The organism is Dyella thiooxydans, from assembly GCF_001641285.1.
Taxonomy (GTDB): Bacteria; Pseudomonadota; Gammaproteobacteria; order Xanthomonadales; family Rhodanobacteraceae; genus Dyella_A; species Dyella_A thiooxydans.
The window spans coordinates 3,996,895-4,110,735 of sequence record NZ_CP014841.1 but is presented as its reverse complement, the minus strand read 5'-3'; the positions used below and the strand labels follow the sequence as shown (position 1 = coordinate 4,110,735).

General features: G+C 69.0%; 100 protein-coding genes, 1 pseudogene and 1 riboswitch (2 of these 102 cut by a window edge). Of the genes and pseudogenes, 39 read left to right on the top strand and 62 right to left on the bottom strand.

The window, feature by feature from the left end; translation table 11 throughout:
* The 7 genes from ATSB10_RS18375 to ATSB10_RS18345 form a co-directional block, all read left to right on the top strand.
* Positions 1-639, top strand: partial view of a TVP38/TMEM64 family protein gene (locus ATSB10_RS18375; RefSeq protein WP_063674155.1) — the 3' portion only. Its footprint begins 75 nt before the window's first position; 639 of the gene's 714 nt are visible here — the last part of the coding sequence; its start codon lies off the left edge, out of view; its stop codon occupies positions 637-639.
* Positions 640-719: 80 nt separating this feature from the next.
* Positions 720-980 (top strand): WGR domain-containing protein, encoded by a 261-nt coding sequence (locus ATSB10_RS18370; protein ID WP_063674154.1) that lies wholly within the window; start codon positions 720-722, stop codon positions 978-980.
* Positions 981-985: 5 nt separating this feature from the next.
* A complete protein-coding gene (hemE, locus tag ATSB10_RS18365; protein ID WP_063674153.1) occupies positions 986-2,056 on the top strand; it encodes a uroporphyrinogen decarboxylase in 1,071 nt (356 codons plus the stop codon).
* Positions 2,057-2,322: 266 nt separating this feature from the next.
* Complete coding sequence (locus ATSB10_RS18360) at positions 2,323-4,020, top strand: methyl-accepting chemotaxis protein (RefSeq protein ID WP_063674152.1); 1,698 nt, start codon at positions 2,323-2,325, stop codon at positions 4,018-4,020.
* A 12-nt stretch (positions 4,021-4,032) separates the two neighbouring features.
* Positions 4,033-4,869, top strand: coding sequence for a CheR family methyltransferase (locus tag ATSB10_RS18355; RefSeq protein ID WP_083966291.1), 837 nt, complete (start codon positions 4,033-4,035; stop codon positions 4,867-4,869).
* Positions 4,866-5,339 carry a chemotaxis protein CheD gene (locus tag ATSB10_RS18350; protein WP_063674151.1) on the top strand — a complete coding sequence of 158 codons (474 nt, stop codon included), beginning with the start codon at positions 4,866-4,868 and terminating at the stop codon, positions 5,337-5,339. Before ATSB10_RS18355 ends, ATSB10_RS18350 begins: the two co-directional genes overlap by 4 nt.
* Before the next feature lie 12 nt (positions 5,340-5,351).
* Positions 5,352-6,896, top strand: a complete 1,545-nt coding sequence (locus ATSB10_RS18345; RefSeq protein ID WP_063674150.1) for a chemotaxis protein CheW — start codon at positions 5,352-5,354, stop codon at positions 6,894-6,896.
* Here the strand turns inward: ATSB10_RS18345 and ATSB10_RS18340 are convergent.
* Positions 6,860-7,783 carry a glycoside hydrolase family 16 protein gene (locus ATSB10_RS18340; RefSeq protein WP_236886457.1) on the bottom strand — a complete coding sequence of 308 codons (924 nt, stop codon included), beginning with the start codon at positions 7,781-7,783 and terminating at the stop codon, positions 6,860-6,862. The genes ATSB10_RS18345 and ATSB10_RS18340 overlap by 37 nt on opposite strands.
* Before the next feature lie 219 nt (positions 7,784-8,002).
* Here ATSB10_RS18340 and ATSB10_RS18335 point away from each other — a divergent pair, with 219 nt between their 5' ends.
* Complete coding sequence (locus ATSB10_RS18335) at positions 8,003-10,912, top strand: valine--tRNA ligase (RefSeq protein WP_063674149.1); 2,910 nt, start codon at positions 8,003-8,005, stop codon at positions 10,910-10,912.
* A gap of 87 nt (positions 10,913-10,999) precedes the next feature.
* On the opposite strand, the gene ATSB10_RS18330 is transcribed toward ATSB10_RS18335, so the two are convergent.
* The 4 genes from ATSB10_RS18330 to pssA are packed head-to-tail and all read right to left on the bottom strand — an operon-like array spanning position 11,000 to position 13,493.
* Positions 11,000-11,692: a class I SAM-dependent methyltransferase gene (locus tag ATSB10_RS18330; protein WP_063674148.1), complete on the bottom strand. Its 693-nt coding sequence runs from the start codon at positions 11,690-11,692 to the stop codon at positions 11,000-11,002.
* Positions 11,693-11,750: 58 nt separating this feature from the next.
* Positions 11,751-12,230, bottom strand: coding sequence for a ribosomal protein S18-alanine N-acetyltransferase (gene rimI / locus ATSB10_RS18325; protein ID WP_063674147.1), 480 nt, complete (start codon positions 12,228-12,230; stop codon positions 11,751-11,753).
* 1 nt (position 12,231) lies between these two features.
* Positions 12,232-12,705: a hypothetical protein gene (locus ATSB10_RS18320; RefSeq protein ID WP_063674146.1), complete on the bottom strand. Its 474-nt coding sequence runs from the start codon at positions 12,703-12,705 to the stop codon at positions 12,232-12,234.
* Positions 12,706-12,716: 11 nt separating this feature from the next.
* Complete coding sequence (gene pssA, locus ATSB10_RS18315) at positions 12,717-13,493, bottom strand: CDP-diacylglycerol--serine O-phosphatidyltransferase (protein ID WP_063674575.1); 777 nt, start codon at positions 13,491-13,493, stop codon at positions 12,717-12,719.
* 106 nt (positions 13,494-13,599) lie between these two features.
* On the opposite strand from pssA, the gene ATSB10_RS18310 reads away from it, so the two are divergent.
* The 3 genes from ATSB10_RS18310 to ATSB10_RS18300 all read left to right on the top strand — a co-directional run bounded on the left by ATSB10_RS18310 (position 13,600) and on the right by ATSB10_RS18300 (position 16,430).
* On the top strand, positions 13,600-14,034 hold the full coding sequence (locus ATSB10_RS18310; protein WP_063674145.1) for a DUF4124 domain-containing protein: 435 nt from the start codon (positions 13,600-13,602) through the stop codon (positions 14,032-14,034).
* A gap of 78 nt (positions 14,035-14,112) precedes the next feature.
* Positions 14,113-15,810, top strand: coding sequence for a proline--tRNA ligase (locus ATSB10_RS18305; RefSeq protein WP_063674144.1), 1,698 nt, complete (start codon positions 14,113-14,115; stop codon positions 15,808-15,810).
* A 293-nt stretch (positions 15,811-16,103) separates the two neighbouring features.
* Positions 16,104-16,430, top strand: a complete 327-nt coding sequence (locus ATSB10_RS18300) for an H-NS histone family protein (RefSeq protein ID WP_017464016.1) — start codon at positions 16,104-16,106, stop codon at positions 16,428-16,430.
* A gap of 74 nt (positions 16,431-16,504) precedes the next feature.
* Here the strand turns inward: ATSB10_RS18300 and ATSB10_RS18295 are convergent, their stop codons facing one another.
* The 29 genes from ATSB10_RS18295 to pdxH all read right to left on the bottom strand — a co-directional run bounded on the left by ATSB10_RS18295 (position 16,505) and on the right by pdxH (position 48,707).
* Positions 16,505-17,788: a threonine/serine exporter family protein gene (locus ATSB10_RS18295; protein WP_063674143.1), complete on the bottom strand. Its 1,284-nt coding sequence runs from the start codon at positions 17,786-17,788 to the stop codon at positions 16,505-16,507.
* 37 nt (positions 17,789-17,825) lie between these two features.
* Positions 17,826-18,272 (bottom strand): NfeD family protein, encoded by a 447-nt coding sequence (locus ATSB10_RS18290; RefSeq protein WP_063674142.1) that lies wholly within the window; start codon positions 18,270-18,272, stop codon positions 17,826-17,828.
* A 19-nt stretch (positions 18,273-18,291) separates the two neighbouring features.
* Positions 18,292-19,233, bottom strand: coding sequence for an SPFH domain-containing protein (locus ATSB10_RS18285; protein ID WP_063674141.1), 942 nt, complete (start codon positions 19,231-19,233; stop codon positions 18,292-18,294).
* A 52-nt stretch (positions 19,234-19,285) separates the two neighbouring features.
* Positions 19,286-20,677 carry a sensor histidine kinase gene (locus ATSB10_RS18280; RefSeq protein ID WP_063674140.1) on the bottom strand — a complete coding sequence of 464 codons (1,392 nt, stop codon included), beginning with the start codon at positions 20,675-20,677 and terminating at the stop codon, positions 19,286-19,288.
* A gap of 22 nt (positions 20,678-20,699) precedes the next feature.
* Positions 20,700-21,023, bottom strand: coding sequence for a hypothetical protein (locus tag ATSB10_RS18275; RefSeq protein WP_063674139.1), 324 nt, complete (start codon positions 21,021-21,023; stop codon positions 20,700-20,702).
* A gap of 85 nt (positions 21,024-21,108) precedes the next feature.
* Positions 21,109-22,449 carry a sigma-54-dependent transcriptional regulator gene (locus ATSB10_RS18270; protein ID WP_063674138.1) on the bottom strand — a complete coding sequence of 447 codons (1,341 nt, stop codon included), beginning with the start codon at positions 22,447-22,449 and terminating at the stop codon, positions 21,109-21,111.
* 157 nt (positions 22,450-22,606) lie between these two features.
* Positions 22,607-24,400 (bottom strand): DUF885 domain-containing protein, encoded by a 1,794-nt coding sequence (locus ATSB10_RS18265; RefSeq protein ID WP_063674574.1) that lies wholly within the window; start codon positions 24,398-24,400, stop codon positions 22,607-22,609.
* Between the two features lie 114 nt (positions 24,401-24,514).
* On the bottom strand, positions 24,515-25,183 hold the full coding sequence (locus ATSB10_RS18260) for a hypothetical protein (RefSeq protein WP_157469363.1): 669 nt from the start codon (positions 25,181-25,183) through the stop codon (positions 24,515-24,517).
* A 37-nt stretch (positions 25,184-25,220) separates the two neighbouring features.
* Complete coding sequence (locus ATSB10_RS18255; protein WP_063674136.1) at positions 25,221-26,453, bottom strand: ABC transporter permease; 1,233 nt, start codon at positions 26,451-26,453, stop codon at positions 25,221-25,223.
* Between the two features lie 3 nt (positions 26,454-26,456).
* Positions 26,457-27,767 carry an ABC transporter permease gene (locus ATSB10_RS18250; RefSeq protein ID WP_063674135.1) on the bottom strand — a complete coding sequence of 437 codons (1,311 nt, stop codon included), beginning with the start codon at positions 27,765-27,767 and terminating at the stop codon, positions 26,457-26,459.
* Positions 27,768-27,813: 46 nt separating this feature from the next.
* Positions 27,814-29,028: an ABC transporter permease gene (locus ATSB10_RS18245; RefSeq protein ID WP_063674134.1), complete on the bottom strand. Its 1,215-nt coding sequence runs from the start codon at positions 29,026-29,028 to the stop codon at positions 27,814-27,816.
* An 11-nt stretch (positions 29,029-29,039) separates the two neighbouring features.
* On the bottom strand, positions 29,040-30,365 hold the full coding sequence (locus tag ATSB10_RS18240; RefSeq protein ID WP_063674133.1) for an ABC transporter permease: 1,326 nt from the start codon (positions 30,363-30,365) through the stop codon (positions 29,040-29,042).
* Between the two features lie 21 nt (positions 30,366-30,386).
* On the bottom strand, positions 30,387-31,610 hold the full coding sequence (locus tag ATSB10_RS18235; protein WP_063674132.1) for an ABC transporter permease: 1,224 nt from the start codon (positions 31,608-31,610) through the stop codon (positions 30,387-30,389).
* A gap of 10 nt (positions 31,611-31,620) precedes the next feature.
* On the bottom strand, positions 31,621-32,913 hold the full coding sequence (locus ATSB10_RS18230) for an ABC transporter permease (protein WP_063674131.1): 1,293 nt from the start codon (positions 32,911-32,913) through the stop codon (positions 31,621-31,623).
* A 55-nt stretch (positions 32,914-32,968) separates the two neighbouring features.
* Entirely contained in the window at positions 32,969-34,201 is a 1,233-nt protein-coding gene (locus ATSB10_RS18225) for an ABC transporter permease (RefSeq protein ID WP_063674130.1), read from the bottom strand.
* Positions 34,202-34,208: 7 nt separating this feature from the next.
* Entirely contained in the window at positions 34,209-35,516 is a 1,308-nt protein-coding gene (locus tag ATSB10_RS18220; protein ID WP_063674129.1) for an ABC transporter permease, read from the bottom strand.
* Between the two features lie 135 nt (positions 35,517-35,651).
* Positions 35,652-36,881 (bottom strand): ABC transporter permease, encoded by a 1,230-nt coding sequence (locus tag ATSB10_RS18215; RefSeq protein ID WP_063674128.1) that lies wholly within the window; start codon positions 36,879-36,881, stop codon positions 35,652-35,654.
* A gap of 8 nt (positions 36,882-36,889) precedes the next feature.
* Positions 36,890-38,194, bottom strand: a complete 1,305-nt coding sequence (locus ATSB10_RS18210) for an ABC transporter permease (protein WP_063674127.1) — start codon at positions 38,192-38,194, stop codon at positions 36,890-36,892.
* A 45-nt stretch (positions 38,195-38,239) separates the two neighbouring features.
* Complete coding sequence (locus ATSB10_RS18205; protein ID WP_063674126.1) at positions 38,240-39,481, bottom strand: ABC transporter permease; 1,242 nt, start codon at positions 39,479-39,481, stop codon at positions 38,240-38,242.
* A gap of 10 nt (positions 39,482-39,491) precedes the next feature.
* Positions 39,492-40,805: an ABC transporter permease gene (locus ATSB10_RS18200; RefSeq protein ID WP_063674125.1), complete on the bottom strand. Its 1,314-nt coding sequence runs from the start codon at positions 40,803-40,805 to the stop codon at positions 39,492-39,494.
* Positions 40,806-40,839: 34 nt separating this feature from the next.
* Complete coding sequence (locus ATSB10_RS18195) at positions 40,840-42,093, bottom strand: ABC transporter permease (protein WP_063674124.1); 1,254 nt, start codon at positions 42,091-42,093, stop codon at positions 40,840-40,842.
* Between the two features lie 10 nt (positions 42,094-42,103).
* Positions 42,104-43,420 carry an ABC transporter permease gene (locus tag ATSB10_RS18190; RefSeq protein ID WP_063674123.1) on the bottom strand — a complete coding sequence of 439 codons (1,317 nt, stop codon included), beginning with the start codon at positions 43,418-43,420 and terminating at the stop codon, positions 42,104-42,106.
* Between the two features lie 100 nt (positions 43,421-43,520).
* On the bottom strand, positions 43,521-44,246 hold the full coding sequence (locus tag ATSB10_RS18185; protein ID WP_017464040.1) for an ABC transporter ATP-binding protein: 726 nt from the start codon (positions 44,244-44,246) through the stop codon (positions 43,521-43,523).
* A 182-nt stretch (positions 44,247-44,428) separates the two neighbouring features.
* Complete coding sequence (locus tag ATSB10_RS18180; RefSeq protein WP_063674122.1) at positions 44,429-45,700, bottom strand: efflux RND transporter periplasmic adaptor subunit; 1,272 nt, start codon at positions 45,698-45,700, stop codon at positions 44,429-44,431.
* Positions 45,701-45,882: 182 nt separating this feature from the next.
* Positions 45,883-46,428 carry a ChuX/HutX family heme-like substrate-binding protein gene (locus tag ATSB10_RS18175; protein ID WP_063674121.1) on the bottom strand — a complete coding sequence of 182 codons (546 nt, stop codon included), beginning with the start codon at positions 46,426-46,428 and terminating at the stop codon, positions 45,883-45,885.
* 105 nt (positions 46,429-46,533) lie between these two features.
* On the bottom strand, positions 46,534-46,737 hold the full coding sequence (gene hemP / locus ATSB10_RS18170; RefSeq protein ID WP_083966290.1) for a hemin uptake protein HemP: 204 nt from the start codon (positions 46,735-46,737) through the stop codon (positions 46,534-46,536).
* Positions 46,738-46,793: 56 nt separating this feature from the next.
* Positions 46,794-47,621: an ABC transporter substrate-binding protein gene (locus tag ATSB10_RS18165; protein ID WP_063674120.1), complete on the bottom strand. Its 828-nt coding sequence runs from the start codon at positions 47,619-47,621 to the stop codon at positions 46,794-46,796.
* Positions 47,622-47,665: 44 nt separating this feature from the next.
* Positions 47,666-48,106: a secondary thiamine-phosphate synthase enzyme YjbQ gene (locus ATSB10_RS18160; RefSeq protein WP_063674119.1), complete on the bottom strand. Its 441-nt coding sequence runs from the start codon at positions 48,104-48,106 to the stop codon at positions 47,666-47,668.
* A gap of 13 nt (positions 48,107-48,119) precedes the next feature.
* Positions 48,120-48,707, bottom strand: a complete 588-nt coding sequence (pdxH, locus tag ATSB10_RS18155) for a pyridoxamine 5'-phosphate oxidase (RefSeq protein WP_063674118.1) — start codon at positions 48,705-48,707, stop codon at positions 48,120-48,122.
* A gap of 40 nt (positions 48,708-48,747) precedes the next feature.
* On the opposite strand from pdxH, the gene ATSB10_RS18150 reads away from it, so the two are divergent.
* Positions 48,748-49,578, top strand: a complete 831-nt coding sequence (locus tag ATSB10_RS18150; RefSeq protein ID WP_063674572.1) for a hypothetical protein — start codon at positions 48,748-48,750, stop codon at positions 49,576-49,578.
* Between the two features lie 17 nt (positions 49,579-49,595).
* On the opposite strand, the gene ATSB10_RS18145 is transcribed toward ATSB10_RS18150, so the two are convergent.
* Positions 49,596-49,940: a YbjQ family protein gene (locus ATSB10_RS18145; protein WP_063674117.1), complete on the bottom strand. Its 345-nt coding sequence runs from the start codon at positions 49,938-49,940 to the stop codon at positions 49,596-49,598.
* 42 nt (positions 49,941-49,982) lie between these two features.
* Positions 49,983-50,831 (bottom strand): NAD-dependent epimerase/dehydratase family protein, encoded by an 849-nt coding sequence (locus ATSB10_RS18140; protein WP_063674116.1) that lies wholly within the window; start codon positions 50,829-50,831, stop codon positions 49,983-49,985.
* A 50-nt stretch (positions 50,832-50,881) separates the two neighbouring features.
* On the opposite strand from ATSB10_RS18140, the gene ATSB10_RS18135 reads away from it, so the two are divergent.
* Positions 50,882-51,421 carry a shikimate kinase gene (locus ATSB10_RS18135; protein WP_063674115.1) on the top strand — a complete coding sequence of 180 codons (540 nt, stop codon included), beginning with the start codon at positions 50,882-50,884 and terminating at the stop codon, positions 51,419-51,421.
* Positions 51,418-52,509 carry a 3-dehydroquinate synthase gene (gene aroB, locus ATSB10_RS18130; protein WP_063674114.1) on the top strand — a complete coding sequence of 364 codons (1,092 nt, stop codon included), beginning with the start codon at positions 51,418-51,420 and terminating at the stop codon, positions 52,507-52,509. The genes ATSB10_RS18135 and aroB overlap by 4 nt, the downstream gene beginning before the upstream one ends.
* An 80-nt stretch (positions 52,510-52,589) precedes the next feature.
* On the opposite strand, the gene ATSB10_RS18125 is transcribed toward aroB, so the two are convergent.
* The 6 genes from ATSB10_RS18125 to xerD form a co-directional block, all read right to left on the bottom strand.
* On the bottom strand, positions 52,590-53,504 hold the full coding sequence (locus ATSB10_RS18125; protein ID WP_063674113.1) for a DMT family transporter: 915 nt from the start codon (positions 53,502-53,504) through the stop codon (positions 52,590-52,592).
* On the bottom strand, positions 53,501-54,409 hold the full coding sequence (locus tag ATSB10_RS18120; RefSeq protein WP_236886456.1) for a glycosyltransferase family 2 protein: 909 nt from the start codon (positions 54,407-54,409) through the stop codon (positions 53,501-53,503). Before ATSB10_RS18120 ends, ATSB10_RS18125 begins: the two co-directional genes overlap by 4 nt.
* A 40-nt stretch (positions 54,410-54,449) precedes the next feature.
* A complete protein-coding gene (locus ATSB10_RS18115) occupies positions 54,450-55,208 on the bottom strand; it encodes a hypothetical protein (RefSeq protein ID WP_063674111.1) in 759 nt (252 codons plus the stop codon).
* Between the two features lie 47 nt (positions 55,209-55,255).
* The gene (gene purL, locus ATSB10_RS18110; RefSeq protein WP_063674110.1) at positions 55,256-59,122 is read right to left on the bottom strand and encodes a phosphoribosylformylglycinamidine synthase; all 3,867 of its coding nucleotides are present in this window, start codon (positions 59,120-59,122) and stop codon (positions 55,256-55,258) included.
* Positions 59,123-59,209: 87 nt separating this feature from the next.
* On the bottom strand, positions 59,210-59,983 hold the full coding sequence (locus tag ATSB10_RS18105; protein ID WP_063674109.1) for a thioredoxin fold domain-containing protein: 774 nt from the start codon (positions 59,981-59,983) through the stop codon (positions 59,210-59,212).
* Positions 59,984-60,095: 112 nt separating this feature from the next.
* Positions 60,096-61,013: a site-specific tyrosine recombinase XerD gene (gene xerD / locus ATSB10_RS18100; RefSeq protein ID WP_063674571.1), complete on the bottom strand. Its 918-nt coding sequence runs from the start codon at positions 61,011-61,013 to the stop codon at positions 60,096-60,098.
* On the opposite strand from xerD, the gene ATSB10_RS18095 reads away from it, so the two are divergent.
* The 3 genes from ATSB10_RS18095 (at position 61,012) to ATSB10_RS18085 (ending at position 63,863) form a co-directional block, all read left to right on the top strand.
* Positions 61,012-61,551 carry an RDD family protein gene (locus tag ATSB10_RS18095; protein WP_083966289.1) on the top strand — a complete coding sequence of 180 codons (540 nt, stop codon included), beginning with the start codon at positions 61,012-61,014 and terminating at the stop codon, positions 61,549-61,551. The genes xerD and ATSB10_RS18095 overlap by 2 nt on opposite strands.
* A 100-nt stretch (positions 61,552-61,651) precedes the next feature.
* Positions 61,652-62,905, top strand: a complete 1,254-nt coding sequence (locus ATSB10_RS18090; RefSeq protein WP_063674108.1) for a polyhydroxyalkanoate depolymerase — start codon at positions 61,652-61,654, stop codon at positions 62,903-62,905.
* Between the two features lie 34 nt (positions 62,906-62,939).
* Complete coding sequence (locus tag ATSB10_RS18085) at positions 62,940-63,863, top strand: glutaminase (RefSeq protein WP_063674107.1); 924 nt, start codon at positions 62,940-62,942, stop codon at positions 63,861-63,863.
* A 76-nt stretch (positions 63,864-63,939) separates the two neighbouring features.
* Here ATSB10_RS18085 and ATSB10_RS18080 read toward each other — a convergent pair whose 3' ends face one another.
* The 6 genes from ATSB10_RS18080 to lptF form a co-directional block, all read right to left on the bottom strand.
* Positions 63,940-64,632 (bottom strand): hypothetical protein, encoded by a 693-nt coding sequence (locus ATSB10_RS18080; protein WP_157469361.1) that lies wholly within the window; start codon positions 64,630-64,632, stop codon positions 63,940-63,942.
* Between the two features lie 21 nt (positions 64,633-64,653).
* Entirely contained in the window at positions 64,654-65,064 is a 411-nt protein-coding gene (locus ATSB10_RS18075; RefSeq protein WP_157469359.1) for a hypothetical protein, read from the bottom strand.
* Between the two features lie 66 nt (positions 65,065-65,130).
* Entirely contained in the window at positions 65,131-66,147 is a 1,017-nt protein-coding gene (gene ltaE, locus ATSB10_RS18070) for a low-specificity L-threonine aldolase (RefSeq protein WP_063674104.1), read from the bottom strand.
* An 89-nt stretch (positions 66,148-66,236) separates the two neighbouring features.
* Positions 66,237-66,638, bottom strand: coding sequence for a phosphate-starvation-inducible PsiE family protein (locus ATSB10_RS18065; RefSeq protein ID WP_063674103.1), 402 nt, complete (start codon positions 66,636-66,638; stop codon positions 66,237-66,239).
* 99 nt (positions 66,639-66,737) lie between these two features.
* The gene (lptG, locus tag ATSB10_RS18060; protein ID WP_063674102.1) at positions 66,738-67,838 is read right to left on the bottom strand and encodes an LPS export ABC transporter permease LptG; all 1,101 of its coding nucleotides are present in this window, start codon (positions 67,836-67,838) and stop codon (positions 66,738-66,740) included.
* On the bottom strand, positions 67,835-68,953 hold the full coding sequence (lptF, locus tag ATSB10_RS18055) for an LPS export ABC transporter permease LptF (protein WP_063674101.1): 1,119 nt from the start codon (positions 68,951-68,953) through the stop codon (positions 67,835-67,837). The genes lptG and lptF overlap by 4 nt, the downstream gene beginning before the upstream one ends.
* Positions 68,954-69,051: 98 nt before the next feature.
* Between lptF and ATSB10_RS18050 the strand changes: the two genes are divergently transcribed.
* Positions 69,052-70,545, top strand: coding sequence for a leucyl aminopeptidase (locus tag ATSB10_RS18050; RefSeq protein WP_063674100.1), 1,494 nt, complete (start codon positions 69,052-69,054; stop codon positions 70,543-70,545).
* A gap of 165 nt (positions 70,546-70,710) precedes the next feature.
* Complete coding sequence (locus ATSB10_RS18045) at positions 70,711-71,133, top strand: DNA polymerase III subunit chi (protein WP_063674099.1); 423 nt, start codon at positions 70,711-70,713, stop codon at positions 71,131-71,133.
* Between the two features lie 13 nt (positions 71,134-71,146).
* On the opposite strand, the gene ATSB10_RS18040 is transcribed toward ATSB10_RS18045, so the two are convergent.
* Together ATSB10_RS18040 and ATSB10_RS18035 are read right to left on the bottom strand one after the other, a co-directional pair.
* Entirely contained in the window at positions 71,147-74,737 is a 3,591-nt protein-coding gene (locus tag ATSB10_RS18040; RefSeq protein ID WP_063674098.1) for a hybrid sensor histidine kinase/response regulator, read from the bottom strand.
* A gap of 80 nt (positions 74,738-74,817) precedes the next feature.
* Positions 74,818-78,375 carry a hybrid sensor histidine kinase/response regulator gene (locus ATSB10_RS18035; protein WP_063674097.1) on the bottom strand — a complete coding sequence of 1,186 codons (3,558 nt, stop codon included), beginning with the start codon at positions 78,373-78,375 and terminating at the stop codon, positions 74,818-74,820.
* 169 nt (positions 78,376-78,544) lie between these two features.
* Here ATSB10_RS18035 and ATSB10_RS18030 point away from each other — a divergent pair, with 169 nt between their 5' ends.
* From ATSB10_RS18030 to ATSB10_RS18010, 5 genes are all read left to right on the top strand, one after another.
* The gene (locus tag ATSB10_RS18030; protein WP_063674096.1) at positions 78,545-80,023 is read left to right on the top strand and encodes a GTPase domain-containing protein; all 1,479 of its coding nucleotides are present in this window, start codon (positions 78,545-78,547) and stop codon (positions 80,021-80,023) included.
* 95 nt (positions 80,024-80,118) lie between these two features.
* The gene (locus ATSB10_RS18025; protein WP_063674095.1) at positions 80,119-80,748 is read left to right on the top strand and encodes a YceI family protein; all 630 of its coding nucleotides are present in this window, start codon (positions 80,119-80,121) and stop codon (positions 80,746-80,748) included.
* Positions 80,745-81,299 (top strand): cytochrome b, encoded by a 555-nt coding sequence (locus tag ATSB10_RS18020; RefSeq protein ID WP_063674094.1) that lies wholly within the window; start codon positions 80,745-80,747, stop codon positions 81,297-81,299. The genes ATSB10_RS18025 and ATSB10_RS18020 overlap by 4 nt, the downstream gene beginning before the upstream one ends.
* A gap of 22 nt (positions 81,300-81,321) precedes the next feature.
* The gene (locus ATSB10_RS18015; protein WP_063674093.1) at positions 81,322-81,870 is read left to right on the top strand and encodes a YceI family protein; all 549 of its coding nucleotides are present in this window, start codon (positions 81,322-81,324) and stop codon (positions 81,868-81,870) included.
* Between the two features lie 10 nt (positions 81,871-81,880).
* Positions 81,881-83,224, top strand: a complete 1,344-nt coding sequence (locus tag ATSB10_RS18010) for a GTP-binding protein (protein WP_063674092.1) — start codon at positions 81,881-81,883, stop codon at positions 83,222-83,224.
* A 54-nt stretch (positions 83,225-83,278) separates the two neighbouring features.
* On the opposite strand, the pseudogene ATSB10_RS19520 reads toward ATSB10_RS18010, so the two are convergent.
* Together ATSB10_RS19520 and ATSB10_RS19515 are read right to left on the bottom strand one after the other, a co-directional pair.
* Positions 83,279-83,401 (bottom strand): annotated as a pseudogene (locus tag ATSB10_RS19520) (IS30 family transposase); the annotation flags it as partial.
* Between the two features lie 199 nt (positions 83,402-83,600).
* Positions 83,601-83,882 (bottom strand): hypothetical protein, encoded by a 282-nt coding sequence (locus ATSB10_RS19515; protein WP_157469357.1) that lies wholly within the window; start codon positions 83,880-83,882, stop codon positions 83,601-83,603.
* Between the two features lie 429 nt (positions 83,883-84,311).
* On the opposite strand from ATSB10_RS19515, the gene ATSB10_RS18005 reads away from it, so the two are divergent.
* From ATSB10_RS18005 to ATSB10_RS17995, 3 genes are all read left to right on the top strand, one after another.
* Positions 84,312-84,674, top strand: a complete 363-nt coding sequence (locus ATSB10_RS18005) for a GNAT family N-acetyltransferase (RefSeq protein WP_205631073.1) — start codon at positions 84,312-84,314, stop codon at positions 84,672-84,674.
* 180 nt (positions 84,675-84,854) lie between these two features.
* Entirely contained in the window at positions 84,855-85,046 is a 192-nt protein-coding gene (locus ATSB10_RS18000; RefSeq protein WP_063674090.1) for a DUF1737 domain-containing protein, read from the top strand.
* 167 nt (positions 85,047-85,213) lie between these two features.
* Positions 85,214-85,651 (top strand): hypothetical protein, encoded by a 438-nt coding sequence (locus ATSB10_RS17995; RefSeq protein WP_063674089.1) that lies wholly within the window; start codon positions 85,214-85,216, stop codon positions 85,649-85,651.
* Between the two features lie 38 nt (positions 85,652-85,689).
* Here the strand turns inward: ATSB10_RS17995 and ATSB10_RS17990 are convergent, their stop codons facing one another.
* From ATSB10_RS17990 to ATSB10_RS17980, 3 genes are all read right to left on the bottom strand, one after another.
* Positions 85,690-86,235 (bottom strand): nuclear transport factor 2 family protein, encoded by a 546-nt coding sequence (locus ATSB10_RS17990; RefSeq protein WP_063674088.1) that lies wholly within the window; start codon positions 86,233-86,235, stop codon positions 85,690-85,692.
* Between the two features lie 147 nt (positions 86,236-86,382).
* Entirely contained in the window at positions 86,383-87,945 is a 1,563-nt protein-coding gene (locus ATSB10_RS17985; protein WP_063674087.1) for a M56 family metallopeptidase, read from the bottom strand.
* Positions 87,942-88,319: a BlaI/MecI/CopY family transcriptional regulator gene (locus ATSB10_RS17980; RefSeq protein ID WP_063674569.1), complete on the bottom strand. Its 378-nt coding sequence runs from the start codon at positions 88,317-88,319 to the stop codon at positions 87,942-87,944. Before ATSB10_RS17980 ends, ATSB10_RS17985 begins: the two co-directional genes overlap by 4 nt.
* A 374-nt stretch (positions 88,320-88,693) precedes the next feature.
* On the opposite strand from ATSB10_RS17980, the gene ATSB10_RS17975 reads away from it, so the two are divergent.
* Positions 88,694-89,491, top strand: coding sequence for a hypothetical protein (locus ATSB10_RS17975; protein WP_063674086.1), 798 nt, complete (start codon positions 88,694-88,696; stop codon positions 89,489-89,491).
* A gap of 189 nt (positions 89,492-89,680) precedes the next feature.
* On the opposite strand, the gene ATSB10_RS17970 is transcribed toward ATSB10_RS17975, so the two are convergent.
* Complete coding sequence (locus tag ATSB10_RS17970; RefSeq protein ID WP_063674085.1) at positions 89,681-91,483, bottom strand: amidohydrolase; 1,803 nt, start codon at positions 91,481-91,483, stop codon at positions 89,681-89,683.
* 168 nt (positions 91,484-91,651) lie between these two features.
* Between ATSB10_RS17970 and ATSB10_RS17965 the strand changes: the two genes are divergently transcribed.
* Positions 91,652-92,413, top strand: a complete 762-nt coding sequence (locus tag ATSB10_RS17965; RefSeq protein ID WP_063674084.1) for a helix-turn-helix transcriptional regulator — start codon at positions 91,652-91,654, stop codon at positions 92,411-92,413.
* Positions 92,414-92,451: 38 nt separating this feature from the next.
* On the top strand, positions 92,452-93,417 hold the full coding sequence (locus ATSB10_RS17960; protein ID WP_063674083.1) for a DMT family transporter: 966 nt from the start codon (positions 92,452-92,454) through the stop codon (positions 93,415-93,417).
* 22 nt (positions 93,418-93,439) lie between these two features.
* On the opposite strand, the gene ATSB10_RS19510 is transcribed toward ATSB10_RS17960, so the two are convergent.
* On the bottom strand, positions 93,440-93,583 hold the full coding sequence (locus ATSB10_RS19510; RefSeq protein WP_157469355.1) for a hypothetical protein: 144 nt from the start codon (positions 93,581-93,583) through the stop codon (positions 93,440-93,442).
* A gap of 124 nt (positions 93,584-93,707) precedes the next feature.
* The gene (locus ATSB10_RS17955) at positions 93,708-93,947 is read right to left on the bottom strand and encodes a glutaredoxin family protein (protein ID WP_063674082.1); all 240 of its coding nucleotides are present in this window, start codon (positions 93,945-93,947) and stop codon (positions 93,708-93,710) included.
* An 81-nt stretch (positions 93,948-94,028) separates the two neighbouring features.
* On the opposite strand from ATSB10_RS17955, the gene ATSB10_RS17950 reads away from it, so the two are divergent.
* Positions 94,029-95,411 (top strand): L-serine ammonia-lyase, encoded by a 1,383-nt coding sequence (locus tag ATSB10_RS17950; protein WP_063674081.1) that lies wholly within the window; start codon positions 94,029-94,031, stop codon positions 95,409-95,411.
* 145 nt (positions 95,412-95,556) lie between these two features.
* Here ATSB10_RS17950 and ATSB10_RS17945 read toward each other — a convergent pair whose 3' ends face one another.
* Positions 95,557-98,472 (bottom strand): ligand-binding sensor domain-containing diguanylate cyclase, encoded by a 2,916-nt coding sequence (locus ATSB10_RS17945; RefSeq protein ID WP_063674080.1) that lies wholly within the window; start codon positions 98,470-98,472, stop codon positions 95,557-95,559.
* A gap of 152 nt (positions 98,473-98,624) precedes the next feature.
* On the opposite strand from ATSB10_RS17945, the gene ATSB10_RS17940 reads away from it, so the two are divergent.
* From ATSB10_RS17940 to ATSB10_RS17930, 3 genes are all read left to right on the top strand, one after another.
* Entirely contained in the window at positions 98,625-100,292 is a 1,668-nt protein-coding gene (locus ATSB10_RS17940; protein WP_063674079.1) for an APC family permease, read from the top strand.
* A 119-nt stretch (positions 100,293-100,411) separates the two neighbouring features.
* Positions 100,412-101,002 (top strand): YceI family protein, encoded by a 591-nt coding sequence (locus ATSB10_RS17935; RefSeq protein WP_063674078.1) that lies wholly within the window; start codon positions 100,412-100,414, stop codon positions 101,000-101,002.
* A gap of 31 nt (positions 101,003-101,033) precedes the next feature.
* Entirely contained in the window at positions 101,034-102,458 is a 1,425-nt protein-coding gene (locus ATSB10_RS17930) for a DHA2 family efflux MFS transporter permease subunit (RefSeq protein ID WP_063674077.1), read from the top strand.
* A 15-nt stretch (positions 102,459-102,473) separates the two neighbouring features.
* Here the strand turns inward: ATSB10_RS17930 and ATSB10_RS17925 are convergent, their stop codons facing one another.
* The 3 genes from ATSB10_RS17925 to metX form a co-directional block, all read right to left on the bottom strand.
* Positions 102,474-103,523 (bottom strand): homoserine dehydrogenase family protein, encoded by a 1,050-nt coding sequence (locus tag ATSB10_RS17925; RefSeq protein WP_063674076.1) that lies wholly within the window; start codon positions 103,521-103,523, stop codon positions 102,474-102,476.
* A gap of 119 nt (positions 103,524-103,642) precedes the next feature.
* Entirely contained in the window at positions 103,643-104,830 is a 1,188-nt protein-coding gene (gene metB, locus ATSB10_RS17920) for a cystathionine gamma-synthase (protein ID WP_063674075.1), read from the bottom strand.
* Positions 104,831-104,956: 126 nt separating this feature from the next.
* Complete coding sequence (metX, locus tag ATSB10_RS17915) at positions 104,957-105,982, bottom strand: homoserine O-succinyltransferase MetX (protein ID WP_063674074.1); 1,026 nt, start codon at positions 105,980-105,982, stop codon at positions 104,957-104,959.
* Positions 105,983-106,063: 81 nt separating this feature from the next.
* Positions 106,064-106,180, bottom strand: a riboswitch (SAM riboswitch).
* Between the two features lie 202 nt (positions 106,181-106,382).
* On the opposite strand from metX, the gene ATSB10_RS17910 reads away from it, so the two are divergent.
* The 5 genes from ATSB10_RS17910 to ATSB10_RS17890 all read left to right on the top strand — a co-directional run.
* Entirely contained in the window at positions 106,383-107,108 is a 726-nt protein-coding gene (locus tag ATSB10_RS17910; protein WP_063674073.1) for a 2OG-Fe dioxygenase family protein, read from the top strand.
* Between the two features lie 86 nt (positions 107,109-107,194).
* Positions 107,195-107,560, top strand: a complete 366-nt coding sequence (locus tag ATSB10_RS17905) for a DUF1304 domain-containing protein (RefSeq protein ID WP_063674072.1) — start codon at positions 107,195-107,197, stop codon at positions 107,558-107,560.
* Positions 107,561-107,634: 74 nt separating this feature from the next.
* Positions 107,635-108,804: a fatty acid desaturase family protein gene (locus tag ATSB10_RS17900; RefSeq protein ID WP_236886455.1), complete on the top strand. Its 1,170-nt coding sequence runs from the start codon at positions 107,635-107,637 to the stop codon at positions 108,802-108,804.
* A 676-nt stretch (positions 108,805-109,480) separates the two neighbouring features.
* Positions 109,481-111,622, top strand: a complete 2,142-nt coding sequence (gene fusA, locus ATSB10_RS17895; RefSeq protein ID WP_063674071.1) for an elongation factor G — start codon at positions 109,481-109,483, stop codon at positions 111,620-111,622.
* Positions 111,623-111,856: 234 nt separating this feature from the next.
* Positions 111,857-113,841 carry the 5' portion of a TonB-dependent receptor gene (locus tag ATSB10_RS17890; protein ID WP_063674567.1) on the top strand. It continues 907 nt past the right edge of the window, so only the first 1,985 of its 2,892 coding nucleotides appear in the window; its start codon is at positions 111,857-111,859; its stop codon lies beyond the right edge, outside the window.

The following is a 113,841-nucleotide window of genomic DNA, read 5'->3' as shown; positions in this document are numbered from 1 at the left end:
TTGTCGCAACTCAGCCCGGAATACCTGGTCGCCCACCAGGCCAGGATGCGCGAGGAGATCGCGGCGAACCCATGGCTGGCGAGGCTCAGCTACATCGGCCTGCTCACTCTGGGCATGGCGACCGGCATCCCCGGCACCATCGTGATCATCCTCGCCGGCGGCTTCGCCTTCGGTGTGGTGGAGGGCACGATCTACTCCTCGATCGCACTCACCCTGGGTTCGCTGATCCTGTTCCTCGCCAGCCGCTACGCCTTCGGCGCCGGTCGCAAGCACCCGCCGGCGCTGGTCGAGCGCCTGCGCCACGGCTTCGCCCACCACCCGGTGAGCTACACGCTGTTCCTGCGCTTCGTCCCGGTGCTGCCGTTCGGTGCGGTGACAGTGTGCCTGGCCTGGCTGCGCTGCCGGCTCTGGCTGTTCCTCGGCGCAACCTGGCTGGGTGGCACGATCACGCTGGTGTTCGAGACCCTGGTCGGCGCGGGCCTCGGCGACGCGCTCAGCCAGGCCGATCACATCGGCCTGGGCATGCTGCTCCACCGCAACGTGCTGCTGCCGCTCGGCGGCATCGCGCTGATCTCGCTGCTGCCGCTGCTGGTCGAGCGGCTGACCCGCCACCGCCGCGTGCCGCCCCCGGGCGTGTGACCCAAGCTCGCTACCGACGCCCACGCCCCCTAGAATGAGGGGTTTGCGGCCCTTCGCTGCCACTTCCATCCTCCTACGCCATGCGCCTCTATCTGCAAACTCCGCCTGCCGCGGCCGAAGCGCCGCGCTACGTCCAGATCGTGCTCGAGCAGGATCTGCTCGGCGGCTGGACGCTGTACCGCGAGACCGGCACGCAGGGTGGCAAGGCCACGCTCAAGCGCGAGCAGTTCCTCGAACGCGAGGCGGCGATCGCCGCGTTCGAGAAGGCCCGCGATGCACAACTCAAGCGCGGCTACCGCGTGATGTTCAGCCAGGGCCTCGACGGCCCCTACGGCCGGTGACCGTCATGACCACTCCCCTGAAGAACGACCGCTTCCTGCGTGCGCTGCGGCGCGAGCCCACCGACACCACGCCGATCTGGGTGATGCGCCAGGCCGGCCGCTACCTGCCGGAATACCGCGCCACCCGCGCCCGCGCCGGCAGTTTCATGGGGCTGGCACAGCACCCGGAGTTCGCCTGCGAGGTCACGCTGCAGCCGCTGGCGCGGTTCGAGCTGGACGCGGCGATCCTGTTCTCCGACATCCTGACCATTCCCGATGCGATGGGCCTTGGCCTGTCCTTCGCCGCCGGCGAGGGCCCGCAGTTCGCCCACCCGGTGCGCGACGCCGCCGCGATCGACAAGCTGGCCGTGCCCGACATGGACGGCGAGCTGCGCTACGTGATGGATGCGGTGCGCCTGATCCGCAAGGAGCTGGACGGCCGCGTGCCGCTGATCGGTTTTTCCGGCAGCCCGTGGACGCTGGCCTGCTACATGGTCGAAGGCCACGGCTCGCGCGACTTCGCCACGCTCAAGGCGATGTGCTGGAACGAGCCGGCCGTCGCCCATCGCCTGCTCGACACGCTGGCGCGCGCCGTGGCGGCCTACCTGATCGCCCAGGCACATGCCGGCGCGCAGGCGCTGATGGTGTTCGACACCTGGGGCGGCCTGCTCGGCCCGGCCCCGTTCCGCGAGTTCTCACTGCGCTACATGGCGCAGGTGATCGACCTGCTGCAGGCCGACCCGGTGGCCCGCGAGCTGCCCACGATCCTGTTCTCCAAGGGTGCCGGGCAGCACCTGGCGACGATGGCCGACACCGGCTGCGCCGCGCTCGGCGTGGACTGGACCATCGACCTCGCCGATGCCCGCCGCGCGGTGGCCGGCCGGGTCGCACTCCAGGGCAACCTGGATCCGGCGATCCTGCGCGCCGGGCCGGACGTGATCCGCCGCGAGGCGCGCGCCGTGCTGGACAGCTACGGCAACCACCCGGGCCACGTGTTCAACCTCGGCCACGGCATCACGCCGGAGGTCGATCCGGACCACGTCGCCGCGCTGGTCGACGAAGTGCATGCCTACGGTCGCGCCCTGCGCACAAAGTGATCTGCGTCACAAAATGCCGCTGACCCAGCACTCCGGACCACCTCAAGTCCGGCGCCGCTCACGTCGATAACCCCTCGTCAGAAGGACGGGCGGGCGCGACAGGGCTCCCGCTCGCCTCCTGCGACGTTCAACCGTGAAGGACCGACTGCATCAGCGACCGGCCGGTGTGACCCCGTGCGCCGCCCCGGGCACACCGCCACTGGCCGTCGCCGGCATCCAGCCCGTTTCCCTTCAGGTGTACCGACCCGAAGCGAGAGGAAAACACCATGGGCAAGGAACTACCCGAACCGCAGTTGGAACTGCAGGAAATGCGTGCACTCAGCGACGCGCTGAACCGCGTGCAGGCCGTGATCGAGTTCGACCTCAAGGGCAAGATTCTCGATGCGAACGACAACTTCCTCGCGCTGATGGGGTACACGCTGGGCGACGTGCAGGGCAAGCATCACCGCATGTTCTGCGATCCGGACCACGCCGCCAGTGCCGAATACCGGAAATTCTGGGAACGGCTGGCCAGCGGCAAATTCGACAAGGGCGAATACAAGCGTATCGCCGCGGACGGCCGCGAGGTGTGGATCAATGCCTCCTACAACCCGGTGCTGGACAGCCACGGCAAGCCGTTCAAGGTGATCAAGTTCGCCACCGACATTACCGCATCGCGCAACCAGGCCGCCGAGGTGCAGGGCAAGATGGCGGCGCTGGACAAGTCGCAGGCAGTGATCGAGTTCGATCCTTCCGGCCACGTACTGGTCGCCAACGCCAACTTCCTCGCCACCGTGGGCTACACGCTGGAGGAGATCGCCGGCAAGCACCACCGCATGTTCTGCGACGAGGCGCATGCGGCCAGTCCCGAATACACCGCCTTCTGGGAAAAGCTGCGCAGCGGCGAGTTCGACTCGGGGCGGTATCACCGCGTCGGCAAGGGCGGTCGCCCGATCTGGCTGCAGGCCAGCTACAACCCGGTGTACGACTCGGCCGGCCGCCTGCAGAAGGTGGTCAAGTTCGCCACCGACATCACCGCCCAGGTGGAACTGGAGGAATCGGTCAAGCGCCGTGCCGCCGAGGACCAGCGCAAGGTCGACCTGTTGCTCGACACCGTCCGCAAGGCGGCCGCGGGCGACCTCACCGGCGAGATCACCCTCGAGGGCGACGAGCCGATCGATCAGCTCGCCGCGGGCATCCGCCAGATGATGGGCGACCTGCGCCACGTGATCGCCCAGGTGATCGGCGGCGCCAGCCATTTCTCGCAGGCCTCGACCGAGATCGCCGGGGAGTCCAATTCCATGGCCAGCGGCGCGCAGTTGCTGGGCGCCACGGTGGAGGAGATGAACGCCACCATCGAGGAGCTCACCGCGTCGATCAACTCGATTGCCGGCAATGCCCGCAACGCCGACCTGCTGGCCAAGGACACCCAGCTCGAAGCCGAGCGCGGCGCCAAGGCGATCGACAAGTCGATCGAGGCGATGGGACTGATCAACAAGTCGTCCGAGGACATCGGCGAGATCATCAAGGTGATCGGCGAGATCGCCAGCCAGACCAACCTGCTGGCCTTCAACGCGGCGATCGAAGCCGCCCGCGCCGGCGAGCACGGGCTGGGTTTCTCGGTGGTCGCCGACGAGGTGCGCAAGCTGGCCGAACGTTCCTCGCAGGCCGCCAAGGAGATCTCCAAGCTGATCACCGAGTCGACCCGACGCGTCGCCCAGGGCAGCGAAATCTCCAGGGAAGCGGCGGAGGCCTTCGACAAGATCGTGTTCGGCGTGGCCCGCACCACCCAGGCCATGTCGGAGATCTCCTGCGGCGCCGAGGAGCAGGCCGTGGCCGCCCGTGAAGTGGCCAATGCCGTGCAGCACATCGCCGAAGAGACCGAAAAGACCGCCGCCACCTGCGACAACATCGCCCGCGCCTGCGGCGAGCTGATGCAGGAAGCGAGTGGACTCAACACCACCGTCAACCATTTCGCGGTGTAACGGAGCGAACCGATGATGCTCGAGACCGAGGTCACCGTCGATCCGGCCATCCAGGCGGCATTGTTCGCCCGGGTGCGCCGGCACACCGGCATTGCCATGGCCGAGCGCAAGTGGACCCTGCTGCAGGGCCGCCTGCGCCGGCGCCTGCAGGCGCTGTCGCTGTCGAACTACGGCGATTACCTCGCCGTGCTGGACAGCTCCAACGACGAGGTCGGCCGGTTCATCGACCTGGTCACCACCAACGAGACCTCGTTCTTCCGCACGCCACGGATCTGGGACTACCTGTGGCACGGCTTCCTGCCGGCCTGGCACGCCGCCCATCCGGGCGATGCGCTGCAGATCTGGTCGGCGGCCGCCTCCACCGGCGAGGAGGCCTACTCGCTGGCGATGCTGTGCGAGGAGTTCCGCGAGAAGCATCCGGACTTCCGCTACCGCATCCTGGGCACCGACATCGCTGCCGGCGTGCTGGAAACCGGGCGCGCGGGCCACTATCTGGGCCGCAACATCGACGGCCTGCGCAAGGTGCGCCCGGCGATGCTGGAGAAGTATTTCCTCGGCGTCGACGAGGTCTACACCGCCTCGCCCATGCTCCGCGCGGCGGTGAATTTCCGCACGCACAACCTGTACCAGCGACTGGAGGAGCCCACCCGCTTCGACCTGGTGCTGTTGCGCAATGTGTTGATCTACTTCGACGAGTCCGGCCAGGAGACGGTACTGGAGAACGTGCGCCAGTCGATGTCGCCCCGGGCCGTGCTGCTGGTGGGCGAGTCCGAATCGCTCAACCGCCTGCGCACCGGCTTCGCCTACCAGCAGCCGCTGATCTACCGCAACGATCGTCCGCCGGTGTGAACGGCTGCGACGTCCACGTGAAGATGTGCGAGATGCGCGCCGGCCACGGCCACGAGATCCTGCGCACCACGCTGGGCTCCTGCGTCGGCATCGGCCTGCTCTGGCACCAGCGCGAGCGCTGCGCGCTGGCGCACTGCCTGCTGCCCGAACCGCCCAGCGGCCAGGGGCAGCCCTCGGCCAAGTACGTCACCGACACACTGCCCGCCCTGTTGCGCCTGATCGGCGCCGAACCGGCCGACTACGGCCAGCTCGAGGCCGTCGTCGCCGGCGGCGCCTGCATGGTCAGGCACGACCGGCCGGCGCCTTACGGCCTGATCGGCGAGCAGAACACGCAGATGGCGCAACGCCTGCTGGCCCGGGCCGGCATCCGCGTCGTGCACACCGACACCGGCGGCACCCACGGCCGCCAACTGAGCATCGACTGCCGCACCCGGCAGTACTCGGTGCGTACCTTCGAACGCATCGACTGAGGAAGCCCGCGCATGGACAGTCCGGCCGCTCCGCCCTCCCCCGCCCCGCAGGACGCGATGCAGCTGTTCGGCTCGTTCCATCTGGGCGAATTCGAACTGGCGCTGCCGATCGGCGCGCTGCAGGAAGTCGTGCCCTTTCCCGCCGCGATCACCCGCGTGCCACTGGCACCGCCGCACCTGCTCGGCCTGTTCAACCTGCGCGGCATGCTGATCCCGCTGGCCGACCTCGGCCGGTTCATGGGGCTGGCCGAAGCGGCCGATCGCAGCGACGCACGCATCGCCGTGGTCGCCAGCGGCGAGGCGCGACTGGGCGTGCTGTTCGACCGCACCGGCGAAATGCTGCGGCTGCCGGCCGGCCAGGTGGTGCCGTTCCGGCACGGCAGCGAGTCGCTGGGCCTGATCGAAAGCGCGTTCCACCTGGGCGAGCGCATCCTGCAGGTGCTCTCGGCCGACGCACTGACCCGGCTCCCCGGCCTGCCGCAGGTGCTGAACCCGGACCTGGCCGAGCAGGCGCGCCAGCGTCGCCTGGCCCAGGGACGTCGGCGCCAGGCGGTGTCGTTCCGTGCCGGCGGCCGCCACATGGCCCTGCCGATGGCGGCGATCCACGAAATCATCCGGCTGCCCGCACTGGAGCACTCGGTGCTCGCCGACGATCGTTGCCTGGGCCGCGTACACCTGCGTGGCCGCCCGGTACCGGTGATCGACTTCGCCCGCTTCCTCGGTCTGGCCAGTGACGCAACCGAGACGGCCGCGGACGATGGCGGGGACCTGCGGCGGGTGCTGGTACTGCGCCAGGACGAGTCCTACCTCGGCCTGCGGGTCGACGAGGTCGACAGCATCGTCGGCTACCTCGATGCCCAGGTGCTGCCGATGCCGCCGATCGAGGGGCAGACCGGACTGGTTGCCGGCTGCATCAGCCGCCAGGACAGCGACCAGGACGACCTGGCCCTGGTCGACGCACCGGCGCTGCATGCCGATCCGTTCCTGGCCCACCTGGCCACCGGACATCGCGATCTCTACCTGGTGGCTGCGGACGAGGCAGCCGCGGCGCAGGCCGGCCAGCGGCGCCTGCGCGAGACCTGGGTGACCTTCCGGCTCGACCGCCTGATGGGCCTGCGCATCGAGCAGTTGTGCGAAGTGATCGACTACGACCCGTCACTGATGCGTCCGCCCGGCGCACCGGCTTTCGTGCGCGGCGTGCTGAACCTGCGGCAGAAGCTGATCACCGTGATCGACCTGCGCACGCTCTACGGCATGGAGGCCGCCGCCGATCCAGCGGCATGCAGGATCCTCATCGTCGACCACGCCTGCGCGAAGTACGGCCTGGTGGCCGACTCGGTGCAGAGCATCCTGGGCATCGACCGCGCCGAAAAACTGCGGGTGCCGGCGCTGGTCTCGCACCACCTGCATCCCGAGCTGCAACGGGACCTGCACGAGGTGGCCGAACTGCCCGAGCACGGCACCGTGCTGCTGCTGGACGCCACGCCGCTGCTGCAGCGGATTGCCGGCACCGCGGACGCTCAGGGCGAGCCGGTGCGGGTCCACACCGCCACGTAGTCCACCACCATCGGGTGGCCGGGCTCGGTGGCCGACGTCGGGGTGTCGCGCCCACCGGAGATGGCATAGGCGAAGTCGCCGCCCATCGCCACATCCAGCAGCAGGAAATAGCCGCGCTGGCCGGTGATCTGCTGCCAGGTGACCGGCGGCAGCCGGTCGCGGGTGATCACGCCGTACAACTTGCCGTCGAGGTACCAGCGCAGCGCCTCCGGCACGACGCTGCGGTCCCATTCGAAGGTGAAGGTGTGGAAGCCGTCCTGGCAGCTGGGACCCTCGCAGGCAGCGTGCTGGCCGATGCCGTTGGGCTCGTCACAGGGGCCATCCGGAATCACCCCGCAGTGCAGGGTGCCCCACACCAGGTTCAGCCCGTTGACGTTCTCCATGATGTCGAACTCGCCGGACTGCGGCCAGATGCCGAGACGGCGGAAGCTTTCGCCCAGTGCCCAGAAGGCCGGCCAGTAGCCCAGCGCCGCCTCGCCGCTGACCTGCGGCATGCGCAGGCGGGCCTCCATGCGCAGCACGCCGCCCTCCGGCGGGCGGAAATCGTCGCGCCAGGTCTCGATACGCGCCGAGGTCCACTCGCCATCGGGCCCGCGCAGCGGGGTGATCCGCAGATGACCGCGACCGTCCAGGCTGACGTTGGCCGGGTCGTCGGTGTAGCGCTGCACCTCGTGGGTGCCCCAGTGCGCCGGACCGCCCGGGTAGTTGTGGCCGAGGTCGAACTTCCAGCGCGCCGGATCGGGCCGCTGCCCGGCCGCGCCGTTGAAGTCGTCGCTGAACACCGCCTGCCAGCCGGGCATGGCCGGCACGACGGCCCGTGCCCGCAGCACGGGCAGAGCCAACAGCACCCCCAGCAACACCACCTGCCAGACCCGCGACCGCGGCATGCGCCGCCCCTGTTCCACTGACTTCACAACCACACCCTGTTCCCGGCGGACCGTCCGCACGGGCCCGATTCTGGCACTCCCGCTACCCCGGGAAGCGCATCCGGCGCACGCTTCGACCGTGACGGCCGCGTTTTGGCAGCCCCGGGTCGGGCCCGTACAATGGCCGCCTTTGCGTCCAACCTGCGCGCGGCATCCGCTGCGCGCCGCCAGCGAGTCCCCATGGAAAAGAGCTTCGAACCCGCCCAGATCGAGTCCACCTGGTATGCCCGCTGGGAGGCCAGCGGCGTGTTCAAGCCGTCCGGCCAGGGCGATCCGTACTGCATCCTGCTGCCGCCGCCGAACGTCACCGGCACCCTGCACATGGGCCATGCCTTCCAGCAGACGGTGATGGACATGCTGGTGCGCTACCAGCGCATGCGCGGCATGAACACGCTGTGGCAGGTCGGCACCGACCATGCCGGCATCGCCACGCAGAAGATCGTCGAGAACCAGCTCGCCGCCGAGGGCAGGAGCCGCCACGACCTGGGCCGCGAGGCCTTCGTCGAGCGCGTGTGGGAGTGGAAGGAGGAGTCCGGCTCCACCATCACCCGCCAGATGCGCCGCCTGGGCGTGGCCGCCGACTGGTCGCGCGAGCGCTTCACCATGGACGAGGGCCTGTCGGCCGCCGTGCGCAAGGTGTTCGTCGACTGGTACCGCGCCGGCCTGATCTACCGCGGCAACCGCCTGGTCAACTGGGACCCGGCGCTGGGCACTGCGGTGTCCGACCTGGAGGTGGACAACGTCGAGCGCGACGGCCACCTGTGGTCGATCCGCTATCCGGTCACCGGCAGCGACGAGAGCCTGGTGGTCGCCACCACCCGTCCGGAAACCATGCTCGGCGACGTCGCCGTGGCGGTGCATCCGGAGGACGAGCGCTATGCCCACCTGGTCGGCAAGAGCCTCACCTTGCCGCTGACCGGCCGGCAGATCCCGGTGATCGCCGACGACTACGTCGACCGCGAGTTCGGCACCGGCTGCGTGAAGATCACCCCCGCGCACGATTTCAACGACTACGCGATGGGGCAACGAAAGTCACTGCCCCAGTTCAACATCTTCACGCTGGATGGGAAGGTCATCAGTGACAGCGACTGGGCTGCGCGGAGCTCGAAAGTCGGAGCGAAGCGAGCCCGCTCGAACTATTTCGATACCGCGACAGACATCGGAATCCCGGCGAAGTACCAGGGTCTGGACCGGTTTGATGCCCGCAGGGCGGTGCTGGCCGATCTGGAAGCACAAGGCCTGCTGGTCGAGACCAAGCCGCACAAGCTGAAGGTGCCGGTGAGCCAGCGCTCGGGCGTGGTGATCGAGCCGATGCTCACCGACCAGTGGTTCCTCGACCTCACCCGCGACACCCTGCCCGACGGCCGCCCGGGTGGGCGCAAGGCGATCACCGAGCCGGCGCTCGAAGCGGTGCGCGGCGGCGACATCAAGTTCGTGCCGGAGAACTGGAGCACCACCTACACGCAGTGGCTGGAGAACATCCAGGACTGGTGCGTCAGCCGACAGCTCTGGTGGGGCCACCAGATCCCGGCGTGGTACGACGAGGCCGGCAACATCTTCGTCGGCGAGGACGAGGCCGACGCGGTCGCACACGCCGCCACCGCGCCGGTCGGCGCGCTGCGCCGCGACGAGGACGTGCTCGACACCTGGTTCAGCTCGGCGCTGTGGCCGTTCTCCACCCTGGGCTGGCCGCTGGACGGCCCGGTCACCAACGAGCGTGGCGAGGTGGTCGCGAACTGGGCGCAGGACCAGCAGTTCCTGCCCAGCGCGGTGCTGGTCACCGGCTTCGACATCATCTTCTTCTGGGTCGCCCGCATGGTGATGGCGACCAAGTATTTCACCGGCCGCGTGCCGTTCCGCGAGGTGTACATCAACGCCATCGTGCGCGATGCCGAAGGCCAGAAGATGTCCAAGTCCAAGGGCAACACGCTGGACCCGCTGGACCTGATCGACGGCATCGCACTGGACCCGCTGGTGGCCAAGTCGACCAAGAGCCTGCTGCTACCGCAGGAACGCGAGAAGGTCGAGAAGCGCGTGCGCCGCGACTACCCCGACGGCATCACCGCGATCGGTACCGACGCGCTGCGCTTCACCTTCGCCGCGCTGGCCAGCTACAGCCGCACGATCAACTTCGACATCAAGCGCGCCGAGGGCTACAAGGCGTTCTGCAACAAGCTGTGGAACGCCGCCCGCTTCGTGCTGATGAACCTCCCCGAGGGGCGCATCGAGGCCCCGACCGGCGGCCCGGCCACCGAGGCCGAGCGCTGGATCCTGACCCGCCTGAAGCAGACCCTGGGCGAGGTCGAGCAGCACTTCACCAGCTACCGCTTCGACCTGCTCGCGCAGGCGCTGTACGAGTTCGTCTGGAACGAGTACTGCGACTGGTTCCTGGAGCTGTCCAAGCCGGCGCTCAACGGCGACGACGCCACCGCGGCCGCCTCCACCCGCCACACCCTGCTGGTGGTACTGGAGACCGTGCTGCGCGCGCTGCACCCGATCATCCCGTTCATCACGGAAGAAATCTGGCAATCGGTGGGTCCGAAGCTGGGGCTGACCGAGGCCGAGCTGATCCTGCGCCCCTGGCCGCAGGCCGACGCCATCGCCGCCGACGAGGCCGCCACGGCGGAGATCGAGTGGTTCAAGGCGGTGCTCTCCGGCGTGCGCAGGATCCGCGCGGAGATGAACATCGCGCCGGGCAAGACGATCCCGCTGCTGCTCGCCGACGGCGACGCCTCCGATCGCGCCCGCGCAGCCAAGTTCGCCACGCAGATCGCCTTCCTCGCCCGCGTCGAGCCACCGCAGTGGATCGAGGCCGGTGCCGACGAGCCGGCTGCTGCGGCCGCGGTGGTCGGCAGCCTGCGCGTGCTGATCCCGCTGGCCGGCCTGATCGACCTCACCGCCGAGAAGGTGCGCCTGGCCAAGGAGATCGGCCGCATCGAGGGCGAGATCAAGAAGTGCGAGGGCAAGCTCGGCAACGCCAACTTCGTCGCCAATGCGCCGGCCGAGGTGGTGGCGCAGGAGCGCCAGCGCATCGTCGACTGGAACACCACGCTGGCTGCGCTGCGCGAGCAGGCGGCCAAGCTCGGCTGATCGATCGCGGGCGCCGCCCGCAACGGGCAGCGGCGGCCGGGCACGGATGGCGCCGCCTGGCCCGCTCGATGCCGCGGAGGCCGAACGTCAGGTGTCGTGGCCAACCTGGCCGGCGTCGAAGCCCCGGGTCTTGCGCAGCGCCAGCTGGTTGGAGATGCCCAACAACTCGTAGTGCCCCTCCAGGGTGGCGAGCAGGCCATCGACGCCCAGCTTCGGCGTATCCAGGCGCACCGTCTCGATCTGGCGCATCAGGGAAAATTTGCGCCAGTCGCGCCCATGCAGTTTTTCCCACTTGCGCCGCCACCATGCCGGCCGCGGTGGTGCGCCCAGCTTGGGCGGCACCCACAGGTAGTCGTCGAAGATCATCACGCCGCCGACGCGAAGCATCGGCCAGGCCATCACGCCGTCGGCCAGGGCACCGAACGCCGAGTGCCAGCCGTCCACGTAGACGAGGTCGTACGGGCCGTCGAGCCGCTTGAGCGCCTCGTAGCTTCGTCCGGGAAGCTCGCGGATACGTTCGCGCCAGCGCGCCGTGTTCTGCCGGAACCGTGCGTGGTAGTCGCCGTAGACCGGGTCGTGCTGGAACAGGTCGACGCAATCGATCGTCGCGTCGGCGGCGGTCAGCACGTTCTCGCACAGCCAGACCGTCGAACGCCCCTCGAAGCTGCCGATCTCCAGGGCCCGCAGCCCGGACCGACCGCGCAATGAAGCGAGCCAGCGCTCCCAGTGGGGTACGTTGTGCTCGAACCAGTTGGTCGAATAGGTCCCGCCAGCGGTCATGCAATACCTCTTCAACATCCGGAGAAATGATCGAGATGGGCCGCGGGCACGAGGCGACTCAACCCGTGTGGTCGAGACCGAGCACCAGCTCCATCACGATGGCGTCCTCGCGGCCTTCGCGCGCCGGGTAATAACGGGGACGCCGACCGATCTCGGTGAACCCCACCGAACGGTACAGGCTCTGCGCCACCGGATTGGACGGACGCACTTCCAGGAACACGCGCTCGGCGCGGCTCCAGCGGATCACGTCGAGCAGACGCATCAGCAGGCGCCGACCCAGGCCGCGCCCCTGCCACTGGCGGCCGATGCAAAGATTCAGCACGTGCGCCTCGCCGGCAGCGATCGACAGGATGCCGTAGCCGGCGATCTGCCCTTCAACCCACAGCACCCAGCACGGATGACCCGCGCGCAGGCAGTCGGAGAAGATGCCGCGGCTCCAGGGGAATTCGTAGGACTCCGCTTCCAGCGCGGCCACGGCATCGAGATCCTGCGGCTGCAGGGCGCGGATCTCGCTCGCCGGCGGGCTCACCACGGCCACGCTAGCCCGCTCCGGCCACCGCCAGTGCGCGACGCAACTGTCTGAGCGCCGCCCACAACCGCCGCTTGCCCTGCGCACCGGCGAACAGCGCCTCCGGAGCATCGACCAGGGCGATGTGTGCCTGGCTCATCACCGCCGCCGGCAGCTCGCGCCCCAGCGCATGCGCCTGGGCCTGCCCGAACACGAGATAAGCCGGCGCATGCGGCACGGGCCCCTGCGGTTGGCCATCGGCCACCAGCACCCGCCCGGCCCGGGCGATCCCGGCGCCCGCCGCCTGCAGCGCCCGCCCCAGCACGTCCATGGTCCGCGGCGGCAGCTGCGCCGGCAGCACCACGATGCAGCGCGCCACCGGTGGTTCGACCGCCGGCGCATCCAGCATCGGCTCCTCGGCCGGGGCGCCCGACTCGCGCACCCGACGCACCCACGGCGTGATGCCCATGGCCTGCAGGACCTGCTGGCGGCGCGCATCGAGCATCGGCAGCCTCCTCAGGTGCCCCGCCGGACGCGGCGATGGGTGGCACGCCCCCACAGGGTCAGCACCGGACCGGACAGCAGGTAGGCGGAGAACACCGCCAGCAACAGCCGCGGCGGATCGATCGCCAGCAGCACCAGTACCAGCACGGCCACGACCATCCAGACGAACGACACGCCCTCGCCGGCGGTCCACGGCAACGACTTGAAGCTGAAATAACGGAATCGGCTGACCATCAGCAGGCCGGTCACCATCGCCAGTACCGGCGTGACGAAGCACAGGGTGCTGCCGGCGATGCCGGTCTTCTCCATGGTCCAGACGAACGACATGCAGACGGCCGCAGCCGACGGGCTGGCCAGACCCTGAAAATAGCGCTTGTCGACCACCGCCACCTGGGTGTTGAAGCGGGCCAGCCGCAACGCGCCGCAGGCGGCGTAGATGAACGCCGCTGCCCAGCCCACCTTGCCCCACATCGGCCCGTACTCGCGCAGGGCCGACAGCGACCAGGTGTACATCACCAGCGCCGGCGCCAGGCCGAAGCTGACCAGGTCGGACAGCGAGTCGTACTGCACGCCGAACTCGCTCTGCGTGTGGGTCATGCGCGCCACGCGGCCATCCAGGCCGTCCAGCAGCGCGGCCACGAACACCGCGATCGCCGCCTCGGTGTAACGGCCCCCAATGCTCGCCACGATGGCGTAAAACCCCGAGAACATGGCCGCGGTGGTGAACAGGTTCGGCAGCAGGTAGATGCCGCGGTGGCGCGGCCGTCGTACGGGCGTGTCGGGGTTCATCGACCGATCCAGTGGAAGCTGGCGCGCATTGTAGAACACCGGCGCTTGAGTCCGGCCCGCGCCGGTGATACGAAAGGCGCCTGAACCCGCGCCCCTGGAGAGCACCATGTTCCGTCGCCCCCTGTTCGTCCTGCTGCTGGCCGCCAGTTGCAGCGTATCGGCCCAGGCTTACAAATGGGTCGATACTCATGGCGTGGTGCATTACACCGAGTCCGCCCCTCCTCCGGGGACGAAATACAAGCGCATCACCCTGACCGGCGATGCCGAACCCCTGGCCAGGCCCGCGGCCGCGCCGACCGGTAGCCAGCCGGCCGACACGGGGCCGGAGGCCGTTTCCTCGAACCTGCCCATGCAGGACACGCCTGCCAACCGGGCCAAGCTCTGCGCGTCGCTGAAAACCAACCTCGCCGCCCTGCATGGCAACGGCCCCGTCGTCATGCAGCAGAATGGAAAGCAGGTGCTGCTCGACGCCGACCAGCGCAAGGCGCAGACCGACTCGGCCCAGGCGCAGTACTCGCAGTATTGCCTCGAGCAGCAATAGTCCCCGGTGGGGGAACAGCCCTGATGGTCCTCCGGCTGGCATAATCGGCGCCTTTACCCCGAACGCCGGATCGCCCGCATGCGCCTCAGCCAATTCCACCTGGCCACCGTCAAGGAAGTCCCCGCCGAAGCCGAGCTGGTCAGCCACAAGCTGATGCTGCGCGCCGGCATGATCCGCAAGCTGGCGGCCGGCCTCTATACCTGGACCCCGCTCGGCCTGCGCGTACTGCGCAAGGTCGAGGCGGTCGTGCGCGAGGAAATGGACCGCGCCGGCGCAATCGAGATGCTGATGCCCACGGTGCAACCGAGAGAGCTGTGGGAGGAAACCGGCCGCTGGGAGAAGTTCGGCGGACAACTGCTGAAGATCGCCGACCGCAAGGCGCAGGATTTCTGCTATGCGCCCACCGCCGAGGAAGTGATCACCGACTTCGCACGCCAGGAACTGAAGAGCTACAAGCAGCTTCCGGTCAACTTCTACCAGATCCAGACCAAGTTCCGCGACGAGATCCGCCCCCGCTTCGGCGTGATGCGCGCGCGCGAGTTCCTGATGAAGGACGCCTACTCCTTCCACCTCGGCCAGGAGTCGCTGGCACAGACCTACCAGGCAATGTACGACGCCTATGGGCGCATCTTCACCCGGCTTGGCCTGAAGTTCCGCGCCGTGCAGGCGGACACCGGCGCGATCGGCGGCAACGCCAGCCACGAGTTCCAGGTAATCGCCGACTCCGGCGAGGACGTGATCGCCTTCTCCGACGGCTCGGACTATGCCGCCAACGTGGAGAAGGCCGAGGCGCTGTCGCCCGCCATCGCGCGCCCGGCACCGTCCGCTGCCCTGTCCCGCGTCGACACGCCGAAGCAGAAAACCATCGACGAGGTCTCCGCCTTCCTGAGGGTGCCGGCGACGCAGTGCGTGAAGACGCTGATCGTCAAGGGCCGCGAGGGTCTGGTCGCGCTGTGCCTGCGCGGCGACCACGCGTTCAACGAGGTGAAGGCCAACAAGCTGCCCGAGCTGACGGACGACATCGTGATGGCGTCCGAGGAGGAGATCGTGGCCGCCATCGGCGCGAAGCCCGGCTCGATCGGCCCGGTCGGCCTGCCGGAGTCGATCCCGTTGATCGTCGATCGCAGCGCGGCCGTGCTGGCCGACTTCGTCTGCGGCGGCAATACCGACGACACCCACTACACCGGTGCCAACTGGGAGCGCGACGCACGCATCACCCGGGTGGAGGACATCCGCCAGGTGGTCGCCGGCGACCCCTCGCCGGATGGCCTGGGCACGCTGCGGATCGCCCGCGGCATCGAGGTTGGCCACGTGTTCCAGCTCGGCTCCAAATACGCCGAGGCGATGGACGCCACCGTGCTCGACGACCAGGGCAAGGCACAGGTGATGCTGATGGGCTGCTACGGCATCGGCGTGAGCCGCATCGTGGCCGCCGCGATCGAACAGCGCCACGACGACGCCGGCATCCTCTGGCCGGAGCCGATGGCGCCCTGGCGCGTGGCGGTGTGCATGATCAATCCCAAGGGCCAGGCCGAGGTCACCGCGGCCGCCGAATCGCTCTATTCGGAGCTGGCCGCCCGCGGTATCGAGGTGGTGCTGGACGATCGCGGCCTGCGCCCGGGCGCGATGTTCGCGGACATGGAGCTGATCGGCATTCCGCACCGCGTGGTGGTGAGCGAACGCGGGGTGGCCGCCGGCACGCTGGAATACCGCGCGCGCGACGCGGCCGAGAGCCGCCAGGTCACGGTGGACGAACTGCTTCGGCTATTTGGCTGATTGCCAGCACACTGCAAATGAAAAGCCGCCTTCGGGCGGCTTTTTTATTGCGTGCCGGATGCCGCCTGATAATCCCCACGCACACCGTCACCAGCACCCGGATAATCCGGCCGCATCGGCTTTATTGGCAAACGCGGCAGGTAACATCCGTAAAGACGATTCCATCACGCCGGCACGAATATTTTGCAAATCGCCATCTATTACGGGAGAATGCGTGCCGCATCAGGATGGCGCAATCGCCTTAATGGCGATACCAAAACCAGTCAATTGAATATTCCAACGCGGAGTTGTCCATGGCCGTCGATATCAAGAATCTCAACCACAACCAGCTCAACGACCTGATCGCCAAAGCGCAGACCCGCCAGGAAGAACTGCGCAAGGAAAAGGTCGGCAAGCTGCGCGAGAAGGTCCACGCGCTGATCAAGGCCGAGGGTTACACCTTCGACGACATCTTCGGTTCCGCCCGTGGCGGCAAGGTGCGTCGCGCCAAGACCACGGTGGCCCCGAAGTACCGCAATCCTGCCAATCCCGAGCAGACCTGGTCCGGCCGTGGCAAGCGCCCGCGCTGGTTCAACGACGCGCTGAAGGCCGGCAAGAAGGAAAAGGATCTGGCGATCTGATCGCCGCACGGTCCATTGAAACCGCGGAACGCCGGCCTTCGCGCCGGCGTTTTGTTTTTCGCGGGAGACAGGCGCTAGAGCGAACGCCGCGACGATACCAGCAGATCGCCGAAAAGCAGCCCCGCCACCAGTGAAACGAGCAGGGTCAGCAGTAGTACGCCGGTATCCAGTCCCAGCACGGTATCCCGCTCGAACAGATAGGACACGCTGCGGAATCCCACGCTTCCGGGCACCAGCAGGATAATCCCGGGCTCGCGGATCACCGCACCGGGGCGATGCATCCAGCGGGCGTAGAGATTGGCGATCGAACCCAGCAGGAACCCGCCCAGGAATACGCCGAACGGCGCCCCCGGAATGGAGCCGGAAATCAATCCTCCCCAGCGCGTGGCCAGATAACCCACCAGCACCGCACCGATCACCACTGGCCAGTCGCGGCGCGCGGCGCGAAACAGGATCGCGAAGCCGAATGCGCCCAGCAGCAGCGACGGATAATCGACCCAGCCCGGAAGTGGCGGCAATGCATAGGTCCCCGGATCGATGCCCAACGCCCCGCACAGCTGGGTCGCCGCCACGGTGCCGAAGGTGAGCTTGAGCAACGTGGAGATCGCCCCACCCATGCGCGCCACCCCCGACACCAGGTGCTGGCTGGAGATCTCGCGCACGGCGGTGGTCAGCGACATGCCCGGCACCAGCACGATCAGCCCCGCCAGCACTACCGACTTCACCGCCAGCGGCACCACGTAGGCACTGACCAGGATCGCGATGGTGGTCGCCACCAGCGCGCAGATCGCATCGCTGGCCGCCGCCAGCCGCGGCCGGCTGGCAGCGAGGATGGTGATCGCGCCGATCACCAGCCCGATCAGCCCCGAGGCCAGCAGGTCCGCCCACGAGCTGTGCAGCAGCAGGCCCACCACGCAGGCGGCGGACAGCCCGTAGCTGGCCACCACGCCGGCCTGCGCCCGCCGTGTATCAGGCAGGCCGAGCAGCCGCAGCAGGCGGAAGCCCTCGCGCAGCTCGATCTCCCCGGACATCACGCGGTCGGCGATTTCGTCCGCCTCGCACAACCGCGCCAGGTTCACGTCGCCCGGCGGCAGCCGCATCACCTGGGTGACCTGCGCCAGCCCCTCGTCGCCCTGGGCCAGGTCGGAGAACGAAATGATGATCGCGGTGGGACTGGACCAGACGTCGGCGGCCAGTCCCATCTGCTGCGCCGAGCGGGCGATCGCCATCTCCAGCCGGGGCGCGGTGGTGCCGTACTGGTGCAGGCGGCGCGCCAGCTCCACCAGGAAGCTGATCCGCGTGTTCAGCGCAGCCGTGGAGAAATCGGCCGATGCAGCGACGGGGACGACGGCGCTCATGCCGCGCGCGCTCCGGTCCTGGCCGGACTCCACCCGCTCATGCCGCGGAACGCACCTGCAGGGTGGTGCCGTCCACGGCCACCACCTCCACCGTGGCACCGACCGGCAACTCCGGGCCGGCCACCAGCCACTGGCCGTCACCCACGCGCGCCTTGCCGCGGCCGTTGACGATAGCCTCGCTGAGCACGTAGCGCTGGCCGATCATCTGTTCGGCACGGCGGTTGAGGCGCTCGCTGCCCGGCGCGCTGCGCTCGATGCGCGGACGCAGCTTGCGGGCGTAGAACACGCAGGCGGCCAGCGCCAGCACCGCGAACAGCACCGCCTGCAGCAGCAGGCCCATGCCCGGCACCAGCCACAGCAGTACGCCCATCGCCGCGGCCGCGATGCCGATCCACAGCAGGAAATAGCCGGGGATCAGCACTTCGCCGCCGATCAGCAGCAGGGCCAGGATCCACCAGAGGTAATGCGCGGATAGATTCCACATGGTCGCTCTCCAGGCCGACTCAGCGCGGCGGCGGAATGGAGGACTTGGTCTGCTGCTGGCCCAGCGACTCCTTGGCCAGCTCGGCGATGCCGGCCAGCGAACCGAGGATGCCGGTGGCCTCCATCGGCAGCAGCAGCATCTTCTGGTTGGGTGAGTTGGCCATTTCCTTCAGCGCCTCGACGTACTTGTTGGCGACGAAGTAGTTCAACGCGTTGACGTTGCCGCCGGCGATCGCGTCGGAGACCAGGGTGGTCGCCTTGGCTTCCGCCGCGGCCAGCCGCTCGCGCGCCTCGGCCTCGCGGAACGCCGCCTCCCGCTTGCCTTCGGCGGCCAGGATCGCGCTCTGCTTTTCGCCGTCGGCCTTGAGGATCGCCGCCTGCTTGAAGCCCTCAGCCTCCAGGATGTTGGCGCGCTTCTCGCGCTCGGCCTTCATCTGCCGGGCCATCGAGTCGACCAGGTCGCGCGGCGGCGCGATGTCCTTGATCTCGATGCGGTTGACCTTCACGCCCCACGGGTGGGTGGCCTCGTCGACCACGCTGAGCAGGCGCGCATTGATCTCGTCGCGCTTGCTCAACGATTCGTCCAGGTCCATCGAGCCGAGCACGGTGCGGATGTTGGTCATCACCAGCGCCAGCGAGGCCTGCTCCAGGTTGGACACCTCATAGGCGGCCTTGGCCGCGTCGAGCACCTGGTAGAACACCACGCCGTCGACGCGTACCACCGCATTGTCCTTGGTGATGACATCCTGGCTGGGCACGTCCAGCACCTGCTCCATCATGTTGATCTTGCGGCCGACCGACTGGTAGACCGGCACCAGCAGGTGCAGGCCGGGCGACAGCGTCCGGGTGTATTTGCCGAAGGTCTCGACCGTCCATTCGAAGCCCTGCGGCACGATGCGCACGAGCTTGGTGATCACGATGACCACCACGATGACGACGACCAGCGCGAGTATCTGTCCCATCACAACCCCCTTCCTCCGGTGAAGTCCGGAGTATAGGCGAGCGGCGCGGCGGTCAAACCTCCCGCGTGGCGGCCAGCGGCAGCAGCAGGCTCACCTGCAGCCCGCCGCCCTCGCGGTTGGCCAGCGCAATGCGCCCGCCGTGGGCCTCGGCGATCTCGCGGGCCAGCGCCAACCCCAGGCCGGTGCCCGAGCGCTTGGTCGAGTAGAACGGCAGCAATGCCTGCGCAAGCACGGTCTCGCTCATGCCCGGACCGCGGTCGGCCACTTCGATGCGCAGATCGTGCCCCAGCACCTGCAGGGCGAGGGTGACCTCGTCGTCGGGGCCCCCGGCCTCGTGGGCGTTCTTAATCAGGTTGATCAGCACCTGCTCGACCTGGGCGGCATCGAACCAGCCCGGCTGCGCAGGCGCTCCACCCAGCAGGCGGAACCGGCAATGCAGCGCCAGTCCCTCGAGGAACGGCCCCCAGGGCACCTCTGCCTTGCGTGGCGCCGGCAGCTTGGCGAAGCTGGCGTAGCCGGCAATGAAACCGTGCAGGTGCCGCGCGCGCTCGCCGATGGTGGCGAACACGCCGGGCAACCGCTCCACCTCGCCGCGACGCGCCAGTTCGGCACCGGAATGCGCCAGCGAGGAGATCGGCGCCAGCGAGTTGTTGAGCTCGTGGCTGATCACCCGGATCACCCGTTTCCAGCTCGCCACCTCCTGCCGCGAAAGTTCGCGCGTCATGCGGCGGAACAGCAGCAGGCGGTGCGGCCGCCCCTGCAGGCGAAAAGCACGCTGGGAGATGTGGAAGGTCTCCTCGCTGTTGTCCATCTCCACCGTCAGCAGCGCGTCCTCGCCCCGCTCCACCGCCTCGCGCATCGCCTTCGGTGCGTCGGCGGTGACGTCAGCGAAGACCAGCCCATGCAGGCTGCGGCCGTCGTTGAACAGGTGCCGCGCGGCGATGTTGGCGTAAGCGACGCGCCCGCCGGCATCGGTCAGTACCAGCGCCACCGGCGTGTTCTGCACCACCGTGTCGAGCAGCAGCTCGCGCTGCACCAGGTGCTGGCGCTGATCGCGCAGGGTCTGCCCAAGCGCGTTGTGCATGGCAATCAGTTCGCCCAGCTCGTCACGGCGGTTCACTGCGAGCGAGATGCTGAAGTCGCCATCGCGGTAGCTCGCTACCGAGCCTTCCAGCGCACGCAGCAGGCGACTGACCGGCGACATCGCCAGGCTGGCCATCCACAGCGCCAGTGGCACCAGCACGGCCAGGCTGACCGCGAGACCCGCCCCGAAGCCAAGATGTACCGGGCCGGGTGCCACACCCTTCGCATCCGTGTGCAGCAGGGCAAGCAACTGCGGCAGCGGCCAGTCGGTGATACCGACGTACACCAGCACGCCAGCCAGGCCGGCCAGCATCAGCAGCAGGCTCAGCCGCCCCTCGAGCGAACGCAGACGGCGGATCATGCGGCGCGCTGGCCGGTGCGGGTCAACGACATGCAGGATCCATCGGCGTGGCGGCGCAGTTCACGGTGGGACGGCCATCGCGCCCGAGCTGGTTGCCGCCCATCACCGGCGCCTTGCCCGCGGCCTCCATCGCATCGTTGCGCATCGGCGTGGCGCCGCGCCGCTCCTTGAACTTGAAATGATTTCCCGAATCCGACGCCGGCTTCAGTGGATTGGCGTCCTCGTACTTCACCGTCGACGCCGGCGCCGGCTGGCTCCAGTGGTCGCTGGCGGCTGTGGGGGTGGTCTGCGCGTGGATGGCGCCCGCGGCCAGCAGGGCGCCGGCGAACAGCAGTCGCAGAGTCATGGCATCTCTCCTTGTCGGCATGAATGCCCCTTTTACGCCATCCGCGCGGCCGGAGGCCACTGCCAGCCGACCTGTGGACACGGCATCAACCGCTGACGGCCAGCCCGTAACGCTCGATGCGGCGATACAGCGCCTGGCGCGACAGGCCCAGCGATTGCGCCGCCCGGCTGACCACGCCATCGGCCCTTGCCAGTGCCGCCTCCACCGATTCGCGGCTGGGCTCGTCCAGGTTGCGCGAAGGGCTGGCCGCCACCGCCGGAAGATTGAGCAGCTCCGGCGTGATCGGACGACCGCCCGAGAGCAGTGCCGCACGCTCGATCGCATTTTTCAGCTCGCGCACGTTGCCCGGCCAGGGATAGCCAAGCAGCGCCTCGCGCGCGGCATCGCCCAGTTCGGCGCGGCCGTCGAGGAAGTGCTCGGCCAACGGCAGGATGTCGTCGATGCGATCGGACAGCGGCGGCAGGTTCACGTCGATCACGTTGAGCCGGTAGTAAAGGTCCTCGCGGAACGTACCGGCCTTGATCATCGCCTTCAGGTCGGCATTGGTGGCGCTGAGCACGCGCACCTTGGCATGGCGCGTGCGGCCGGAGCCGAGCCGCTCGAACTGGCCGGTCTCCAGCACGCGCAGCAGCTTCATCTGGCCCGGCAGCGGCAGGTTGCCGATCTCGTCCAGGAACAGCGTGCCGCCGTCGGCGAGCTCGAAGCGGCCCTCGCGCGCCTTGTTCGCGCCGGTGTAAGCGCCGGCCTCGGCGCCGAACAGCTCGGCCTCGATCAGCTCGCCCGGCAATGCGCCGCAGTTCACCGCGATGAACGGCCCGCGCTTCACCGCCGAGTTGGCGTGGATGATCGCGGCGATGCGCTCCTTGCCCGCGCCGTTCGGCCCGGTGATCAGCACCGGCACCTCCGAGCGCGCCACCTGGCACGCCAGCTCCAGCGTCTGCGCCATCGCCTCGGAGGCGAACACCAGGCCATCCAGCTCGTAGCGGCTGCGCAGGTTCTCGCGGCGGCGGCGGCGCTCGTTGCGCGAGCGCGCCACCTCCCGGGTGGATTCGGACAGTTCCAGCAGGTTCTCCACCGTGGCCAGCAGCTTGGCGTCGTCCCAGGGCTTGGCGAGGTAGTCGGCGGCACCGGCCTTGACCAGTTCCACCGCGGTCTCCAGGTGCGTCCACGCGGTGAGCAGGATCACCGGCAGGTCCGGATGCTGCTCGCGGATCGCCCGGAACAGCGCCACGCCCTCCTCGCCCGAGGTAGTGTCCGCGGTGAAGTTCATGTCCTGGATCACCACGCCCACGTTCTCGCGGGCCAGCATAGCCAGGCCCTCTTCCGGGGTGAGCGCCACCAGCGGGCGGATCTCGTGCAGCGAAAGCGCCAGCGAGAGCGCCTCGCCCACGGACGGGTTGTCGTCGATGATCAGTACGGTGCGCATCTTTCGTCTACACATGCGGGCATGGATGCCGCTCCATGCGAAAAGGTTGCATGGCCGGGGGGCGTCAATGCCACCCCCGACCGGATCCAGGCCGAAGCATCGGCCCCGGCGCTTTCTCCACCGGTAGTGCCGGGAGGGAAAGCGGGAGCCGGAAGCCTCACGCCTTTGCCTTCTGCGCCGCGATCCATCCGTCCACGCGCTGCTCCAGCACGTCCAGCGGCAGCGCGCCACCATCGAGGATCTCGTCGTGGAAGGCGCGGATGTCGAAGCGCTTGCCCAGCTCGCGCTTCGCCCGGGCACGCAGCTCGAGGATCTTCAGCTCGCCCATCTTGTACGCCAGCGCCTGTCCCGGCCAGGTGATGTAGCGGTCGGTCTCGGCCTGCACGTCTGGCTCGTCCTCGCTGGAATGGGCGTGGAAGAAGTCCACCATCTGCTGCCGCGTCCAGTGCTTGTAGTGCACGCCGGTGTCCAGCACCAGCCGGTCGGCGCGCAGCAGCTCGTCGGACAGGCGGCCGTAGTCGGACAGCGGGTCCTTGTAGAAGCCGATGTCCTTGCCCAGCTGTTCGGCATACAGCGCCCAGCCCTCGACGTACGCGGTGTAGCCGCCCTGCTGCCGGAACGGCGGCAGCTTGGGCAGGGTCTGCGCGATCGAGATCTGCATGTGATGGCCCGGGATGCCCTCGTGGTAGGCAGTCGACTCGATGGTCAGCACGCTGCGGTGCGCGAAGTCGCCGGTATTGACGAAGATCTGTCCCGGCCGCGAGCCGTCCGGCGTGCCCTGGTGATACTCGGCCGCTGCGGCTTCCTTCTCGCGGAACGGTTCCACCGGCACCACCACCACCTTGGTCTTGGGCAGCAGGCCGAACAGCTTGGGCAGTTCCGGCTGCATCTGCGCCAGGTAGCCGCGGTAGCGGTTCAGGATGTCCTCGCGCGAGGTGGCGTGCACCTTCGGGTTGGTTTTCAGGGCGGCGCGGAAAGCGGCCAGATCCTTGTAGCCCTGGGCGTGGGCGATCTTCGTCATCTCGCCCTCGATCCGCGCGACCTCCTTCAGTCCAAGCTCGTGGATCTGCTCGGGCGTCTGGTCGGTGGTGGTCATCTGCTGCACGTCGAAGCGGTAGATCGCATCGCCGTTGGGCAGGTCCCACACACCCGGCTGCAGGCGGCCGTGCGGGGCGTAGTCCTTCGCCACGAACGCACCCAGCTTCGCGTAGGCCGGCCGCACGTCCTGGTCGATCGCCGCCAGGATCGCCTGCTTCAGCCGCGCCTGGTCGGCGGCCGGCACCGAGGCCGGGAAATGCTTCAGCGGCTCGGCGAACACGCTGTCCATGCCGGCCGGCTTGCCGATCGCATCGATCTGCTTGACCACCGCCTCCAGCAGGTATTTCGGCGGCATCATGCGGTCGCGCAGGCCCTGCCGCGCCAGCCCGGTGACCTGGTCGAACGCCCTCGGCACGGCTTTCAGGCGCGCCAGGTAATCCTCGTATTCCTTGGTGTTGTCGAACGGGATCGAGCTGATGAAGCCGGCCAGCTGCAGGTGGATGCCGTTCATCTGGTCCAGCGGCATCTCGTCCAGCTTCAGCTCGTGCGCGCGCATCGCATCCTTGAGCTGACGCACCATCAGCTCGTGGTTGAGCTTGTCGTTCTCACTGAAGCCGTGGGTGTCGATCGCCTGGAAGCGGCGCAGGAAATCGCCGGTCCAGCGGTACTCTTCCTGCGCATGGGCGAGCGAGAGGTCGCTGAGCCGGTCGTTGTAGCGCAGGTCGCCGAGGATGGTCGCGTACTCAGGCGCATTCTCCAGCGTGTGCTGCCACTGCTCGTCGAGCAGCTTGTTCTGCGCGGCCACGCGAGCGGCCACATCGGTCGCCGGGGCGGATGCCGCCCTGACTTCTTGCGGCGCCATGCCGCCCCCCACCACCAGGCCCACGGCCACCACCAACGGCAACAGCTTCATCATCGACATCTCCCTGGAAAGAATCCCGATTCTGCCCGAACCCGGGCGGTCGGGGATGGGCCGTTACTCACACCCCACAGATCACCGCGCGACCACCGCCCAACTTCCGGCGGGTCATTTCATGCCGGGAAGGTCCGGCGGGCTCGCTCCGTCGAACCATTGCGCCCGGATACCCTCGACGGCACCGATGCGTGCCCGCCGGCTGACCCAGAGCGTGCCGCCGCGAGCGGCCACGATCGGGCCGTCCACCACCACGCCCGGACCGATCACCACTCGCGGCAGTCGCTTCCACACCTCGTCCTGCGCATCGGTGGAAGGGCGCGGCTTGTCCAGGTAGATCCCCTTGCCGACATGGGTGGTGCCATGCAGCAGGATCTCTCCCGACACCGTGCGGATCGCGCCGGCGATCTCGGCGTCGCGGGCATCGAGGCCGGCGACCAGGGTCTGCACGTCTCCGCCGACATGGACTCCCGGGGCCAGCGAGACCCGGCCGTCCACCGCGGACAGATCGTGCCGGCAGGTCGCACCACGCTCCAGCACGACCGGACCGTCGACGGTGTCGATGGTCTTCGCGGTGGCCCCCTCGCCCAGGGTGACGCCGCCGTCGACGCTGCGGATCTTGCCCGCCTCCGCCCGGGCCGCCAGATGCACGCCGCCATCGACCGAGTAGACCGGGCGCGGCAGATGCCCCGCCGCGATCTCGGTCGGCTGGTCCAGATGCATCACGCAACCGCTGCACACGAGTGCGGCAAGGCACGCCGTCATCCTGATGACCTGTTTCACTCCAAGCTCCTCGGGACTTCCTTGCAACGATCCCACCTCACACGCTGCGCGTCGCCACCACCGGCGGCACGGCCGCGGCGCGCAGCGCCGGGGCCAGCACCGAGAGCTGGCCCAGCACCCACAGCGCCAGCGCACCGACCGGCAGGTACCACAGTGGCAGACGCGGCAGCTCGTAGTGGCTCATCAGCAGCAGGTTGAGCGCCACGGCCAGCAGCGTGCCCAGCAGCACGCCGGCACTGACGATCAGGAAGTTCTCGGCCTGGAAATAGCGCAGGATGTCGCTGCGCGTGGCACCGATCGCCCGGCGGATGCCGATGCTTCGCCGGCGCTGCTGCACCCAGAAGTTCGCCAGCCCCGCAATGCCGAGCGCGGTGACGAACAGCAGGCCCAGTGCCGATGCGACGAGCAGGCCGATCATGGTGGTGTCCCGCTGGAAGTAGGCGCGGCGGATCTCGGTGTAGGTCTGCATCTGCCCGGGATTGATGATGCGATCGGGGTTGGCCTTGAGCAGCGCGGCCTCGGCAGCCCCCAGCACCCGCTGGCGATCCCGTGGCGCGCTGCGCAGCACGTAGAGCACGCCAGGACCCTCGGGGCGCTGCGGCCAGATGATGCTGTCGCCGTCGAGCCCCGGCTTGCGCGGTGCCGGCCGCAGCAGGGTGTCCACGATCCCGACGATGCGGATGAAGTGGTCGCCGTCGTACATGCTCTGCCCCAACGCGGGCTGCCCCGGATACATCTTCTGCGCCAGCGCGCGTGTGACGATCGCCACCGCCGGCTTGCCCTTGTCCACGTAGTCGTCCGGCAGAAAATCGCGTCCCGCGACGAGATGCAGGCCCAGGGTGGCAAGCAGACCCGGTGTGCCGTCGTATCCGGCAGGCTCCATGCATCCGCTGCCTTCGATCGTATTGAGCTGCATCGCCCGATCCAGCGCCTGCTTGCTGGGGCAGATGCCACTGGACGACTCGCTCCGGTCCAGTGGCAGCGAATAGCTGACCGCCGCGGCGAAACGCACCCCGGGAACCGCGCGCAAGGCTGCCAGGTCGGCGGTTTGCCGCGCCTGTGCGTTTTCGCCTTTTTCTATCCCCGTGCTGTGGATCGCCGACACCTCGTCTTCGGCAATGCCGGTGGGCACACTGATGCGCTGCACGCGCTGGGCCACCATGAACACCACGTTGCAGACGATGGCGCAGGTGAAGGCCACCTGCAGGGTCAGCATGAGGGCGGTGAGCTTGTGGTGGCGCAGGGTGGAAAGGATCGGCCGGATCTGCATGGATCACCCTCCCTTGAGTTGCAGCGCGGGCTGCACGCGACAGGCCCGCCACGCCGGAAGCAGGCCGGCCAGCATGCTGGCGAGCACCGCGAGTACCACGGTTCCCAGCAGCATCGACAGGTCCATCTGCGCCAGCCTGGCGTAGTCGTCCGGACGCTGGCGGATGCTCCACAGTCCGAGTTGCGCGATACCCAGGCCCAGTACGCCACCGGCCACGCCGATCAGCGCCGACTCGATGCCGAACTGCACGAAGATGTCGCGTCGCCGCGCCCCCAGCGCGCGGCGCACGCTGATCTCGCCACTGCGGCGCAGGAACTTCGCCAGCAGCAACGCCACGATGTTGAGCATGCACACGAACAGGAAGCCCAGCGCCAGCCACAGCTGCAGGTCCACATCCCCGGGCACCAGGTTTTCGTGCGCCAGCCAGCCCATCAGGCCGTAGAGCTTCGCGTTCGTCGGCGGACGCTGGAAGCGGCCCAGCGCCTTCTGCTGCGCCGAGTAGTCGACCAGGTATTGCCGGTAGGCCGCCACCTGTGCCGGTGTGTCCAGCTGTACCCAGAACTGCAGCCAGCTCATGTTCGCGCTGGTCAGCGACGGCGATTCGCCCTTGCCCCAGGCGGACTGGTTGCCGCTGACCGGAAACTTCTGCCCCATCGCCACCGAGAGCGGCAGGAAGAACAGATCGGCATCGCTGTATTGGTTGCCGGTCTGGTCGGCGTAGAAAAGCGGCTTGGGCGCCCAGTCCGCGGTCACGCCGATCACCCGGAAATCATGTTCGCCCAGGCGCACCGTCTGCCCCACCGCATCGCTCGTGCCGAACAACTTGCGTGCCAGCGCGTCGGCCAGCACCACCACCGACGAACCGGTCGCGTCGTCCGCTGCGCTCCAGCCGCCGCCACGCTCGAATGGCACGCCGAACATCGGGAAGAACTCCGCCGTGGCATAACGACCGCTCACATAGAGCGGATGCAGATCCGCCCGCGCAGGGCGCAGCAGCAGCGAGCCGCCCGACATCGCCGCCTGTCGCACGGCGCGATGGGCCTTGAGCAACGCCATCGCATCGGGCCAGGTCATGTCGTCGGCCGGGTCGGGGCTGCCTTCGTGCCGTTTGTAGTCCAGCGGCAAGGGGTCCAGATGCGGGGTGTAAAGCCGCGCACTGCGCCCTGGCAGCGGGTCGTCGGTCATCACGTGCAGCACTGTGATCATGGTCATGCTGGCGCCGATGCCCAGGCCGATCGCCAACACCATCAGGCCGGTCAGCACGGGGCTGCGGCGCAAGCTGCGCAAAGCCAGGTCCAGGTAGTAGGCAAGCATCCGGAAACTCCTTTTCTCGAGACCGGGGGAGCGGCGCCCCCATCGCCTAGACACTTCGTGTCGCGACCACCGGTGGGACATGCGATGCCCGCAGGGCCGGACCGAGCACGGCGAGCTGGCCGAGCCCCCACAGCGCCAGCGCACCGAACGGCAGGTAGTACAACGGCAGGTGCGGCAGCTCGTAGAACTTCATCAGCACCGCGTTGATCACGTAGGCCAGCAGCATGCCAAGCGCGATGCCGAAGCTGACGATCAGGAAGTTCTCGGTCTGGAAGTAGCGCAGAATGTCGCCGCGCGTGGCGCCGATCGCGCGCCGAATGCCGATCTGCCTGCGGCGCTGCGCAACCCAGAAGCTCGCCAGCCCGACGATACCCAGCGCCGTGACGCCCAGCAGCGCCGCGATCACCCCCACCAGCATGCCTGCCATGGCACTGTCAGCCGCGAAGAAACGGGTCCGAAGGACTGGCACCGTCGTACTGTCCTCCCGGTCCAGTACCGCGTCTGGCGCGATCGTGGCGATTGCGGCTTTCGCTTCGACCATTACGCGGTCCAGATCTTCCGGCTTGGCACGGATGAGGTAGGTGCCGGAAAAGTTCGGCCCCGGCAGCGCGGGTACGAATACCGTCCATTGCGCACCGCGCTCACCCTCTTCGTCGTATTGCTGGACCGAGAGATGTGCGACCACGCCGATCACGCGGAATTGGTACTTGTCGCTCCAAAACTCCTTGCCGAGGGGGCTCTCTCCCGGCCACAGGTGCTTGGCCAGCGTCCGAGTGATGAGCACGTTCGAACTCGGCGGAAAATACCCCTGTACCGGCTGATAATCCTCGTTGGCCGGCATGTGCCCAGCCACGAGTTGCAGTCCAAGCGCCTGCGGCGTGCCCGGGCTGCCGAGGTAGATTTCGGGGACGCCACGAAATTCCTTGCCGGCCTGGTCGAGCGTGATGCCGACATTGGCAGCCTGCATGCCGAACGGCACCGAGTTGATCACGTGTACCGACTCGACGCCCGAAATCGCGCCCAGTCCCGCAATCACGCGCGCATCGAGATCGTTTGAATTTTTGGGGTCGTAGCCCTGCAACGCGATAAAGCCGAGCGACGCTTCGTCGACGCCGCTTTTGATCTGCATGGCGGACAGGCGGTCGGCGATCATGAAGCAGGCGTTGCACAGCACGGCACAGGCCAGCGCGATCTCCATCACGATCAGGACCGTGGCTACTCTGTGCTTCTTCAGCGCAGACAGGATCGGGCGAATTTGCATGACGGGGAGCCTCATAGCGTCTTCAGCTGCAGGGCCGGCGAAATCTGGCTGGCACGCAATGCAGGCATGGCGCCCGCCAGCAGGCTCACCGCGATCGCCAGCACGAAGGTGACAGCGAACATCGACAGATCCAGGTGCACGAGGTCGGAATAGGGCGCCTGCTGGTGACGCACCAGCCACAGCCCGAGCAACGCCAACAGCCACCCGAAGAAGCCACCTATGAAACCGATCAGCCCTGCCTCGGTAAGGCATTGCGCGAACACCGCCCGACGACTGGCCCCGAGCGCCCGGCGAACACCGATTTCTCCTCCGCGACGCAGGAACTTCGCCAGCAACAAGCCCACGGTGTTGAACAGGCAGATGGCGAGGAACGCGAAAGCCAGCCACATCTTCAATTTGACGTCGCGTGGCACCACCCGGTTGAACGCAAGCCATTGCATCAGGTCGCGCAGGCGAGTCTCCGTGAACTGGATGCGGCCCAGTCCCTTCTGCTCCCTTGCGTAATGCGCAAGAAACCCGCGGTATGCCGCGACCTTTGCCGGGCTATCCAACTGCACCCACAACCCCATCCAGTTGCAGGGTGCATTCACCAGGTGTCCCGGCTTCGGTGGCATCGACCAGCAGTTGAACTGCTGAAAGTCGCCATCGTTCATTTCAAGGCTCGCGGAAATCGGCAGGAAAAGGCCTTCCGGCTTGCCGTAGAAACTGGCTGTATCACCGTTTGCATAGCGCCCACCGCGTACGTCGTAGAACGGCGGCGATGGGCGCCACGGTTTGAGCACGCCGACAATGCGCACGGCATGTTTGTTCAGGACCAAGGTCCGTCCCACGCTGTTCCCGCCATCGAACAGCTTGTCGTTGAGGTCCGAGGAGATCACGACCACCCGCGCGCGCTTGCGGTCGTCGTCGGGGGTCCACCCGCTGCCATATTCGAGCGGCACGCCAAACATCGGGAAGAAGTCCGACGTGGTGGAAAGCATCTGGACCATCAGCGGTGGCCGACTCACATCCGGCGCACTGACCTTCTCCGGGAATGGGTTCACGACCAATGCCTGGCGGTCGGCACGTTTCGCGTTCCACAGGTCCATCGCCGACTGGTAGTCCATCATGTCTGGCGGCTCGACATGCCTGTCGCCGGGCATCGGATCGTTATCTACCTGCGCGTAGAAAATGCGCGAGCTTGTCCCCGGCAGCGGATCGCCTGACAGCACATGCATCACCGTCAGCGTGGTCATGCTGGCGCCGATGCCGACGGCGATCGCCAGCACCATCAGAGCGGTGAGTACCTTGTTGCGCTTGAGGCTGCGCAGGGCCAGGTCGAAGTAGTAGGTGAACATGTCCTTAGCTCCTCGTCAGCCTCATGCCGCCCGCGTCGCCACCACCGGTGGCACGGCTGCGGCGCGCAGTGCCGGGCCCAGCACCGCCAGCTGCCCCAGCACCCAAAGCACCACCGACCCGATCGGCAGGTAGTAGCCGGGCAGGTGGCCGAGCTCGTAATGCCGCATCAGCACCAGGTTGATGCCGTAGGCGAGCGCCATGCCGAGCACGATGCCGCCAGTGGCGATCAGGAAGTTCTCGGCCTGGAAATAGGTCCGGATATCGCGGCGCGAGGCGCCGATGGCGCGGCGGATGCCGATCTGCCGGCGCCGCTGACCTACCCAGAAGCTGCTCAGCCCCACGATGCCCAGCGCGGTGACCAGCAGCAGCAACAGGCTCACGCCCACCAGCAGCCAGGCCATGGCGCGGTCGTTGCGGTAGTACTTTGCGCGCGCCGCCTCCAGGGTGGTGGCGTACCGGGGCGAGATCAGCCGCAGCGGGCCATCGGCTTTCAGTGCCTGTAATGCCTGCCCGATCACGGCCTGCCGCCGGGCCGGATCATCGACCCGCATGAGGTAGGTGCCGCGCGAATACGGCAGATCGACCGGGAACATCATCGCGTAGTCGTAGCCGCCGGCCGCGCCGTAGTCCCTGGGCTGCACCAGGCGGTCCACCACCCCCACCACGCGATTGGCTCCGAAAGCATAGATGGTCCGGCCAGCGGCATCCTGGCCGGGGAAGAGATGTTGGGCGAGCGCGCGACTGATGATGACCGGTACCCCGGAGGCACCACCCTGCAGCGCGTCATAGCTGACGAACTCGTCGGGGTTGAACCAGCGTCCGCTCGCCAGCTTCAGGCCCAGGGTGCGAGCCAGCTGGGCGCCGCCGAAATACTGCGCCACCGCCAGGCTCGGCGCCTTCGCATCGTCGCTCAGACTCACGCCGCTGAAGCTCACCGAATCGCCGAACAGGGTCGAGCTGGCGACCACCGCGTCACTCACGCCGGGCAGTGCGCGCAGGCGTGCCAGGTCGGTGCGGGTCTGTGCCATCGTCGCCTCCGGCGTGCCCGGCGTGACGCTGCGCACGCCCACCTCGACCACGTGCATCTCGTCGACCCCGGTGGGCCGCTGCATCCGCTCCAGCCGGGTACCGATGAGGAACAGCGCGTTGCACACCACCGCACAGGAGAAGGCGATCTCCAGCACCAGCAGCCCCACCGCGATCCGATGGCGTCCCAGGGCGTGAAGAATGTGGCGTAGATGCATCGTGGGTGTCCTAGTTCGACTTCAGAGCCACGGCCGGGGCGACGTGCATCGCCCTCCAGGCGGGCAGGAGTCCGGCCAGCAGGCTGCTCAGCAGGGCCAGCACGAAGGTTGCCAGCAGCATGCTCGGGTCCATGTGGACCAGGCCGGCGTAGTCGGTCGGCTGGTGGCGCACCAGCACCAAGCCCAGGCCGGCCAGCGCCAGTCCGCAGACGCCGCCGGCCAAACCGACCACCCCGGCCTCGACCAGGCACTGCATGAAGATCGCGCGACGCGACGCGCCCAGGGCACGTCGCACGCTGATCTCGCCGCTGCGACGCAGGAACTTGGCCAGCAAAAGACCCACGGTGTTGAGCAGGCAGATGCCGAGGAAGCCGAGTGCCAGCCACACCTGCAACCGCACGTCGGAGGGCACCACGCCCTTGGCGTCCAGCCACTGCATCACATCCAGCAGACGGACTTCCCCGGGATGGGTGAAGCGCCCGGCCTGTCGCTGCCGGGCCATGTAGTTGTGCAGGTATTGCCGGTAGGCCGCCCGTGTCGACGGTGCGTCGAGCTCGGCCCAGTACTGCAACCACAGACAGGGCGCATCCGCGGCGTGCTCGTCGGAGTTGTTGCCCCAGCAGTTCATCGTGCCGCTGGTCGCCAGGTGCAGATCCAGCGCCGTGGCGAGCGGGACGAATACCTGCTCGCCGTCGCCGAAGCGGCCGTTGCTGAGATCGTAGAAGCGGGGATTCATGCTCCAGTCGCCGAGCACGCCGACGATCCGCAGCGACTGGCTTCCCACCTGCAGCGTCGAGCCGGTGCTGTCGCGACCGCCGAACAGCTGATCGTTCAACGCAGCCGAGATCACCGCCACCCGGGCGTGACTGCCGTCGTCGCCGCGGTCCCAGGCGCGACCGAAACGGAACGGCACGGCGAACATCGTGAAGAAGTCCGCCGTGGTGTAGCGCGCCTCCAGGCTCAACGGATCGCCCTGCGCCGGCGTCACCACCATGGTGCCGGCCGACATCATCGCCTGGCGGTCGGCACGGGCATCGCGCAGCAGCGCCTCGGCATCCCGACGACTCAGGTTGTCCGGCACTTCCTCGCCGGGCCTGAAATTGTCGTCCGGAAACACGTTCAGGCCCACGCGGAACAGGTTCGCGCTCTTCTGCGGGATCGGGTCGCCGGACAGCACGTGCATGACCGTCAACGTGGTCATGCTGGTACCGATACCCACCGCGATGGCCAACACCATCAGGGCGGTGAGCACCTTGTTGCGCTTCAGGCTGCGCATGGCGAGATCGAGGTAGTAGCCGATCATCACGGACTCCCCCGTCCCACGCATCCGCCGAACTTCCGCATCGTCATGAGCCGCCTCACCCTGCTCTCGTGGCCACCACCGGCGGCACCGCCGCGGCGCGCAGTGCCGGGCCGAGCACGGCGACCTGGCCGATCAGCCACAGCGCGACCGCACCGACCGGGAAGTAGATCGCGGGCAGGCGCGGCAGCTCGTAGTGCTGCATCAGGAACAGGTTGATGCCGTAGGCCAGCACCATGCCGAGGCCGATGCCGATAGTGGCGAGCAGGAAGTTCTCGGTCTGGAAGTAGTGCAGCACATCGCTGCGGGTCGCCCCCAGCGCACGACGCACGCCGATCGTGCGTCGACGCTGTGCCACCCAGAAGCTGGCCAGCCCGACGATGCCCAGGGCGGTCACCACCAGCAGCGCCGCGATCACCCCGACCAGGATGCCTGCCATGGCTCGATCGTCGCGGAAGAAGTGACGACGCACCTCGTCGAAGCTGCGCTGGGTCGTGACGATGCGCTGGGGGTCGGCCTTCCTCAGGGCGGCCAGCGCCGCCGCCAGCACACCGGACCGATCCTGCGGCCGGGTGCGGATCACGTAGCTCATGCCCCGGTCCGCTCCCATGCGCAACGGGATCACCATGGTGTACTGCGCCGTGTCCGCATCGTAGGCATTGGGACGCACCAGGCTGGCCATGACACCGACCACCCGCAACCCCACCGTCGGCGTCAGGTAGATCAGGCGACCGAGCGGGTTCTGTCCGGGCCAGAGGCGTTCGGCCAGGCCGCGGGTGATCAGCGTGACATGCGGCAGGCTCTTGGTGTCGCCGGTCTTCAGCCCTTTCAGCGCGGTGTCCACGTCGACGAAATCGTCGTCCTGCAGGTCGCGCCCGGCGACCAGTTGCACGCCCATCGTCGGCACCAGGTTCTGGCCGAAATAGGTGGTCGCGTTGAGCGTGCGCTGGGGCTGGTTCGGGTCGAGCAGCACGTTGCCATTGGAGGACGACCCACCGAACGGCACCTGGTTGGAGAACGCCACCGACTGCACGCCCGGCACCTGGCGCAGCAGCGCCAGATCCTCCTGCACGCGCGCATAGGGGTTGCCGGACTTGACCACGTCGGCCACCTGGATCTGCAGCAGCTCGTGCTCCGCGACGCCGCTGGGCATGTCCATGCGCTGCAGCCGCTGGCCGATCAGGAATACCGCGTTGCAGACGATCGCGCAGGTCAGCGCGATCTGCATGACCAGCAGGCCGGCCGTGAGCTTGTGGCGCCGCAGCGTGGAGAGAATCGGAAGAATGTCCATGGTCGCCTCAGTGGCTCTTCAGCTGGAGGGCGGGTGCGACCTGGCAGGCACGCCAGGCCGGCAACAGGCCGGCCAGCAGCGTGGCGCCCAGGGCCAGCACGAACGTCGTGAGCAGCATGCTGGGGTCCAGGTGCGCCAGCGACGCGTAGTCCGAGGATCGTTGGCGCACCAGCCAAAGACCGCCGAGGGCCAGCACCGCGCCTCCGACGCCGCCGACCAGTCCGACCACGCCGGCTTCCACCAGCAGCTGCGCGAGCAGCGAGCGGCGCGAGGCACCGAGCGCCCGACGCACCCCCAGTTCGCCGGCCCGGCGCATGAACTTGGCGAGCATCAGGCCCACCGTGTTGACCAGGCACACCGCGAGGAAGCCGAACGCCAGCCAGGTCTGCAGGCGCACGTCGTCCGGCACCACGCCGTTGTAGTCCAGCCACTGCATCAGGCTGCGCAGGCGCACGTTCGGCGGTCGCTGGAAGCGGCCCAGCGCCTTCTGCTCCTGCGAGTAGTGGACGAGGAACTGGCGGTACGCCTCGACCTTCGCAGGCGAATCGAGCTGCACCCAGAACTGCAACCAGACACAGGTGTCCGCCGGCAGCAGCGTATCGGTGCCACCGCCGCCATTGCCCCAGCAGTCGTTCGAGCCGTCGCGGCTCAGGTGCAGGTCGATCATCGTCTGCAGCGGCAGGAACACCTGCTCGCCGGCAGCATAGGAGCCCGTATTGAGATCGTAGAAGTGCGGATTGGGCTGCCAGTGATCGAGCACGCCGACAATCTGGAACGCGGTGCCGGAAATGCGCAGGGTTCGCCCCACGCTGTTGGCCCCGCCGAACAGCTTCTCGTCGAGATCGCGACTGATCACCACCTGGCGCGCCTTGGCCTCGTCGTCCGCCGCGCTCCAGGCATGCCCGAAGCGGAACGGCGTGCCGAACATCGCGAAGAAGTCCGCCGTGGTGTAGCGCGCGTCCACGTAGAAAGGGTCCAGCGCCGACTGCTCCGGCTGGATCGGTACCTCGCCGCCCTTCATCAGGGCCTGGCGATCGGCGCGCGCGGCCCGCAGCAGGTTCATGCCGTCGATCAGGGTCAACTGCGACGGCGGCTCCTTGCTCGGCGACATCCCGCGCAGGTCCTGCGGATCGATCTGCGGGTAGTAGATCTCCCCGCTGCGCCCCGGCAACGGATCGCCGGACAGCACATGCAGCACGGTCAGCGTAGTGATGCTTGCGCCGATCCCCAGCGCGATCGCCAGCACCATCAGTGCGGTGAGCGCCTTGTTGCGCTTGAGGCTGCGCCATGCCAGGTCGAGGTAGTACTGGAACATGGGGTTACTCCGCGCTCATCGTCGAATTTCCCGTAGGAGCCCGCTTGCGGGCGATGCTCTTGGCTTCGATGCGAAACCAGAGCAAGGGCATCGCCCGCAAGCGGGCTCCTACAGACAGGCTCGTCATCGGGACTGTCATGCCGACCTCGTCGCCACCACCGGCGGCACCGCGGCGGCGCGCAGCGCCGGGCCGAGCACCGAGGCCTGACCGATCAGCCACAGCGCGATGGCGCCGGCGGGCAGGTAGAACCAGGGCATGCGGGCCATCTCGTAGCGGTGCATCAGGTACACGTTGATGCCGAAGGCGAGCGCCATGCCCAGTGCCACGCCGCCGGTGCTGAGCAGGAAGTTCTCGGTCTGGAAGTACTGCAGGATGTGGGCGCGGCTGGCACCGACGGCCCGCCGGATGCCGATCTGCCGGCGTCGCTGGTTCACCCAGAAGCTGGTCAGGCCGACGATGCCGAACGCGGTGACCGCCAGCATCACCACGCACACCAGCACCAGCATCCAGGCCATCGAGCTCATGTCGGCGAAGTAGCCGCGGCGTATTTCCGCATAGCTGCGGCCATGGGCCACGCCGCCGGGATTGAGGTCGGCGAGCTTCTGCTCGGCTTCGCGCACCAGCCGGTCGCGGTCGCGCGGCGCACCGCGCACCACGTAGTGGGACAGTGCGCCCTTGGAGCCGGCCGCACTCATCGGGAAGAACGCCGCGTCGTAGTTGGCCGGGGAGTTCACGTCGCCGATGTACGGCCGCAGCACGTCCGCCACCACGCCGACCACCGTGTAGTAGTGCGGCATGGAATACATCGTCTTGCCCACCGCCGGCTGGCCCGGCCACATCTTCTCCGCCAGGCTGCGGGTCACCAGCACCACGTGGGTTTCCGGCAGCGGCGACTTGTCGAAGTGGCTGTCGGCATAGTCGCCGTCGTTGAAGAATCGCCCTCCCCGCAGCTGCAGGCCGAGCGCCGCATCGCCACCGCTGCCGAGGAAGTACATCGACACGTTGCGGCTGTCTCGGTTGGTCAGCGCATCCTCGGGCTTGGTGCTGAAACCCCAGCCCCAGTTGTTCTGGCTCAGCGGCAGGGTGCTCACCACGGCGGCGGCCTGCACGCCCGGGAGGCCGCGCAGGGCCGCCAGATTGCGCGGGATGTCGCTGCCGGCGAGCTCGGGGTCGGTGCCGTTGAGCGTGACCTCAGCGATGCCGGCCTCGTCGATGGCGTTGGGCAGGTGGATCGAGGCCACACGCTGACTGATCATGAACACGGCATTGCACAGCACCGCGCAGGCCAGCGCGATCTCCAGCACAATCAGCATGGCCGGGATGCGATGCCGGCGGAGGCTGGCGAGAATCGGTCGGATGTCCATGGTCGGCCTCACATCGCCTTGAGCTGGGGAGCGGGCGCCAGCAGGCAGGCGCGCCAGGCCGGCAGCAGGCCGGCGATCAGGCTGGCCACCAGTGCCACCACGAACGTGAATGCGAACATCGCCGGGTCCAGGTGTGCCAGGTGCGCGTACTGCGCCGGCTGGTGGCGGATGCCGAACAGGCCCAGCTCCGCAAACGCCAGGCCCAGCGCGCCCCCGGCCAGACCGACGATGGAGGCCTCCACCATGAACTGCACGAAGATCTCGCGCCGCGTGGCGCCGAGCGCGCGCCGCACGCCGATTTCCTGGGACCGCCGCAGGCACTTGGCCAGCAGCAGGCCGACGGTGTTCACCACGCAGATCAGCAGGAAGCCGAAGGCGAGATAGACCTGCAGGCGCACGTCGTCCGGCACCACGTGCTGGTCGCGCAACCAGCCCATCAGGTCGAGCAGGGAGGTTTCGGTGCGCTGGAAGCGGCCGAGAGCGACCTGCTCCTTCACATAGCCATCGAGGAAGCGGCGGTAGCCAGCCACGGCGGAGGGGTCGCCCAGTTCCACCCACAGGCCGAGCCATTCGCAAGGGGCCGTTTCCAGATGGGTGAAATCGTCGACGGCCTGATAGCACTCGGTGTCCTGCGGCCCCATCTTCAGTGCACGCGCAGCTTTGAGCGGCAGGAATACCGCGTCGCCGTCGCCGTAGTGGTCGCCACCCAGTCCCAGCGTGTAGAAGCGAGGCTGCGGCGCCCACGGCTTGAGCACGCCGACCACCCGGAAGTCGTGGTCGTTCAGGCGCACCATCCGCCCCACGCTGTCGGCGCCGTCGAACAGCTTGTCGTTGAGGAAGCTGGCGATCACCACCACCTGCGAGCCACCCTCGTCGTCCGCGGTGCTCCAGCCGCTGCCGTACTGGAATCCGGCATCGAACATCGTGAAGAAGTCGGCGGTGGTCATCACGCCATCGCTGAAGAACGGATGCGCATGGGCCTGCGGCGGCATGATCTTGGCCTGGGTCAGCGCCATCACCGCCTGTCGCGTTGCCCGGTGGGCGTGCAGCAGGTTCATCGCATCGACGTAGGTCATCGTCCTCGGCAGCCGGCCGCTCGAGTCGACCGCGCTGTTCTTCGGGCTGGGATCGAGCTGCGGATAGAACAAGCGCGCGCTCTTCTGCGGCAGCGGGTCGCCCGAGAGCAGCCGCAGCACGGTGAGCGTGGTGATCGACGCACCGATGCCAAGCGCCAGCGCCAGCACCATCAGCGCGGTGAGCACCCGGTTGCGCCGGAGACTGCGTATGGCCAGATCGAGGTAGTAGACCAACATCCCATTGCCCCTTGAGAAATCGCCCAGGCGTTGCCGCCGCCAGACTCACACCGAACGCGTCGCCTCAACCGGCGGCACGCGCGAAGCCTTCAGCGCGGGGGCAAGCACGGCCCCCTGCCCCAGTACCAACAGCAGCAGCACGCCGACAATCAGGTAGGCCATCGGCATCGGTTGCGAGGCGAAGCGCAGCATCAGCCAGAGGTTCATGCCGAAGGCCAGCAGCAGCCCCAGCAGCACGCCGCCGCCGGTGATCAGCAGGTTTTCGGTAAGGAAGTAGCTCAGGATGTCGCGCTGACGGGCACCGAGCGCCCGGCGCACGCCAATCTGCTTGCGCCGCTGCCCCACCCAGAAACTGGTCAGGCCGACGATGCCGGCGGCGGTGATCGCCAGCAGCACCACGCTGATCACGCCCATCAGGATGACCATGCCACGGTCGCTGTTGTAGACGCGGTGGCGGATCTCGGCGTAACTCTGGATGCCGTCCTTCGGATCGATGATGCGCATGCGGCTTTGTGCGAACAGCGCCTTGGGTGCCTCGCGCATCGCGGCAGCAAGCTGCCCGGGTCTGGCACGCACGATGTAATAGATGCCCTTCGAGTCATCCGCCCGCAGCGGCCAGATCAGCGCCTGCCCGGCGTAACTGTTGCTCCACGAATCCACGCCCTGCCGATGCAGCGGGTCGACGATGCCGATGATGGTGCTGGGCGTGGTGCCCATCGCATAGAAGCTCTTGCCCAGCGCATGGCCATCGGGGAACAACCGCTCGGCCAGCGCCTTGCTCACGATCGCAGTCGACGGGGTGATCGCCTGCTGCGTGCCCATCGCCAATATCTCGTCGGGGCGGAAGTTACGCCCCGCAACGAGATTCAGGCCCAGCGTGTCGATGAAATGCTCGTCGCCGCTGTATACCGCCGCATCCGTGGTCGGCTTGACCTGGTCGGGCGTCATGGTGATGAAATTGTCCCAGCCACCGCCCCGCAGCGGATAACCGCTGGCAGGCGTGGTATCGAGCACGCTGGGCAATTGCCGCAGCGCGATCAGATCGGCGCGCACCTGCGCATCGATCTGCTCTGTCGAGCGGTTCACGTCGGCCCAATAGTTGGCGATGACGAACACGTCCGCCTCGTCCACGCCGCTGGCCTGGGACAAATTGGCCAGTCGCTGGTGGATGATGAAAAACGCGTTGCACACGATGGCGAGCGTCAGCGCGATCTGCAGCGCGATCAGCAAGGTACCTGCCTTGTGCCGGCGCAGCGCGATGAGGATGGGCCTGATCTGGATATCCATGGCTTTGTCCTCAGCTCGATTTCAGTTGCCAGGCCGGCTGCACGTGCGCCGCGCGCCACGCCGGGTAGAACGCGGCCATCACGGTTGCCACGACGGCGACGGCAAACGTGAGCGCCACCAGCGACGGATCGAGCCGGGCCAGCTTCGCGATCTCCGGCCGGAACAACACGCCCACGCCCCCGACGCCCACCGCGGTGAGCAGCAGACCCACCAGGCCACCGGCCAGGCCCACCGTGCCGGCCTCGATCAGGTATTGCGCATAGATCTCGCCGCGCGTCGCCCCCAAGGCGCGGCGCACGCCGATCTCGCCGGCGCGCCGCATGAATTTCGCCAGCAACAGGCCGATGGTGTTGACCAGGCAGATCACGAAAAAGCCCAGCGCCACCGCCAGCGAAATGCGACTCTCCGGCGGCACCACCTGTTCGTGGTCCATCCACTGCATCACGTCTCGCAAGCGCACGTTCGGCGCCCAGTTGAAGCGGCCGGCATGCTGCTGCTCGGCGGCATAGTTGGTGAGGAACCGGCGATAGCCGGCGACCTCGGCGGAACTGCCCAGTTCCACCCACGGAGTGATCCACACGCAGTTGCTCTGCAGGTACTCCTGCCAGGTGGTGAAGCTGAGCGAGCCGCGGCAGCTGTTGCGACCACCGGTGCGCATCTGCAGGTCCAGGGCGCGGTTGAACACCATGTAGATGTCCGGCTCGTCGGCAAAGCCGCTGGTGCTGAACAGGTCGTAGAAGCGCGGACGCGGGTTCCAGTGGCTGGCCACGCCCACGATGCGGTAATCATGGCCGCCAAGGTTGAGCGTCTGCCCCACGCTGTCGGCTCCGCCGAACAGTTTCTGGTCGAGCTCGTCACTGATCACGACATCGGCGGTGCGCGCAGCGTCATCCTGCTCGCTCCAGCCGCTGCCGTACCGGAACGGCACCTCGAACATGGCGAAGAAATCGCTGGTGACCGCGTAACCGCTGGCGTTCAGAGGCAGGTCGCGATTGCCCTGCGGGATGACCGAGAGTTGCACGGGATACAGCAGTGTCTTGCGCTTCGCCTCGTGCGAACGCATCAGCGCCATGGCGTCGACATAACCGAGCGCTTCCGCCGGCTCGCCACCCCTCAGGTTCTGCTGCGGCCCCCAGGCATCGATCTGCGGCGTGAACAGCCGCGTCGACTTGTCCGGAATCGGGTTGCCCGACACCGCGCGAAACACCGAGTAGGTGGTCATCGACGCGGCTACGCCGACGCCGATCGCCATCACCATCAGCGCGGTGAGCGCCGGGTTGCGGCGCAGGCTCCGCAGGCCGAGCTGGAAGTAGTAGGCAAACATCGGTGCTCCAGGTTCCCGTTCCGTCGCGCCCGGCCTAGACCGACCGCGTCGCCACCACCGGCGGCACGTTGGAGGCGCGCCGCGCCGGCACGAACACCGCGCCCTGGCCCAGTGCCATCACCACCACGATGCCGGCCAGCACGTAGAGCACCGGCAGACGGTCCATCTCGAAATGCTTCATGAGCAGCATGTTCAGACCGATGGCCAGCCCCAGCCCGATCAGCGCGCCGGCGCCGGAGATCAGCAGGTTCTCCATCTGGAAGTAGTGCAGGATGTCGATCTTGCGTGCGCCCAGCGCGCGGCGCACGCCGATCTGCCGATGCCGCTGGCCGACCCAGAAGCTGGTCAGGCCGACGATGCCAGCGGCGGTCACGCCCAGCAGGATCAGGCAGACCACGCCCATCAGAATCGCCATGCCGACGTCGGAGCGGTAGGCCTCCTGGCGGATCTGCGCGAACGACTTGACGCTGTCGTCGTCGAGCACGCGCATGCGGCTCACCCCGTACAGCACGTCGGGCACCGCGTGCATCACCGCCTGCAGCCGCCCCGGCCTGGTGCGGATCGCGTAGCGCGAGAAGTTGGCGTTCAGGCGGAACGGCTCGATCGTCGCGTTCCAGAGGAAACCGTTGACCCAGCTGCCCGTGGACGGAGCCTGCAGGCGCTCCACCTCGCCGATGATGGTGCTGGGAGAGCTGCCGCCGTCCAGGTAGATCGCCTTGCCCAGCGCGTCGCCCTTCGGATACAGCTTGTCGGCCAGCGCCTTGGTCACGATGATCACCGCCGGCGTGCCGCTGTCGCGGAAGCCGCGGTTGCGCACGTCGGCCGCGGTGAAGCCGCGCCCGGCCACCAGCTTCAGGCCCAGCGTCTTGAGCAGGTGCTCGTCGCCGAAGTAGTAGACGCTGCGCGCGTTGCCCGCGCGCAGGTCGCTGCCGGGCTTGAGCGCCACTGAGCCGGTCCACGACGAGTTGAGCAGCGGCAGCGAGTTGATCGGCACTACCGATTCCACATCCGGCATCGCGCGCAGTGCGGCGAGGTCGGCCTGCAGCAGGCTGTCGAGCTTCTCCACGTCTCCGGGCTGGTCGCCGCTGGGTGCGCCGACCCAGCTCTGGGTGACCAGCATCAGGTTGTCTTCCACCAGGCCGGTGGGCCGGTTCACGCGCTCGATGCGCTGACCGATGATGAACACCGCGTTGCAGACAATGGCCAGGGTCAGTGCGATCTGCAGGGCGATCAGCACCACGCCCGCCTTGTGCCGGCGCAGGGCCGCGATCATGGGATGGAGCTTCATGGCGTGATCCTCAGTTCGACTTCAGCTGCCAGGCGGGCTGCACGCGCGAGGCCCGGAAGGTGGGATAGAGACCGGCAAGCATCGTGGCGACCACGGCCACGAGCAGGGTGATGGCCAGCAGCGAGACATCCAGCCGCGCCAGCGAGGCGATGTCCTTGGGCATCACCCAGCCCACGCTGGCCACGCCGACACCGGTCAGCAGCAGTCCCAGCACGCCGCCGGCCAGGCCGACGATCGCGGCCTCGGTGAGGAACTGCGCGTAGATCGCGCTGCGCTGCGCGCCCAGGGCGCGGCGCACGCCGATCTCGCTGCTGCGACGCAGGAACTTGGCCAGCAGCAGGCCGGCGGTGTTGACCAGGCAGACCACCAGCAGCCCCAGGGCGACCAGCAGCGAGACCTTGGTGTCGCTGGGCACCACATGCTCGGCGTCAAGCCAGGCCGGCACGTCGCGCAGGCGATTGTTGGGGGCCCAGCCGAAGCGCCCGGCCTTCTGCTGGTCCCGCGCATAGCCGTCGAGGTACTCGCGATAGGCCTGCACCGCCGCGGCATCGTCCAGCTGCACCATGTAGGCCATCCACACGCAGCTGGAATGCTGCAGGCCGACGAAGCCGGACTCCTTCGGCACTTCGTTGCAGTTGGTGTTGCCGTTGTTCGGCATACCCACGTCGATGGCGCGGTTGAACGGCAGGAACACGTCCTCGGCGCCGTCGGTGAAGCCGCCGGTATTGACGACGTCGAAGAAGCGCGGCTGCGGGTTCCAGTGGTCGGTCACGCCGACCACGCGGTAGTCCTTGCCTTCGATGTCCAGCGTGCGGCCGACGCTGTTTTCGCCACCGAACAGCTTGTCGTTGAGCTTGCTGCTGATCACCACCACGGCGGAGCGCTGGGTGTCATCGTCCGCGGTCCAGCCGGCGCCGTACTTGAACGGCACGTCGACCATCGGGAAGAACTCGCTGAACACCGCATGCCCGCTGACGTTGATCGGATGCTTGCTGGCATCGGCCGGGACCACCGACGGCGAGATCTGGTACATCGCCGACTGGTACCTGGCACGGTGCGCGCGCATCAGCGCCATGGCATCGGTGTAGTCCATCGCGTCCGGTGGTTCGCCGTTCGGGTCGCGCGCCTTCGGGCCCCACATGTCGATCTGCGGCACGAACAGCTTCGACGACTTCCACGGGATCGGATCACCCGACACCGCGCGGAATACGGAATAGGTGGTCATCGACGCGGCGACGCCGAAGCCGATCGCCAGCACCATCAGCAGGGTCAGGCCGCGGCTGCGCTTGAGGCTTCGCAACGCCAGTTCGAAATAGTAGGCAAACATGAGCCGATCCTCGGGGTGACTTGCACGACCGGGGGCGCGCGGCATCGCTGCCGCGGACCTTCCCCCTGCATGACGCGGCGGCCGTGGCCGCCGCAGACGCTCAGCTGCGTCCCTGCCCCTGGCGGGCCTCGACGACGTGCGCGTGGAAACGCGGGTCTTCGGCGAGGTCGACCACCTGGCCGTCGATGATGTGCACGTTGCGCTGGGCGCGTGCGGCCAGCTCCGGATCGTGCGTCACCATCACGATGGTGGCGCCCTCGCGGTGGATCTCCTCCAGCAGCTCCATCACGCCGCGGGCCATCTGCGTGTCCAGGTTGCCGGTCGGTTCGTCCGCCAGCAGCAGCCGCGGCGAACCGGCGAGCGCGCGGGCGATCGCCACACGCTGCTGCTGACCGCCCGACAGCTCCGCCGGATAGTGCTTGGCACGGGAGGCCAGACCGACGCGCTCCAGCGCGCCCATGATCCGCTCCTTGCGCTCGGGCGCCTTCATGCCGCGGTAGCGCAGCGGCACCTCGACGTTGTCGAACACGTTGAGGTCGGGAATCAGGTTGAACGCCTGGAAGATGAAGCCGATCTTCTCGTTGCGGATCTTCGAGCGCGCGTTGTCGTCGAGCTGGCTCACCTCGATGCCATCCAGGTGGTATTGGCCACCGGTGAACGTCTCCAGCAGGCCGGCGATGGTGAGGAAGGTGGTCTTGCCCGAACCGGACGGGCCGGTCACGGCGACGAACTCGCCCTCCTTCACGTCGATGTTGAAGTCGCGCAGCGCGTAGGTCTCCACCACTTCGGTGCGGTAGACCTTGGACAGGTGGGTCATCTTGAGCATGGCTTTTCCTTACTCGGTGGTGGTCTGGAGTGTGGTGGCGGGGAACGGGGAATGGAGAGTCGGGAATACCGCGTGGATCGATGTGGGGAGAACACCTCGCGGTTCCGTCATCCGGCAGTCACGGCAAACTGCGGTGGCGGATCTGATTTCCAGACTCTCCATTCCCCGTTCCCCGCGCGCCCTCAACTGCTGATGGCGACGCGCTGGGCGCCCTTGAAGCTGTCGGTACCGGAGATCACGATCTTGTCGCCTTCCTTCAGGCCGTCGAGGATCTCCACCTTGTCGATGCTGCTGGCGCCCACGCGGATCGGCGTCTTCACCGCGATACCGTCGCGCACCACGTAGGCATAGTTGCCGCCGGACTCATCGACGAACGAGCCGCGCTGCACGGTCAACACGTTGTCGCGCTTGTCCAGCAGCACGCGTACCGACAGGCGCTGGCTCTGGCGCAGCTGCTTGGGCGTGGCGCCGTCGAAGGCCAGCCGCGCGGCGACCTCGCCATTGACCACTTCCGGCGAGATGGCGCTGACCTTGCCGTGCCAGGTCTGGCCGTTGCCGGTGATTTCGCCGGGCATGCCGATGCCCAGGTCGCGGGCGAAGCTCTCCGGCACCTGCATCTCCACCTGCAGCGCGGTCAGGTCGATCACGCTGAGCAGTTGCGCGTCCTTGGCCACGGTGGCGCGCTCGGCGATGAACAGCTGGCCGACCTGGCCGTCCACCGGCGACTTCACGTTGAGGTCGTCGACCTGGCGCTGCAGGTCCTGCACCAGCAGGCTCTGCCGCTCATAGGCGAGCTTCTTCGATTCGATGTTGAAGTTCAGGCTGTCGTTGTCCAGGCCGAGGTTGGCCTTGGCATGGCGCTCGGCGATCTGGGCCTTCTCCAGCGTGTCGTGGGCGGTATCGACATCGGTCTTGGACACGGCGCCCTTGGCGTAGGCGGCCTCGTTGCGTTCGACCGTGCGCTTGGCCGCCTGGGCGTCGATCTGCGCATTGTCGTAGGCCTGTTGCAGCGCCGCGCGCTGCTTTTTCGCATCGATCTGGGCGCGCTTGTAGTCGACCTCCATCGCATCGGCGTTGGACTGCTCCTGCGCCAGCTTGTTGGTCAGCTCCGGGCTCACGATGGTCGCCAGTACCTGGCCCTTCTTCACCGTGTCGCCGGCATGCACCTTCAGCGTCACCGCACCACCCGAGGTGGCGTAGAGCGTGGGGCTGTTCGCCGCCACCACCTTGCCCTCGGCGGCGATGTCGCGCACGAACGGGCCACGGGTCACCGTGGCGAAGGCCAGGCGCGAGGCGCTGACCGAGGCGTCGGCGGAGAACATCCGCATCACCCCGGGCATCGCCAGCGCCAGCACGCCGACCACGGCGACGCCCACACCGATCAGCAGCATCCGGCGCTTGCGGTTGGATTTGACCTCGACCAGGCGGTCTTGGGCGGAGGTGTCACGGATCATCGCTCGGTCCCCAACGGCTGCGGACAGGTGCAGCCACGTAGACCTTTGAGCAATGGCCGTGCCAACGCCGGATATCGCCTAAAAATGCCTCGATAACAACGATATACAGGAACCCCAGCCGTTGCCGGACGGTGTCCGCGGACACCCGGACGGACAACCGGACAAGAGCCCGGACACGGCGGTCAGGCGACCAGCGCCACGCCCTCGGTGCGTACCAGCTCGCGCACCGTCCGCCAACTCAGCACGCAGTCCGGCAGCGCCGTGCTGGTGCACACCAGCGACCATGACCCGATCGACGCCACCTCGAAGCGCAGACGACGCCCGCGGTGTGGCCGCCAGCGCGGCCGCGCCGCGGGTGCCGCGGTCGCGTCGGCATGGGCCAGCAAGGCGTCCCAGGCGAGATAGTCGGTATCCGGCAGCAGGTACAGGCGACATCGCGGCACGCCTGCGCCATCGTGCACGGTGATCCATTCGCGTGGTCCGTCGATCGTGACGGCACAGGCATGAGCGAGCAGCCCGGGATGCGCCAGCACCAGCCCGTCCGGGCTACCCGGGTCGATGTCCGACGCTCCTTCGGACCGGCCGGCGGCCGGTCCCGTCCAGGCGCAGAACACCGGTCCGAGGGCGGCCAGGTCGCGGGCGAAGCGCCGCGGATCGGCGGAGAGCCAGCAGGGCGGTGTTTCGACGGGGTTTGCGGCGACCAGGAAACGCGCACTCGGCAACGGCATGACCATGCCTCCATTGCGGTGGGGCCTGGCTGACCGTGCGGGACGGTGCTGGCGGTGGGCCGGGTGGGGAGAAAGGCGCGGCGACAGCAGCCAGCGCCCCGGGAATCACTTGGTGAGGATCAGCTTGTCGTTGCGGGTCAGGCGCAGGTGGTACTCGCCTCCCTGATGGCGGATCACCAGCTCGCGGGCGCCCCGCAGCAGGGCGTCGCTGCTCACGCTGGGAACCTCTCGCGCAGCCCGCGGCAGGCTCAGGCTGCCGACGGGCCGGGCCGTCGCCTCGGCCGGAGTCATGTGCAGGGGTCGATTCATCACGGCTTTCTCCACAAGGGGTTACGGCCAAGATGATAAACGTTCTCATTTACAAGTCAACGCGCCACCCCGGTCCTTCGGCCAGGCCCCCGTGCGGCCCAAGCGGCGATGATCCGGTGCAGCGCGTCGAGCCCGTCGAACAGCGCGGCCGGTCCCGGCTGCAGGATGATCGGCGACTTCACCTCGTGCAGTTCGCCGTCGCGGACCGCGGGAATCTCGGCCCAGCCCGGCCGCGCCGCGACCTTCTCCGGCCGGAAGCGCTTGCCGCACCAGGAGCCCAGGATGATCTCGGGTGCCCGCGCGATCACCGGCGCACCGTCGGCGAGGATGCGCTGCTTCGCCAGCGGCTCGCGCGCCAGTTCGGGAAAAATGTCGTCGCCACCGGCGATGTTGATCAGCTCGGCGACCCAGCGGATGCCGGTGATCAGCGGTTCGTCCCATTCCTCGAAATACACCCTGGGCCGGCGCGGCAGCGCGGCAGCGGCCTCGCGCACGGCGGCGATGTGCGCCTCGGCGCGTTGCGCGTAGGCCTCGGCCCGGTCGCCCGCACCGACCATCGCGCCGAGCCGGCGGATGTAGGCGACGATGCCGTCGACGCTGCGATGGTTGGAGATCCACACCTCCACGCCCGCCTTGATCAGCTCGCGCGCGATATCCGCCTGGATGTCGGAGAAGCCGATCGCCAGATCGGGCTTGAGCGCGAGGATCTCGCCGATCTTCGCGCTGGTGAACGCCGACACCTTGGGTTTTTCCCTGCGCGCGCGCGGCGGGCGCACGGTGAACCCGGAGATGCCGACGATGCGATGCTCCTCGCCCAGCGCGTAGAGCACTTCGGTCGGTTCTTCGGTGAGGCAGACGATGCGCTGCGGGAAGGCGTCGGTCATGGTGGGCGATCACTGGAACGGAATCGCCCATGGTAACGGCGCGCTCAGCCGGCGCCGATCACCGTCACCTGCACCTTGCGCTGGTGCGCATCGGTACGGTGCTCCCACAGGTACAGGCCCTGCCAGGTGCCCAGCGCCAGGCGGCCGCCGTGCACCGGCACGGTCAGGCTGACACCGGTGAGGATGGAGCGGACGTGGGCCGGCATGTCGTCCGGACCCTCATCGTCGTGGCGGAACAACGGGTCGCCATCGGGAACCGCACGGGCGAACCATCGCTCCAGGTCCTCGCGCACGGTCGGATCGGCGTTCTCGCCGATCAGCAGCGAGCAGCTGGTGTGTGCGGTGAACACATGGGCCAGGCCGGTCTGCACGCCGCTGGCGGCGATCGCGTTGGCCACCTCGTCGGTGATCTCGCTGAAGCCGCGACCGCGCGTGTGCACGGTGAACCCGCCCTGGGCAACATGGTCGACGGCCTGGCGACGCACCTCGGCGATCTCCTCAGGGATACAGCAGGCGATGGGTCCAGGTCTGGCCGTGGCGGCTCCAGCGCACGCGCTCGTGCAGCCGGAACTGCGCGCCGTACCAGAACTCGACCATGTCTGGCTCGACCACGTAGCCGCCCCAGTGCGGCGGGCGCGGCACGTCGCGCCCCTCGAACTCCTGCTCGTAGCGCGCCACGCGCTGCTCGAAGGTCTCGCGGTCCGGCAGCGTCTGCGACTGCAGCGAGGCCCAGGCACCGACCTGGCTGCCGCGCGGCCGGGTGGCGAAATAGGCGTCGGATTCCTCCGGCAGCAGCTTGCGCGCCGCACCCTCGATGCGTACCTGCACGCCCTCGCGCACCCCCTTCCAGTGGAAGTTGAGCGCCACCTGCGGATGCGCCTCGATCTGGCTGCCCTTGTCGCTGTCGTAGTTGGTGAAGAAGCGGAAACCACGCTCCTCCACATCCTTCAGCAGCACCACGCGGGAGCTCACCCGCCCCGCCGCATCCACGCTGGCCAGGTTCATGGCCGTGGGCTCGCGGTCGCCGCTGGCCTTGGCCTCCTCCAGCAGCTGCGTGAAGGTGTCCAGAATCTCGCGATTGAGCATAGGTCTTGAATCGTGGCCGGGGCGCGTCATCATGGCGCGGATGAACAACGATCCTAGCACGCAGAATCAGGCGCTGGCCGTGCTTCTGCTCGACCACTACGCCGGTCGCATCGCCCGGGCGCGACGCACCTACCTGATGGGCCTGTCCGGCCTGCAGGGCAGCGGCAAGAGCACGCTGGCCCGCGTCATCAAGACGCAGGCCGAATCACGCGGCATCCCCACCGAAGTGCTGTCGCTGGACGACTTCTACTATTCGCGTTCGGACCGCGAGCTCATGGCGCGCGAGATCCACCCACTGCTGCGCACCCGCGGCGTGCCGGGCACGCACGAGATCGAGCTGCTGATGTCGGTGCTTGCCGGCCTGCCCAAGGCGTCGGACAAACTGCCCGTGCCCTACCCGCGCTTCGACAAGGGCCGCGACACGCGCCTGCCGCCGTCGCGCTGGCCGAAGGTGACGCGACCTCCGAAGCTGGTGATCCTGGAAGGCTGGGCGCTGGGCATCCGTCCGCAGACCGTCGCCGCGCTGGCCGCACCGGTGAACGAGCTGGAACGCACCGAGGATCCCGACGGCGCCTGGCGTCGCTGGGTCAACAAGCAGCTGCGCGGCTATCAGCCGCTGTGGCGCAAGCTCGATGCGCTGATCGTGCTGCAGGCGCCGAACTGGGACGTGGTGCGCCGCTGGCGCAGCGAGCAGGAGCAGTTGCTGATCGCCCGCCATGCCCCGCTGGCGATGGGTGGCGAAGCCATGCAGCGTTTCCTGGCGCACTTCGAGCGGCTCAGCCGCCACGCCCTGGCCACCCTGCCGACCCTCGCCGACAGCTGGGTCGAATACGACACCGAGCGCCACGTGACCGGACTCAACCACAACTGACGGCCGATCACGCGATCTCAACCGCCCGGTTCGACCTGCACGGCGGTGCCGTAGGCCAGCACCTCGGTGACGCCCTGTGCCACTTCGTTGGCGTCGTAGCGCATGCCGATCACGGCGTTCGCACCGAGTGCCGCGGCGTGGTCGAGCATCAGTTCGAACGCCTCGACACGCGCCTTTTCGCACAGTTCGGTGTAGAGCGTGATGTTGCCGCCGACCAGGGTCTGCAGCGCCGCGCCGACGTTGCCGACGATGCTGCGCGAGCGCACCGTGATGCCGCGCACGATGCCGAGCGGGCGCACCAAGCGATAACCGGGAACGTCGTTGGTGGTGCTGACCATGTGGCGGGAAACCGGGGTGGGCATGACGGGCTCCTGGAGGTAAGTGGCTGCGCGACGGCAACCGGTTCAAGACCGCGGCTCGGCATCGTCCCACAACGCTGCGTAGCCGGTGCGGGCATCCGGCCAGCGCGGCACCCAGCCGCTGGCACGCAGGCGCGCATTGGACAGGCGCTTGCTGCCGACGCCGGCCGGTGCCGGGCCGTCTGCCGGCGGCGGCGCGCCGACCAGCGTGGTGAGATGGTCGTACAGCACGTCCAGCGGCAGCGGCGTGTCGTCGGCGCCGAGGTAGACCGGCTGCGGGTCGGACACGGCGAGCAGGTGGACGATCGCGGCGGCCGCGTCGTCGACATGGATGCGGTTGGCCCAGTGCGGGTGTCCGCGCGGTGCGCGGGCCGCCCCGGCCCGCAGGCGATCGAGCAGCTGCAGGCGCCCCGGCCCATAGAGTCCGGCCAGGCGCAATGCGATCGACGTCACCGGCTGCCCAGCCAGCCAGCGTTCGGCCTCGAGCAGCACGGCGCCGTTGAAACCCGGCGGATCCGGCGGCGTGTCCTCGTCGACCCAGCCGCCGTCGTGGTCGCCGTGGACCGCGCTGGAGGAGACGAACAGCACACGGCGCAGGCTCGCCGAATCCAGTCCTGCCATCACCCGGCGCAGGCCGTCGACGAACACGGCGCGGTACGCCGCCTCCGTCCGCGCGCCGGGCGTCGGCAGGTGCACCAGCTGCGTGATGCCGGGCGGCAGCGGCGGCAGGCCGTCGTCACGCGTCAGGTCGCCGGCCAGCCAGACGATGCCCTCCGCCTCGCCTTCCGGCGGATGCCGGCGCAGCGCGAAAACCGAGTCGCCGCGGGCCTGCAGGCATCGGGCCACACGCATGCCCAGGTCGCCGCATCCGGACAGCAACACACGCTCGCTCATGGCCCTGGAATTCCCCTCTGACGCCGGATCGGCCCTGCTAGCATGCGCGCATGAATCCGTCGTGCAACCTGTTCATCGTCGGACCGACCGGAGCCGGCAAGACCTCGATCGGCCGGCGCCTCGCCGAACACTACCAGCTCGCCTTCGTCGACCTCGACCACGAGATCGAGCGCCACTGCGGCGTGCCGGTGAGCACGGTGTTCGAGCTGGAAGGCGAGGCCGGCTTCCGCCGGCGCGAGAGCGAGATGCTCGACCAGTGCACGCAGCCGCAAGGCATCGTGCTGGCCACCGGCGCCGGCGCGGTGCTCGATCCGGTCAATCGCCAGCGCCTGGCCGCACGCGGCTACGTGCTGTGGCTGCAAGCCGGCATCGAGCAGCAGCTCGAACGACTGGCCCGCGACACCAAGCGCCCGCTGCTGGCCGGCGAGGATCGCCGCGCGAAACTTGCCGCGATGCGCGAGGCGCGCGAACCGCTGTACCGCGAACTGGCCGACCTGGTGCTGCCGGACGAGCACGAAAGCGTGCACGCGGCCACCCAACGCGCCATCGCCCTGATCGACAACCACTGGAACCGCACCCGAGCCGCATGAACGCCCTTGCCTCTCGCTCCATCGACGTCGCCCTCGGCCACCGCAGCTACGCGGTGCGCATCGGCCCGGGCCTGCTCGCCGACAGCGCCGCCTGGCGCACCGCGATCCGCGGCCGCCACGTGCTGGTGATCAGCAACACCACGGTGGCGCCGCTGTATCTGGACACGGTGGCGAAGGGGCTGGAGGGCCTCGACTGGGCGAGTTTCCTGATCGAGGACGGCGAGGCCCACAAGACCTTCGACAACGTCGGCCGCGCGCTGGCTGCGCTGGCGAAGCTCGGTGCCACCCGAGACGCCTGCATCATCGCGCTGGGCGGCGGCGTGGTCGGCGACCTGGCCGGCTTCACCGCGGCCTGCTGGATGCGCGGCATCGACTTCATCCAGCTGCCCACCACGCTGCTGGCGATGGTCGACTCCTCGGTCGGCGGCAAGACCGGCGTGAACCTGCCGGCCGGCAAGAACCTGGTCGGTGCGTTCCACCAGCCGCGCGGCGTGTTCGCCGACATCGACACCCTGGCCACCCTGCCCGGGCGGGAGTTCCGCGCCGGCCTGGCCGAGGTGGTGAAGGGCGCGGCGATCGGCGATGCGGAGTTCTTCGCCTGGCTGGAAGCGCACGCCGATGCACTGGCGGCACGCGATCCGGCGACGGTGAGCGAGGCGATCGCGCGCAAGGTCGCCTACAAGGCCGGCGTGGTCGCCCGCGACGAGACCGAACAGGGCGAGCGCGCCCTGCTCAACCTCGGTCACACCTTCGGCCACGCGCTGGAGACCGCCGGCCGTTACACCACCCTGCTGCACGGCGAGGCGGTGGCGGTCGGCATGGTGCTGGCGGCACAGCTCTCGCAGCAGCTCGGCATGGCCACGCTGGACGACACCCTGCGCCTGCAGCGCCTGCTCGACGCCCTGGGCCTGCCCACCGACATCCCCGAGGGCATGGATCCGCAGCAGTTGCTCGCGCTGATGCGGCTGGACAAGAAGAACACCGCCGGCACGCTGCGGCTGATCCTGTGGCGCGGTATCGGCCGCGCGGAGATCGTCAGCGGCGTGGCGGAGGATGCCGTGCTCGGCGTGCTGCACGCCGCCGTGTAGGAACCCACCCTGCGGGCGATGAAAGGTGGCTACGAAGCGGCTCGCCGGTCGCGCACAGGGTCCGCTCCTGCAACAGAGCGTCATACCTCGTGGTGGATCGCCTCGGCCGGCATGGCTGCCGCCTTGCGCGCGCTGCGTCGTGGCGCCAGCTCGACCAGGTACATCGCCGCCAGCACCAGCGCGCCGCCGCCGAGCATGCGCCAGCTCAGCGATTCGCCGCCGAACGCCACCGCGAAGCCGGCGGCGAACACCGGCTCCAGCGTCATCACGATCGCCGCGCGGGTGGCCGGCATATGCGCCTGCGCCCAGGTCTGCACCAGCATGGCGCCGGCGCCGGCGGCCAGCGCCATGTAGATCAGCGCGATCCACACGCCACGGTCCGGCGGCAGCTTCGGCCCGTGCGGCAGGGTAGCCAGTAGGCACACCACGGCGATCGCCAGCATCTGGACGGTGGACAGCGCGAACGCATCGCCCGGCCGCGACCACTGGCCCAGCCCGACGATGTGCAGGCCGTACAACACCGCGGAAATCAGCACCAGCACCACGCCCTTGTTGACGCTGAAGCCCTGCAGCGACAGCAGCGCCAGCCCACCGGTAGCCAGCAGCACCGCGATCCAGGTGACCGGTGGCATGCGCTGGCGCAGCAGCACGGTGCCGAGCAGCGGGGTGAACACCACGTACATGCCGGTGACGAAGCCGCTGACGCTGGCCGAGGCGTAGATCTGGCCGGTGGTCTGCAGCAGCTGGGCGAAACCGTACAGCGCACCCAGCGCCATGCCCTGCAGCCACTGCCGGCGCGGCAGCCGAGCCAGCGGCCGGGCGAACATCACCGTCATCGCCAACGCCGCCACCACGAAGCGCACGGCCAGGAAATCGGCCACCGCGACGCGCTGCACGACATCCTTGATGAGGAAAAAGGTGGACCCCCACACCGCGGTCACCGCGACCAGCGCCAGGGTGGCGAGCGCGCCGGTGCGCGCAGGGGACGTGCTCATGCGGAATCCGCGGTGGAGTTGCGCCGGCGGCGCAGCAGCTGCCCGGGCACCTGGAGCGCGAAATGCGCCCAGATGCCCAACCAGACCAGCGCGGCCACGTGCGGCTTGCGTGCGGCCGGATCGAACTTGCGGAACCAGCGCCACATGCCGCGGTGCTTGTGGCGGCTGACGAACACCGGTCGGTGGCGGCTGGAGCCGCCCTTGCCGTGCAGCACGCGCACGTCGCCGGCGAGCATCACGCGGTAGCCCGCATCGCGCACCCGCCGACACAGGTCCAGGTCTTCGCAGTGCAGGAAGTAGCCTTCGTCGAAACCGCCGAGATACTCGAACACGCGGCGCGAAACCAGCATCAGCGCACCGGACACGGCTTCCGCCTCGACCGCGTGGTCGGGGATCGGCCCTTCGATGTTCACGCCCTCGCCGGGACGATCCAGCATCGTGTTGAGCGAGCGCGCGAGCAGCGGGTCGCAGCGGTACGAGGCCGGGTCGGGATGGCCCTGCGCGTCGCAGACCACCGCACCGACCAGGCCGGTACGCGACTGTGCGTCGAAGGCGGCGACCAGCCGCGATACCGTGTCCGGCTCGAGCAGGCAATCCGGGTTGAGTATCAGCAGCCGCTGTCCGCTCGAACGTTTCGCCGCGCGGTTCACCGCCGGTCCGAAACCGAGGTTGGCGTGGTTGTAGATCAGGGTGAGGCGCAGGTCCTGCTCGTGCGCACGGGCAATGGCCTCGGGCATCCCGTCGCGCGAGCCGTTGTCGATCAGCAGCACCTCGCGCACGCCGGGGCAGGCCAGCGCGCGCCGCACGCATTCGTGCAGCCCCGGGCCACTGTCGGCCGAGACCACGATGACACTGACGTCGGGCACGCCCGCGGCAAGCGCAGGAGGGGAAGAAGGGGTGCTCACCGGCACAAGTATGCGCGCGCGGCGGCGATTGGAAAACGACTCAGTCATCCGGCTCGCGACGCAGCGCCTCGTCCAGCGGCACCGGCATCTCGCCCGGGCTCGACTGCAGCCAGGGATGGCCCGCATACCAGCCGCACAAGCCGCGCCGACGCAGCCGGTGCACGCGCCCGCTCCGGCGATCCCAGAGCAGGACGCCGGGCGGAATCTCCACTGCCAGCCAGCCGCCGCCGGGGTCGATCGCGCAGCGCCCGGGCGGCGCCTCGACGTGGCTGCCGTCATCGAAGCGGAAACCGGCAAAGCCCGCCTCCCGCACGTAACGCACTTGCCCGCCGGGCAGGCCCGCGGGCGACGCCGGCGATCCTGCCGCGCAGGCATGCCAGTCGGGTGGCGCCAGCTCGATGATGCCGCTGCCCACCGGCGGCGGCGCCAACACGCGCTCCGGCCATTCATCTCCGGCAGACGGAGTCGCGGCGGCCTCCCGTTCCGCGCGGCGATGGCGATCCAGCCAGGCCTCGAGCCCGGCCAGCAGGGTGAATCCCGCCAATGCGGCCACCGCCGCCACGGTCCAGCCGAGCGCCGCCTCGGCGAAGGCGTGACCCAGCGCGAACGATACGCCGGGCAAGCCCCAGCGCAGCGACAGCCGCAGACGTCCTTGCCAGGCATGCAGGCGTTCCACCCGCACCAGCAGTGCCGCGGCGATGCCGAGCAGCAGCGGCAGACCCAGCCACCACGGCACCAGCGCCAGCGCGATCAGCCAGAGCGCGTATGGCCAGGTGCGGCGCAGGGCGAGGCTGCGCATGGCTCAGCCGCCGCGGATCGCGACGGCATAGGGAGATCCGCGGCCGCTCAGCCGCACCATGCCCGCGCGTTGCGGAACATGCGCATCCACGGCGAATCCTCGCCCCAGCTGTCCGGGCACCAGCTCAGCTGGGCGCTGCGGAACACCCGCTCGGGATGCGGCATCAGGATGGTCACGCGGCCCTCGGCGGCGGTGAAACCGGCCAAGCCGCCGGGCGAGCCGTTCGGGTTCAACGGATAGTTCTCGGTCGGCTTGCCGCGGTTGTCGACGAAGCGCACCGCCGCCTGTGCCTTGGACGGGCTGCACACGCTGGGGAAGTGCACGCGGCCCTCGCCGTGGGCCACCGCCACCGGGATGCGAGCGCCGGTCATGCCCTTGAAGAACAGGCTGGGCGAATCGAGGATCTCCAGCGTCGCCACGCGCGCCTCGTATTGCTCCGAGGCGTTGCGCAGGAACTTCGGCCAGTGCTGCGCACCGGGGATGATGTCCTTCAGCTGGCTGAGCATCTGGCAGCCGTTGCACACGCCGAGGGCGAACTTCGACGGATCGGCGAAGAACGCCTCGAACTGCGCGCGCAGGTCGGCGTTGTAGAGGATCGAGGTGGCCCAGCCGCGGCCGGCGCCCAGCACGTCGCCGTAGGAGAAGCCGCCGCAGGCGGCGAAACCGCGGAAGTCGGCCAGCTTCACCCGGCCCGAGGCCAGATCGGACATGTGCACGTCCACCGCGTCGAAGCCGGCGCGGGTGAACGCAGCAGCCATCTCCACCTGGCCGTTGACGCCCTGCTCGCGCAGGATCGCCACGCGCGGGCGCGGCGCGCCGCTTTCCAGATACGGTGCGGCGACGTCCTTGGCGATGTCGAAGGTGAGCTTCGGCGTGATGCCCGGATCGGTGTCGTCCAGACGCCACTCCAGCTCGGCGTCGGCGCTGAGCGGGTTGTCGCGCAGGCGCTGCATCGCGTGGCTGGTCTCGTTCCACGCCTTGTACAGCGTCGACCACTGCCACTTGAACGCGGCCTCGTTGCCGAGGAACAGCTTGATCCCGAGCTTTTCCTTGGGCCGGCCGATGCGATGGCTCAGCCCGGCCAGCCCGTGCTTGACCAGCAGCGCCTCGAACGCCTCGCGGTTGGCCTCGACCACTTGCAGCACGGCACCGAGTTCCTCGTTGAACAGCGCGCGCAGCGTGGCCTCGGCCCAGCCGTCCAGGTGGATCTCCAGGCCGCAGTGGCCGGCGAAGGCCATCTCCAGCAGGGTCACGATGACGCCGCCGTCGGAACGGTCGTGGTAGGCCAGCAGCAGGCCGGCGCGGTTGGCCTCCTGCACCAGGTCGAACAGGCCCTTCAGGCGCTTGGCGTCCTCCAGGTCCGGCGGTACGCCGCCGGCGCGGTTGAACACCTGGGTCAACGCCGAACCGCCGAGCCGGTCGCGGCCGCCACCGAGGTCGACCAGCCACAGGTCGGACGGACCGCGGTCGAGCTTGATCTGCGGCGTGAGCGTACGGCGCACGTCGCTGACGCGGGCGAAGCCGGTGATCACCAGCGACACCGGCGACACGGTGGACTGGCGCTGCTCGCCGTCCATCCACACCGTCTGCATCGACAGCGAGTCCTTGCCGACCGGAATCGAGATGTCCAGCGTCGGGCACAGTTCCATGCCCACCGCCCTGACCGCGTCGAACAACGCGGCGTCCTCGCCCGGCGTGTTCACCGCGGCCATCCAGTTCGCCGACAGGCGCACTTCGCCCAGCGAATCGATCGCCGCGGCGGCCAGGTTGGTGATCGCCTCGCCGACGGCCAGCCGCGCGGCGTCTGCGCTGTTGAGCAGCGCCACCGGGGCGCGCTCGGCCATCGCCATCGCCTCGCCGGCATAGCCGTCGAAATCGGCGATGGTCACCGCGCAGTCGGCCACCGGCACCTGCCACGGGCCGACCATCGGATCGCGATGATTGAGGCCGCCGACGGTGCGGTCGCCGATGGTGATGAGGAAGTTCTTCGAGCCCACCGTCGGCAGGCGCAGCACCCGCAGCACCGCCTCGTCCATGCCCACGCCGGACAGGTCCGGCACCAGGTCGATACGCGCCTTGATGCGCTTGGCGTCGCGGTGCATGCGCGGCGGCTTGCCGAACAGCACGTCCATCGGCAGGTCGATCACGGTGAGGTCGCGGCGCGGATCGGTGACGCGCAGCACGCGTGCCTCGGTGGCCGTGCCGACCACCGCATACGGGCAGCGCTCGCGCACGCAATAGGCCTCGAACTCGGCCAGGTCGGCCTCGGCGATGCCGAGCACGTAGCGCTCCTGCGACTCATTGCTCCACACCTGCATCGGCGACAGCGACGGGTCGTCGCAGGGGACCGTCGACAGGTCGATCTCGCCACCCACGCCCGCGTCGTTGAGCAGCTCGGGAATCGCGTTGGACAGGCCGCCGGCGCCGACGTCGTGGACGCTGACGATCGGGTTCTTGTCGCCGCGCGACCAGCAGGCGTCGATCACCTGCTGGCAGCGACGTTCCATCTCGGCGTTGTCGCGCTGCACCGAGGCGAAATCCAGCTCGGCGCTGGAGGTGCCCGAGGCCACCGACGAGGCGGCGCCGCCGCCCAGGCCGATCAGCATCGCCGGGCCGCCCAGCACGATCACCTTGTGACCGGGCTCGAGCTCGCGCTTCTGCACGTGGTCGGCGCGGATGTTGGCCAGGCCGCCGGCGATCATGATCGGCTTGTCGTAGCCGCGGCGGAAACCGACCTGACCGGGCAGTTCGTTCTCGTAGGTGCGGAAGTAGCCGCCCAGGCAGGGACGGCCGAATTCGTTGTTGAACGCCGCGGCGCCGAGCGGGCCGTCGCGCATGATCTCGAACGCGGTGGCCATGCGCGGCGGCAGCGGACGCTCCACCTCCCACGGCTGCCAGTGGCCGGGGATGCGCAGGTCGGATACCGAGAAGCCGGTCAGGCCGGCCTTGGGCTTGGCGCCGCGGCCGGTCGCGCCCTCGTCGCGGATCTCGCCGCCGGCACCGGTGGCGGCACCCGGCCACGGCGCGATCGCGGTGGGATGGTTGTGCGTCTCGACCTTGATCGCGTAGTCGATGCGCTCGCTGTGCGCGCGCCAGGTGCCGTCGGCGTCGGTGAAGAAGCGCTTGCCTTCGCTGCCCTGGATCACTGCCGCGTTGTCCTTGTAGGCCGACAGCGTGTGCGCGGGTGCGTGCTGGTGGGTGTTCTTGATCATGGCGAACAGGCTCTTGTCCTGTGCTTCGCCGTCGACCGTCCAGCTGGCGTTGAACACCTTGTGGCGGCAGTGCTCCGAATTGGCCTGGGCGAACATGAACAGCTCGGCGTCGGTCGGGTCGCGGCCCAGGTCGCCGTAGCGGGCGGCCAGGTATTCGATCTCGTCCTCGGCCAGCGCCAGGCCAAGCCGCGCATTGGCCTCGGCCAGCGCCGCCAGCGGGTCGCTGCCCAGGGGAATGTGCACCAGGTCGCCCGGGGTGCCGGCGAGGAACAGGCCCTGCGCCTGGGAAAGATCGGTCAGCACCGACTGCGTCATCGCGTCGTGCAGCACGCCCATCACCGCTTCGTGGTCAGGGGCACCGGCCTCGGGCAGACCCACCGCCAGCCACGCCATGCCGCGCTCGACGCGGCGCACGTCGAAGCCGGCGCCATGCAGGATGTCGGTGGCCTTGCTCGACCACGGCGAGATGGTGCCCAGCCGCGGCACCACCCACAGTGTGGCCTCCTCCGGCTCGGCGTCCTTCGCCTCGAGCACTTCGAGCAGGCGCTTGCGCTGCTCGCCTTCGGGCAGGTGCTCGGCATCGAGGAAGTAAACGAACCAGGACGCCTGCACACGGGCACCGCGATGCAGCACATCGAGGCGGGCGTTGAGACGGTCGAGGCGGAACGGCGAAAGGGCGTTTTGCCCGTCGAAAGCGATCATGCGAGGGGGAATGGCGCTGTACGGGAAAACCGCCATTCTACCCGATGCTGCACCACCGCATCGCCCTGCCCCCGGGTCCGCCCCGGGTCAGCTGCCGGAACCGGGGTGCCTGGCGAGGTCGTCCAGCACCTGCTGGGCGGTGACGTAACCACCCAGCTCGCGGCCGTCCGGGGTGAAGATCGCGGGCGTGCCGCTGACGCCGATGCGCTGGCCCAGCTGGTACTGGGCCTTGACCGGGTTGTTGCAGGTGGCCGGCTTGGGCGAGTGCCCTTGCTTGGCCTCGGCGAACGCCTGCTTGCGGTCGGCCGCACACCAGACCGAGACCATCTCGGTGTAGGTCGGCGTGGGCCGACCCGCGGTGGTGGCGACACCCTCGCGCGGCCAGGCCAGGTATTCGACCGCGATGCCGGCTTTCATGAAGTCCCCGATGTGCTCGTGCAACTGGCGGCAGAAGCCGCAGTTGACGTCGGTGAACACGGTCAGCGTGGTTTTCGGGTGCGGCGGCGCGAAGACGATCCGCTGCGACGCCGGTACCGCGTCCAGCTGGGCCTTGCGGAAGCTGGCCCAGGCGGCATCACCCAGGCTCTTGTGGCCGTCGACCTGCACCAGGTCGCCGTTGAGCATGTACTTGCCGTCGTCGCTGACGTAGACCATCTGGCCGGCGGCGATCACGCGGTAGAAGCCGGGGACCTCCGCCGGCGCGATGCGCTCGATCTTCACGCCCGGCCCGAAACTGGCGATCGCCGCACGAACCGCGCGCTCCGCCGCCGGCGACACGCCGTTGTCACGACCGCCGTCGGCCGCCGCGACCGCCACCGACATCGCCCCCAGGACCAGGGCCAGGACCAGCTGTTTCCGCATCGCGCCAACCTCGTCATGCGTGCGGCGGCCCGATGTGCCGCCGAAAGAGCCCGGATTCTGGCACAGCCGCCTGAACCGTTCCGGCGACCGCGTCATGCGGCAGGCCGCCTCGTCACCCTCGCGGGTGGTGCTGCGCGTGCAGGCGCTTGAGTCCTTCCTTGGCCACCAGGGTGTAGATCTGCGTGGTACTCAGCGCACTGTGGCCGAGCAGCATCTGCAAGGCGCGCAGGTCGGCGCCGTGGTTGAGCAGGTGGGTGGCGAAGGAGTGCCTGAGCACATGCGGCGAGATGCGCTTGGGCGTGATGCCGACCCGCACGGCATAGCGCTTGACCAGGGTCCAGAACATCTGCCGGGTCATGCCCTCGCCGCGCCGGCTGAGGAACAGCGCCGCCGGCTGGCGCCCGCGCGCCAGCACCGGCCGCGCCTCGCGCAGGTAGGCCTCGATGCGCTCCAGCGCCATCTCGCCGACCGGCACCAGCCGGTCCTTGCCGCCCTTGCCGGTGACCCGCAGCACGCCTTGGCGCGGGTTGAGCCCGGCCAGCGGGAGTTCCACCAGTTCGGACACGCGCAGGCCGCAGGCGTACATCAGCTCCAGCATCGCCTTGTCGCGCAGGCCCAGCGTGGTGCCGGTGTCCGGTGCCTCCAGCAGCGCCTCGATCTCCCGTTCGGCCAGCGCCTTGGGCAGGCTGCGCGGCATCTTCGGTCGCTCGATCAGCCGGGTCGGATCCTCGAAACCCGGCTCGTGCCAGGTGAGGTGGCCGTAGAAGCGGCGGAACGCCGATTGCCGCCGCGCCAGCGAGCGCACCGCCACCGGCTGCGCGCCGTGGTAGGCGGAAAGGTCTTCGCGCCGGGCATCGCGCAGGCTGCGTCCGCGCGTGGCCAGCCAGCGCGCCAGGCCCTCCAGGTCGCGGCGGTAGGCATCCAGCGTGCGATCGGACAGGCCGTCCTCCGACCACACCCCTTCGAGGAAGGCGGCGATGCTGCGCTGGTCGGCTTCGGCGATACTGGTGGGCGATTCGATCTCTTTCATGCGCGCCATGCTCGGCGTGGCGCGCGCATCACGCAAGCTGCCGATGACCGACACCCACGATTCCCCACCCGCTCCGCTCTGGTTGCGCCTCATCGCCCTGGTCTACGACCTGCTGATCGTGGTGGCGATCATGCTGGTGGCGAACATGATCGGCCTGGCCCTGACCGGCGGCCATCTGCTGGACGAGCACCAGCATCTCCAGGCGTGGTGGTTCCCGTTCTTCGAGGCGGCCTGCGTGGGCGGCTACTTCGTGGCGTCCTGGCGGCGCGGCGGACAGACCGTGGGCATGCGTCCGTGGCGGTTGCGGGTGGTATCCGCCGACGGCGCCACGGTACCGACGGCCCGCCTGCTGCTGCGCCTGGCCACCGCCGCGCTGCCACTGCTGGCGCTGGGCCTGTCGCCGGCGATCGGCCTGCGCGATGCCGCGCTGGCGATGCTGGCGATCTGGGCGGCCTGGTTCGCGGTCGCCCTGGTCGACCCGCGCCGCCGTGCCCTGCACGATCTCGTCGCCGGCACCGAGGTCCGCCGCACCGGCTGAGCCGCGGCGTCGGCCGCTTCTGCACGTTCTTGCGGCACCGCAACACAATTCAGCTTGAAAGGAACTAAGATCAGGACTTTAGAGTTCGACGGTCCTGCCCATGCTTTACCAGATCCACGAGTGGCAGCGCGCCTTCCTGGGCCCGCTTAGCCATTTCGCCGACGCCAACGCCAAGATGCTCAACGATCCTTCCAGCCCGCTCGCGCAGTGGCCGGGCATCGAGCGCTGGGCGGCCGGATTCGAGTTGATGCACCGCATCGGCAAGGATTACGAGAAGCCCGAGTTCGGCATCCATCAGGCGATCGCGCACGACCACGAGATCGCCATCGTCGAGCGCGTGGCGCTGGACAAGCCGTTCTGCCAGCTGAAGCGCTTCAAGCGCTTCAGCGACGACCCGGCGACCATCGAGAAGATGAAGAACGACCCGGTGGTGCTGGTGGTCGCGCCGCTGTCGGGGCATCACTCGACGCTGCTGCGTGACACCGTGCGCACCCTGCTGCGCGACCACAAGGTCTACATCACCGACTGGGTCGACGCGCGCATGATCCCGGCCAGCGCGGGCTCGTTCGGGCTGGACGACTATGTCGCCTACGTACAGGAGTTCATCCGCCACATCGGCGCCGACTCGCTGCATGTGATCTCGGTCTGCCAGCCGACCGTGCCGGTGCTGGCGGCGATTTCGCTGATGGCTTCGCGCGGCGAGACCACGCCGCTGAGCATGACCATGATGGGCGGCCCGATCGATCCGCGCCGCAGCCCCACCAGCGTCAACAACCTGGCCACGCGCCAGCCGCTGTCGTGGTTCAAGGGCAACGTGATCCACACCGTGCCGACCAACTACCCGGGCTCCGGCCGCGAGGTCTATCCGGGCTTCCTGCAGCACGCCGGCTTCATCGCGATGAACCCCAGCCGCCACCTCAACTCGCACTGGGACTTCTACCAGGATCTGGTCCGCGGCGACCTCGACGACGCCGAGTCGCACCGCAAGTTCTACGACGAGTACAACGCCGTGCTCGACATGCCGGCGGAGTTCTACCTGGACACCATCGCCAAGGTGTTCCAGCAGTTCCTGCTGCCGCGCGGCCTGTGGGACGTCGCCGGCGAGCGGGTGGAACCGGCCGCGATCAAGCGCACCGCCCTGCTCACCGTCGAGGGCGAGCTGGACGACATCTCCGGCCTGGGTCAGACCGAGGCGGCGCACGACCTGTGCACCGGCATCCCGACCAGCTCGCGCATGCACCGCGTGATCGAGGGCGCCGGCCACTACGGCATCTTCAGCGGCCGCCGCTGGCGCGAGACGGTCTACCCGCAGGTGCGCGACTTCATCCGGCAGTTCGACCAGCGCAAGGCGTGATGCCGCGTCGCACGCACGCCACGGCGCGAGGCGCATGAGCACACCGGATTACCAGCGCATCCTCGACGCGATCCGCGAGGAGCTGCGCCCGGTGCTGGCGCAGGGCGAGGTGGCCGACTACATCCCGCGCCTCGCCAGCGTGCCGCGCGGGAAATTCGGCATGGCGGTGGTCACGCTCGACGGCCAGCTGTACCGCACCGGCGACGCCGACGAGCCGTTCTCGATCCAGAGCATCTCCAAGGTCTACACGCTGACCCTCGCCCTGCAGGCGGTCGGCGAGCGGCTGTGGGAGCGGGTGGGCCGCGAGCCGTCCGGCAGCGCGTTCAACTCGCTGGTGCAGCTGGAGGTCGAACACGGCGTGCCGCGCAATCCGTTCATCAACGCCGGCGCACTGGTGGTGGCCGACGTGGTGCTGGGCAGCCAGGCCGACGCGCGCGCCGAGCTGCTGGCTGCAGTGCGCGGCTGTGCGGCCAATCCGGCGGTGCGCGACGATCCGGAGGTGGCCGCCTCGGAAAAGGCGCACGGCTACCGCAACGCGGCGCTGGCCAACTTCATCCGCAGCTTCGACAACCTCGCCCAGCCGATCGACACGGTGCTGGATTTCTACTTCTACCAGTGCTCGCTGGCGATGAGCTGCGTCGATCTCGCCCGCAGCTTCCTGTTCCTGGCCAACCAGGGCCGCTGCCCGTGGTCGGGCAAGGCGCTGCTGTCCCCGGAGCTGACCAAGCGCATCAACGCGCTGATGCTCACCTGCGGCACCTACGATGCCGCCGGCGACTTCGCCTACCACGTGGGCATGCCGGCCAAGAGTGGCGTCGGCGGCGGCATCGTGGCGGTGATCCCCGGCAAGCTGGCGATCGCGGTGTGGTCGCCGGCGCTCAACGCCAAGGGCAACTCGCTGGCCGGCAGCCTCGCGCTGGAGCGCTTCACCAGCCTGACCGGGCTGTCGATCTTCTGATCCGCTGGAGCAGGCACGAGACGTTCAACCGCAGGCGCGCGAGCTCATCCGCCAGCTCGACCGCCGACCGGTTCGCCTAATGCCGGCACGCCACGCCGGCACAGCTGAGCGTGTTGAAGTCGTACAGGGTGGAATGCCCCAGCGGGCCCTTCGGGCGCGGCACGCCCTTGGGCACGAAAAACGTGGCGCTGTGCGCGCCGTACAGGCCGGCCGGCAGGGTGAATGGCTTCAGCACGACGTAGGCGTGGTACATCCTGACCGGCCGGGGCTTCGTGCCGCCGTAGACCGGCGGCACATCGCCCGCCCCCTGGGCCGCGGCGGCCGCCATCTGCCAGTTGCGTGCATCGGCAGGAGTCGCCTCCCGCAGATAGCCTTTGCGCACCGCATCGTCCAGGCCGGCTTCGCCGGCCAGCGGCGTATCGGCAAGGCGGAACGACTCGGTCGACTGCGCCGCGCGGTCCGTCACCCAGTTGCCTGCCTCGGCTCCGCTCCCGCTGATCAGCGCCTTGCCGCCGCGCGCCGGGAATACCATGTCGACGTTGCGTCCGAAAACTTGCCGGGCGACTGCGTTGAGTGAGTTGAGGCGATCGCCGGACAGCGAGAACGACGGACAGGCCCCCTGGTTGTCGTGGCTGCTGACGATGCGCGGCACGCTGGATGGCAGGCCGTTGATCACCTGCCGGTGGTAGCCACTGACCAGTACCGCGAGGATGCGCGTGCCGGGTGACCAACCCACGTTCCACACGGTCGGCTCGTAGCTGCCGAGCATCAGCACCACCGGTGCCGACGGCTAGTTCACCGCCACGTCCATGCGGGTGGCCTGGTGCCCGCTCCGGTCGATCTGGAACGACTGCGCCGCCCCGCCATAGCCACCGGCGGCGTAGACCTTGGTACCCGGCGGCAGATGGAGCCCCTCGAAACGACAGACCACCGGGCCGACGCCGCCGGAGGCCCCGGCAAAGTCGAACGGCTTGACCGATCCGTCCGTGGTCGCCGCACGGATCGGCGGAGGCACGGGCAGCGAACCGGTGACAGGAGCGACTGTCGTGGTGGTGGAAGGTGGCGCCACCATCACGTGGGCGGATGCATCCGCGGGCGGCGGTAGACTCGCCTGCTGGCGCCCGTCGGCCGCATCGTTCGACGGCTGGCACGCAGCCAGCATCACCGCTCCACCGAGCCAAAGCGTGCGCAGGTGTCGCATCGGGAATTCCTCTTCCATGAAAACTCGCCGGCCAGAGTAGCCGCTGCGTCGCATCCGTCCAGAAGCCTATGCGGCGAAGAACGCCTCGAACGCCGCCACCGTGCGGTCCACGCCTTCGTCGTCCACGTCCAGGTGGGTGACCAGCCGCAGCGTGGGCGTGTAGCCGATGCCGATGCGGATCTCGCGCGCCCGTAGATGGACGTCCAGATCGCGCAGCCGCTCCACCGGCACGTCGACGTAGACCATGTTGGTGTGGTGGCCGAGCAGCTTCACGTTCGGGATAGCCGCCAGCCCCCCGGCCAGACGCGCGGCGCGGGCGTGATCATCGGCCAGCCGTGCGACATGATGATCCAGCGCGTACGTACACGCCGCGGCGAGCAGACCAGCCTGGCGCCAGCCACCGCCGGCCACCTTGCGCCAACGCCGTGCCTTCTCGATCAGCGCCGCGGAGCCGACCAGCACCGAGCCGACCGGCGCGCCCAGCCCCTTGGACAGGCACACCGAAACGCTGTCGAAGTGCTTCGTGATCTCGCGGGCCGGCACGCCACAGGCGACTGCGGCATTGAACAGCCGGGCACCGTCCAGGTGCACTGCCAGGCCGCGCTCGCGGGTGAGCGCACGGGCGGCGGCAAGATAATCCAGCGGCAGCGCGCGGCCCCACCAGGTGTTCTCCAGCGCGAGGATCCTCGTGCGCGGGAAGTGCGGGTCGACCGGCTTGATCGCGGCGGCCACCTTGTCCAGCGGCAGCGTGCCGTCGGCCTCCTGCGGGATCGGCTGCGGCTGGATCGAACCGAGCACCGCGGCGCCGCCGCCCTCCCAGCGATAGGTGTGCGCATCGGCGCCGACGATGTACTCGTCGCCGCGCTCGCAGTGCGCCATCAGGCCGACCAGGTTGGACTGGGTGCCCGTCGGCACGAACAGGCCGGCCTCGAAGCCGAGGTCGGCGGCCAGCCGCGCCTGCAGCGCGTTGACCGTCGGGTCCTCGCCGTAGACGTCGTCGCCGACGAGAGCGGCAGCCATCGCCGCGCGCATCGCCGCGGTCGGTTGGGTCACCGTGTCACTGCGCAGATCCACCCAGGCCACCGGCGCGTCTCCTCGTGTCATTCAGGGAACGGCGAGCATGCCGCCGACCGGAGGCGGCGACAAGCGGTGGCGCCGCCCAGCCGAGCGGCTCAGCTCAGGTGGCGCGAATCGATCGCGTCGCGGTACGGCAGCTTGAGGTGACCGTAGCGCACCACCACCACGGCCACCGCCAGCAGCAGGATCGCCACCGCCGTGCCGAGCAGATCCAGCGCCGGCAGCTGCTGGTCGACCAGCATGTGCCGCGCCAGCGCCACCATCGCGATGTACAGCGGCATGCGCACCGGCAGCTTGCCGGCCGTCCAGTACACCTCGACCATCGAGACCAGCTCGAGATACATGAAAAGCAGCAGCAGGTCGCTGACGCCGGCGTGGCCGGCCTGGACCATCTGTTTCACCTCGCTGAAGCCGGCGAACAGCGTCGCCGCAAGGATGGCCAGCAGGCCGACCTTTTCGATGAGGGAGAACGAGCGACCGATCAGCGGCGTCTGCATGGCGTGTCCTCGGCATCGGCGGAAAGCCGCGCCGGGCCATCATGGCCACGGCCGCGGCCCCGCCGCAAGACGCCCCGGCGCGGCGGGACGACGCAGACCTCAGCGGTGCCGGCGGAAGTAGAACCAGGCGATCGACGCCAGCACCAGGGCCGGCAGCAGGTTGGCCAGCATCGGCGGCACGCCGTAGACGGTGCCGAAATTGATCAGCGCCTGCTGCAGGAAGTACCAGGCGATCGCCATCAGGATGCCGATGAAGATCCGCTTGCCCAGGCCGCCGGAACGCAGGCTGCCGAAGGCGAACGGCATGGCGCACAGCACCAGCACCAGTACGTTCAGCGGATACAGCGCACGCGTCCAGAACGCCACCGCATAGACGCCCGGGCTCTGCCCGTTGCTCTCCAGGTAGCGCATGTTGCGGCGCAGGTCGCGCATCGGCAGGTACTGCGGCTGCACCAGCGACTGCTCCAGCACGCGCGGATTGAGTTTCACCTGCCATGGCTCGCTGGCCACGGTAGTGGTATGGGTACCCCCGGCGTCCAGCGTGGTGCTGCGCACCTGCGACAAGGTCCACTGGCGACCGTCGTGGGTGGCGCTCTTCGCCCAGTCGAAGCGGGTGAGCTGCCCATCCGGGGTGAAAGTGAAGACGCGCACGTCGGCCAGTTCCACCTGGTTGTGCCCGTCCACTTCCTTGAGCAGGCTGCGCTTGGCATTGATCACGCGGTCGCCATCGCGCGCCCACAGTCCGGTGGAGCCGGCCATGCCGAGTCCGCCGGAACGCTGTGCCAGCTGCATCGCCTGAGCTTTCTGGTCGCCCCAGGGCGCCGCCGTCTCGCCCAGGATCACCACGCCGACGATCAGCACCGCCACCACACCGGCCGCCGAGGCGGCGATACGCAGCTGCGACATGCCCGCGGCACGCAGCGCGGTGAGCTCGCCGCTGCCGGCCAGGCTGCCCAGCCCGAGCAGGCCGCCGATCACCGTGGCATAGCCGAAGTTTTCGTAAAGCCGGCGCGGGAAGGTCACCAGCACATACAGCGCCGCATCGGCCACGGTAAAACCGTTCTTGCCGACGTGGCCGAGCTGGCGCAGGAACTGCAGCAGCGCGTCCAGCCCGGCGATCAGAATCCACACGGTCAGCAGCGAGCCGAGCACCGTGGTGCCGATCAGCCAGTCGACTCGGCGCAGTCGCAGCGCCCTCATGCGGCGGCTTCCGTCGTGGCGGCACGCACGCGGCGCGGCTGGTGCTGGTTGCGGAACATCCACGCCCCGATGCCGAAGGCCACCAGGCTGATCAGCCACATCGGGCCGGAGCCGTGCCAGTGGCCCTTGCTGATCTGCCCGTTACACAGGGCCAGCAGGTTGTAGTAAAGGAAGAACGTCAGCACCGCCAGCAGCAGCCGTCCGTAGCGCGCCTCGCGCGGGTTCTGCCTGGCCAGCGGCAGCGACAGCATCATCAGCACCAGCGCCATCACCGGCGAGCCCACGCGCCACGCCAGTTCCGCTCGTGCCTCGTTGGAGTCGGTGCGGGTCAGGGCGGGGGTGTCCAGGTTGTGGACCGGATTGTTGTCGTCGCCGTCGTCCTGCACGTTGCTCAGCGAGGCGTCGTTGCCCTGGTAGCGGATGCGCCGCCAGTTGTCGCCGCCCAGCGGCACGTCGTACTGCCAGCCGTCGCGCAGGCCCAGGAAGCGGCCCGCGCCGTCGCTCTCCTGGAACAGCTGGCCGTGCTTGCCGGTGATCAGGCGCAGGTGCACGGTGCCGTCGCCGGACTTGCGTTCGGTGGCGATGAAGGTGCGGCCGAGCCGGCTGCCGTCGCGGCTGAGCGAATCGACGAAGATCACCCCGTCCTTGCCCGGCAGCTCGGTAAAACGTCCCGCGTCGAGACCGGCGGCGATCACCGAGCGGTTGGCCGCGTCGATCAGCGCCGCCGAGGTCCGCGAGGCCCAAGGCCCCAGCCACAGCGACACCACGCCCACCGCCAACGCGATACCGACGGCGAGCATCGCCACAGGCCGGAACAGGCCGCGCGGGCCCATGCCGGACGAGGCCAGCACGTGCATCTCGCTCTCGCGGTACATCCGCCCCATCGCCCACAACGCGCCGACGTAGCCGGACAGCGGCAGCAGGTTGGACAGGCCGTCGAGCATGTTCAGGCCGAGCACCTGGAACATCACGCTCGCCGGATAGCTGCCGTTGGCCACCTGCTGCAGCACGTGGGCGAAGGTGCTGCCGGCCAGCACCGTGACCAGCACGATCGCGGTGGCCGCCATGGTCTGGCCCAGCTCGCGCAGGAAGTAACGGTCGAGGATGCTCAGCATGCGATAGAATCAGGGGCTTGCGCCGGGTCCTTCAGGGCGTCGGCAAACCGCAAGTCTAGCCTGTCCGGCCGTGCCGGCGCCTACTGCAGGACCCTTACATGACGCTCCAGTTCAGCCTTGCCTCCGCCTCCCCCGAAGCCGTCGAAACCGCCTGCGTGGTGGTCGGCGTATACGAGGGCGGCGTGCTCACCAGCGCCGCGGCACGTATCGACAGCGCGGCCGAAGGGGCGATCAAGCGGCAGGTGGAGAGCGGCGACATCACCGGCAAGGGCGGCAGTGCCGCCGTGCTGTTCGCTCCCGCCGGCGTGACTGCGCGGCGCGTGCTGGTGATCGGACTGGGCCAGCAGAAGGCGTTCGATGCCGCCCGCTTTCAGCGCGTCCATGCCGACGCCGCCCGCGCACTGGGGCGGCTGCCGGTGGACAGCGCGGTGTCCTACCTGAGCGAGATCGACGTGCCCGGTCGCGACGCGGCCTGGCGCCTGCGCAGCGCGGTGCTCGCCACCGATCACGCCAGCTACCGCTACACCGCCACCTTCAAGCCGCGCGAGAAGAGCACGCAGCCTGAGCTGGCCAGCGTGGCCTTCGCCGGCGGCGCCGATCTGCAGGCCGGCCTGGACCAGGGCGTGGCGATCGCCGAGGGCGTGCGCTTCGCCCGCGAGCTGGCCAACCTGCCGCCGAACATTTGCAACCCGGCCTACATCGCCGAACAGGCACAGGCGTTTGCCGCCGAACATGCCGACACGGTCAGCTGCCGCGTGCTCGACCACCAGGAAATGGAGAAGCTCGGCTTCGGCTCGCTGCTGGCGGTGGGTCGCGGCTCGACCAACCGACCCAAGCTGGTGGCGCTGGAGTACACCGGTGGCGCCGAGGGCGACAAGCCCTACGCTTTCGTCGGCAAGGGCATCACCTTCGACTCCGGCGGCATCAGCCTCAAGCCCGGTGCCGGCATGGAGGAGATGAAGTTCGACATGGGCGGCGCCGCCGGCGTCCTCGGTGGCTTCGTCGCGGCAGTGAAGCTGGGCGTGAAGCTCAACCTGGTCTGCGTGGTGCCCGCCGCGGAGAACATGCCCGACGGTGACAGCTACCGTCCCAGCGACGTGCTGACCAGCCTCTCCGGCCTCACCATCGAGGTGCTCAACACCGACGCCGAGGGCCGCCTGATCCTCTGCGACGCGCTGACCTGGACCGTGCAGACGTACCAGCCGCAGGCGATCGTCGACGCCGCCACGCTCACCGGCGCCTGCGTGATCGCGCTGGGCAAGCACGCCACCGGCCTGATGAGCAAGCATGACGACCTCGCCGCCGAGCTGCTCGCCGCAGGCGAAGCCACGCTCGACCGCGCCTGGCGCCTGCCGCTGTGGGACGACTACCAGACCCAGCTCGAGTCCGGCTTCGCCGATGTCGCCAACATCGGCGGCAAGAGCGCCGGCGCGATCACCGCCGGCTGCTTCCTCTCGCGCTTCACCGAAGGCCAGCGCTGGGCCCACCTGGACATCGCCGGCACCGCCTGGGACGAGGGCCGCAAGGGCCTGGCCACCGGTCGCCCGGTGCCGCTGCTGGCGCAGTGGCTGCTGGACCGCAGCGAGAAGTGAGTGGAGAGGAGTGAGGAGTGAGAGAACGGCGTAGAGCAGCACGCCAGTCCCACGCCTCACTCCCTTTCATCGCGCCACGCAGCGAGGCTGCGGACCCAAAGCCCCATGCTCGCCCACGCTGCTCTTCTCTCACTTCTCACTCCTAGTTACTCACTCCTCGCCCCTATGCCCCGCGCCGACTTCTACCTGATCGACAAGCCGCGCTTCCGCGAGCAGCCGCTGTTGCTGGTGTGCGAGCTGGCCAAGCGCGCGTACGCGGCACAGCAGCCGGCGCTGGTGCTGTGCCGGGACTTCGAACAGGCCGAGGTGCTGGACGAGCTGCTGTGGGATTTCGACGAGGACGCCTTCATCCCGCACCAGCTCGCCGGTGACGACGACGACGCGCAGACCGCGGTGCTGCTGGTGCCGCCGGGTATCGAGACACCGGACCGCCCGCTGCTGATCAACCTGCGCGAACAGCGTCCGGAAGGGCGCTACGAGCGCGTGCTGGAAGTGGTGGCTGCCGACCCGGCCGAACGCGAGGGATCGCGGCGGCGCTGGCGCGAGTACGCCGGCCTGGGCTTCACCGTCAACAAGTTCGACATGTAAACGGCCGGCCGCCTCAGGCGGTCGGCTGGTCGGCCCGTCCCACGCGCAGGGCCACCGCCGTCAGGGTGTCCTCGATGGCCCGCGCCAGCTGGGCGCCGGACACCGGCTTGCGCACGAATCCGTCCATGCCCGCCGCGCGCGTGCGTGTCTCGTCGCCGGCCACCGAGCGTGCAGTGATCGCCACGATCGGAAGATAGGTGCCGACCGGCTCGCGCTGGCGCACCAGCCGGGCCACCTGGAAGCCGTCGACGCCGGGCAGGTCCAGGTCGAGCAGCATCAGGTCGAAGCTGGCCGTGCTCAGCTCGGCCAGTGCGGCGAGACCGTGCGCCACGCCGGTCACGCGGTGACCCTGCGCTTCGAGCAGGCCACGGATCACCGACGCGACGATCGCATCGTCCTCCACCAGCAATACCCGGCAGGACGGCCGGCCGCCGGCGTCGACCACCGGCATCGCCGGCTCCGGCAGTTCATCCTCGGGCAACGGCAGCGGCAGCCGCACGCTGAACACGCTGCCGATGGTCAGCCGCGACTCGAGATCGATGGCGCCGCCCATCAGGGTGACCAGTTCGCGACAGATCGCCAGGCCCAGCCCGCTGCCGGCACGGCGCAGCGGCCCCTCGGCCTGCTCGAAGCGCTGGAACAGCCGCGACTGGCTGGCTTCTGGGATGCCCGGCCCGGTATCGCGCACGCTGAATTCCACGCCGCCGGGCAGCGGTCGCGCGGCCAGCGTGACGCGCCCGCGCTCGGTGAACTTCACCGCGTTGCCGGTGAGGTTGAGCAGGATCTGCTTGATCCGCATCGCATCGCCCACCAGGCGACCCGGCAAACCCGCCGCCGCCTCCAGGGTGAAGCCGATACCCTTGCCGCGCGCCTGCGCCGCGGTCATGCGGGCCACGTCCTGCAGCAGCTCGTAGGGGTCGAACGGCGCCAGCTCCAGCTCCAGTCGCCCGGCCTCGATGCGCGCCAGGTCCAGCGCGTCGTTGAGCAGCTTCAGCAACATCGCGCCCGAGCGCTGCATGGCCTGGGCGTACTCGCTCTGCTCCGGCCGCAACGGCGTGGACAGCAGCAGCTCGGCCATGCCCATCACCCCGGTCATCGGCGTGCGGATCTCGTGGCTCAGCGTGGCGAGGAAGCGGGTCTTCGCCGCGCTGGCCTGCTCGGCCAGCTGGCGTTGCTGTTCGGAGAGGTCCAACCGATGGCGCTGGTCCACGCGACGCTGCCACAGCTTCAGCATCAGCATCGCCAGCAGCAGCAATCCGATCGCATAACCGAACCAGGCCCACCAGCGCTCCCACGGCGGAGCATCGACCTGGATGTCCAGCGGCGCGGACAGCTCGGTCCAGCGACCGTTCGCCCCGGCGCCCATCACGTCCAGCGTGTAGTTGCCCGGCTCCAGCGCGGCAAACTCGCGCTCGCCGCGGTTGCCCACGTCGACCCAGCTGCCATCCAGCCCGGACAGGCGGAAGCGGTAGTGATTGGCCGCCGGATCGATGTAGGAATAGAGCCGCGCGACCACGCCAAGTTCGCGGTCGTGCCAGCCCACGTGGAGCACACCCGACACTGGCAGGTCGACCAGGCGGCCGTTGCGGCGCACGTGCACCCCGGTGATCTCCAGCGGTGCGGCGCCGTCCTGCTCGGTGATGCGGTCGGGGTTGAATCCCACCACGCCGCCGAAGGTCGGCGCGTAGATGGTGCCGTCGGCCAGGCGGCTGTAGCCGCGGAAGAACTCGCCGTTGGCCAGCCCGTCCTGCAGGCCCATCTGGCGGAAGCGACCGGTATCGGGGTTGTAGCGCCACAGGCCGTCGCTGCCGAAGATCCACACGCGGCGATGCGCGTCGATGCGCAGGTCCACCACGTTGATCGAGGGCCAGCCCTGGTCGGCCAGCACGCGCCGGTCCAGCCGCAGGCCGTCGCGGGCCAGCTGGTAGTGCTCCAGCCCGTCGGGCCGGGCCAGCCAGAAGCCGTCGGGCGACGCGTCGAAGGCGTTCACCGCCTGGCTGTTGTCCACGCCGGGCACCGGCTCGAAGTGGTCGTGGCTGGCATCGAGGCGGTACAGGCCGCCGTCGCCCGCGTACCAGAACACGCCGAAGCGCAGGGTCATCTGGCTGCCCCAGCGCGCGCGCTCGTCGCCACCGACGATCGCCACCGGACTGACCGCCAGCGTCTTCGGATCGATGCGGAACAGGCCCTGGTTGAACGTGCGCACGTACAGGCGGCCGTCCGGCCCCGCCTCCACCTCCAGCGGATTCCTGAGGACGCGCTGCTCCGGATCGACCTGGTCGACGTGGCCGTCGCGATAGCGGTAGAACGAGCCCTTGGTGGCGATCCACAGGTTGTGATCGGCATCCTCGGTCATGCCGACCACGTCGCCACGCAGGCCGGAGATCACGTGCTGCACCCGTCCGGTGGACGGATCGAGCTTGTCCACCCGGCCGCCGCGCTCGCCGACCCACACCTGCTCGTCGCGTGCATGGGCCATCGCCGTGGCCATCGAGTCGCGCAGGCTGTCCGGATCGTCCGGAATGTGCGTGTAGCGGCTCATGCCGGACCAGCCCGGCGCCAGGTAGCCGACGCCGCCGTCGTACAGCGCGAACCACAGCCCACCCTCGCGATCGGGCAGGATCTTCCACACCCAGCTGCCCGGCAGGTTGCCGTACATCACCGGCCGGTCGATCACCGGCACCAGCGGCTGGTGCGGTGCCGGCTGCAGGAACAGCCCTTTCTGCGTGCCGATCCACAGGCGACCGGCGGCGTCGCGCGCACTGGTCATGATGTTGGTGTCGGGCAGGCCCGGCACGTCGAGCGGACGCGCCACGTCGTCGTCGCCGACGAAGAACAGGCCGTGGGTCGAGGAAATGCGGATCTCGTCGTCGTCGGCATCGCCCTCAATCGCCCAGGCATCGATCAGCAGCCCCGGATCCACGCCTTTGATGGCGCGGATGCGGCCGTCCGGATCGCGCCGGAACAAGCCGTTGGCGCTGCCGATCCACAACCGGTCGTGGCGATCCACGAACAGCGCGCCCACCGCCCCGAACCTGCCGGGATGGCCGTCGACCTCCGGCGGAAGGATGTGGTCGAAATGGCGTCCGTCAGCACGCATGCGGTCCAGCCCCGCCTCGGTGCCGACCCAGATCGTGCCGCCGGAGCACTCGGCGATGGTCCACACCTTGTCGATCGACAGGCTGGCCGGATCGGCCGGGTCGTGCCGCCAGTGCACGAAGCCGCCGGTGGCAGGGTCGTAGCGGTTGAGCCCCGCTTCCAGGCCGCTGGTCCACAATCGGCCGGCATGGTCCACCAGCAGCGCGCCCACCGTGTTGTCCGGCAACGAGGTCGGGTCGCCGGCGACGTGGTGGAACACCCGGAAGCCGACACCGTCGTACCGCGCCAGTCCGCCCTTGGTGCCGAACCACATCGCGCCGTCATGGTCCTGCACGACCGCGTACACGCTGCTGCTCGGCAGGCCCTCGGCGGTACCGAAACGCCGGAACTGCGGCGTGGGCAGCGCACCGCCCGCGTCGACCGATGTCTCCGGCGCGGCCGCGTACGCTGGCGCGACACCCCCACCGGCGAGCAGACCGATCGACATCAGCAACGACAAAAACATGCGATCCCCTTGCGCATCGGACGACCGGGCGCAACCGCGATCATGCCAAATTGCGCGCTCCCTTACCCGTCCCCCGCGGATCAGGCCGGCACGGCCGCGCTGGCCATCGCCGCTTCCATCGCCCGGGCCAGTTGGGCGCCGGACAGCGGCTTGCGCAGGAATCCGTCCATCCCGGCCTGCCGTGCGCGCAGCTCCTCGTCGCCGCCGGAACGGGCGGTGATCGCCACGATCGCCAGGTGCTCCGCGCCGCCCTCGCGCTGGCGGATCAGCCGTGCCAGCTGGAAGCCGTCGAGGCCGGGCAGATCCAGGTCCAGCAACAGCAGGTCGGGCCGGCCGCGCTCGAGCTCGGCCAGCGCGGACAGGCCGTTCGCGACATGCGCCACGGCATGCCCCTGCCGTTCCAGCAGTCCACGGATCACGGCGGCCACGGTGATGTCGTCTTCGACCAGCAGGACCTGCCACGCCGGGGACGGCAATGCCGTCGCCGTGAGCGCGGCCGCGGCCGGCACCAGCTCGGCCAGCGGCAGGCGCACGCGGAACGTGCTGCCCTGGCCCAGCCGCGACTCCAGCTCGATCGAGCCGCCCATCAGGGTCACCAGCTCGCGGCAGATCGCCAGGCCCAGCCCGCTGCCCGCCCGGCGCTGCGGCCCTTCGGCCTGCTCGAAGCGACCGAACAGGCGCGACTGGCTGGCCTCGGGAATCCCCGGACCGGTATCGCTGACGCTGAACATCACGCCATCGGGGATGCGCTGTCCGCACAGGGTGATGCTGCCGTGCTCGGTGAATTTCACCGCGTTGGTCGCCAGGTTCAGCAGGATCTGCTCGATGCGCAGCATGTCACCCATCAGCGACATCGGCAGGTCGGCGGCGATCTCCAGCCGGAAATCGATGCCCTTGGCACGCGCTTGTCCGTCGACCAGTCGCGCCACGTCGTCCAGCAGCTGGCGCGGCGCGAAAGGTGCCGGCTCGAGCTCGAAGCGGCCGGCCTCGATGCGGGCCAGATCCAGCGCGTCGTTGAGCAGCTTCAACAGCATTGCGCCGGAGCGTTGCATGGCCTGCGCGTACTCGCGCTGGCCCGGTTGCAGCGGCGTGGCCAGCAGCAGCTCCGCCATGCCGATCACCCCGGTCATCGGGGTGCGTATCTCGTGGCTCAGCGTGGCCAGGAACTGCGTCTTGGCCGCGTTCGCCTGCTCGGCCAGCAGTCGCTGCTGTTCGGCCATCTGCATACGGTGCCGCTGCGCCTCGCGCCGCCGCCACGCCAGTGCCAGCGCGGCCGCCGTAGCCACCGCGACGAGGGCGTAGCCGACCCAGGCCCACCATCGATCCCAGGGCGGTGCCTGCACATGGATCGCCAGCGGCACGGCGAGCTGGCCCCACGGCCCGTCCGGCCCGGCGGCCATCACCTGCAGGGTGTAGTCGCCCGGACGCAGGCCGGCGAATTCGCGCTCGCCGTGCGCGCCAACATCCACCCAGTCGTGGTCGAGCCCGACCAGCCGGAAGCGATAGCGGTTACCCGCCGGATTCACGAACGAAGCGACCCGCGCCTGCACGCGCAGGTCGCGGTCGCGCCAACCCAGGTCGAGCTGCCGCAGGCCCTCGCCGGAAAGCGTCCGCGTATTCCGGCCACGCACGCTGATCGCCGCCAGCGATAACGGCGGCGCCTGCGTCGGCACGCTGCGGCTGTCCAGTTGCTCCGGATCGAAGCCGACCACACCGCCGTGCGTGGGCGCGTACACGGGCCCGCCCGCCACCGGCTGTGCGACGCCGCCGAGGAACTCGCTGTTCATCAGGCCGTCCTCGGCGCCGAGGCGATGCAACCGGGTCGCGCCGGGCTCCAGTCGCCACAGGCCGGTCTCGGTGAAGATCCACAGCGCGCCCCTGGCGTCCTCGTACACGTCGCGCACCACCGGCGCCCGCCAGCCGTTCGATGCATCGACCACGCGATCGCGGGTGGCGTGGTGATCGTCCCAGCGGTAATGCTCGAGCCGGTCCTGCCGGATCACCCAGAAGCCGGCCGCGTCGAACGACAGGCCCTGCACATCCTCGCCGCGTGGCACACCGGGCACGAAAGCCATCCGGCCCAGCGCCGCATCCCAGCGCATCACGCCCTCGTGGTTGGCGTACCAGAGCGCGCCGTCGGCCAGGCCCAGCGCGGCCGGGCGCAGGTCCGGCTGGTCCGCGTCCGGCGGCATCGGCACCGGCGTGATCGCCTGCGTCCGCGTGTCGATGCGCACGATCGCCGCGCCGGACACCGTGGCATACAGCACGCCCGGGCCGCCGCTGACGAGGATCTCCGGCCGCTTCAGCCAGTGCCGCTGCGGGTCCACGAATGTCGAATGGCCGTCTGCATAACGCTTGAGCACGCCGCGCAGGGTGAACCACAGCGCACCGTCCTGTTCGACCATCGCGACCGGATCGGTCTTCAGGTCCGACAGCACGTGTTCGACCTTGCCGGTGACCGGGTCGAGCCGGTCGATGCGGCCGGGTTCGCCGATCCACAGGGTGCCGTCGGCCGCCGGCGCCACGCCCGAGGCCAGGCTGTCGCTGAGGCTGTCCGGGTCATCCGGCACGTGGGTGAAACGCGCGAAGTTCTGCCAGTTCGGCGGCAGGTAGGCCACGCCACCGTCGTAGAAGGTCAGCCACACGCCGCCCTCGCGATCGGCCAGCACGCGCCAGGTCCACTCACCCGGCAGCCCGCCGACCAGCAGCGGCTGGCGATGGAACGCGTGCAGCCCGCTGCGCGGATCGTCCAGCACCACGCCGTGCAGGGTCGCCATCCACAGGCGGCCGGCGCGGTCGCGCGTGCTGGCGAACACGTAGTTCGGCGCCATCTGCGCCGCGGTGTAGGCCGGCTGCGCCACGCCGTCGATGATCCGGTACAGGCCGAACTTGGTGCCGATGCGCAGGTCGGCGCCGCTGCCCTCGATGCGCCAGATCTGGTTCGGCTTGTCGCTGGGGTTGCGCACCGGCACGCGCACGACGTGCCCGTCCGGCGTGCGCTTCAGCAGCACGCCGGACCAGGTGCCGATCCACAGCGTGCCGTCCGCTTCCGCGCGCAGCGCGCCGACCACGGTGTCGCGGGTGTCCGGCTTGCCGCCGAAGGCCGCCAGGTACGGCACGTGGGCGAGCGTGCGGCCATCGGCGGACAGGTGGTCGAGTCCCGCCGCGGTACCGATCCACAGGCTGCGGTCCGGCGCCAGCGCGAGGGAGTAGACGATGTCGTCGGAAAGGCTGTCCGCGCGCCCGGCTTCGTGACGCCAGTGGCGCACCCGACCGGTGGCCGGATCGAGCCGGTCCACGCCGGCATCGCCGGTGCCGATCCACACCGTGCCGTCTCCCGCGTCCACCAGCTGGGTGACATCCTGGCTGCCCAGCGAAGCCGGATCGTCCGGCTCGTGCACCCAGGTGGTGAAGCCGACACCGTCATAGCGGCTCACACCGCCCGAGCCGCCGAACCACATCATGCCCTCGCGGTCCTGCATCACCGCGTTCACCGCCGCTCCCGGCAAGCCGTCGGCGATGCCGTAGCGACGGAACTGTGGCGTAGCCAGCGGCGGAGCCGCCGGGCGGGCAGTGGCTGGCGCGCTTCCCGCGGTCGCGGCCAGGGCGAACATCCATCCGAACAACAACGACACCATGAGCTTCCCCTGCTGTCGCGCGGTGCCTCCCGGCCCCCTCCCGGCAGCGCGGCGGAACCGCGCACCATCACCGGCGCAGGACCCGGATGATGCCAAAAAACGCCGATGCCCACCTCAGAGCAGGGCGCGCACCGGTGGTTCCGCCGCCGCTGCGCCTAGAATCGGGGTCATGTCACGCCGCCTGCGCCTGCTGCTGTCCGCCCTCGCCGTCGCCGCCCTCCTATGGCTGCTGTTCGGCGCCGCCGAACGCGCGCTGGCGCTGGCCCAGCGCTTTCTCGCCCTGCCGACCTGGCTGCAATGGACGCTGGGCGCGGTGCTGGTGTGCTTCGCCCTGCTCGGCGCCGGCGTGCTGTGGTGGCTGCTGCGCCCGCCGCGCAAGCGCCGGCCGGTGGCCGCGCCGGACCGCGCCAGTCTGGAGCAGCGCATCGTCACGCTGGACGAGCGCGGCGCCGACACCGGTGCGTTGCGCGCCGAGCTGGGCGAGCTGGACCGCCGCCGCGCCAGCGGGCGCGTCTACGTGGCGCTGTTCGGCGAGATCTCCACCGGCAAGTCCAGCCTGCTGCGCGCGCTGGCGCCGCACGCCGACGCCACCAGCGACGTGCGCGGTGGGACCACGCGCCAGGTGCAGCACGTCGACGGCACGCTGTCGGACGGCCGCGCCCTGGTGCTGGCCGACGTGCCCGGCAGCCGCGAAGCCGGCGGCGAGGCGCACGAGGCACTGGCCCGCGCCGAGGCGCTGCGTGCGCATGCGGTGATCTACCTCTGCGCCGGCGATCTCACCCGCAGCCAGGCCGAGGAGGTGCGCTGGCTGGCGCACTTCGGCAAGCCGCTGGTGCTGGCTCTGAACAAGGCCGACCAATGGCCGGCGGACGATCTGCAGCAGCTGCTCGCCCGCCTGCGCCGCACCGCCGACGGCGCCGCCGCGGCGGTGGTGGCGATCAGCGCCGGCGGTCGCGAACGCTTCGTGCGCACGCTGGCCGATGGCGGTAGCGAGCAGGTGGAACGCGCCCGCGCTCCGGCCATCGCACCCCTGCTCGATGCACTCGCGCGCCTCACCGCGCCGGGTGCGGAGGCGCTGGAAGGCGACCGCGCCAACGCCGTGCTGGCCGAGCTGCACCAGCGCACCGGCACGCTGGAGGCGAGCACCCGCGCCGAGGCCGCCGAGCGCATCGTCAAGCGCTACGCCCGCCGCGCCGTGGTCGGCGCGATGGCAGCGGTGGCGCCCGGCAGCGACCTGCTGATCCAGGGTGCGCTGGCCACCGCGATGACCCGCGAGCTGGCGCAGCTGTACGAGGTACGCGTCAGCGAGGTGCAGATCGACGACTTCGTGCGCCAGGCCAGGCTCACCGTGCGCACCGGCAGCTCGATCGTGCTGGCGATCGCCGGCAACGCGCTGAAGGCCTTCCCCGGCCTGGGCACGCTGGGCGGCGGCGTGCTGCACGCCTTCGCCTACGCGCTGATCTTCGATGCGATGGGGCGTGCGCTGGCCGGCTCGCTGGCCGAGCGCCACGCGCTGGACCAGCACGACGCCGGCGAGCGGCTGAAGTCGATGCTGGCCGATGCCAGCAGCAGCCGGCTGCAACGCATGGCTACCCTCACCCTGGAAGCCTGGCGCGAGCGCGACCGGGATCGGGACACGGTCGACTGACGTATCCATCCACGGAACCAACGTCGCCCGCAGGGAGACAAACTGTTCCCGCCAGCGTGCTGGCACCGTCATCCGACTTCATCCAGACTCGTGTCATGTCATTGCGCCTGACCGCTCCGACCCTGCTCGCCGGCCTCGCCCTGGCGGTCGCCACCCCGGCCTATGCCGGCGCCGACAGCTACCGCTTCGACACCGTGCACAGCCAGGTGCTGTTCAACATCACCCACGACGGCTACTCGCGGCCGTGGGGCCGCTTCCACATCGCCCGCGGCTGGCTGCGCTTCGACCCGGACCACTGGGAACAGTCGTCCACCGCGCTGGACATCGATCTGGACAGCCTCGACATGGGCGACGCCGACTGGAACAAGGCGGTGCTCAAGCCGTCCCTGCTCGACGCCGCCGGCCAGCGCTACGCGCACTTCGTCAGCACCTCGGTCGAGCGCACCGACGACAGCCACGGCGTGATCCACGGCCAGCTCACCCTGCGCGGCATCACCCGGCCCGTGGACGTGCCATTCCAGTTCAACCGGCTCGCCCGCACCATCTACGGCCTGCACACCGTGGCCGGCTTTTCCGCCACCGCCACGCTGGACCGCCGCGACTTCGGCATCACCGCCTTCAAGAACTCCATCGGCGACCAGGTGCTGGTGCGACTGGAGATCGAGGCGATCCGCGACGACGGCGCCGCCCCCGCTTCCTCCACCTCTTCCAAGGACATGCCATGAGCCTGCGCAGTACCGACCGCCAATGGGGCAGCGTCGCCAAGTTCTTCCACTGGATCATGGCGCTGGCGATCCTGGTCAACGGCGTGTGGGGCCTGCTGATGAGCGACATGACGCCCTCGATGACGAAGATCAGCGTGTACGCCTGGCACAAGTCGATCGGTCTCACCGTGCTGGCGCTGTTCCTTCTGCGGCTGGTGTGGCGCGCATTCGACCGCCGCCCGCAGGACGAACCCGGTCCGCACTGGCAGCAGCTGGCCGCGCACGCGGTGCACGGCGTGCTGTACCTGATGATCGTGGCGTTGCCGCTCACCGGCTGGTGGTTCAACTCGCTGCGCGGCTTCCCGCTGCAGTTCTTCAAGCTGTTCAACCTGCCGGCCATCGCCGCCAAGAACGAAGACCTCGCCAAGGTCGCGCACGAAGCGCACGAGCTCTTGTTCTGGGCGCTGCTGCTGGTGCTGGTGGCGCACGTCGGTGCGGCCATCAAGCACCACGTGTTCGACAACGACAACGTGCTGCGCCGGATGCTGCCGTTCGGCCGTCCGCGCAATTGAATCCCCGCAAGGAGCCTCCCCCATGAAACGTCTCGCCCTGATTGCCCTCGCCCTGGCCCTGCCGGGTCTGGCCGCCGCCACCGACTACACCGTGCAGCCCACCGGCAGCACGCTGGCCTTCCACGGCACCTTCCAGGGCGCCGGCTTCGACGGCCATTTCGGAAAGTTCGACGCGGCCATCGCCTACGACCCGGCCCATCTCGACACGTCGAAGTTCGACGTCAGCGTCGACCTCGCCAGCGCCAGGACCGGCGACAGCGACCGCGACGGCGCCCTGCCCGGCAACGACTTCTTCGACGTCGCCAAGTTTCCCAAGGCGCACTTCGTCACCACCGCATTCCATCAGAACGGCGGCACGGTCACCGCCGACGGCAACCTCACCCTGCACGGCGTGACCAAGCCGGTGAGCCTGACCGTCGACTTCAAACCGACCACCGCCGGCGCCACGCTGGACGTGAAGGGCACGCTCAAGCGGCTGGACTTCGGCGTGGGTGGCGGCGACTACGCCGATACCTCGGTGATCGCCAACGACGTGACGGTGACCGCGCACCTGAACCTCGTCGCCAAGTAAGCCCGGCACGATGGCAGGCGGCGGCTGGTGGCAACGCCTGCGCGACCGGTTCACGCCGGTCCGGGCGGATGCGCCGCCCCGCCGTCCCGACGGCGATGCGCCCACCCGCGTCGCCGACAGCCTGCGCCACCTGCTGGACGATCCGCAGATCCCGTCCAGCGTGCGCGAGGCGATGGCGGCCGACTTTGCCCGCGTCGAGGCGATGCTCAGACGGCTGGAGCACGGCGAGCTGCACGTCGCCGTATTCGGCCGCGTCTCCGCCGGCAAGTCGGCGCTGGGTAATGCGTTGCTCGGCCGCGAAGCCTTCGCGGTCGGCGTACTCCACGGCACCACCACCGAGGCGACGCAGGCGCCGCTGGACGAGGCCGCCGCCGATGGCCTGGTGCTGGTCGACACGCCCGGCATCAACGAACTGGACGGCGAAACGCGTGAACGGCTCGCCTTCGAAGTGGCCGAGATCAGCGACCTGGTGGTGTTCGTCTGCGACGGCGACCTCACCCGCGACGAACTCGACGCCCTGTGCACCCTCGCCGCCACCCAGCGTCCGCTGCTGCTGGCGCTGAACAAGGCCGACCGCTACGGCGAAAGCGAACGCGCCGACCTGCTCGAGCACCTGCGCGGCAAAGTCGTCGGCCTGGTCGCGCCGGACGACGTGCTCGCCGTCGCCGCACGCCCCTCGCCCCGGCGTGTGGTCGACGAACACGGCGAACGCCTGGAACCGCTGCCACCGCAGGTCGCCGCCCTGCGCGAACGCTTGCGCGCCATCGCCGAACGCGAAGGCCGCACGCTCACCGCGCTCAACGCCGGCCTGCACGCCAGCCGCCTCACCGACCAGGTCAGCGCGCGCATCGCCGAAACCCGCCGGAGCGTCGCCGCCCAGCTCATCCGCAACTACGCCCTGGCCAAGGGCCTGGCTGTCGCACTCAACCCGGTGCCGGTGGCCGACCTGCTCGCCGCCGCCGGACTCGATGCCGCGATGGTGGTGCAGCTCTCCCGCGTCTACGGCCTGCCGCTGACCCGCGCCGAATCCGGCCGCCTGGTCGCGACTATCTCCGCGCAGCTGATCGCCCTGATGGGCGCGATCTGGGGCATGCAACTGGTCGCCTCCGCGCTCAAGGGCGTCAGCGCCGGCCTCTCCGTCCTCGTCACCGCCGCCGCCCAGGGCGCCATGGGCTACTACGCCACCGTGCTGATCGGCCGCGCCGCCGAACGCTACCTCGTCGCCGGCAAATCCTGGGGGGCGCTGGGCGCCAAGCGCGCCGTCGCGGACGTAGTGGAAAGCTTGGACCGGGATTCGATATTACGGGAGGCGCGGGAGGAGATTTTGCGTAGGTTGAGGGAAAGGAAGGCTTGAGCCGCATTCATCAGGGGTGTGGAGTGACTGATATCGACCTTGCATTCCACTGATCGATGCAACTGTCTGTTGATCTCGATCTCGCTCCGCTGGCGTCTCGTAGCCCGACGTCTTCTTGGGTCGTTCGTTCAACGGTCGGGCACCGGCATCCAGCTTGGCTTGTGAGACACCTGACAGGGATCCATTGAGTCCACCGTCGAAAGCAAACCTTACCCTGACCATTCGGCTAGCGCGTCAGCTGAGGAATAACCGACGAAATCTAGCCCCCGAGCAGCATCGGGACAGTCGTAGGCGAACGAAAAAACAGTTCATCCTTTGGGTTGCAGGGAGGCAACTCCCCACTTCAGCCGCGGACCGCTTACGTCGCCCAAGAAATTCATGCTATTTTCAAAAAGCAGGGCAGGCCATCTACTTCAAAGGACGAAATGATGAGCAAAAGCACAGCAATCTTCTCTGTATCATGTGTTCTGTTCGCAGTTGGCATGGCGGCCAGTAGCACTGCTTCAGCCAACCTCCCTGGTGGTGGCATCGGCTGCAAAATCGAATACCGGCAGTGCATCGCTTCTGGAATAAGCCCGACCGAATGCAGCGCGGCCTTCCAGGAATGCATCAGCTTGCCTTCCCCACCGAACAATCTGACGGCCCTGGTGCCGTTCAAGCGCACACCTTCTTCAAGGTAACCTAGTTGGTCGAGTTTGGAGCGGGAGCATGTGATATCTCATGCTCCCGCTTTTTTATCAGGCCCTCGTCACCGTGATATGGATCTACAACCAAAACCCAGACAGAGTGCATTTCCAGGAGCACTTTCTGGTCGGAATGAGGCCCCACTGACGCATCTCTGGCTCATCACGTCGACTTACCAAATTGCTGCACACTCTCCTTCATCAGTGCTGATCGGAAGACAGGGTCAAGGCCAATTAAATTCGACCGCCGTCACTCGGGCCAAATTCGCTTACCTAGCCCATCTGAAGTGGATCAGAAGGTATTCGCGGGGGAGCCAATGCATGCACGGATAGCAGTTCCTCGAGACACGGCGGCTATCGCCTCATGCCTGGCGGAGCTTGGATACGACACAGCTGAGGAGCTGGTGGTCGAACGTTTGCGGGATTTCTCCACCAGCACCGACGACCGGGTATTCGTCGCCGAAGATGGTGGCGGCCGGGTGCTCGGCGTGGCCAGCGCTCACCGCCTGCCGCTCTTCCACGTCAGCGGTTACCTCATTCGCATCACCGCACTCGCCGTCTGCAAGGCCGCGCAGGGAACCGGCGTCGGCCGGATGCTGGTGCAGGCTGTCGAGGCATGGGCGTGGGGTGCCGGGGCGATTCGCATCGAGGTCACCAGTGGCGATCATCGGCCAGCAGCGCATGCGTTCTACCAGGCGGTCGGGTACGCCGTCGACGAGCGCCGCTTCGTCAAGGGTTCGCCCGTCCGAGGAGGCGAAGGCCGCTGATTCGGCCTTGGACGGCCGCTCGCGATCGAATAGAGGGTCCAAGGTCACCTGCCCGAATCCACTCCGAACGAGTACCGATACGCCAGCGCGGCAAAGGGCATTGCGCCATGCGGCTAGACTGGACGGCACGCCACCGGAACCCGTGGCGTGGGCGCCCAGCATTGGCAGAAGGGATGAGGCATGCAGTATCAGATCTTGCGGGTCAACGCGACGAAGTTCCTCGGGACCGATGTGGAACAGGCCGCCAGGGACCTGACCGAACAGGTCAACCGCGCCATGCGCGAGGGATGGCGGCCGCAGGGAGGCCTGGCCGTGGAGGGATTCAAGGGCGGCGCGCATCACTACCTTTTCCAGGCGATGGTCAAGGACTGACCCGGCAGCAGCCCGACCCGTCGCGCGACTCGAATCCAGCCCCATGAAAGGGTCCAGAGTCGATATCGCACCTTTTCGCTCACGCGCACGTGCGCTCCGAGTCACGCATTTCTGGCCCCGATTTTCGGCGTTGTCGTCGAAGCATCACCTTCAAGGATGGGATCTCCATGCTCACGGTTACCCGCACCCAGATCCGCACGACCTGCGTAGCGCTCGGCATGCTTTGCGCAGCGACCATGCTGTCGATATGGGCTGAACAACACGGCTACCTCGGCTCCGTCGCACACCGTGCCGGCAGCTGGAACTATCAGGGTTTGCTCGTTCCCGTGTGGCTGCTGGAGATCGTCGCGCTGGCTCAGCTTGCCCTGCTGACGCTTGGCATCGTGGGCACGTTCATGCTCAGGACCTGGGGGCGACACCTCCTGGCTGTCGCATTGTTGCTGGCATTACTTGCTGCCCCACTACGCGGCGAGGCCGTGTTCGGGCCATTGAGTCTGTTCGTCGGTGGCCTGACTGGCTTTGTCCACATGTGGTTGTTGACGGTGATCTACTGGTCACCGGCAAGCATGCTGTTCGTTGGCAAGGCTCCTGCGGTGGTCGGCTAGATCCCTCGACTTCGATGAATGCTTCGCCAAGGCAGGCGTCAGGGTGCGCTCCTGGGCGTCGCTTCCGGGCCAGGGGCAGGCGCGGCGGTTGATGCCTCCGATGCGGGCGGCAAGCCGCCGGAGCGTTTCATCCACCCCATCCGCCACTGCCCGTGGTCCAGCGTCCACAGCTGGACGAACCGCCCACCCGGTGCGGCACAGGGGCGGTCGTCGATGGCGCAGAAACGCTGCACCCCGCTGACCAGCGCGCTGTCGTCGCCCACCGCACGCACCGACAGACTGCCGGGCACCACCTCCCGACGCAGGCGTCCGCAGATGCGGTCGCGCGCCTCGGTGAGCGGGTCGATGCGGTGGCCGTCGGGCGTCGCGACGCGGGTGCCGGCGAATACGCTGGCGCGCAGCGCGTGCAGGTTGCAGGTGTCGTAGGCACGGGTCAGTGCGGCTTCACGCGCGGCGAGGGTCTGGCGTAGCCAGGCCTCGTCAGTCCGATGGCCCGGCGAGGCGGGTGAGGCGAAGGCAGCGGAGGCGACCAGGCTGATGGCCGCGGCGACGATGGCACGGTGCAGAACGGTGCGGTTTTCCATGGCATGGCTCCTGCTGTGGGGGAGTGGCCGGGCAAAGCGCTGCCCTGGCGGTCGTCGGGGGACGGCCGCGGAGGTGCATGAACGGGTGGAGGGCGGTCGAGGCCGGGCGTGGGGAGCGCCCGGCTTGCGACAGTTGAACGCAGTGGATCAGCGGTGGCGGAACGCTCTCGCCAGCGTGCCGTCGGGGTCGACCACCAAGGCGATGGTTTCCGTACCGTGGGCATGCTTCACCGAGTACACGTCGTCGCCGTACTGGTTGACGCCGGTGAAGGTGTACGAGAGCACCGGGCCGAGTTCGGCGAGGTACTGTTCGCGCGAGGTGCGCTGCTTCTGACGGATCCTCGCCAGGTCCTTGCTCATGCCGGCGCCGTCGAAGGGATCGCGCAGCAGGAGCTGCAGCGCCTTCAAACTACCCGGGTATGGCTGCTCGTCGCGGATACGTTTGGCCAATGCGGCGTCGATCCGCCCTGCCTCGCTGGCATCGATGCGCTGCGTGTCCAGCACGGTTTCGCCATGCATCTCGAGAACCATGCGCTGGGCGTGCCCGCTGGCGTCCATGACGAAATGCGCGATCGCAGGTTTTCCCTGGACCGCGAAGCGGTCGGCGCCCAGCGGCACCGCATAGAACGGCCTGGGTGCCGCCATCTGCGCACTGATCGCGATGACCAGGCCGTTGCCGGAGCGGGTGACCGCGACCCTGGAGATCGCGCCGATCTTGTAGAAGCCGACGTAGCGATCCAGCACGGTCGGCGGCAGCGTGACCGCGTCCTTCACCTCCGGTGCTGCGCCGCCCGGCGGCGTCACCTGCGCCGCGAACACGGTCATGCCAAACGAGGCACACACCAGCACCAGCGCCGATACGCCGGCCCATTTGTTTCGCTTGGTCAGCATGAGCTTGATCCTCTGTTCCAGGAAGGAGCCGGATTCCGACATGGCCGGGACCAGGCCGATCCGGGAGGACTGGCACTGCCCCACCTGCAGCAGCGTTTCGCAGTACGCGACGGGGTCGCGGCCGCCGCGCAGCACGCGGGCATCGCAGTCCACTTCGATCGCGCGGCGCAGCCGGCGGAACTGCCACCACAGCAGCGGATTCCAGGGCATCAGCGCGAGCAGCGTCACGGCCAGCGCAATGAGACGTGGATCGCCGGCTTCGAGGTGCGAACGCTCGTGGGCCAGCACGTCGCGTTGCTGTTGCTCCGACGCCTGCAGCAACCACCCCGGCACCACGATGCGCGGCTGCCACAGGCCGGCCACGGCGGGGCCAGCATCCGCCGCCACCAGCACGCGTTCGCCGCACATCGTGGCTTCGCGCCAACCGCGCTTGCGCCGTTGCAGCAGCGCCGCACCGACCAGCAGCGCACACAGCGCCAGCAACGAGAGGACGAGCCAACCGGTCCGCAGCCACATCGCTACGGGATCGGGTGCGCCATATGGCTGTGAGCCATCCAGCGGCATCAGCAGGGCCGGCATCGGAATGGAGGTGACATCACGCAGCACGACCGGCGGCGGCATGGCGCCGGACTGCAGCATGCCGGGCAGGCGCAGCGTCACCGAAGAGATCAGCGCCGGCAGCGCCAACGATCCGAGCATCGCCGCAAGCCAAACCCTGCGGGTGGCCTTGCGGCGCACCCGCGCCGCGCGTTCGGCGGTGAATGCGGCCGCGCTCAGCGCCAATGCCACCAGCGTGGCGTAGATCATCCAGGCGATCATTCCGGCTTCTCCTTGTCCACGTGTTCGGCCAGCAGCTGACGCATACGCGCAAGCTGGTCGGCGCTGAGCTTCTGCTCGGAGACGAGGTGCGAGAACAGCAGCTCGGTGGAGCCCTTGAACAGTTTCTGGGTGAGGTGCTGCACCGCGTTCTTGCGCGCCGCCTGCTGTTTCACGGTGGCGAAGAAGCGATGGCCGCGGCCGGCTTCCTCGTGGCCCACGTAGCCCTTGGCCTCCAGCGTGCGCAGCACGGTCAGCACGGTGGTGTACGCCAACGGGTCGGCCAGGTGCTCGCGCACCTCGGCCACGGTCGATGCGCCGCGATCCCACAGCGCCTGCATCACGTCGGCCTCGCGGTCGGTGAGAGAGATCTTCATGACGTCCACCCGCCCTCATCTACTAGAGTTGTAGTAGATACTAGGCCGGCTAGTCCGTTTGTCAACTATGTTTATAGTAGATGGGCGTCACTGGAGCGTCGCGGGCGCCCTTGCGAACGCGCGGGAGCGGTGCCGTTGCCCGAGGAAGCGGCGGCCGGCGCATCGCTGGCGGAGCAGCTGACAAGCATGGATGGCGCCCTCATGGATGGCGACTGGCCATGCAGAAGATTACGGCGCCGTCGGCCGCAAACGCCCATGGATGAAGGCATCCACCCCGTCTACCATCGACCGGGTGGTGAAGGCACCGGAGGTCGACGCCCCCACCTCACCGACGCAACGCCCCGTTTTCCCATCCGAGTCCATGGAGCCATTCGATGCCCAAGGGGTACCTTGATCCGCCCTTGTTCGAAATCAGCAAGTCGACGCAGAAAGTCTCGCTGACCAAGACCCCCTACTTCTACAACGACAACGGCAAGCCCTGTTACCGGGCCAGGCCGCCGAAGGGCGTCACGCCGCTGGAGGTTGCTGCGACCAACCCGCAGATGGCGATGGGCCATGAGCACATCGTCTCGCAGGTGATCGGGGTGAAGCCCAACGCGCCCTATGGCGTGGAAACCCAGCTGCGTTTCGTGGCCGAGAAGGTGAGCTACCAGCCGCTGTGGGCCACCCGCGACGTTGCCGCGGCGTTCGGCATCACCCTGGTCGAGAAGGGCCAGGCGGTGCGCATGAGCTGCCCGGTCGAACAGCTCGACCAGGTGGAATACGAGTACGGCGTGTTCGCCGGGCACTGGTCGCCCTACCAGAACACCGGCAACCGGCTGCTGTCGGTGGTCTGCACCGACCTGGAACACCACGATTTCCCGCACGTGTTCGCCTCCACCGACCCGCACTTCCCGCTGGTGATCTCGGTGGGACGCTACTGGCCGAAACTCGGCAGGATCCGCCTGGCCGACCTGTGGGTGCCGCAGGGCTCCGCGCTGTACATCCCGCCGAAGCCGGCCCTGCCCGACCCCGAGTGCATCGACCTGCACAACAACCGCAACTCGGCGCGGGCCTGCTGGGGCGACATCGAGCACGGCGGCATCCAGACCCACACCCTGCTGCAGCTCAAGCACGGCTACTTCTACTGGTACTGGAACGCCGTGGACACGAGCCACGGCCGCCCGATCTGAGAGGCGGGGCGCGGATATCGCGCCCCGGCCATGCATGCGAACGCGCGGACCCGCAACGCGGTCCGCGCCATGCCTGACGACGTGAACGAGGCCGGAGACCGCTTCGGCTCCATGGGCGGCACGCGCCCGATCGGGTCATGGGGGCCGCGGTGTCCGCGCGATCGCCGGACACGCGCCACCCGCCACCGCTCAGTTCACGTGATCGAACTCCGGCATCGGCGCGAACAGCTCGCCGTGTTTCCAGGCCTGCGCGCCGGGGCGCTGGTAGACCACCTGCCCACCCACGACGGTGTACAGCACGCGCGTGCGCAGGATCTGGTCGGCAGGCATGGTCAGCAGGTTGCCGGAGAACACGGCCAGGTCGGCCCGCTTGCCGGGGCTGAGCGAGCCCAGCTCGTGCTCCTCGAACATCGCGTACGCGTTGTTCCAGGTGTAGGAACGCAGGGCTTCGATGCGCGTCTTCGCCTGGGCGGGGAAGAACGCGGTGCCGTTGCCTTCGCGACGGGTCACGGCGCAGTAGAAACCGGCGATCGGGTTGGTGTCCTCCACCGGGGTGTCGCTGCCGTCCAGCACGATGGCGCCGCTGTCGATCAGCGAGTGCCACACGTAGGCGCCCTCGCGTGCGCGCTGCTCGCCCAGGTGCTGCACCACGAACGGCGCATCGGAGCAGGCGTGGATGGACTGCATCGAGGCGATCACGCCGAGCTGCGCGAAGCGCGGGATGTCGGCCGGATCCAGGTGCTGCGCATGCTCGATGCGCCAGCGCAGCGCGTGCGCCGACGGATCCTTCGTGAAGATGTCCTGGAAGGTGTCCAGCACCTCGCGGTTGGCGCGGTCGCCGATGGCGTGCACGGAGAGCTGGAAGCCGTCGCGCGCGGCGATCTCGGCGATCTGGCGGATCTCCGCCATCGAGGTGACGTTCTTGCCGGTGATGCCGGGATCGTCGTTGTAGGGCTTGAGGAACCACGCGCTGTGCGTGCCCAGCGCGCCGTCGGAGAGGATCTCGCCGATGCCTCGCACGGTGAAGTGGCCATCGGCGGCATCGATGCTGCGGTAGCTGGCCAGCTTCGCGTCGAGCGCCGCCACCGGCTCCTCGGCGATGTTCACGTACAGCCGCAGCGGAATGCCCCTGGCCGCCTGCTGCTTGAGCCAGTCCACCGTGGCGAAGTCCTCGCCCATGTCGACGAAGCTGGTGATGCCCTTGCTGACCTCGTTCTGCATGGCGAGCTTCAGCGCGTGCTCGCGCCGCGCGGCCTGCACCGCCGGCGGCAGCGATTCGACGTGGTGCCGGTAGGCGGCATAGACCGGTGCATCGGCGGTATCGCGCAGCATGCCGATGGCGTCGCCCTGCGCATCGCGCACGATGGTGCCGCCGGCCGGGTCCGGCGTGTCGTGGCCGATGCCGGCCAGCTTCAGCGCCGCGCCATTGGCGAACACGGCGTGGCCGCTGACGTGTTCCAGCAGCACCGGGTTGTCCGGCGACACCGCGTCCAGGCTGGCGCGCAGCGGCAGGCCGTCGACGTTCGGCTGCGGCGCATGCGTCCACTTGCTCTGCTGCCAGCCCGAGCCGACGATCCACTGCCCCGGCTTCGCCTTGGCCACGGCGGCCTTCACCATCGCCACGATGCCGTCCCAGTCCGGCGCCTTGCCCAGGTCGAGCTCGGTGAGCACCGTGCCGGTGCCGAGCAGGTGGCCGTGACCCTCGATGAAGCCGGGCGTGACGAAGGCGCCGTGCAGGTCCAGCACCCGGGTATGCGGACCGATGTAGTGCGCGATGGCCGCGTCGCTGCCCACTGCGGCGATGCGGCCGCCGCGGACCGCCAGCGCTTGCGCTTCCGGCTGCAGCGGGTCGAGCGTGGCGATGGTGGCGTCGCGCAACACCAGGTCGGCGGCCGGCAGCGCGGGCGGGAAGCCGTGAATGGCCGTGTCGGCGGCCGCCGCCGCCGTGGATGCCAGCAGCAGGGCGGGAAGGCAAAGACGAAGTGCGCGCATGTGTGGCTCCCCCTATGGATCGCGCGAAGCGAACGATGCAGCCTAGGCAGGCGCCCCGGGCAGGGTCAACGGGTGTGCCGTGCACGCGCCGCCGCCGTGCGGACGGGACGGCGCACGGCGACGCCCCGGGCGGGCTATGCTCTGCCGTCCCCGCTCACCTTCCCCGCCATGCACCAGGCCTCGCTCCTCTCGCTCGCCATCCGCAGCTACGGCCGGGACGGAGCGGTCGACACGCACGCATTCGCGCAGCTGGTGCTGCCGCTGGGCGGCTCTATGGAGGTGGACGTGGAAGGCCACGGCGCGTGGCTGGACCGGACGCGGGCGGCGTTCGTCGCGCCGACGGCGCGGCATGCGCAGTCCAGCGGTACCGCGAACCGGTTCCTGGTGGTCGACGTGGATGCACGGGCGATTGGCGAACCGACGCTCGAACGGCTCGCCGCGCGGCGCTTCCTGCCGGTCGGGCCGGCCGCCGCGCATCTGATCGACTACATGGCGGCCAGCCTCGGCGACGACGGCCTGTCGCAGCGCACCGCGTTGTGGCTGCCGTTGCTGCTGGATGCGGTCGAGCGCGCTGCGCCGGGACCGGCCTCGCGACTGGCCGGCCTGCTGGCGACCCTGGCAGCACATCCGGAGCGCGACTGGACCGCCGCCGACATGGCCGCCCGCGTGGGGCTGAGCGTGAGCCGGCTGCACGCGGTGTTCCGCGAGGAACTCGACACCACGCCGCAGGCCTGGCTGGCCGAGCGCCGGATCGAGCGGGCGCAGCAGTGGCTGACCGACACGCCGCTGCCGCTGACGGAGATCGCACTGGACTGCGGGTACGCGGACCAGAGCGCGTTCACCCGCGCCTTCGGCCGGGCCACCGGGCTGGCTCCCGCGGCCTACCGGCGACGGGTACAGGCGTCCCGGCAAACCCGGGGCGAGCCCTGAACAAGACCCGGCGCCGACACTGCGCCACGCTGGCCACCATGAACCGACCTTCGCTTCCCACCTCCTCGCGCACGGCCGCCGGCATCGGCTACGGCATGGCCGCGGGTGCCATCTGGGGCCTGGTATTCCTCGCCCCCGCGCTGCTGCACGGCTTCACGCCGCTGGAACTGACCACCGGCCGCTATACCGCCTACGGCGTGCTCGCGCTGGCGCTGCTGGCGCCACGCTGGCGGGCGGCCACCGGCGCGCTCGGCCGGCGCGAATGGCTCGGACTGGCCGGACTGGGGCTGGTCGGCAACGTGGTGTATTTCGTGCTGCTGTCCAGCGCCGTGCAGCTCGGCGGCATCGCGATCACCTCGCTGGTGGTCGGTTTCCTGCCGGTCACGGTCACCGTGATCGGCAGCCGCGACCATGGTGCGGTGCCGCTGCGCCGGTTGCTGCCCTCGATCGCCCTGTGCATCGCCGGCGCGGTCTGCATCGGCTGGCAGGCGCTGCTGCCCAGCGGCTATGCGACGGGTACCCGCGCCCTGCTCGGCCTGCTGTGCGCCACCGGCGCGCTGGCCGCGTGGACCTGGTACGCGGTGTCGAACAGCCGCTGGCTGGCGCACCTGCACGACGTTTCCGCCCACGACTGGAGCCTGCTCACCGGCGTGGTGACCGGTGCGCTGGCGCTCGCCCTGGTGCCGTTTGCCCTGCTCGGCGACACGGCACACCATCTTTCCGGCGACTGGCTGCGCTTCGGTGGCGTGTCGGCGGCCCTGGCGCTGCTCGCCTCGATCACCGGCAACGCCCTGTGGAACCGCATGAGCCGGCTGCTGCCGCTCACCCTGGTCGGCCAGATGATCCTGTTCGAGACGCTGTTCGCGCTGATCTACGGCTTCGTCTGGGAGCACCGGCTGCCGACCACGCTCGAGGCGCTGGCCTTCGTGCTGCTGGTGGCCGGGGTGATCACCTGCGTGCTGGCGCACGGCGCGGCGGTGGATCCGATCGGCGCGGAAAGCTGATGCCGGATCGTCGGCGGCGAACCTAACGGGCCGTCGACGCGGATGGCGCCGGTCCGGACGCCGGACGTGCCTCGTCATGCATCGACGCGCGGAAGAAACCCACCGCGATCATGAGCAGCAGCGCGATGACGAAGACGATCCAAGCCAGGCGGCGCGGCTGTTTCATGACATCGGTGGCCCGAGGGAGGAAGGCCCGAGTCTGCGCGCCGGCATGTTGGATGGGTGTCGATGCGGACTGAAGGGATGACGCCAGCACACCGGTCAAGATGCGCGGTGTGGCCGCACCGCCGCTAACGCGCCGGCCGGCCGAGAAAGCGACGCACCGCCGCCGCATCGAACGGCCAGTCCAGCTCGCGCCCGTCGCGGGTGTCGTGCAGCACCGGCAGGCGGGTGCCGTAGCGCGCCTCCAGCTCCGGACTGTCGTCCACCCAGGCGCTGTCGAAATCCGGCGCGCGCGCCTCGGCCATCACCGCCAGCGCCATGTCGCACAGGTGGCAGTAGTCGCGCTGGTAGAGGATCAGGTGGCTCATCAACACACGCGGGCGTACAGACGCCGGTCCGGCAGGAGCGCCTAGAATAGCGGTCCTTCCCCACTCTCCCGCAGCGTATTCATGGCCGTCAGCGTGTTCGACCTCTTCAAGATCGGTATCGGTCCCTCGTCCTCGCACACCGTCGGGCCGATGCGCGCGGCGGCGCGCTTCTGCGAGCGCTGGCTGGAGGAGAAGGGCGTGCTCGACCGGGTGGCCCGCGTGCGCGCCGAGCTGTTCGGCTCGCTGGCGATGACCGGCCGCGGCCACGGCACCGACAAGGCCGTGCTGCTGGGCCTGGAAGGCGCGCACCCGGACACGGTGGACCCGGACGCGATTCCCGACACGCTGGCGCGGATCCGCAAGACCCATCGCATCCGCCTGCTCGGCCGGCACGAGATCGTGTTCGACGAGAAGGCCGACCTGGTCTTCAACAAGCGCCAGAAGCTGCCGTTCCACACCAACGGCATGCGCTTCTCGGCTTACGACGAGCAGGGCAACGAGCTGGCCACGCGCGACTACTACTCGGTCGGCGGCGGCTTCGTGGTGAACCACGACGAGGCGGCGGAAGACCGCATCGTCGCCGACACCACCGAACAGCCCTACCCGTTTTCCAGCGGCGACGAGCTGCTGCGGCTGTGCGAGCAGCATGGCCTGACCATCGCCCAGCTGATGCTCGCCAACGAGAGCGTGTGGCGGCCGGAAGCGGAGACCCGCGCCGGCCTGCTGACCATCTGGCAGGCGATGCAGGACTGCGTGACCCGCGGGCTGCGCTCGCCCGGCGTGCTGCCCGGCGGCCTGAAGGTGGGGCGTCGCGCGCCGGCGATGGCCGAGGACCTGCGCCGCCAGCCGGAAGCCTCGCTGAAGGACCCGCTGACCATCCTGGACTGGGTCAACCTGTATGCGCTGGCGGTGAACGAGGAGAACGCCGCCGGCGGCCGCGTGGTGACCGCGCCGACCAACGGTGCGGCCGGCATCGTGCCGGCGGTGCTGCACTACTACCACCGCTTCTGTCCGAAGTCGGACGAGCACGGGGTGGTCGAGTTCCTGCTCACCGCAGCGGCGATCGGCATCCTCTACAAGGAAAACGCCTCGATCTCCGGCGCCGAGGTCGGCTGCCAGGGCGAGGTGGGCGTGGCCTGCTCGATGGCCGCCGGCGGCCTCGCCGCCGCGCTGGGCGGCAGCATCCACCAGGTGGAGAACGCCGCCGAGATCGGCATGGAGCACAACCTCGGCCTGACCTGCGACCCGATCGGCGGGCTGGTGCAGATCCCCTGCATCGAGCGCAACGCGATGGGCTCGGTGAAGGCGATCAACGCCAGCCGCATGGCGCTGAAGAGCGACGGCAAGCACCGCGTATCGCTGGACAAGGTGATCGCCACCATGCGCGCGACCGGCCGCGACATGAAGGACAAGTACAAGGAGACCTCGCGCGGTGGTCTCGCGGTCAACGTGATCGAGTGCTGAGCGCGAGCCTGCGCTCCCATCTCCCCGTTCGCCGGTTCACGGCTCACCCTCGAAACCCACGGCATGCGCTTCAACGCATGCCGCGGACTTCTCGACCTCGCGCGGCGGCCTCGCGGTGAACGTGATCGAGTGCTGACGGCGCGGCTCAGTCCGCCCGCACCACCCGCGCCCGGCCGCGCTCCTTCGCCTCGTAGAGCGCCGTGTCCGCGCGGTGCAGGATGGCGTTGACGTCCTCGCCGGCGCGCACCCAAGTGATGCCGACCGAACAGGTCACGTGCATGTCGATGTCGCGGAACCGGTAGGGCGTCTCCATCAGCGGTGCGAACAGCCCGGCCAGGTCAGTCTCGCCGGGCAGCCCGGGCCAGACCACCAGCAGCTCCTCGCCGCCGTAGCGTCCCAGCGCGGCGCTCGCCGGTGCCAGCGTACGCAGGCGCTCGGCACACTGCACCAGCACCGCATCGCCGGCCAGGTGCCCCCAGGTGTCGTTGATGCGCTTGAAGTGGTCCAGGTCGATCAGCGCGACCGCGATCCGTCGCCGCGGCGGCCCGTCCTCGCTGGCCAGCCGCACCAGCACCTCGATCGCCGCGCCGCGGTTGAGCAGACCGGTGAGCGCATCGTGGCTGGCCTCGTATTGCAGGGCCTGGTGCGCGATCTCCAGCGCACGCTTGTCCTGCTCCAGCGCCACGGTGCGCTCGCGCACCATCGCCTCCAGCTCGGCCTGGTGACGCAGCAGGCGGGCGTGGCGCCAACGCCAACCCGCCCACAGCACGAGCACCGCCAGCACGGCGTAGCCGAGGCGGGCCAACGGGGTCTGCCACCACGGCGGCCGCACGTCGAGCCCGAAGCCGACCGGTGGCGCGTAGGCGCGCATCGCCGGGTCGTACACGCGCGCCTGGAAGCGGTAGTCGCCCGGAGCCAGCGCGGGATAGCGCATCCACGGCGTGGTGGAGGCTTCCCAGTGCGCCGGTGCGCCGACCGGGTCGAGCCGGTACTGCCACTGCTGCTCGCCGGGGTGGGTGACGCCCGGCTGAGCCAGGCTGACCACCAGTGCGCGACGGTCCCACGGCAGCGAGGCGGCGACGCCGGCGCGGATCGGTGCATCGCCGTACCGCGCATCGAGCAGCACCGTAGGCGAGAGCCGCGCATCGGTGAAGCGTCCGGGATGCAGCACGTGCGAGACGCCACCGGCGGTACCCAGCCAGATCGAGCCGTCGCTGTCGGCATGAAAGGCGCCGGTGGCCAGGTCGTTCCAGACCAGGCCGTCGCTGTGGTCCAGCCGCCGCCAGTGATCGCCCGCATGCACATCCACACCCGCATCGTGGAACGCCCAGAGCCGGCCCACCGGATCGACGTCGAGCGAGTAAAGCGCGGTGTCGCCCAGCAGGGGATCGCCGGCATCCTGCACATCGATGCGGTCGGCGGCATCCGCTTTGCCGCGCAGCAGCCCGCCCTTCACCGGCGCCAGCCACAGCGTCCCGTCGGGCGTGACCGCCACATCGGCGAAGCCCCCGGCCGGCTCGTGCGACCCCAGGTCGACCAGGGTGAAACGGCCGTCCGCGAAGCGCAGCAGGCCGTGCGTGGTGGCGACCCAGACGCGGCCCTGCGGGTCCACGCTGGCGCCCAGGAAGCTGGTGTCCGGCGGCAGTCCGGTGAGCAGCGCCTGCGCCGTGGGCTGCGCGTCATCCGGGTTATCCACCCGCCACAGCATGCCGTGGGTGCCGATCCACAGCCGCCCCTGCGCGTCGGCCAGCGCGAATTTGGCCCAGCCGAGGTGGGTCGCCACCTGCAGGGCCTTGCCGCTGTCCAGGTCGTAGCGCACCAGCACGCCATGGTTGAACACGATCCACACCTGCCGGCCCCGCGGGACGATCGCCATCGCGTCGGTCCAGCCCGGGCGCAGCAGCGCGGCTGGCCAGGGGGTCAGTTGCGATGCCTCCGGCGCCAGGCGGTTGCCCTGGCGCTGGTTGCCGAACCACAGCCAGCCGTCGGCATCGCGGGCGATCGCCCAGGTCGGCGCGCTGTCCAGCCCCTGGGCGGTGGTCCAGTTCTGGAACTGGCCGTAGCCGCGCCAGCGCAATACGCCGCGGCCGCCACTGGCCAGCCAGACCGCGCTGGCCGGATCGACAAGCAGGTCGCGCAGATGCGCGTGCTGCAGGGTGCGGTCGTCGGAAAAACTGGTCCAGGCGCTGCCGTTCCAGCGCCACACCGCTCCGGCACTGGCCGCCAGCACGCGTCCTTCGGCATCCAGGTCGAGAGCATCGAGCGGATGCGGCGCGGCCGCCGCCGCGAAACGACTGTCACCCGCGCGCCGGAACAGCAGGTGGGCGTTGCCCCCGGCCCACAGTTCACCCTCCGGCGACGCATGCAGGGTGAGCCAGTCGTCCGCGGGCACACCGTCGGCGGCTCCCCACACGCGGGTGACACTGCCGGTGCGCTGGCACAACGCCGGTCCGCAGCTCGTCCACAGGCTGCCGTCCAGCCAGAGCAGCGGGCCATCGGTGAGGACTCCAACCGTGAGCGCCTGCGGCCAGGACACCGTCTGCACCAGGCCATCGGCCGTCACATGCCAGAGCTGCCGCTGGTGGCGCACGTAGACGCCTTCGCCACCGTCGCCGGCAATGCGCTGCAGGTCGTCCACCGGCAGGTCGGCGACGCGGCGCAGGTCGCTGCCGTCCCACACGTAAAGGTGCCGGCGGGTGCCGACCCACAGGCGCCCGGCCGGGGAGAGATACAGGTCGTTCACCACCAGGTCGAGCGGGTCCACCGAGGTCCGCACCGGCTGGAAGCCGACGCCGTCGAAGCGGTACAGGCCGTGCTCGGTACCCACCCAGAGCACACCCTGCCGGTCGCGCAGCAGGACATTGGCGGCCAGGTTGCCCAGGCCCTGCTCCGGGGTGAACTGCTGCAGCTCGATCGCCCGGTCGGCCACCGCAGGCGTCGCAAGCGGAGCCGGGGCGGCGGCCAGCACACCGGCAGCCAGCAGGCCGGCAGCCCCCGCGAGCCAGCGGCGCAGGCGGCATACCGGGTGCGTCGTGGCGTGCTTGCGAACCTCGTCGTGCATCGGGCCATCGTTCCGGGCAGGGCGCCCATCTTGCCCCAGCCGGGCCGAAGCTTCCTGCGGAACCACCCGTGCCGCGACGTGACAGCCCCGGCCCACTTTGCCACTATCGCCGTTTTGAACCGTGGCGGACCGCGCCGCGTGGGGATTTCTCGATGGCAAACCAGAACGCGATCCGGCGCGACGTCGGACCCTTCGCCCTGATGTTCACCGGCCTGGGCTCGATCATCGGCTCAGGCTGGCTGTTCGGTGCCTGGAACGCCGCCAAGCTGGCCGGCCCGGGCGCGATCTGGGCCTGGGTGCTGGGTGCGGTGATCATCCTGTCGATCGCCCTCACCTACGCCGAGCTCGGCGCGATGTTCCCCGAGTCCGGCGGCATGGTGCGCTACGGCCACTACTCGCACGGCTCGCTGGTCGGCTTCATTGCCGCCTGGGCCAACTGGATCGCGATCGTCTCGGTGATCCCGGTCGAGGCCGAGGCCTCGGTGCAGTACATGGCCGGCTGGAAATGGCAGTGGGCGCAGGACCTGTACCACGCGATGCCGGGCAAGCACGGCGAGCTGAGCCACATGGGCCTGGGGATCGCGGCGGTGCTGGTGATCGTGTACTTCATGCTCAACTACTGGAGCGTGAAGCTGTTCGCCCGCTCCAACAGCCTGATCACCATCATCAAGCTGATCATCCCGGCGGCCACCGGTATCGCCCTGATCGCCAGCGGCTTCCACAGCGAGAACCTCGCGGTGGGCGCGGCCGGTGGCAGCCACGCGAACGACTTCGCGGCGATCCTCACCGCGGTGGCCACGGCCGGCATCGTGTTCAGCTTCAACGGCTTCCAGAGCCCGGTGAACCTGGCCGGCGAGGCCCGCAACCCGGGCCGCAGCATCCCGTTCGCGATCATCGGCGCGATCGCGCTGGCCACCGTGGTCTACGTGCTGCTGCAGATCGCCTACCTCGGCGCGGTGCCGCCGGACCTGCTGGCCAAGGCCGGCTGGAAGGGCATCAACTTCAGCTCGCCGTTCGCCGAGCTGGCGGTGCTGGTCAACCTGAACTGGCTGGCGATCCTGCTGTACGCCGACGCCTTCGTCAGCCCCAGCGGCACCGGCATGACCTACACCGCCACCACCGCCCGCATGATCTACGGCATGGAGCGCAACGGCACGCTGCCGGCGATCTTCGGCCGCATCGATCCGAAGTCCGGCGTGCCGCGCCCTGCGATGTGGCTGAACCTGGTGGTGTCGTTCCTGTTCCTGTTCTTCTTCCGCGGCTGGGATTCGCTGGCCGCGGTGATCTCGGTGGCGACGATCATTTCCTACCTGACCGGCCCGGTCAGCGTGATGACCCTGCGGCGCACCGCGCCGGAGCTGCACCGTCCGTTCCGGCTGGCCGGCCTCCCGATCATCGCCGCGATCGCCTTCATCATGTCGGCCGAGCTGCTGTACTGGGCCAAGTGGCCGCTGACCGGCGAGATCATCCTGCTGATGGTCGTGGCGCTGCCGGTGTACTTCTACTACCAGGCCAAGCACGGCTGGATGGACTTCGGCGCGCACCTGAAGGGTGCGTGGTGGCTGATCGCCTACCTGGTCACGCTGGCCGTGGTGTCGAAGTTCGGCAGCGCCAAGTTCGGCGGCCTGGGCTACATCCCCTACGGCTGGGACCTCGCACTGGTGGCGGTGATCGGCCTGGTGTTCTTCCTGTGGGGCGTGAAGTCGGGCTGGCGTACGCCGTCGATCGTCGCCGAACGCAGCGAGGCCCACACGCATCCGGACGACCTGCAGATCCCGCCGGACGAGGACGAGGTGGAGAAGATGACCGGCCACCGCTGATCGCGGCGGCCGGGCTCCACCCAGACGCGCGGCTCCGGCCGCGCGTTTTTTTTGGCAGCATGTCGAAGCGACGATCCGCCGCCCGTCGTTCCGGCGAGCCCACCTTCTGGAGTCCCTCCATGCCGCTTCGCCCGCCCCATGCCGCGCTGCTTGCCGCCCTCGCCCTGTCCGCAGCTGCCCAGGCCGCGGCCACGCCGGTGACCTACCGCATCGATCCGGACCACACCTACCCGAGCTTCGAGGCCGATCACCTCGGTGGACTGTCGACCTGGCGCGGCAAGTTCAACCACAGCCGGGGCACGGTGACGATGGACCGCGCGAAGCGCACCGGCACGGTCGACGTCGTCGTCGACATGCGCAGCGTCGACTTCGGCCAGGACAAGCTCAACGAGGTCGCCCAGGGGCCGCAGCTGTTCGAAGTCGACAAGTGGCCCGAGGCGCACTACGCCGGCCACCTGGCCGGCTTCCATGACGGCGCCCCCACGCGCGTGGACGGCACGCTGACCCTGCACGGGGTCAGCCATCCGCTCACCCTGGCGATCCGCAGCTTCAAGTGCATGCCGCACCCGCTGCTCAAGCGCGAGGTGTGCGGTGCCGACGCCTTCGCCACGTTCCAGCGCGATGCCTACGGCATGAGCGCCGGCAAGGACTACGGCTTCCACATGGGCGTGACCCTGCGCATCCAGGTCGAGGCGATCCAGGAACCGTGAACCGACCGACCACGATCCGGGGAGCTTTCCGATGACCGCTGCCGCACCCGCCCGGCACGACTGGCTGGCGTTCTACGTGCTTTGCGCGGGCGTGCTGATGATCGTGCTGGACACCACGATCGTTAACGTCGCGCTGCCCTCGATCAAGGCCGACCTCGGCTTCTCCGAGACCGCACTGGCCTGGGTGGTCAACGCCTACATGCTGACCTACGGCGGCTGCCTGCTGCTGGCGGGCCGGCTGGGCGACCTGCTCGGGCATCGCCGCGTGTTCCTGATCGGCCTGGCCGCCTTCACGCTGGCCTCGCTGGCCTGCGGACTGGCGCCATCGCAGCTGATGCTGGTGGTGGCGCGCGCCACGCAGGGGCTGGGCGGCGCGGTGGTGTCGGCGGTGGCGTTGTCGCTGATCATGGACCTGTTCACCGGCCCGGCCGACCGCGCCAAGGCGATGGGGATCTACGGCTTCGTCTGCGCTGGTGGCGGCAGCATCGGCGTGCTGCTGGGCGGCCTGCTCACCAGCACGCTGAGCTGGCACTGGATCTTCCTGGTGAACCTGCCGATCGGCATCGCCGTGGCGCTGGCCACGCTGCGACTGGTCCCGGGCACGCGCAAGCCGTTCGAAGGGCGGCTGGACGTGGCCGGCGCAGCCAGCGTGACGCTGGCGCTGACCCTGGCGATCTACGCCGTGGTCAACGGCAACGAGGCCGGCTGGACCTCCCCCGCCACGCTGGGCGTGCTGGCGGGCGCGCTGGCCTCGCTGGCGCTGTTCGTGACCGTCGAGTCGCGCGTCCGCAGTCCGCTGATTCCGCTGCGCCTGTTCCGCCATCGCAACCTCAGCGTGGCCAGCCTGATCGGCGTGCTGTGGTGTGCGGCGATGTTCGCCTGGTTCTTCCTTTCGGCGCTCTACATGCAGCAGGTACTGGGCTACGACCCGTTCCGGGTCGGCCTGGCCTTCCTCCCCGCGAACCTGGTGATGGCGGTCTGTTCGGTCAGCCTGTCGGCACGGCTGGTGATGCGCTTCGGCATCCGCCGGCCGCTCGCCGTCGGGCTGGCGATGGCGGCCATCGGGCTGGCCCTGTTCGCACGCGCGCCACTCGATGGACGCTTCGCCATCGACGTGTTGCCGGCGATGCTGCTGCTGGGCCTGGGCGCGGGGATTGCGTTCAACCCGGTGCTGCTCGCGGCGATGGGCGACGTGGGGCCGGACCAGTCGGGGCTGGCCTCCGGGGTGGTCAATACGGCCTTCATGATGGGCGGTGCGCTGGGCTTGGCCGTGCTCGCCAGCCTCGCGGCCGCCGAGACGAATGCCCTGGCCGGCGCCGGCGAGTCGAGCCTCGCCGCACTCAATGGCGGCTACCATCGGGCGTTCCTCGCCGGAGCGTGCGCCGCCGCGGCGGCGGCGCTGGCCGGCGCCTGGCTGCTGCGCCCGCGCGCCACGGACAGCACCTCGGACCCTTGAGTACGTCGGTGCTGCTCAGGCTCCGACCAGCGCGAGCACGTCGCCCAGCAAGGCCTGGGCGGTGACCTCCGGCCCGGCACCCGGTCCCTGGATCACCAGCGGCTGGGTGTTGTAGCGGGTGGTGGTGAGCGCGAACTGGTTGTCGGTGCCGTACAGGCGGGCCGCCGGATGCGTCGGCGGCACCTCCACCAGCCCGACGCGGGCGTGCCCGCGCTGGTTGAGCCGGGCCAGATAGCGCAACACGTGGCCGCGCTCGCGCGCCTCGGCGACGCGCGCCGCCAGGGGAGCGTCCAGCTCGGGCAGACGCTCGAGGAAGGCCTCGGTGGACAGGCCGCGCAGCGCCTCGGGCACCAGGCTTTCCACCTCCACCTCGTCGGCGTTGAGCGAGAAGCCGGCGTGGCGGGCGAGGATCAGCAGCTTGCGCGCCACGTCCTCGCCGGAAAGGTCCGAGCGCGGATCGGGTTCGGTGTAGCCGAGCCGCCGCGCATCGGCGAGCAGGGTGGAAAACGGCACGCTGCCGTCGTACTGGTTGAACAGGTAGGACAGCGAGCCGGAGAACACGCCCTCCAGCGTCAGCAGCGCGTCGCCGCAGCCGCGCAGGCGGCGCAGCGTGGACAGCACCGGCAGGCCGGCGCCGACCGTGGCCGCGTCGCCGTAGTGGGCCCGGCCCGAAGCGGTCGCCGCCTGCAGCGCGCGCCAGCCGGTCAGCTCGCCGCCGGCCAGCGCCTTGTTGGCGGTGACCACGTGGTAGCCGCGCTCCAGCCATTCGGCGTGGCGGGCGGCCAGCGAGACATTGGCGGTGGCGTCGACGATCACCTTCACCGCCACGCCGCTGGCGTCCAGCGCGGCGAGCAGGGCCGCGTTGTCACGCGGATCGCCCTCGGCGCGGATCTGCTCGCGCAACTGGCGACTGGCCAGCTTCGCCGGATCAGTCTGCTGGCGTTTCGAATTGGCCGCCCCGACCAGCCGGATGCGCGCGGCGGCCGGCGTACACAGCAGCTTGAGCAGCGCGCCGCCGACCACGCCCGTGCCCAGCAGCACGATGGCAATGCCGGATGCATCCACGGCTGTAGGAGCGCACCCTGTGCGCGAACGCTCTTCAACTCCACCCGACAAAAGGCGGTCGCGCACAGGGTGCGCTCCTACAGCCGCTGCTTCCGCCACCTCGGCATCGGGCACCGCGCTCATGCGCGCACCTTGCGTTTCGACGCGGCGGCGACCGTGGCACGGCGCAACGCCGCGTCGAGATCGCGCAGCAGGTCGTCGCCATCCTCGATGCCGACCGACAGGCGCAGCAGGGTGTCGGCGATGCCGGCGTTGCGGCGCGCTTCCGGCGCCATCGCGGCATGGGTCATCGAGGCGGGGTGGGCGATCAGGCTCTCCACCCCACCGAGCGACTCGGCCAGCGAGAAGTATTCCAAGCCGTCGACGAAGGCGGCGATTTCCTCCACCTCGCCGTGCAGCTCGAAACTGAGCATGGCGCCGAAGCCCTGCTGCTGGCGCGCCGCCAGCGCGTGCCCCGGATGCTCGGCCAGGCCCGGGTAGTAGATCTTGCGCACGGCGCCGTGACCGGCCAGGTGTTCGGCGATGCGCGCGGCATTCTCCTCGTGCTGGCGCAGCCGCACGCCCAGCGTGCGCAGGCCGCGCAGAGTCAGGTAGCTGTCGAACGCACCGCCGGTGAGGCCGTTGCAGTTGCCCCACCACTTGATCTGCTCGGCCAGCTCCGGCGTGCGCGCGACCACCGCGCCGCCGACCACGTCGCTGTGGCCGTTGATGTACTTGGTGGTGGAGTGCACCACCAGGTCCGCACCCAGCGCCAGCGGCTGCTGCAGCGCCGGCGAGAGGAAGGTGTTGTCCACCACCACCAGCGCGCCGACAGTGTGGGCGGCATGCGCCACGTGGCGGATGTCGGTGATCCGCAGCAGCGGGTTGGACGGCGTCTCCACCCACACCAGCGCCGGACGATGCGCCAGGCCGGCGGCCAGCGCGGCCGGGTCGGTGAGGTCGGCGAACACCACGCGGAAGCGCCCCTTCTTCGCCCACGCGTCGAGCAGGCGCCAGGTGCCGCCGTAGCAGTCGTGCGCGGCCAGCACGGTGGCGCCGGCCGGCACCAGTTCCAGCGCCAGCGCCACGGCGGACATGCCGCTGGCGGTGATCACCGCGCCGGCGCCCTGCTCCAGGTCGGCCAGCGCCTCGCCGAGCAGGTCACGGGTGGGGTTGCCGCTGCGCGAATAGTCGTAGGCGCGCTTGCCGCCCAGCCCGGTGAAGCTGTAGTTGGTCGACAGGTGCAGTGGCGGCACGATGGCGCCGTGCTGGGTGTCGGACTCGATGCCGGCGCGGACGGCGCGGGTGCTGGGGGCCGAGGTGGTCATGGAACTCTCCGGACAATCCAAAAGGTAGGCGATGCGGTCTTCTGTAGGAGCCTGCTCGCGGGCGATGGCTTCTGCCTTGGACTTCGATGGAGACCAGGAGCAGGGGCATCGCCCGCGAGCGGGCTCCTACGCGAGCGCCTGGCGCAGCAGCGGGGCGAGACGGTCGGTTTCCTTCAGGAAGCCGTCGTGGCCGTAGGGCGACTCGACCACCTCCAGCGTGGCCGGCCCGGCCAGCCGGCACTGCAGCTCGCACAGGTCGGCCAGCGGCACCAGCCGGTCGGAGGGGAAGCCGATCAGCGTGGTCGGGGTGGGTACCTGCTCCGGCGGCACGTCGTGCAGGTCGATCGACTCGGACAGGGCCAGGAAGCGCTCGGCGTCGAAACGCTCGACGAAGCGGCGGCCGGCCTGGTCGAGGTAATCCTCCACCGGGAAGTGGAAGCGGTCTTCGCGCAGTTCGGGGGAGCCGGCGAAGCGGCGGGCGAATTCCTCGCTGCCGCGGTAGGTGGTCATCGCCAGCTGGCGCGCCAGGCCGAGCGCCTCGTCGAGCTGGCCCGACGACTGGCCCAGCCGCACGATGCCGCGCTGCACGCTGCGCAGGGCGGTGGCCATCGGGTGGGCGCGGTGCGCGCCGGCCAGCAGCACCAGCTGGTCGAGCTGCCACGGGTGCAGCTTGGCGAACGCCAGGCCGACCATCGCGCCGTAGGACGAGCCGACGAAGGCGGCGATGCGGCCGATGCCGAGCGCGTCGACCAGCGCGCTGATCGCGTTGGCCTGGTCTTCGCTGGAGACGGCGGTGGAGCCGAGCTCGGCCGGACTCAGCCAGTCGATCGAGAGCACGCGGTAGCGGCTCAGGTCGATCGCCTGGCCGTCGCCGACCAGCGCCTGCCACCAGCCGGCGGCCTCGCCTTCCGGCGCCACCACGTCGCGGCTGGCGGAGATCCCGCCCTGCACCACCACGGTCGGCGCGTCCGGCGCGCCACACCAGAGATAGCTGACCTCGACACCCCGCGCGCCGCCGCCGTACTTGGGCTCCAGCGTGATGCGGCGCGCGCTGCGCTGGCGGGTGAGCGCGGACGGACAGACCGATGGCGCGGCAACGGCCTGGGGTTGGGCCGACGCGGTGATGGGGAGGTGGGCGAGCTGGGCGGACATTCGGGACTCTCCTGTGACATCGCACCTGCGGAGAGCCGAGTGAGTTGCCGTTGCGACGCGCCGTCGGCGCCCGTAAGCGGCATCCCATCTACCGGTGGCACCCGAGGGCGCCCCGCAGGAGTTGGCACCGTCGCAGGCTTGCGCCTGCAGGTTGCCCCGGCATCAAAGGGCCTGTCCCTCCGCCGGTCTCGATGAGTGGAAGGGACTGTATCGACGCCGACACCGCCATGTCAACAGACGTATAGACGTCTATACGCCCATATGCGATTTGATCATGTAGAAATCCGGTACAGATGAAACCACCAGGCCGCGCGGCCGTCGCGGCCGTCGCCGCCCACCCCGGACAGGACCGACCTCGGCCCGAAGCCCATTGCGGCAGGCAGCTGCTACGCTTTCGCGCATGCCCCCCATCCCCGACTTCACCGCGCTGGGCGAACGCCTGCGGCGCGACGGCTTCGCCTTCCTCGAGGCCCCGGTCACCAGTGCCCTGCTGGGCGCTCCGGCCGCCCTTGGCGACTGGCCGGCCTTCGCCGCCAGCTGGAACGACCTGGCGCCCGACACCTACCTGGCCGCACAGGGCCGCCATCGGCGCCGGCGCCACGCCACCTTCGCCGTCGGCGAGGACGGCGAGATCCTCCGCCAGCCCCACCAGCCGCACTTCCAGAGCCTGGCCTACAACCGGCTGCAGGGCGACATCCAGCGCTGGTTCGAGCCGATCGAGCAGGCGGTCGCCGAAGGCGCCAGCCTGCAGCGGATCCTGGCGTTCAGCCGCGACCTGTTCGGCGCGCTGGCTCCGCAGGCCCGGCGATGGCACGTGGAGGTACACCAGTTCCGCATCGAGGCGCTGCCGGAGCAGGCCGGCGAACCGACGCCCGAGGGCATGCACCGGGACGGCGTGGACTATGTGCTGGTGCTGATGATCGACCGCCACAACATCGCCAGCGGGACCACCACCATCCTGGCGCCGGACGGTACCGAACTGGGCAGCTTCACCCTCACCCGTCCGCTGGACGCCGCCCTGGTCGACGATGCCCGCGTGTTCCACGGCGTGACCCCGGTCAGCCCGCTGGATCCCTCGCAACCGGCCCATCGGGACGTGCTGGTGGTCACCTTCCGCGCTGCCTGAGGGAAACGTCGCGTCCCCGGCCGGGATTTGCCGGCTGCCGCAGTGACTTGCGACACTGCCCGGCCACCCGCTGCCGGTCTCGCGCCATGGCCCTCGCCGCCTCCATCGTCATCGCCATCATCGCTCTGCTGCACCTGTGGTTCCTGGTGCTGGAGATGTTCCTGTGGAACCGGCCGGCCGGGCGGCGGGCGTTCGGGCTGACGGCCGAATTCGCCGAACAGTCGAAGGTGCTGGCGGCCAACCAAGGGCTGTACAACGGCTTTCTCGCCGCCGGGCTGGTCTGGGGCCTGTGGCTGGGCGGTGCCGAGGGCCTGCACGTGAAGACGTTCTTCCTCGGCTGCGTGCTGGTGGCCGGGCTCTACGGGGGGCTGACCGCCACGCGCAAGGTGTTGTGGATCCAGGCCGCGCCTGCGGTGCTGGGCCTGGCCCTGCTGCTGGCCGGTAACGCCTGACTATTGCCCCGGTCACACGGGGCGACCGGGATAGCGGCTACCATCGGTGTCCGTTCCGCCTGGAAAGCCGCGACATGTCCCACGGGTCCACCCAACGCCGGGACGATACGCGTCGCCCCCCGCCCGCCACCAGCGAACGACTGGGATTCAGTGGCGACAACACGTTTCAGCGCGAACTGCGGCGCCGGGTCGAGGCCGATTTCCGGGCGCGGGGTTGCGCGCAGCGCGATGCCGCTTCGATGTACGCGAAGACCGCGATCATCCTGGCCGCTTTCGTCGCCGCCTACATCGGACTGGTCTTCCTTGCCCGGGCATGGTGGCAGGCGCTGCCGCTGACCCTGCTGCTCGGCGCCACCATGGCCGGCATCGGCTTCAACATCATGCATGACGGCGGCCACCAGTCGTATTCGGAGCGTCGCTGGGTCAACCGGCTGATGGCGTTCACACTCGACCTGGTGGGCGGCAGCTCGTACATCTGGCAGTGGAAGCACGCGCGCTACCACCACACCTACGTCAACATCGACCAGCACGACAGCGACATCGACCTGGGCATCCTCGGCCGGCTCTCGCCCGACCAGCCGCGGCGACCCTGGCACCGTTTCCAGCACATCTACCTGTGGGCGCTCTATACCGTCACGGCAATCCGCTGGCACCTGTACGGCGACTTCCGCGACATGCTGACCGGGCGCATCGGCGAGCGGCCGTTCGAGCGACCGCGCGGCTGGGACCTCACGCTGTTCGTGCTGGGCAAGCTGGCGTTTTTCACGCTGGCGTTCGGGCTTCCGCTGGCGTTCCACCCGCTGGGCACAGTGGTGCTGTTCTACGCCGCGGTGTCGGCGGTGGCCGGATTCCTGCTGGCGATCGTGTTCCAGCTGGCGCACGTGGTGGAAGAGGCGGACTTTCCGCAGCCGGACGGCGCCAGCGGCCGCATGGAGACTCCCTGGGCGATCCACCAGTTGCGGACCACGGTCGACTTCGCGCGCGACAACCGCCTGCTGAGCTGGCTGATCGGCGGGCTCAACTTCCAGGTGGAACACCACCTGTTCGTGCGTATCAGCCACGTGCACTACCCGGCCGTGGCGAAGGTGGTGGAAGCCACCTGCCACGAATTCGACGTGCCGTACCATGCGCATCGCACGTTTTTCGCCGGCATCGCCTCGCATTACCGCTGGCTGCGGCGACTGGGCGCAGCGATGCCTGCCGTCGCGCCGCTGCCCGAGGTCGAGCGGCTCACTGCCCACTGAGTCGCCGGTACCTGCCGGGCCACCCCTGTCCCGCGAGGCAGGGCTATCGACCAACCGCCCACCGGGCCGCCGGGGCACGCCCCGGCCCGGGTCTGGGCTGTGCGGCAGACCCGGGCCCGTCGAATGCTCCGCGCCCAGGCCAGAAGGCGGCCACCCGGAATTTTCGATGCCCGCCACGCCGACAGGCCTGGGATCCCGGACATCCACGTCACCCGTCTTACCGGGCGGTTCAGCGCTTTTTTGCGTAGATCTGCCCGCGCTGCACCACCGGCGCACGCCCGAGACCCGCCGCCCGTGCCGTCGACGACAGCAAAGCCCCCCTTGCTGCGACAGCTGGCTGAACGGATTTCCGGCGCCCCACCGGGCATGGAATCCCCTGCCCGCCAGACGGCGCGGTGGCGACCATCGTCCGCAGGGCGCCCGGGCCGGAGGACCGCACCGGGGCCGGCCCGGACGCCATTCGCTGCCGGACCGCCCCGCCCCTGCCGGCTGACTGAACGCAGGACTCTGATTTATCAAGAAACCCGGTTATAATCGGCAGTTTGACGCACCTGCGCGCCGGGCAATCGGGCGCGTTGCAAGCATCGAACCACCGCAAGCGCACGATATTCCATGGGGCAGCACGAGCGCTGTCCTGCTCACGCTTCCCTTAAAACGCACCTACGGAACTCCGACAGTGGCCCGACAGAAACCCCTCAAGCTCTATCGCAACATCGGCATCATTGCGCACATCGACGCCGGCAAGACGACGACCACCGAGCGCGTCCTGTACTACACCGGCAAGAAGCACCAGATCGTCGACGTTCACGACACCAAGGACGGCAAGGGTTCGACCACGACCGACTACCTGGAGCAGGAGCGCAAGCGCGGTATCACCATCCAGTCGGCCGCCGTGTCGACCGAGTGGAAGGGCTACCAGATCAACGTGATCGACACCCCCGGGCACGTGGACTTCACCATCGAGGTGAACCGTTCGCTGCGCGTGCTGGACGGCGCGGTGGTGGTGTTCGACGGCGTGGCCGGCGTGGAGCCGCAGACCGAGACCAACTGGCGCCTGGCCGACCAGTACAACGTGCCGCGCATGTGCTACGTCAACAAGATGGATCGCATCGGCGCGAACTTCAAACATTGCGTCGACGGCATCAAGAACCGCCTGGGCGCCAACGTGGTGCTGTGCCAGGTTCCGCTGGGCAGCCACGACGACTTCATGGGCATGGTCGACCTGATCGCCGGCCTGGGCTACATCTGGCAGGGCGACGACAAGGACAGCAAGTGGGAGTCGATCCCGCTGGAGGAAGTGGCCAACCACCCGCGCGTGCAGGCGCTCAGCGCCACCGCCGACAAGGAGTGGGTCGCCAACCTCGCCGCGCTGCGCGAGCAGAGCATCGAGACCGCCGTCGAGATGGACGACGACGCGATGGACGCCTACCTCTCCAACGGCGAAGTTCCGTCCCTGGAAAAGCTCAAGGAGTGCATCCGCAAGGGTTGCGTGGCCGGCAAGCTGGTTCCGGTGTTCTGCGGCTCTTCCTACCGCAACAAGGGCGTGCAGCAGCTGCTGGACGGCGTGATCGACTACATGCCGTATCCGGGCGAGAACGGCGGCATCCAGCTGGTGGACGAGGACGGCAACATCCTCGGCGAGCAGGAAGTGACCGATGACGCCCCGGCCCGCGCGCTGGCGTTCAAGGTGATCAACGACCAGTTCGGCACCCTGACCTTCACCCGCATCTATTCCGGCGTGATCAAGAAGGGCGACACCCTGCAGAACGTCACCCGCGGCAAGAAGGAGCGCATCGGCCGCATCGTGGAAGTGCAGGCGAACGCCACCAAGGAAATCGACGAGGTCCGCGCCGGCGACATCTGCGCCTTCGTCTCGCTGAAGGAGACCGAGACCGGTGACTCGCTGACCGACCCGGCCCACCCGGTGCTGCTGGAGCGCATGCGCTTCCCGGATCCGGTGATCAGCGTGTCGGTGGAGCCGAAGAGCCGCAACGACGTCGACAAGATGTCCACCGCGCTCTACAAGATGGTCAAGGCCGATCCGTCGCTGAAGCTGGAAGTGGACAAGGAAACCGGGCAGACCGTGCTCAAGGGCATGGGCGAGCTGCACCTGGAAATCACCATCGACCGCATGCGCACCGAGCTGGGCGTGGACGCGAACATGGGCAAGCCCAAGGTCAGCTTCCGCGAAGCCTTCGGCCAGACCGTCGAGCACACCTACACCCACAAGAAGCAGTCCGGCGGTTCGGGCCAGTTCGCCGAAGTGAAGATGATCTTCGAGCCGGGCGAGCCGGGTTCGGGCGTGGTGTTCTCCGACGAGATCGTCGGCGGCCGCGTGCCGCGCGAGTACATCCCGGCCGTGCAGCACGCGATCGAGGTGGAGTCGCGCCAGGGCCAGGTGGCCGGCTACGAAGTGCTCGACTTCAAGGCGCGCCTGGTGGACGGCAAGTACCACGACGTCGACTCGTCGGCACTGGCCTTCGAAATCGCCGCCCGCGCCTGCTTCCGCGAAGCACAGCGGATGTCCAAGCCGAAGCTGCTCGAGCCGATCATGAGCCTGGAAGTGGTGACCGAAGCCGACTACCTCGGCGACGTCATCGGCGACATCAACCGTCGTCGCGGTTCGGTGAGCGAGCAGGGCCAGAAGGGTCCGCAGGCCTACGTGCAGGGCTTCGTGCCGCTGGCGGAGATGTTCGGCTACATCAACTTCCTGCGTTCGGCCACCTCCGGCCGCGGCAACTTCACGATGATCTTCGATCACTACGAGGAAGTGCCGGCGAACCTGGTCGACAAGCTGATGGAGAAGGAAGCGAAGTAGATCTTCGTTTCATGACGCCGGCTTCACTGCCGGCGGCAGACAAAGGCCCGGGGAGCGATCCCCGGGCTTTTTTTGCGCCCACCGCAACTTCGTGCGGGCCGCGCAAGTGGCCTCCGGCTTCACTTGGTGCGTCGCATGGTGACAGCGCTGCGCACGCTCAAGGATGCTCCGCGCCCATCGGCGATGCAGGGGATCGCCGGCACCATCGATGCCACGTCATTCAGGGAGAAAAGCATGCGCCTCGGCTATCCATCGAGCACCACCGGCAACACTCCTCCGCAGCCACGTCGTCGACGACTGGCCCAGGCTTGCCAAGTGGCACTGCTCGGACTGCTCGCGACCGGTGTGGTTCAGGCGCAGGACACGCCGCCGCCCGCGCCGCAGACCGGGCAGGACGCGCCGACAAAGAAGTCCACCAAGCCTGCCGCCACGACGCTGCAGACCGTGGTGGTCACCGGCATCCGCGGCAGCATCGAGAGTTCGATCAAGGCCAAGGAAAATTCCAACGACATCATCGAGGCGATCTCCGCCGAGGACATCGGCAAGCTGCCGGACGCCAGCATCGCCGAGAGCCTGGCGCGCCTGCCCGGTCTGGCGACGCAACGGCTGGACGGCCGGGCCAACTTGATCTCGATCCGCGGCCTGGCGCCCGATTTCGCCGGCACCACGCTGAACGGTCGCGAGCAGGCCACCATCGGCGAGAACCGTGGTGTCGAATACGACCAGTACCCATCCGAGCTGATCAACAGCGTCACGGTCTACAAGACGCCGGACGCCAGCGTGATCGGCCAGGGCCTGTCCGGCACGGTGGACCTGCACACGATCCGACCGCTCGACCTGCCCCATCGCGCGATCGTGCTCAACCTGCGTGGCGAACACAGCACCAATGGCGACCTGAATCCTGGCTCGGGCGTCGGCGACATGGGACATCGCGCCAGCGTCTCCTATATCGACCAGTTCTTCGATCACACCCTGGGCGTGGCGGTGGGCTTTGCCCAGCTCGATTCACCGATCCAGGAGAAGCAGTACCAGGCCTGGTGGTGGAGCGTGGACAACGGTCCGGGCAGCGCCGAACAGAACTGGGGCGCACCGCATACGCCGGGGATGCCGGACGGGGTGATCTCGCAGGAGGGCATGCAGCTTCGGGCCAAGTCCGAGCGGCAGAAGCGCAACGGCCTGATGGCGGTGATCGAGTGGGCACCGGGCGAGCACTACCACTCGACCCTGGACATGTACTACTCGACCTTCAACCAGCGCCAGTACACCAACGGCCTGCAGTGGTCGAGCGGCCCCTGGGACGGCATCTCCTACAGCAATGTGGGGGTGACGCCCTACTCGCCCTACCCGCTGGTGACCTCGGGCACGATCGACGGCATCAAGCCGATCATGCAGAACGAGTTCAACCGCGAGCACGACAAGCTGTTCTCGGCCGGCTGGAACAACCAGTACGACTTCGGCAACGGCTGGCAGGCGATGGCCGACCTGTCCTACTCCACCGCCAAGCGGAAGCTGCGCGACGCCTACCTGTTCACCGGCCTGCCCAACGGCGGCACCACCAGCGTGCAGTTCAACACGCCGGTGGGCAATGGCTACCCGGACTTCCGCACCGGTGTGGATCTGTCCAACCCGGCCAACGTGGTGTTCACCGACCCGGACAACTACGGCTACAACGGCCGCCAGGAGTTCGACCGCCAGCGCGACACGATCCGGGCGATCCGGCTGGAGGCCACCCATCCGGCCGGCTGGATCTTCTCCGACTTCACGCTCGGCGCGGACTGGTCCGAGCGCACCAAGGTCAAGCAGGCGGACGTCTATTTCGCCTGGCTCAACGGCAACGGCTCGAGCAGCGGCACCTACGACAACAACTTCGGCGCACCGATCGGCGCAGGCCTGATCCGCTCCCCCACCTCGCTGGCCTACGGCGGCATCCCCGGCATCGTCTACTACGACGTGCTCGGCGCGCTGGACAACCAGTTCTATCTGACCGCCCGCAACGGCCTGGCCGACTACAACCGCAACTACACCGTGCGCGAGAAGGTGCCACTGGGCTACGTGAAGTTCGACATCGACACGCATCTGGGCGACCTCCCGCTGCGCGGCAACGTCGGCGTGCAGGTGGTGCACACCAACCAGTCGTCGGATGCGTTGCAGACCAACGGCGACACCCTGGTCGGCCACATCTCCGGCGGTGCCTCCTACACCAACGTGCTACCCAGCCT

Excerpts from the sequence above, each read along its gene's own strand:
- ATSB10_RS17940 (WP_063674079.1), top strand. The coding sequence starts at position 98,625 with ATGGCAAACCAGAACGCGATCCGGCGCGACGTCGGACCCTTCGCCCTG.
- ATSB10_RS18115 (WP_063674111.1), bottom strand. The coding sequence starts at position 55,208 with ATGCGCAGCCTCGCCCTGCGCCGCACCTGGCCATACGCGCTCTGGCTG.
- ATSB10_RS18020 (WP_063674094.1), top strand. The coding sequence starts at position 80,745 with ATGAGCCTGCGCAGTACCGACCGCCAATGGGGCAGCGTCGCCAAGTTC.
- ATSB10_RS18300 (WP_017464016.1), top strand. The coding sequence starts at position 16,104 with ATGGCCGTCGATATCAAGAATCTCAACCACAACCAGCTCAACGACCTG.
- ATSB10_RS18210 (WP_063674127.1), bottom strand. The coding sequence starts at position 38,194 with ATGTTGGTCTACTACCTCGATCTGGCCATACGCAGTCTCCGGCGCAAC.
- ATSB10_RS18040 (WP_063674098.1), bottom strand. The coding sequence starts at position 74,737 with ATGTTTTTGTCGTTGCTGATGTCGATCGGTCTGCTCGCCGGTGGGGGT.
- ATSB10_RS18220 (WP_063674129.1), bottom strand. The coding sequence starts at position 35,516 with ATGTTCCAGTACTACCTCGACCTGGCATGGCGCAGCCTCAAGCGCAAC.
- ATSB10_RS18200 (WP_063674125.1), bottom strand. The coding sequence starts at position 40,805 with ATGTTTGCCTACTACTTCCAGCTCGGCCTGCGGAGCCTGCGCCGCAAC.
- ATSB10_RS18215 (WP_063674128.1), bottom strand. The coding sequence starts at position 36,881 with ATGGACATCCGACCGATTCTCGCCAGCCTCCGCCGGCATCGCATCCCG.
- ATSB10_RS17955 (WP_063674082.1), bottom strand. The coding sequence starts at position 93,947 with ATGAGCCACCTGATCCTCTACCAGCGCGACTACTGCCACCTGTGCGAC.
- ATSB10_RS18335 (WP_063674149.1), top strand. The coding sequence starts at position 8,003 with ATGGAAAAGAGCTTCGAACCCGCCCAGATCGAGTCCACCTGGTATGCC.
- ATSB10_RS18245 (WP_063674134.1), bottom strand. The coding sequence starts at position 29,028 with ATGCAAATTCGCCCGATCCTGTCTGCGCTGAAGAAGCACAGAGTAGCC.
- ATSB10_RS18370 (WP_063674154.1), top strand. The coding sequence starts at position 720 with ATGCGCCTCTATCTGCAAACTCCGCCTGCCGCGGCCGAAGCGCCGCGC.
- ATSB10_RS18360 (WP_063674152.1), top strand. The coding sequence starts at position 2,323 with ATGGGCAAGGAACTACCCGAACCGCAGTTGGAACTGCAGGAAATGCGT.
- ATSB10_RS18285 (WP_063674141.1), bottom strand. The coding sequence starts at position 19,233 with ATGGGACAGATACTCGCGCTGGTCGTCGTCATCGTGGTGGTCATCGTG.
- xerD (WP_063674571.1), bottom strand. The coding sequence starts at position 61,013 with ATGAAAGAGATCGAATCGCCCACCAGTATCGCCGAAGCCGACCAGCGC.
- ATSB10_RS17900 (WP_236886455.1), top strand. The coding sequence starts at position 107,635 with ATGTCCCACGGGTCCACCCAACGCCGGGACGATACGCGTCGCCCCCCG.
- ATSB10_RS18150 (WP_063674572.1), top strand. The coding sequence starts at position 48,748 with ATGAACAACGATCCTAGCACGCAGAATCAGGCGCTGGCCGTGCTTCTG.
- ATSB10_RS18240 (WP_063674133.1), bottom strand. The coding sequence starts at position 30,365 with ATGTTCACCTACTACTTCGACCTGGCCCTGCGCAGCCTCAAGCGCAAC.
- ATSB10_RS17990 (WP_063674088.1), bottom strand. The coding sequence starts at position 86,235 with ATGGAAAACCGCACCGTTCTGCACCGTGCCATCGTCGCCGCGGCCATC.
- ATSB10_RS18235 (WP_063674132.1), bottom strand. The coding sequence starts at position 31,610 with ATGCATCTACGCCACATTCTTCACGCCCTGGGACGCCATCGGATCGCG.
- ATSB10_RS18280 (WP_063674140.1), bottom strand. The coding sequence starts at position 20,677 with ATGATCCGCCGTCTGCGTTCGCTCGAGGGGCGGCTGAGCCTGCTGCTG.
- ATSB10_RS18265 (WP_063674574.1), bottom strand. The coding sequence starts at position 24,400 with ATGAAGCTGTTGCCGTTGGTGGTGGCCGTGGGCCTGGTGGTGGGGGGC.
- ATSB10_RS18310 (WP_063674145.1), top strand. The coding sequence starts at position 13,600 with ATGTTCCGTCGCCCCCTGTTCGTCCTGCTGCTGGCCGCCAGTTGCAGC.
- ATSB10_RS17950 (WP_063674081.1), top strand. The coding sequence starts at position 94,029 with ATGGCCGTCAGCGTGTTCGACCTCTTCAAGATCGGTATCGGTCCCTCG.
- ATSB10_RS18080 (WP_157469361.1), bottom strand. The coding sequence starts at position 64,632 with ATGCTCGGCAGCTACGAGCCGACCGTGTGGAACGTGGGTTGGTCACCC.
- ATSB10_RS17965 (WP_063674084.1), top strand. The coding sequence starts at position 91,652 with ATGCACCAGGCCTCGCTCCTCTCGCTCGCCATCCGCAGCTACGGCCGG.
- ATSB10_RS17935 (WP_063674078.1), top strand. The coding sequence starts at position 100,412 with ATGCCGCTTCGCCCGCCCCATGCCGCGCTGCTTGCCGCCCTCGCCCTG.
- ATSB10_RS18090 (WP_063674108.1), top strand. The coding sequence starts at position 61,652 with ATGCTTTACCAGATCCACGAGTGGCAGCGCGCCTTCCTGGGCCCGCTT.
- hemP (WP_083966290.1), bottom strand. The coding sequence starts at position 46,737 with ATGAATCGACCCCTGCACATGACTCCGGCCGAGGCGACGGCCCGGCCC.
- ATSB10_RS18085 (WP_063674107.1), top strand. The coding sequence starts at position 62,940 with ATGAGCACACCGGATTACCAGCGCATCCTCGACGCGATCCGCGAGGAG.
- ATSB10_RS18015 (WP_063674093.1), top strand. The coding sequence starts at position 81,322 with ATGAAACGTCTCGCCCTGATTGCCCTCGCCCTGGCCCTGCCGGGTCTG.
- ATSB10_RS18145 (WP_063674117.1), bottom strand. The coding sequence starts at position 49,940 with ATGCCCACCCCGGTTTCCCGCCACATGGTCAGCACCACCAACGACGTT.
- ATSB10_RS18195 (WP_063674124.1), bottom strand. The coding sequence starts at position 42,093 with ATGAAGCTCCATCCCATGATCGCGGCCCTGCGCCGGCACAAGGCGGGC.
- ATSB10_RS17975 (WP_063674086.1), top strand. The coding sequence starts at position 88,694 with ATGCCCAAGGGGTACCTTGATCCGCCCTTGTTCGAAATCAGCAAGTCG.
- ATSB10_RS17930 (WP_063674077.1), top strand. The coding sequence starts at position 101,034 with ATGACCGCTGCCGCACCCGCCCGGCACGACTGGCTGGCGTTCTACGTG.
- ATSB10_RS18165 (WP_063674120.1), bottom strand. The coding sequence starts at position 47,621 with ATGACCGACGCCTTCCCGCAGCGCATCGTCTGCCTCACCGAAGAACCG.
- metX (WP_063674074.1), bottom strand. The coding sequence starts at position 105,982 with ATGTCCGCCCAGCTCGCCCACCTCCCCATCACCGCGTCGGCCCAACCC.
- ATSB10_RS18065 (WP_063674103.1), bottom strand. The coding sequence starts at position 66,638 with ATGCAGACGCCGCTGATCGGTCGCTCGTTCTCCCTCATCGAAAAGGTC.
- ATSB10_RS18295 (WP_063674143.1), bottom strand. The coding sequence starts at position 17,788 with ATGAGCGCCGTCGTCCCCGTCGCTGCATCGGCCGATTTCTCCACGGCT.
- ATSB10_RS18225 (WP_063674130.1), bottom strand. The coding sequence starts at position 34,201 with ATGGACATTCTTCCGATTCTCTCCACGCTGCGGCGCCACAAGCTCACG.
- ATSB10_RS18000 (WP_063674090.1), top strand. The coding sequence starts at position 84,855 with ATGCAGTATCAGATCTTGCGGGTCAACGCGACGAAGTTCCTCGGGACC.
- ATSB10_RS18290 (WP_063674142.1), bottom strand. The coding sequence starts at position 18,272 with ATGTGGAATCTATCCGCGCATTACCTCTGGTGGATCCTGGCCCTGCTG.
- ATSB10_RS18140 (WP_063674116.1), bottom strand. The coding sequence starts at position 50,831 with ATGAGCGAGCGTGTGTTGCTGTCCGGATGCGGCGACCTGGGCATGCGT.
- ATSB10_RS18355 (WP_083966291.1), top strand. The coding sequence starts at position 4,033 with ATGATGCTCGAGACCGAGGTCACCGTCGATCCGGCCATCCAGGCGGCA.
- ATSB10_RS17945 (WP_063674080.1), bottom strand. The coding sequence starts at position 98,472 with ATGCACGACGAGGTTCGCAAGCACGCCACGACGCACCCGGTATGCCGC.
- lptG (WP_063674102.1), bottom strand. The coding sequence starts at position 67,838 with ATGAGGGCGCTGCGACTGCGCCGAGTCGACTGGCTGATCGGCACCACG.
- ATSB10_RS18345 (WP_063674150.1), top strand. The coding sequence starts at position 5,352 with ATGGACAGTCCGGCCGCTCCGCCCTCCCCCGCCCCGCAGGACGCGATG.
- pdxH (WP_063674118.1), bottom strand. The coding sequence starts at position 48,707 with ATGCTCAATCGCGAGATTCTGGACACCTTCACGCAGCTGCTGGAGGAG.
- ATSB10_RS18180 (WP_063674122.1), bottom strand. The coding sequence starts at position 45,700 with ATGATCCGTGACACCTCCGCCCAAGACCGCCTGGTCGAGGTCAAATCC.
- ATSB10_RS18205 (WP_063674126.1), bottom strand. The coding sequence starts at position 39,481 with ATGGATATCCAGATCAGGCCCATCCTCATCGCGCTGCGCCGGCACAAG.
- ATSB10_RS19510 (WP_157469355.1), bottom strand. The coding sequence starts at position 93,583 with ATGAAACAGCCGCGCCGCCTGGCTTGGATCGTCTTCGTCATCGCGCTG.
- ATSB10_RS18045 (WP_063674099.1), top strand. The coding sequence starts at position 70,711 with ATGCCCCGCGCCGACTTCTACCTGATCGACAAGCCGCGCTTCCGCGAG.
- purL (WP_063674110.1), bottom strand. The coding sequence starts at position 59,122 with ATGATCGCTTTCGACGGGCAAAACGCCCTTTCGCCGTTCCGCCTCGAC.
- ATSB10_RS18230 (WP_063674131.1), bottom strand. The coding sequence starts at position 32,913 with ATGATCGGCTACTACCTCGATCTCGCCATGCGCAGCCTGAAGCGCAAC.
- aroB (WP_063674114.1), top strand. The coding sequence starts at position 51,418 with ATGAACGCCCTTGCCTCTCGCTCCATCGACGTCGCCCTCGGCCACCGC.
- ATSB10_RS18185 (WP_017464040.1), bottom strand. The coding sequence starts at position 44,246 with ATGCTCAAGATGACCCACCTGTCCAAGGTCTACCGCACCGAAGTGGTG.
- ATSB10_RS18255 (WP_063674136.1), bottom strand. The coding sequence starts at position 26,453 with ATGCAGATCCGGCCGATCCTTTCCACCCTGCGCCACCACAAGCTCACC.
- ATSB10_RS18340 (WP_236886457.1), bottom strand. The coding sequence starts at position 7,783 with ATGCCGCGGTCGCGGGTCTGGCAGGTGGTGTTGCTGGGGGTGCTGTTG.
- ATSB10_RS18095 (WP_083966289.1), top strand. The coding sequence starts at position 61,012 with ATGCGCGCCATGCTCGGCGTGGCGCGCGCATCACGCAAGCTGCCGATG.
- ATSB10_RS18025 (WP_063674095.1), top strand. The coding sequence starts at position 80,119 with ATGTCATTGCGCCTGACCGCTCCGACCCTGCTCGCCGGCCTCGCCCTG.
- ATSB10_RS18320 (WP_063674146.1), bottom strand. The coding sequence starts at position 12,705 with ATGCTCGATGCGCGCCGCCAGCAGGTCCTGCAGGCCATGGGCATCACG.
- ATSB10_RS18030 (WP_063674096.1), top strand. The coding sequence starts at position 78,545 with ATGTCACGCCGCCTGCGCCTGCTGCTGTCCGCCCTCGCCGTCGCCGCC.
- ATSB10_RS18135 (WP_063674115.1), top strand. The coding sequence starts at position 50,882 with ATGAATCCGTCGTGCAACCTGTTCATCGTCGGACCGACCGGAGCCGGC.
- ATSB10_RS17905 (WP_063674072.1), top strand. The coding sequence starts at position 107,195 with ATGGCCCTCGCCGCCTCCATCGTCATCGCCATCATCGCTCTGCTGCAC.
- ATSB10_RS18250 (WP_063674135.1), bottom strand. The coding sequence starts at position 27,767 with ATGCTTGCCTACTACCTGGACCTGGCTTTGCGCAGCTTGCGCCGCAGC.
- ATSB10_RS17985 (WP_063674087.1), bottom strand. The coding sequence starts at position 87,945 with ATGATCGCCTGGATGATCTACGCCACGCTGGTGGCATTGGCGCTGAGC.
- hemE (WP_063674153.1), top strand. The coding sequence starts at position 986 with ATGACCACTCCCCTGAAGAACGACCGCTTCCTGCGTGCGCTGCGGCGC.
- ATSB10_RS18190 (WP_063674123.1), bottom strand. The coding sequence starts at position 43,420 with ATGTTTGCCTACTATTTCGAACTGGCGTTGCGAAGCCTCAAGCGCAGC.
- metB (WP_063674075.1), bottom strand. The coding sequence starts at position 104,830 with ATGACCACCTCGGCCCCCAGCACCCGCGCCGTCCGCGCCGGCATCGAG.
- ATSB10_RS17970 (WP_063674085.1), bottom strand. The coding sequence starts at position 91,483 with ATGCGCGCACTTCGTCTTTGCCTTCCCGCCCTGCTGCTGGCATCCACG.
- ATSB10_RS18010 (WP_063674092.1), top strand. The coding sequence starts at position 81,881 with ATGGCAGGCGGCGGCTGGTGGCAACGCCTGCGCGACCGGTTCACGCCG.
- ATSB10_RS18075 (WP_157469359.1), bottom strand. The coding sequence starts at position 65,064 with ATGCGACACCTGCGCACGCTTTGGCTCGGTGGAGCGGTGATGCTGGCT.
- ATSB10_RS18305 (WP_063674144.1), top strand. The coding sequence starts at position 14,113 with ATGCGCCTCAGCCAATTCCACCTGGCCACCGTCAAGGAAGTCCCCGCC.
- ATSB10_RS18050 (WP_063674100.1), top strand. The coding sequence starts at position 69,052 with ATGACGCTCCAGTTCAGCCTTGCCTCCGCCTCCCCCGAAGCCGTCGAA.
- ATSB10_RS18175 (WP_063674121.1), bottom strand. The coding sequence starts at position 46,428 with ATGCCGTTGCCGAGTGCGCGTTTCCTGGTCGCCGCAAACCCCGTCGAA.
- lptF (WP_063674101.1), bottom strand. The coding sequence starts at position 68,953 with ATGCTGAGCATCCTCGACCGTTACTTCCTGCGCGAGCTGGGCCAGACC.
- pssA (WP_063674575.1), bottom strand. The coding sequence starts at position 13,493 with ATGAACCCCGACACGCCCGTACGACGGCCGCGCCACCGCGGCATCTAC.
- ATSB10_RS18270 (WP_063674138.1), bottom strand. The coding sequence starts at position 22,449 with ATGCGCACCGTACTGATCATCGACGACAACCCGTCCGTGGGCGAGGCG.
- ATSB10_RS17910 (WP_063674073.1), top strand. The coding sequence starts at position 106,383 with ATGCCCCCCATCCCCGACTTCACCGCGCTGGGCGAACGCCTGCGGCGC.
- ATSB10_RS18105 (WP_063674109.1), bottom strand. The coding sequence starts at position 59,983 with ATGCGGAAACAGCTGGTCCTGGCCCTGGTCCTGGGGGCGATGTCGGTG.
- ATSB10_RS18125 (WP_063674113.1), bottom strand. The coding sequence starts at position 53,504 with ATGAGCACGTCCCCTGCGCGCACCGGCGCGCTCGCCACCCTGGCGCTG.
- ATSB10_RS17960 (WP_063674083.1), top strand. The coding sequence starts at position 92,452 with ATGAACCGACCTTCGCTTCCCACCTCCTCGCGCACGGCCGCCGGCATC.
- ATSB10_RS17995 (WP_063674089.1), top strand. The coding sequence starts at position 85,214 with ATGCTCACGGTTACCCGCACCCAGATCCGCACGACCTGCGTAGCGCTC.
- ATSB10_RS18035 (WP_063674097.1), bottom strand. The coding sequence starts at position 78,375 with ATGGTGTCGTTGTTGTTCGGATGGATGTTCGCCCTGGCCGCGACCGCG.
- ATSB10_RS18275 (WP_063674139.1), bottom strand. The coding sequence starts at position 21,023 with ATGACTCTGCGACTGCTGTTCGCCGGCGCCCTGCTGGCCGCGGGCGCC.
- ATSB10_RS17980 (WP_063674569.1), bottom strand. The coding sequence starts at position 88,319 with ATGAAGATCTCTCTCACCGACCGCGAGGCCGACGTGATGCAGGCGCTG.
- ATSB10_RS18330 (WP_063674148.1), bottom strand. The coding sequence starts at position 11,692 with ATGACCGCTGGCGGGACCTATTCGACCAACTGGTTCGAGCACAACGTA.